Source organism: Draconibacterium sediminis (genome assembly GCF_000949475.1).
Classification (GTDB): domain Bacteria; phylum Bacteroidota; class Bacteroidia; order Bacteroidales; family Prolixibacteraceae; genus Draconibacterium; species Draconibacterium sediminis.
In genome coordinates this window covers 1-115,343 of record NZ_JRHC01000008.1, presented here as the reverse complement: position 1 = coordinate 115,343, position 115,343 = coordinate 1, and the positions used below count along the sequence as shown (strand labels likewise).

90 protein-coding genes and 2 tRNA genes (1 of these 92 running past the window's edge) are annotated in these 115,343 nt (G+C 42.2%); 53 read left to right on the top strand and 39 right to left on the bottom strand.

Annotated features, from left to right (window positions below):
* Both LH29_RS22150 and LH29_RS22145 read left to right on the top strand, forming a co-directional pair.
* Positions 1-2,825 carry the 3' portion of a SusC/RagA family TonB-linked outer membrane protein gene (locus tag LH29_RS22150; RefSeq protein WP_045033523.1) on the top strand. It extends 304 nt beyond the left edge of the window, so only the last 2,825 of its 3,129 coding nucleotides appear in the window; the start codon falls outside the window, past its left edge; its stop codon occupies positions 2,823-2,825.
* Positions 2,826-2,854: 29 nt separating this feature from the next.
* Positions 2,855-4,501: a RagB/SusD family nutrient uptake outer membrane protein gene (locus tag LH29_RS22145; protein ID WP_045033522.1), complete on the top strand. Its 1,647-nt coding sequence runs from the start codon at positions 2,855-2,857 to the stop codon at positions 4,499-4,501.
* 78 nt (positions 4,502-4,579) lie between these two features.
* On the opposite strand, the gene LH29_RS22140 is transcribed toward LH29_RS22145, so the two are convergent.
* Positions 4,580-11,230 carry a T9SS type A sorting domain-containing protein gene (locus LH29_RS22140; RefSeq protein WP_045033521.1) on the bottom strand — a complete coding sequence of 2,217 codons (6,651 nt, stop codon included), beginning with the start codon at positions 11,228-11,230 and terminating at the stop codon, positions 4,580-4,582.
* 867 nt (positions 11,231-12,097) lie between these two features.
* On the opposite strand from LH29_RS22140, the gene LH29_RS22135 reads away from it, so the two are divergent.
* The 4 genes from LH29_RS22135 (at position 12,098) to LH29_RS22120 (ending at position 18,371) form a co-directional block, all read left to right on the top strand.
* Positions 12,098-13,333: an ammonium transporter gene (locus LH29_RS22135; RefSeq protein WP_045033520.1), complete on the top strand. Its 1,236-nt coding sequence runs from the start codon at positions 12,098-12,100 to the stop codon at positions 13,331-13,333.
* Positions 13,334-13,798: 465 nt separating this feature from the next.
* Positions 13,799-16,435 (top strand): valine--tRNA ligase, encoded by a 2,637-nt coding sequence (locus LH29_RS22130; protein ID WP_232302875.1) that lies wholly within the window; start codon positions 13,799-13,801, stop codon positions 16,433-16,435.
* A 149-nt stretch (positions 16,436-16,584) separates the two neighbouring features.
* Positions 16,585-17,331, top strand: coding sequence for a peptidase associated/transthyretin-like domain-containing protein (locus LH29_RS22125; RefSeq protein ID WP_045033518.1), 747 nt, complete (start codon positions 16,585-16,587; stop codon positions 17,329-17,331).
* A 284-nt stretch (positions 17,332-17,615) separates the two neighbouring features.
* Positions 17,616-18,371, top strand: coding sequence for a peroxiredoxin (locus LH29_RS22120; RefSeq protein WP_052671175.1), 756 nt, complete (start codon positions 17,616-17,618; stop codon positions 18,369-18,371).
* A 290-nt stretch (positions 18,372-18,661) separates the two neighbouring features.
* On the opposite strand, the gene LH29_RS22115 is transcribed toward LH29_RS22120, so the two are convergent.
* Complete coding sequence (locus LH29_RS22115; protein ID WP_045033517.1) at positions 18,662-19,318, bottom strand: hypothetical protein; 657 nt, start codon at positions 19,316-19,318, stop codon at positions 18,662-18,664.
* Positions 19,319-19,431: 113 nt separating this feature from the next.
* On the opposite strand from LH29_RS22115, the gene LH29_RS22110 reads away from it, so the two are divergent.
* Positions 19,432-20,553 (top strand): carboxypeptidase-like regulatory domain-containing protein, encoded by a 1,122-nt coding sequence (locus LH29_RS22110; RefSeq protein WP_045033516.1) that lies wholly within the window; start codon positions 19,432-19,434, stop codon positions 20,551-20,553.
* A 72-nt stretch (positions 20,554-20,625) separates the two neighbouring features.
* On the opposite strand, the gene LH29_RS22105 is transcribed toward LH29_RS22110, so the two are convergent.
* Both LH29_RS22105 and LH29_RS22100 read right to left on the bottom strand, forming a co-directional pair.
* Positions 20,626-21,939, bottom strand: a complete 1,314-nt coding sequence (locus LH29_RS22105; RefSeq protein ID WP_045033515.1) for an efflux RND transporter periplasmic adaptor subunit — start codon at positions 21,937-21,939, stop codon at positions 20,626-20,628.
* A gap of 280 nt (positions 21,940-22,219) precedes the next feature.
* Positions 22,220-23,470, bottom strand: a complete 1,251-nt coding sequence (locus tag LH29_RS22100) for an aspartate kinase (protein ID WP_045033514.1) — start codon at positions 23,468-23,470, stop codon at positions 22,220-22,222.
* A gap of 164 nt (positions 23,471-23,634) precedes the next feature.
* Here LH29_RS22100 and LH29_RS22095 point away from each other — a divergent pair, with 164 nt between their 5' ends.
* The 5 genes from LH29_RS22095 to LH29_RS22075 all read left to right on the top strand — a co-directional run bounded on the left by LH29_RS22095 (position 23,635) and on the right by LH29_RS22075 (position 30,290).
* On the top strand, positions 23,635-26,016 hold the full coding sequence (locus LH29_RS22095) for a S9 family peptidase (protein ID WP_045033513.1): 2,382 nt from the start codon (positions 23,635-23,637) through the stop codon (positions 26,014-26,016).
* 110 nt (positions 26,017-26,126) lie between these two features.
* Positions 26,127-27,149 carry a fatty acid desaturase gene (locus LH29_RS22090; RefSeq protein WP_198152550.1) on the top strand — a complete coding sequence of 341 codons (1,023 nt, stop codon included), beginning with the start codon at positions 26,127-26,129 and terminating at the stop codon, positions 27,147-27,149.
* A 57-nt stretch (positions 27,150-27,206) separates the two neighbouring features.
* Positions 27,207-27,581, top strand: a complete 375-nt coding sequence (locus tag LH29_RS22085) for a hypothetical protein (RefSeq protein WP_045033511.1) — start codon at positions 27,207-27,209, stop codon at positions 27,579-27,581.
* A 57-nt stretch (positions 27,582-27,638) separates the two neighbouring features.
* Positions 27,639-28,655: a TQO small subunit DoxD gene (locus LH29_RS22080; RefSeq protein WP_045033510.1), complete on the top strand. Its 1,017-nt coding sequence runs from the start codon at positions 27,639-27,641 to the stop codon at positions 28,653-28,655.
* A gap of 456 nt (positions 28,656-29,111) precedes the next feature.
* The gene (locus LH29_RS22075) at positions 29,112-30,290 is read left to right on the top strand and encodes an MFS transporter (protein ID WP_045033509.1); all 1,179 of its coding nucleotides are present in this window, start codon (positions 29,112-29,114) and stop codon (positions 30,288-30,290) included.
* Positions 30,291-30,307: 17 nt separating this feature from the next.
* Here the strand turns inward: LH29_RS22075 and LH29_RS22070 are convergent, their stop codons facing one another.
* Entirely contained in the window at positions 30,308-30,547 is a 240-nt protein-coding gene (locus tag LH29_RS22070; protein ID WP_157493798.1) for a hypothetical protein, read from the bottom strand.
* A 517-nt stretch (positions 30,548-31,064) separates the two neighbouring features.
* A complete protein-coding gene (locus LH29_RS22065) occupies positions 31,065-31,817 on the bottom strand; it encodes a DUF6261 family protein (protein WP_045033507.1) in 753 nt (250 codons plus the stop codon).
* Between the two features lie 903 nt (positions 31,818-32,720).
* Between LH29_RS22065 and tcmP the strand changes: the two genes are divergently transcribed.
* The 4 genes from tcmP to LH29_RS22045 all read left to right on the top strand — a co-directional run bounded on the left by tcmP (position 32,721) and on the right by LH29_RS22045 (position 36,953).
* Positions 32,721-33,848, top strand: coding sequence for a three-Cys-motif partner protein TcmP (tcmP, locus tag LH29_RS22060; RefSeq protein WP_045033506.1), 1,128 nt, complete (start codon positions 32,721-32,723; stop codon positions 33,846-33,848).
* A gap of 2 nt (positions 33,849-33,850) precedes the next feature.
* Entirely contained in the window at positions 33,851-34,609 is a 759-nt protein-coding gene (locus LH29_RS22055; protein ID WP_045033505.1) for a DUF5131 family protein, read from the top strand.
* A 162-nt stretch (positions 34,610-34,771) separates the two neighbouring features.
* Complete coding sequence (locus tag LH29_RS22050; protein WP_045033504.1) at positions 34,772-36,577, top strand: site-specific DNA-methyltransferase; 1,806 nt, start codon at positions 34,772-34,774, stop codon at positions 36,575-36,577.
* 7 nt (positions 36,578-36,584) lie between these two features.
* Positions 36,585-36,953: an STAS-like domain-containing protein gene (locus LH29_RS22045; RefSeq protein ID WP_045033503.1), complete on the top strand. Its 369-nt coding sequence runs from the start codon at positions 36,585-36,587 to the stop codon at positions 36,951-36,953.
* Between the two features lie 229 nt (positions 36,954-37,182).
* On the opposite strand, the gene LH29_RS22040 is transcribed toward LH29_RS22045, so the two are convergent.
* The 8 genes from LH29_RS22040 to LH29_RS22005 form a co-directional block, all read right to left on the bottom strand.
* Complete coding sequence (locus tag LH29_RS22040) at positions 37,183-37,887, bottom strand: queuosine precursor transporter (protein ID WP_045033502.1); 705 nt, start codon at positions 37,885-37,887, stop codon at positions 37,183-37,185.
* Positions 37,888-38,219: 332 nt separating this feature from the next.
* Complete coding sequence (locus tag LH29_RS22035) at positions 38,220-39,293, bottom strand: family 10 glycosylhydrolase (RefSeq protein WP_045033501.1); 1,074 nt, start codon at positions 39,291-39,293, stop codon at positions 38,220-38,222.
* Between the two features lie 11 nt (positions 39,294-39,304).
* On the bottom strand, positions 39,305-40,414 hold the full coding sequence (locus LH29_RS24390) for a carbohydrate-binding family 9-like protein (RefSeq protein ID WP_045033500.1): 1,110 nt from the start codon (positions 40,412-40,414) through the stop codon (positions 39,305-39,307).
* Between the two features lie 92 nt (positions 40,415-40,506).
* Positions 40,507-40,980, bottom strand: a complete 474-nt coding sequence (locus LH29_RS22025; RefSeq protein ID WP_045033499.1) for a methylglyoxal synthase — start codon at positions 40,978-40,980, stop codon at positions 40,507-40,509.
* A 298-nt stretch (positions 40,981-41,278) separates the two neighbouring features.
* Entirely contained in the window at positions 41,279-42,661 is a 1,383-nt protein-coding gene (glmM, locus tag LH29_RS22020) for a phosphoglucosamine mutase (protein ID WP_045033498.1), read from the bottom strand.
* Positions 42,662-42,884: 223 nt separating this feature from the next.
* A complete protein-coding gene (locus tag LH29_RS22015; protein WP_045033497.1) occupies positions 42,885-43,562 on the bottom strand; it encodes a hypothetical protein in 678 nt (225 codons plus the stop codon).
* Positions 43,563-43,567: 5 nt separating this feature from the next.
* Complete coding sequence (locus tag LH29_RS22010) at positions 43,568-44,056, bottom strand: RNA polymerase sigma factor (RefSeq protein WP_045033496.1); 489 nt, start codon at positions 44,054-44,056, stop codon at positions 43,568-43,570.
* A gap of 143 nt (positions 44,057-44,199) precedes the next feature.
* A complete protein-coding gene (locus LH29_RS22005; RefSeq protein WP_082063903.1) occupies positions 44,200-45,135 on the bottom strand; it encodes a pseudouridine synthase in 936 nt (311 codons plus the stop codon).
* A 99-nt stretch (positions 45,136-45,234) separates the two neighbouring features.
* On the opposite strand from LH29_RS22005, the gene LH29_RS22000 reads away from it, so the two are divergent.
* Entirely contained in the window at positions 45,235-46,005 is a 771-nt protein-coding gene (locus LH29_RS22000) for a TIGR00266 family protein (RefSeq protein WP_045033495.1), read from the top strand.
* Positions 46,006-46,076: 71 nt separating this feature from the next.
* Here LH29_RS22000 and LH29_RS21995 read toward each other — a convergent pair whose 3' ends face one another.
* The 4 genes from LH29_RS21995 to LH29_RS21980 all read right to left on the bottom strand — a co-directional run bounded on the left by LH29_RS21995 (position 46,077) and on the right by LH29_RS21980 (position 50,739).
* Positions 46,077-47,447, bottom strand: coding sequence for a deoxyguanosinetriphosphate triphosphohydrolase (locus LH29_RS21995; RefSeq protein ID WP_232302874.1), 1,371 nt, complete (start codon positions 47,445-47,447; stop codon positions 46,077-46,079).
* A gap of 470 nt (positions 47,448-47,917) precedes the next feature.
* Positions 47,918-49,384 (bottom strand): TrkH family potassium uptake protein, encoded by a 1,467-nt coding sequence (locus LH29_RS21990; RefSeq protein ID WP_045033494.1) that lies wholly within the window; start codon positions 49,382-49,384, stop codon positions 47,918-47,920.
* A gap of 196 nt (positions 49,385-49,580) precedes the next feature.
* Complete coding sequence (locus tag LH29_RS21985) at positions 49,581-49,919, bottom strand: hypothetical protein (protein ID WP_045033493.1); 339 nt, start codon at positions 49,917-49,919, stop codon at positions 49,581-49,583.
* 121 nt (positions 49,920-50,040) lie between these two features.
* Complete coding sequence (locus LH29_RS21980) at positions 50,041-50,739, bottom strand: M48 family metallopeptidase (protein WP_045033492.1); 699 nt, start codon at positions 50,737-50,739, stop codon at positions 50,041-50,043.
* A 37-nt stretch (positions 50,740-50,776) separates the two neighbouring features.
* On the opposite strand from LH29_RS21980, the gene LH29_RS21975 reads away from it, so the two are divergent.
* Together LH29_RS21975 and LH29_RS21970 are read left to right on the top strand one after the other, a co-directional pair.
* A complete protein-coding gene (locus LH29_RS21975) occupies positions 50,777-51,478 on the top strand; it encodes a hypothetical protein (protein WP_045033491.1) in 702 nt (233 codons plus the stop codon).
* Between the two features lie 103 nt (positions 51,479-51,581).
* Entirely contained in the window at positions 51,582-52,760 is a 1,179-nt protein-coding gene (locus LH29_RS21970) for an efflux RND transporter periplasmic adaptor subunit (RefSeq protein WP_157493796.1), read from the top strand.
* Between the two features lie 124 nt (positions 52,761-52,884).
* Here LH29_RS21970 and LH29_RS21965 read toward each other — a convergent pair whose 3' ends face one another.
* The 8 genes from LH29_RS21965 to LH29_RS21930 form a co-directional block, all read right to left on the bottom strand.
* On the bottom strand, positions 52,885-54,498 hold the full coding sequence (locus LH29_RS21965; protein WP_045033489.1) for a sulfatase family protein: 1,614 nt from the start codon (positions 54,496-54,498) through the stop codon (positions 52,885-52,887).
* An 18-nt stretch (positions 54,499-54,516) separates the two neighbouring features.
* On the bottom strand, positions 54,517-56,802 hold the full coding sequence (gene bglX / locus LH29_RS21960; RefSeq protein WP_045033488.1) for a beta-glucosidase BglX: 2,286 nt from the start codon (positions 56,800-56,802) through the stop codon (positions 54,517-54,519).
* A 21-nt stretch (positions 56,803-56,823) separates the two neighbouring features.
* Positions 56,824-58,635, bottom strand: a complete 1,812-nt coding sequence (locus LH29_RS21955; protein ID WP_045033487.1) for a family 43 glycosylhydrolase — start codon at positions 58,633-58,635, stop codon at positions 56,824-56,826.
* Positions 58,636-58,653: 18 nt separating this feature from the next.
* A complete protein-coding gene (locus LH29_RS21950; RefSeq protein ID WP_045033486.1) occupies positions 58,654-60,012 on the bottom strand; it encodes a glucoamylase family protein in 1,359 nt (452 codons plus the stop codon).
* Between the two features lie 3 nt (positions 60,013-60,015).
* Positions 60,016-61,971: a glucoamylase family protein gene (locus LH29_RS21945; protein WP_232302873.1), complete on the bottom strand. Its 1,956-nt coding sequence runs from the start codon at positions 61,969-61,971 to the stop codon at positions 60,016-60,018.
* A 131-nt stretch (positions 61,972-62,102) separates the two neighbouring features.
* Complete coding sequence (locus tag LH29_RS21940; RefSeq protein WP_045033484.1) at positions 62,103-63,851, bottom strand: LamG domain-containing protein; 1,749 nt, start codon at positions 63,849-63,851, stop codon at positions 62,103-62,105.
* An 11-nt stretch (positions 63,852-63,862) separates the two neighbouring features.
* On the bottom strand, positions 63,863-65,395 hold the full coding sequence (locus tag LH29_RS21935) for a RagB/SusD family nutrient uptake outer membrane protein (RefSeq protein ID WP_045033483.1): 1,533 nt from the start codon (positions 65,393-65,395) through the stop codon (positions 63,863-63,865).
* A gap of 12 nt (positions 65,396-65,407) precedes the next feature.
* Positions 65,408-68,440: a SusC/RagA family TonB-linked outer membrane protein gene (locus LH29_RS21930; protein ID WP_045033482.1), complete on the bottom strand. Its 3,033-nt coding sequence runs from the start codon at positions 68,438-68,440 to the stop codon at positions 65,408-65,410.
* 307 nt (positions 68,441-68,747) lie between these two features.
* Here LH29_RS21930 and LH29_RS21925 point away from each other — a divergent pair, with 307 nt between their 5' ends.
* Positions 68,748-71,582, top strand: coding sequence for a helix-turn-helix and ligand-binding sensor domain-containing protein (locus LH29_RS21925; protein ID WP_052671174.1), 2,835 nt, complete (start codon positions 68,748-68,750; stop codon positions 71,580-71,582).
* Between the two features lie 81 nt (positions 71,583-71,663).
* On the opposite strand, the gene LH29_RS21920 is transcribed toward LH29_RS21925, so the two are convergent.
* The 4 genes from LH29_RS21920 to LH29_RS21910 all read right to left on the bottom strand — a co-directional run bounded on the left by LH29_RS21920 (position 71,664) and on the right by LH29_RS21910 (position 72,814).
* Entirely contained in the window at positions 71,664-72,128 is a 465-nt protein-coding gene (locus tag LH29_RS21920) for a hypothetical protein (protein WP_045033481.1), read from the bottom strand.
* Between the two features lie 241 nt (positions 72,129-72,369).
* Positions 72,370-72,439, bottom strand: a tRNA-Ala gene (locus LH29_RS21915).
* Positions 72,440-72,531: 92 nt separating this feature from the next.
* Positions 72,532-72,660, bottom strand: a complete 129-nt coding sequence (locus LH29_RS25190) for a GIY-YIG nuclease family protein (RefSeq protein ID WP_394330989.1) — start codon at positions 72,658-72,660, stop codon at positions 72,532-72,534.
* A gap of 80 nt (positions 72,661-72,740) precedes the next feature.
* Positions 72,741-72,814: transfer RNA gene (locus LH29_RS21910), tRNA-Ala, on the bottom strand.
* 146 nt (positions 72,815-72,960) lie between these two features.
* On the opposite strand from LH29_RS21910, the gene LH29_RS21905 reads away from it, so the two are divergent.
* The 3 genes from LH29_RS21905 (at position 72,961) to hflX (ending at position 75,734) form a co-directional block, all read left to right on the top strand.
* Positions 72,961-73,647 carry an energy transducer TonB gene (locus LH29_RS21905; RefSeq protein WP_045033480.1) on the top strand — a complete coding sequence of 229 codons (687 nt, stop codon included), beginning with the start codon at positions 72,961-72,963 and terminating at the stop codon, positions 73,645-73,647.
* Between the two features lie 109 nt (positions 73,648-73,756).
* On the top strand, positions 73,757-74,446 hold the full coding sequence (locus LH29_RS21900; protein ID WP_045033479.1) for an energy transducer TonB: 690 nt from the start codon (positions 73,757-73,759) through the stop codon (positions 74,444-74,446).
* Positions 74,447-74,519: 73 nt separating this feature from the next.
* Positions 74,520-75,734 (top strand): GTPase HflX, encoded by a 1,215-nt coding sequence (gene hflX, locus LH29_RS21895; protein ID WP_045033582.1) that lies wholly within the window; start codon positions 74,520-74,522, stop codon positions 75,732-75,734.
* A gap of 151 nt (positions 75,735-75,885) precedes the next feature.
* Here hflX and folK read toward each other — a convergent pair whose 3' ends face one another.
* A complete protein-coding gene (folK, locus tag LH29_RS21890) occupies positions 75,886-76,380 on the bottom strand; it encodes a 2-amino-4-hydroxy-6-hydroxymethyldihydropteridine diphosphokinase (protein ID WP_045033478.1) in 495 nt (164 codons plus the stop codon).
* A 77-nt stretch (positions 76,381-76,457) separates the two neighbouring features.
* On the opposite strand from folK, the gene sppA reads away from it, so the two are divergent.
* The 6 genes from sppA to LH29_RS21860 all read left to right on the top strand — a co-directional run bounded on the left by sppA (position 76,458) and on the right by LH29_RS21860 (position 82,838).
* Positions 76,458-78,245, top strand: coding sequence for a signal peptide peptidase SppA (gene sppA, locus LH29_RS21885; RefSeq protein ID WP_045033477.1), 1,788 nt, complete (start codon positions 76,458-76,460; stop codon positions 78,243-78,245).
* Positions 78,246-78,334: 89 nt separating this feature from the next.
* On the top strand, positions 78,335-79,441 hold the full coding sequence (lpxK, locus tag LH29_RS21880) for a tetraacyldisaccharide 4'-kinase (protein WP_045033476.1): 1,107 nt from the start codon (positions 78,335-78,337) through the stop codon (positions 79,439-79,441).
* Entirely contained in the window at positions 79,380-80,192 is an 813-nt protein-coding gene (locus LH29_RS21875; RefSeq protein WP_045033475.1) for a purine-nucleoside phosphorylase, read from the top strand. Before lpxK ends, LH29_RS21875 begins: the two co-directional genes overlap by 62 nt.
* A gap of 46 nt (positions 80,193-80,238) precedes the next feature.
* Complete coding sequence (locus tag LH29_RS21870) at positions 80,239-81,183, top strand: SMP-30/gluconolactonase/LRE family protein (protein WP_052671173.1); 945 nt, start codon at positions 80,239-80,241, stop codon at positions 81,181-81,183.
* A gap of 6 nt (positions 81,184-81,189) precedes the next feature.
* Complete coding sequence (locus LH29_RS21865) at positions 81,190-81,897, top strand: PrsW family glutamic-type intramembrane protease (RefSeq protein WP_045033474.1); 708 nt, start codon at positions 81,190-81,192, stop codon at positions 81,895-81,897.
* Positions 81,894-82,838: a pyridoxal-phosphate dependent enzyme gene (locus tag LH29_RS21860; RefSeq protein ID WP_045033473.1), complete on the top strand. Its 945-nt coding sequence runs from the start codon at positions 81,894-81,896 to the stop codon at positions 82,836-82,838. Before LH29_RS21865 ends, LH29_RS21860 begins: the two co-directional genes overlap by 4 nt.
* Before the next feature lie 229 nt (positions 82,839-83,067).
* Here LH29_RS21860 and cls read toward each other — a convergent pair whose 3' ends face one another.
* Positions 83,068-84,519 (bottom strand): cardiolipin synthase, encoded by a 1,452-nt coding sequence (cls, locus tag LH29_RS21855; protein WP_045033472.1) that lies wholly within the window; start codon positions 84,517-84,519, stop codon positions 83,068-83,070.
* Between the two features lie 83 nt (positions 84,520-84,602).
* On the opposite strand from cls, the gene LH29_RS21850 reads away from it, so the two are divergent.
* Complete coding sequence (locus tag LH29_RS21850) at positions 84,603-85,034, top strand: DUF6146 family protein (protein WP_052671172.1); 432 nt, start codon at positions 84,603-84,605, stop codon at positions 85,032-85,034.
* On the opposite strand, the gene ribD is transcribed toward LH29_RS21850, so the two are convergent.
* The gene (gene ribD, locus LH29_RS21845; RefSeq protein WP_045033471.1) at positions 85,027-86,076 is read right to left on the bottom strand and encodes a bifunctional diaminohydroxyphosphoribosylaminopyrimidine deaminase/5-amino-6-(5-phosphoribosylamino)uracil reductase RibD; all 1,050 of its coding nucleotides are present in this window, start codon (positions 86,074-86,076) and stop codon (positions 85,027-85,029) included. The genes LH29_RS21850 and ribD overlap by 8 nt on opposite strands.
* Before the next feature lie 40 nt (positions 86,077-86,116).
* On the opposite strand from ribD, the gene prmC reads away from it, so the two are divergent.
* The gene (gene prmC / locus LH29_RS21840; RefSeq protein WP_045033470.1) at positions 86,117-86,956 is read left to right on the top strand and encodes a peptide chain release factor N(5)-glutamine methyltransferase; all 840 of its coding nucleotides are present in this window, start codon (positions 86,117-86,119) and stop codon (positions 86,954-86,956) included.
* An 83-nt stretch (positions 86,957-87,039) separates the two neighbouring features.
* Positions 87,040-88,104, top strand: coding sequence for an endonuclease/exonuclease/phosphatase family protein (locus tag LH29_RS21835; RefSeq protein WP_157493794.1), 1,065 nt, complete (start codon positions 87,040-87,042; stop codon positions 88,102-88,104).
* Here the strand turns inward: LH29_RS21835 and LH29_RS21830 are convergent.
* On the bottom strand, positions 88,101-89,036 hold the full coding sequence (locus LH29_RS21830) for a bifunctional riboflavin kinase/FAD synthetase (RefSeq protein ID WP_045033579.1): 936 nt from the start codon (positions 89,034-89,036) through the stop codon (positions 88,101-88,103). The two genes, LH29_RS21835 and LH29_RS21830, sit on opposite strands and share 4 nt — an antisense overlap.
* 353 nt (positions 89,037-89,389) lie before the next feature.
* On the opposite strand from LH29_RS21830, the gene LH29_RS21825 reads away from it, so the two are divergent.
* The 3 genes from LH29_RS21825 to LH29_RS21815 are packed head-to-tail and all read left to right on the top strand — an operon-like array spanning position 89,390 to position 92,416.
* Positions 89,390-90,547: a TlpA disulfide reductase family protein gene (locus LH29_RS21825; protein WP_045033468.1), complete on the top strand. Its 1,158-nt coding sequence runs from the start codon at positions 89,390-89,392 to the stop codon at positions 90,545-90,547.
* Positions 90,548-90,562: 15 nt separating this feature from the next.
* Positions 90,563-91,324 carry a UDP-2,3-diacylglucosamine diphosphatase gene (locus tag LH29_RS21820; protein ID WP_045033467.1) on the top strand — a complete coding sequence of 254 codons (762 nt, stop codon included), beginning with the start codon at positions 90,563-90,565 and terminating at the stop codon, positions 91,322-91,324.
* 9 nt (positions 91,325-91,333) lie between these two features.
* Positions 91,334-92,416, top strand: a complete 1,083-nt coding sequence (locus LH29_RS21815; RefSeq protein ID WP_045033466.1) for a 3-oxoacyl-ACP synthase III family protein — start codon at positions 91,334-91,336, stop codon at positions 92,414-92,416.
* Between the two features lie 66 nt (positions 92,417-92,482).
* Here the strand turns inward: LH29_RS21815 and ung are convergent, their stop codons facing one another.
* Positions 92,483-93,145, bottom strand: coding sequence for a uracil-DNA glycosylase (gene ung / locus LH29_RS21810; protein ID WP_045033465.1), 663 nt, complete (start codon positions 93,143-93,145; stop codon positions 92,483-92,485).
* Between the two features lie 128 nt (positions 93,146-93,273).
* Here ung and rmuC point away from each other — a divergent pair, with 128 nt between their 5' ends.
* A complete protein-coding gene (rmuC, locus tag LH29_RS21805; RefSeq protein ID WP_045033464.1) occupies positions 93,274-94,623 on the top strand; it encodes a DNA recombination protein RmuC in 1,350 nt (449 codons plus the stop codon).
* 224 nt (positions 94,624-94,847) lie between these two features.
* Here rmuC and LH29_RS21800 read toward each other — a convergent pair whose 3' ends face one another.
* The 4 genes from LH29_RS21800 to LH29_RS21785 form a co-directional block, all read right to left on the bottom strand.
* On the bottom strand, positions 94,848-96,191 hold the full coding sequence (locus LH29_RS21800; protein ID WP_045033463.1) for a dihydroorotase: 1,344 nt from the start codon (positions 96,189-96,191) through the stop codon (positions 94,848-94,850).
* A 107-nt stretch (positions 96,192-96,298) separates the two neighbouring features.
* Positions 96,299-96,910, bottom strand: a complete 612-nt coding sequence (locus LH29_RS21795) for a hypothetical protein (RefSeq protein ID WP_045033462.1) — start codon at positions 96,908-96,910, stop codon at positions 96,299-96,301.
* Positions 96,900-97,415: an RNA polymerase sigma factor gene (locus LH29_RS21790; protein ID WP_052671171.1), complete on the bottom strand. Its 516-nt coding sequence runs from the start codon at positions 97,413-97,415 to the stop codon at positions 96,900-96,902. The genes LH29_RS21795 and LH29_RS21790 overlap by 11 nt, the downstream gene beginning before the upstream one ends.
* 126 nt (positions 97,416-97,541) lie before the next feature.
* On the bottom strand, positions 97,542-98,276 hold the full coding sequence (locus tag LH29_RS21785) for a polyprenol monophosphomannose synthase (RefSeq protein WP_045033461.1): 735 nt from the start codon (positions 98,274-98,276) through the stop codon (positions 97,542-97,544).
* Between the two features lie 247 nt (positions 98,277-98,523).
* On the opposite strand from LH29_RS21785, the gene LH29_RS21780 reads away from it, so the two are divergent.
* The 17 genes from LH29_RS21780 to modC all read left to right on the top strand — a co-directional run.
* Positions 98,524-100,080, top strand: a complete 1,557-nt coding sequence (locus LH29_RS21780; protein ID WP_045033460.1) for a sigma-54-dependent Fis family transcriptional regulator — start codon at positions 98,524-98,526, stop codon at positions 100,078-100,080.
* A 73-nt stretch (positions 100,081-100,153) separates the two neighbouring features.
* Positions 100,154-100,621, top strand: coding sequence for a GNAT family N-acetyltransferase (locus tag LH29_RS24145; RefSeq protein ID WP_052671170.1), 468 nt, complete (start codon positions 100,154-100,156; stop codon positions 100,619-100,621).
* Positions 100,622-100,985: 364 nt separating this feature from the next.
* Positions 100,986-101,810, top strand: coding sequence for a nitrogenase iron protein (nifH, locus tag LH29_RS21770; protein WP_045033459.1), 825 nt, complete (start codon positions 100,986-100,988; stop codon positions 101,808-101,810).
* A gap of 32 nt (positions 101,811-101,842) precedes the next feature.
* Complete coding sequence (locus LH29_RS21765) at positions 101,843-102,169, top strand: P-II family nitrogen regulator (protein WP_045033458.1); 327 nt, start codon at positions 101,843-101,845, stop codon at positions 102,167-102,169.
* An 18-nt stretch (positions 102,170-102,187) separates the two neighbouring features.
* Positions 102,188-102,562, top strand: a complete 375-nt coding sequence (locus LH29_RS21760; protein ID WP_045033457.1) for a P-II family nitrogen regulator — start codon at positions 102,188-102,190, stop codon at positions 102,560-102,562.
* 16 nt (positions 102,563-102,578) lie between these two features.
* The gene (nifD, locus tag LH29_RS21755) at positions 102,579-104,210 is read left to right on the top strand and encodes a nitrogenase molybdenum-iron protein alpha chain (RefSeq protein WP_045033456.1); all 1,632 of its coding nucleotides are present in this window, start codon (positions 102,579-102,581) and stop codon (positions 104,208-104,210) included.
* A 139-nt stretch (positions 104,211-104,349) separates the two neighbouring features.
* Positions 104,350-105,732, top strand: coding sequence for a nitrogenase molybdenum-iron protein subunit beta (gene nifK / locus LH29_RS21750; protein ID WP_045033455.1), 1,383 nt, complete (start codon positions 104,350-104,352; stop codon positions 105,730-105,732).
* Positions 105,733-105,905: 173 nt separating this feature from the next.
* Positions 105,906-107,234, top strand: coding sequence for a nitrogenase iron-molybdenum cofactor biosynthesis protein NifE (gene nifE / locus LH29_RS21745; RefSeq protein WP_045033454.1), 1,329 nt, complete (start codon positions 105,906-105,908; stop codon positions 107,232-107,234).
* A gap of 98 nt (positions 107,235-107,332) precedes the next feature.
* On the top strand, positions 107,333-108,739 hold the full coding sequence (locus tag LH29_RS21740; RefSeq protein WP_045033453.1) for a nitrogenase component 1: 1,407 nt from the start codon (positions 107,333-107,335) through the stop codon (positions 108,737-108,739).
* Between the two features lie 82 nt (positions 108,740-108,821).
* Positions 108,822-110,081, top strand: coding sequence for a radical SAM protein (locus LH29_RS21735; protein ID WP_045033576.1), 1,260 nt, complete (start codon positions 108,822-108,824; stop codon positions 110,079-110,081).
* Positions 110,082-110,248: 167 nt separating this feature from the next.
* Positions 110,249-110,590, top strand: coding sequence for a NifB/NifX family molybdenum-iron cluster-binding protein (locus LH29_RS21730; protein WP_045033452.1), 342 nt, complete (start codon positions 110,249-110,251; stop codon positions 110,588-110,590).
* A 194-nt stretch (positions 110,591-110,784) separates the two neighbouring features.
* On the top strand, positions 110,785-111,090 hold the full coding sequence (locus tag LH29_RS21725; RefSeq protein WP_045033451.1) for a (2Fe-2S) ferredoxin domain-containing protein: 306 nt from the start codon (positions 110,785-110,787) through the stop codon (positions 111,088-111,090).
* Between the two features lie 219 nt (positions 111,091-111,309).
* A complete protein-coding gene (locus LH29_RS21720) occupies positions 111,310-112,434 on the top strand; it encodes a homocitrate synthase/isopropylmalate synthase family protein (RefSeq protein ID WP_045033450.1) in 1,125 nt (374 codons plus the stop codon).
* Positions 112,435-112,500: 66 nt separating this feature from the next.
* Positions 112,501-112,893 carry a HEPN domain-containing protein gene (locus tag LH29_RS21715; RefSeq protein ID WP_045033449.1) on the top strand — a complete coding sequence of 131 codons (393 nt, stop codon included), beginning with the start codon at positions 112,501-112,503 and terminating at the stop codon, positions 112,891-112,893.
* Between the two features lie 95 nt (positions 112,894-112,988).
* Positions 112,989-113,756, top strand: coding sequence for a molybdate ABC transporter substrate-binding protein (gene modA / locus LH29_RS21710; protein ID WP_052671169.1), 768 nt, complete (start codon positions 112,989-112,991; stop codon positions 113,754-113,756).
* Positions 113,749-114,450 carry a molybdate ABC transporter permease subunit gene (gene modB / locus LH29_RS21705; RefSeq protein ID WP_045033448.1) on the top strand — a complete coding sequence of 234 codons (702 nt, stop codon included), beginning with the start codon at positions 113,749-113,751 and terminating at the stop codon, positions 114,448-114,450. The genes modA and modB overlap by 8 nt, the downstream gene beginning before the upstream one ends.
* On the top strand, positions 114,447-115,343 hold an 897-nt coding region (gene modC, locus LH29_RS21700; RefSeq protein WP_045033447.1), incomplete at its 3' end, for a molybdenum ABC transporter ATP-binding protein. The genes modB and modC, both read left to right, overlap by 4 nt.

Genomic DNA, 115,343 nt, shown 5'->3' with positions numbered 1-115,343 from the left:
TTGATGAAGTGATTGTAACTGCTTATGGTACATCAACTAAGCAGGCATTTACTGGCTCTGCCGATGTAGTGGGGGCTGAAGAATTATCATCACGTAATGTTACTTCTCCGATTGCAGCAATTGAGGGTAGAGCAACAGGAGTACAATTTACTTCTGCATCAGGGCAACCAGGTTCTTCACCTAATCTAGTTATTCGCGGTGTAGGAACACTTAATGGAAGTTCTGATCCGTTGTATATTGTTGATGGTATACAGTATGAAGGTTCGTTAAATACAATTAACCAGGAAGATATCGAATCTTTTACGATCCTTAAAGATGCCGCTTCAACGTCATTATACGGGTCAAGGGCGGCTAATGGTGTTGTTTTGATAACAACTAAAAATGGTACTAAAGGAGCTATAAAAACTTCTGTATCTGCTCAGGTAGGTATTGTTAGCCGAAGTATTCCGAGCTACGATGAAGTTTCTCCGGGGCAGTATTATGAAATGATGTGGCAGGCTTTAAAAAATTCGAGTGCCGGTGGCGGAGATCCGACCTACGCTTCTGCAAATATCTACAATAATTTAGGGTATAACCCATTTAATGTGGCAAATGATCAAATTGTTGGCACTGATGGAATGTTAAATCCGAACGCGAGCGTAATTTATAAAAGCTTAGACTGGTATGATGAAATGGAACAAACCGGATTAAGAACAAATTACAATGTTAATGTAGCAGGTGGAGGCGACAGGCATAAAGTATTCTTTTCTGCTTCGTACCTGGATGAAGAAGGATATGTGGTTACAACTAATTTTAATCGTATTACTTCACGTTTAAATGCCGAATTCGATGCTGCAGACTGGTTGAAACTTGGAGGTAGTGCAAACATTGCTATTACTGAGTCTGCAGGACCAACTTCAGCCGGAACAACTAGTATTGTGAATCCTTTCGGATTTGCTAAAAACATTGGCTCAATTTATCCGGTGTATGTTAATGACCAGAATGGAAACTTAGTGTTGGATGCCGGAGGAGAGCCTGTTTTTGATAACGGTGAAGGTTATTCGGAATACAATATCGGTTCAAGACCAGTCAATCAAGGTCGTCATGCATTCCAGGAATTGCTGTTAAATGATGAAACAAAAAGAAATAATACCTATGGAGTAAGATTCTTTGCCGACTTTGCAATTATCGAAGGGCTTAATCTTAGATTGAATTATGGTAGAGATATAAATGAAGGTTTAGAAAAAGAATATGAAAACCATATTATTGGTGATGCTCAACCAACCGGAAGGTATGGTGAAGACAGATATCGGAGAGATGTTGAAAACTTCAATCAGATTTTAACCTTCAAAAAATACTTTAATGAGGTTCACAGTGTAGACATTACAGCAGGACACGAAAGCTTCCAACGAATTTATTCAGGTATTGATGGTTCGGCGATTAAACAAGTTGCTACAGGTATTTATGAATTTGACAATTTTGCAGAGCCCATTAGTTTAGGAGGAGCCACAACTGAAAAAACTATTGAAGGTTATTTCTTAAGGGCCAACTATAATTTCGATGGTAAATATTATATCAGTGCTTCAGTAAGAAGAGATGCTTCATCTGTTTTTGATGAAAAATCAAGATGGGGTAACTTCTATTCAGTAGGCGGTTCCTGGAGAATCGATCAGGAAAACTTCATGAAAAGTGTTAGCTGGGTTAATCATTTAAAACTCCGCGCCTCTTACGGCCAGGTTGGTAACGATGATCTGGGCGACTTCTTCTTATCTCAACCTAGATACGGATTGACATCAAACGCAGGTAATCCTGCCATTTATTGGTCAGAAATTGGTAATGCCGACTTGCAATGGGAAACGGTTGGAAGTTTCGACGTAGCCTTGGAATTTGGTTTATTCAATAATCTTATTGATGGTTCTGTTGAATATTACAAGAAAAATTCAACCGATCTGCTTTATGATTTACCAATTCCGTTAAGTAATGGTTTAAATACTGTGCCATCGAACATTGCCGATTTGTATAATTCAGGAATTGAAATAGGATTAACCGGACATATCATTGACAAAGGGGACTTTAAATGGGATATGACAGTTCAGGCATCGACGTTTAAAAATGAAATAACGAAAATTCCTGATCCTTTTATAGATGGATCAAAAAGATGGGCAGAAGGTAGATCAATCTATGATTTTTATATACTTCAAACTGCAGATGTAGACCCGGATACTGGAGATCAATTGTTCTGGATGTTTGAATTTGATGAAGATGGTAATAGTGTACCTGTTTTGGATGATAATGGAAATCAGGAAACCACAAATGATTGGGAAGAAACTGAAAGAGCCTACACAGGAGACAACTCCATACCTGATGTTTTAGGATCAGTATCGAATTATTTTAGTTATAAAGGATTCGACTTGAATGTTTTAATGACATATGGTATCGGAGGTAAATTTTTAGACTATGGATATGCTGCTATGATGCATAGTGGTACTTATGGTCGATCGCTTCATCCTGATATTCTGGATGCATGGAGAAATCCGGGCGATGTAACCAGTGTGCCCAGAATGGAAAATGGAAATGTTGATTTAGTACAGTCACAATCTTCCCGGTTTTTAACAGATGCGTCTTTCTGGACATTGAAAAATGTTAGCTTAGGCTATACTTTTGACGGTTCTGTTACGGATAAAATTGGTGTTGACAATTTAAGATTATCACTTACCGGAGAGAATTTATATCTAAAAAGCAAGCGAACAGGACTCGATCCTCAATACAACTTGTCAGGAACACCTGAGGGAGATGATTTTAACCCATCGAGAGTATTCTCGATTGGATTAAATGTTACATTTTAATCATAAAAAATAATTAAAACATAATAACTATGTTTAAAAAGATAATCTTGTTACTTGTAATAGTAGCTATTGCAACAACATCGTGTCACGAAGACTTTTTGGAAACAAAACCAACAGATGCTATTTCTTCCGGTGATGCACTAGCATCTGCTGAAAATATGGCACTTATTCTAAATGGCCTGCATCGTTTATTATATGCTCAACCACAAACTATGCTTTCCGGGGGAGATAGTTACAGGTCAGGAAATCATTATTGGGTTCCGTTAGGGGATAATTTAGCAGGAGGAATAATTCATAGTGCCAGGGCTAACAATTTGGGTTGGCAAGACGATGCACAATGGATTTCTCATAACCAGGAAACATCCAGAACAACCAAACAGTTGTGGTATCAACGCTATCATATCATTGCCAGTGCCAATGCAATTATTAATAAAGCCGCTGAAGGCACTATTCCTGAAGATGCAAAATTTAAAGAGATTATTGGGCAAGCTTATTCCTACAGAGCTTATGCTTACCTTTCATTGGTTCAGCACTATGCCAAAGGCTATCTGATTGGCAACCCTGAATCAGATCCAGGTGTACCTTTATTATTTGCTTCGGAAGCTCCTTTTACAAGTGCGCCCAGGTCTACAGTAAAAGAAATTTATGACCAGTGTATGTCAGATATTGATGCTGCCATAAGCTATTTTGATGGGGCAACTCCAAGGCCAACCGGTAATGCATTTGACAAATCTCAACTAAATATTGACGTTGCATATGGTTTAAAAGCTCGCATTGCATTAAACATGGGGGAATGGAGAACCGCGGCGGATGCAGCGGTGATGGCACGTCAGAATTATCCGATTATGGATAAAGATGATTATTATTCAGGATTTAATACAACCTTACTTCCTGAAGTTATTTGGGGAAGTAACGTGATTACTACTGAAACAACTTATTTCCGTTCGTATTTTTATTTAATGAGCAATACATTTAATGGAAGTCAGGTTCGAAATAATCCTAAAATTATGGATAAGCGGTTATACGCTCAAATTCCGGATACGGATTATAGAAAAGGATTGTTCTTAAAAGATGCTCCAAACTCGAATACTTCAGCTTCTAATGGAGAAGGAGGATGGGATAACAACACAAATCCGTTATACACAACAGAAGAAGAATTTGATGCTGAAATTGACAGGCTTGCCAGTGTTTACGGATGGACTTCCAGTCATAATACGCATCCGTATATGCACGTAAAAATGAGAAATAAAGCACCCGGTACCACAGATCCGGATGATATTATTTTAATGCGTTCTTCTGAAATGTATTTGATAGAAGCCGAAGCAGAAGCCATGTTAGGCAATATTGAAGCTGCACAAAATGCGTTAAAACCATTGGGCGAAGAACGCGATAGTGCTTATGATGTTACGATGTACGATACTAAAGAAAAATTGATGGAACATATTAAGTTCCAGAGAGCTTTAGAATTATGGGGAGAAGGATTTCTTTACACTGATAAGATACGTTGGGACGAAGGAATTGACCATGCAGCAGATGGTGGTTCCGGTGCTTCTGCCGGTTTGTACCAAAGCGGATTCCAGCAAGATAAACCATCAGTTAATGATGAGTGGATATTTAAAATTCCGCAAGAAGAAATTGATGCGAATCCAAATTTAGGTCCTGGCGATCAAAATTAATCTTTAGCAGATATTTTTCCACATAAAAAAGGTGGCCGTTTTATTCGGCCACCTTTTTCTATTTCAAATCAAACCCTGCTATTTCTTTAACAGAATCAGTTTTTTAGTCTCTACAAAATCATTTGTTTTAAGTGTGCAATAATAAATACCGTCAGCCAGGCCAGCCGCATTGAAATCATAGCTGTATTGCCCTGCTATTTGTTCCACATCAACAATACGCCTGATTTCTCTGCCAACAGAATTTGTTACTGTTAGCATAACATGCGTGTCCTCCGGAATGGTGTACTGAATAGTGGTATTACTTCGGAAAGGATTTGGATAGTTATTAAAGTTGTACTGTCCTTCATCCTCAGGAAGTAGTTCGTCTTCAGCTATCGAAAGAATAACCGGATTATCAACCGTACCATTAATCTTATCGATGGTAAAGTTTAACTCAGGCGAAACCAGCTTAATTTGTTTCTGGTTGTATTCGTCCCATAACACTGTTTTAACCGATTCGCCAATGTCTGAACGATCGCCGTAAACCATAGCAAATGCCATATACTTGTCTATCGGGTTCAGGTACGAAAGCGGAACATCGCCACGCAGCTGATCGTTGATATAGGTTTGAATCCTGTACCTGTCGGAAGTTGGAAATTCCCCAAAATCAACAATCGCTGTCAGGGTCATGTTATACTCGTGTTTCAGGAAGAGCTCATCTGTATTACCCGATTTCATTATTGTGATGTTGTCGCTATTGCCAACAAACAACTTATAACCCAGTCCCGGTTGGAAGAATTTCAGATCGCCAACCCACGAATCCGTGCTTTGATTGTATTCGCCATATTCGTACTGGCTTTTAATTACGTCTCCCGGTCCTGCCGAAAGCAGCTCCAACACGCTATCAATGGGTAAGATCTCTGATTTTGGATAGCCGATCCAGTTCCACTTCGGATTTAACGGAATACTTACATCCGTTTCAGGTTCATTTCCAATCAGGCTCAGGGTGTCGCCATGGGCACTCAGGAATATCATATAACCCGTTTTGATATCAACATCAGAGAGTGTTCCCTGCCAGCCAGTCATTTGACTAAACTGCGAATATCCCGACTGTGATTTCAGTGTAATATCGTTTAGCGAAGTTGGTGGAGTAAGGCTCTCGAACACTTTGCCTACACTCATGTCGTTACTTTCTTTATTCACCGAGATCCAGTTCCATCCTTTTGCCAGCATCCGTTGCTGAATACCACCTGCCGGATGTAAAATGAAAGGCTCTTCTGCGTTTCCGACTACTCCGTCGTTAAAGAAGGTGAGTTCTTCAATGGCACCATATTCAATACCATTTAAACCATCCCACATTCTGAATTTGATGACTTCAGTAGTATGCTGATTCCGAACATGATACTCGGGGAAATTAATCCAGTCGAGATCGAATTCAGCACTGGTCGACTGAATGCGCAGTGTATGCGCACCGGCCGGAACCTCGAACTGAGCGGTATATATTGCATAGGTACTTCCGGTAGCAGGGATCGTTAGGCTTGTGCCCGGATTTCCGTCGACATAAACATCAACGTCGCCGGCTTTGCTTCCTGCAGCTTTAAACTCGGCCGTGAAAATGCCTGGTTTTGTTGCATAAATATCAAAGTCGATCCAGTTGTTTTTCTTAAAACGTGTGGCTTCATACGTTTTGCCATCTTCGGTAAAAGTAATGTCCTTCACACTCAGGTCATCCACGTAATCTTCGGCCTCGAGCAAACTTCCGTTTTCGCCTGTCAGATTTCCCGATATAGTAATAAATGCAGCATATTTGCTGAGTTCAGGAACATACATGATGTTACCAACACCGCGCAATTCACCATCAACATAAGCCGCAATCTTATCGCGTAATCCGGTCGACAGGTTTTCATCGCTGTCGTCAGAACTAAACTGAGCCACAATGTTCATGTTGTACTGGAAATCGGGGTGGTTTACACTCCAGTCGATCTCTTCGGCATACAGCTCAAGCGATACCATGAGTACTTCGGGCGAACCGTCGATTATGGCAGTTACTTCTCCCTCATAAAATCCAGGTAACAAATCTTCGACAACAAAGAATTGAACGGTAAAACTATTTCCTCCCAATACCGAAGCCGAAGTTACCGAAGGCACCAGCCAGTCGGGGTACTCTTCAATGGTAAACGATTTGCTTATGTTGGCGCTGTTATCAAGATTTGCACTCAGTACCACCAGTTCTGTTTCTTCTGCTGTAAGATGAACCTCTTCAGGATTCCACGACACCGGGCTAACATTCACCAGGAACGACCACTCGGTTTTGTATTTCTGTACATTTCCAAAAATATCCTGAATTCCTTCCACTACGGCATAAACACGTTTTCCTTCGAGCGATGGTTGTGCAAACAGATCGTCGTTGGGCGCAAGAATAATTCCATCTTCGTTTTGAGAACACTGAACCGTTATCGGAATTTCAGTGGAATCTTCAAGGAAAAGGCGGATGTTTGGTGGTGCACCTGAATAACTTTCAAAATTACAATTAATGTCTTTATCAAAAACAACACTTATTTCCTGCCCGTACCGCAGGTAGCCATCGGCAGGCGAAGGCGTTCCGTATGGAGCAATTGATGAACGGTCGATAATTCCCGACTGCTCGGAAGAATAAGAAATTCCACCTTCGATTCCACAATTTGCCTTGGCGCGTAAACTGTAGTTGCCATCGGTAAGGCCGGAAACATCAAACTCGTAATCGAAAAAGTTTTCCAAAAGTAAATCCTTTTCAATAGTCACATCGTCAACCCAGCCTTCACCCTGACGTTTATACTGAAGGGTAATACTTTGCAGGTTTTCGTTGTTGCGGTCGTAGCCCGTAAAAGCCACATCCAGTTTGTTGTCGTTGTTGCTGTTCACGAGCCAGTTATCGCCCGGCAGGTGCAAGGCTACATTTGAACACTCGCTTTGGAAATCAACAAAAATCCAGGCCGTATCGGCGCTTGTAACACTGCCGCCATCCTCCCATAGTGAATATTCACATGGCGGATACATCATAATACCAATCGAATCGTAAGTGGACGCCATCGGTCCGCGTTCAACGGTGAGTGCAATGTTTGCCGTTTGGTTGTATTGCAGAAAATAGGAAGCTCCACTATTGGTGATTGATGTGCCACCTAATTTTACAACGGCACCATCAGGATTTGTGGTAGATACTACTTTTACGTGGTATTCACGGGTTTCCCGACTCTGGCTTTCGTTTAGCAAATTGGCTGTAAACACTGCCTGTCCACCTATCGGAACGTTGTTGATCTGTGGCGGATACACAGTGATTCGTGCGTCGTCGCGAGGTTGTGTTCCTGGTTCGTGCGGACAACTTGAAGTTCCCAGTTTCAGATTGAAAGCAGGTACACCATAGGCTTTATCCTCCAGGATATCGACACTAAAGAAATCGCCAATATCGTTGTCGGAAAGAATATATCCAACGGTTCGGGAATAAGTGGTATCGTTGCCCTGATTAAAGGTGTTTGCCCACCTGAATTTTGCCATAACTCCGATCTCGCTATCAAACCAGGCGCCGGATTCATTATCAAGTTTTATTCCCGCTGCTAATTCTGTATTTATAAAAGCAGAGTATTCGAATGATGCCGAATTTGTGGTGTCGGTGGTATACTCGTTGGTATACGGCGCACCGGCACTAAACGAAATATTCTCTTTAAATACAGCATCTTCTCCTCTGTTTAAATCATTTTGTGCCAACACTTCCTCCCAGTGCAAACTATCAGCCAGTAACTGGTTAGCCTGCATTTTTTCCTCTGGTGACATCAGACTGGTATCGCGACCGGCAATCAAGGCACTACGCAGTACTCCGAGAGTTGGAAGCAAGGTGTTCTTAATGTGTGTTTCGGTATAAACAAAAGTTGTCGCAAAACCGGTTACATCAATAGTCGGAACAGTTTTTATTTCTGCCTGACAGGTTGCAGTATTAAAGGTCAGCTCGTCTCCCAGTGCATATTCCTGGTTAAACGAAGCGCCAATGTACACGTCACCATCATTTCCGGTAAGATTCTCCAAATCGGAAGTTGAAAAGGTTTCATTGAAAGTGATAGTGGTTTCAACACCGTTGCGGTTAAAATTATCCCTTCCGGCTACTGCGCTAAATTTAATTTGAGTTCCAAATCCATTGCTAGAAAAAGGAGTGAGTACTTTAGCTCCTATCAACAGGTTCGCATAAACTCCTGCTTCTCCACCCACAAGCATTTCGAATGTATTAAAGCTTTTGTAGGATTTGCCTTCCTGAACGTAAGAATAACTGTTGTCTCCGGGAGGGTCGTGTAATACCAGCATTGGCATCTCGGGCGATTTTGTAATAAATGACGGCGCCTGTGTTTTAACACCTTCAACCATTATCCAGTATTCCTGCGGAGTGGCGTCTAAATATCCAACTTCAGGAACCACATACAACAGTTTTTCGTGATTGTGCTCGGCACTCTCCGCAATTTCGGGTAATCCGGCTTGTGTGGTGTAAACTGCAAAACCGTTTACAATAGGCACCTCAATTGGCTCATCTCCGCGGTCGGCAACAAAGTCAAAAATGCGCAAATATCCTTCATTTACGGGGCAGTCGCCCATCGACTCGTTCACTTCAAAAACCAGGGTGTAAGTGTCGTTTTGCTGCATTAAAGTAATCGCTCCACTGCTACAATTAACCACTTGTGCGCCTGCATCGGCAAAATCAACCTGAATGTTGAGAGGTGAGTGGTAAATAAAATTCGCTTCCGGAATCACTTCCCCTCGTGTTGTATCGGTAACCGTCACTAATGTAGTGTCGGCAGGAGTGATACTTGTTGTGCCATTGGGCAGGAAGATGGTATCGGCCGGTGTAATGTCCAGGCTGTCGCGTTCAACCACCATATCTGCTGTATCCCGCACGGTAAGGTCAATACGTATTGGTTTATAACCAATTTGGTCGAATATGTTCGAATTCACCGGATCAAGTTCAACCACCTGCACATCGTATTCACGTGCCGGAAGATCGTGAATGGTAAGCAAACCATTTGCATCGGTATAATAAGTGGTATTAAAACAGTTGCCCGGCGAAGTAAGTTGTATTTTCACTGAATCGGCTACCGGAGTTTCGCACCCCGTTTGTACTTTCACAAAAATGGTATCGGTTTGTGTATCGGTAAAATTGATGTTCAATGAATCGCCGGCCACAAAGAATGAGGTTGATGGTTGTCCTGATGGATTTTCAAAAGTATGATGCAAAAACTCGGGAGTAAAGGTGTAATCTCCTTCTTCCTGTATGGCATAACTCCAATCGCCGTTGGCATCGGTAAAAATTCCCCGGCTTTCTCCGTTAATCAGAATTTCAACCTTAGGCACACCGCATTCGGCTGCGGTTGATTTTGGATACACAACTCTACCGGCCATAGAGAAAACACTCTCATCGGTAAAGTTGGCTCCAGAACTAAGTTTCGAATTCAGATCAAGTACACGGGTTATGGTGTCGGGAGTAAAAATATGTGGTCCGTTTGGTCCGTCTTTGTAAGGTACCACTATAAATTCAGCTTCATCGTAATAATAAATGTTGCGTATTTCGTAGTAGCCGTCAACATCGGTAGTTGTACAATATCCTCCTGAAGGAATAGACAATGCTCCGGCCGGTAAATTTGGTGTTACCGGAATCGCACATACCTGAACTCCTTCTACTCCAACACTCAAAATCGACTTAACCGTACCTTTAATGGTGCCGTTTGGTTTGGAGTATCCATCGTCGTTAAGGGTAGGGAAGGTGCGTGTTGCGTGAATTGGTGTTACATAGTAAGTGTGTTTGTAACCAGGAATGGCACCATCGTCGCTGTAAGCCTGGGCGTTTTTGCTCAAAATCGCCAGCTCTTCCTTTTGGCTACTTTCAGGTACACTACGCTCAATACGCAATTCCTCTGCAAATTCCGACAAGTCGTCCCATTCTACTTTCACACGGTTAGTATATGTTCCGTCGGATGCGTTAACGTTAAAAGTTTTTGCTTTTCCAAGAACGGCGTTTGAGCTATTTCTTGGTGATTCATGATTTCCCCAATCGTCGGTAAAGGTGGTTACCCAGTAATAATATACATCGTTTGGAACAATTGTTTCATCGGTCCAGGTGCGAGCGTTTCCGGCAACCTGTGCAACCAGAGTTCGGTCAAAGGCGGTTGTTCCCCTGTAAATATTGTAGCCAACGTTTGCATCAGGAATATTAGTTCCTTTGGACCAGTTCAAAACGATTTTATCGAAAAATTCCTGATTGGAAGCAGTAATACTTGTTGGAGATTTAATAGCAGTTGTACTTGCGGATTTCCAGTCGCTCCACGCCCAGGCTACACAGTTACACCAGGCCCATCCACAATCTTCGCTAATTTGATAACGGGCACGCCAACTGCCACTCTTTGAAGGGCCAACTGCCAAAGTTCCGGACCAGGAGCTTTTATAGCCTGATCCGGTAAATTCCTTTTGAAGACCGGTTTCCCAGGAATTCAAATAAATTCCGATCTTATACACTTCACTTTCCTGGCATTCAACAACGCCTCCTCCGGTATACGAAAAGCTGATTTGATAATCAGATCCATTCGAAGATGCGGTTAGAACCAAGTCAGGGTATGCTCTCTGAGCGCTTGCCAATACAGGCAATAGTAGAGTAAAAGCCAGCAATAACGCAATTTTATTGCCGACTTTTCTGGTTAAACAACTTGGAAGTAATACTTCCGGATAAGTAAAGTTTTTCATAATGTATTATGTAAGGATTTATAGATGGAGTCTTGTCTTTCTTTGGTGAAGACAACGACTAATGATGAATGCTATTTCTTTTTAGAATGGTGTTGTAAATTGCGTCCGGTATGAATACATAGTTAAATAGAGTTTGTGTTTAATGGATAATAATTCGGAATGGTTTGATTTAATGGTGTTCCTTTCCTTAAAACTGTGTTTATCGTTAACAAGTTATGGAAAAAATAAATAAGATAAAAGAGTATTTAAATCTTTAGGGCAAATTTTGTTCTCAAAAATCAGGCTTAAACAAGAACTGTACAGGGATACAGAATTTTTAAATTTGTTCTGTTTTCCCGTAAATAGCTAACTAAACGGAATAATTGAACAAGAGATTTCGCCTTTCTTTTTCATAGAATTAATTTTTTATCCGCGTAGGAAGTTTTGTCAGCTGAAATAGTCGGGATTATCCCGCGAGCTCGGCAAATTGGAACTGATAAGTGTGGCTAATATTAATTCAAGTTTAACAGGTACTAATTTAGAGTGAATTTAAAAAAGGTGAGATTTGTCATCGTTTTCACTGCTTTTTCATGTTTTTCCTTTTTTCTGAATTTGATTTTAACCCCGTTCAATTTCAAATTTTGCAGCTATTTTTTGTTCGATAAAAAATTCACCCCGTCCAAAATTTAAAAATCCGGGTTGAAAATGAATCGTTCGAAACCTGGACCCTGTTTTAATGAGTTGTTGTAAAATGTATTTGCGGGCTTTTAAAATGTCAGAAAAATGTACGAAAAAGTAGATAAATGAATTTTGGGAAGCTTTAAAACTGTCAAATTATTAAAGTCATATTCTATTTTTGGTCATCGAAATCAAAAAAGAATTAAGAATATGATGTTTGACAAAGGGCTGACTACCTTTATGATTGTGGCTACCAGTTTGGTAATGTTAATGACTCCCGGACTGGCTTTCTTTTACGGCGGTTTGGGCTGTAAAAAAAATATCCTGAGTATTATGATGCAGAGTTTTGTGTCGTTAGGAATTACAACTATTCTGTGGATTAGCTTTGGCTACTCCATGTGTTTTAGCGGAACCCTGGTCGACGGAAACGATTTTTTCGGCATCATTGGAAATTTCGATAAAGCTTTTCTGAACGGAGTTACAGCAAGTACACCCTTGTCGGCCGATCGTAATTTCCCGGAATATATTTTTGTGGCTTACCAAATGATGTTTGCCATTATTACTCCTGCCTTAATTACCGGAGCTTTTATTAACAGGGTAACTTTTAAGGCTTACGTCATCTTTCTGGTTCTTTGGCAAATCTTTGTATACTATCCCTTTGTGCATATGGTTTGGGGAGGTGGAATCCTTGCCGAATGGGGAGTTCTTGATTTTGCCGGAGGAATTACGGTGCACGCAACCGCCGGTTTTGCAGCATTGGCATCAGTGTTTTTTGTAGGATCCCGTGCCGAAAAGAACAGCGGCCCAAACAATATTCCGCTGGTAGCTATCGGAACCAGTTTATTGTGGTTCGGTTGGTATGGTTTTAACGCCGGAAGTGAACTGGATGTGGATGCTGTTACCGCACAGGCTTTTTTAAATACCGATGTGGCCGCATCGGTGGCAGCTATTACCTGGCTGGGAATTGAATGGACCACCGGCAAAAAACGGCCTACTTTTATAGGGTTAATGACCGGTGCTGTGGCCGGACTGGCAACAATTACTCCTGCTGCAGGTTACGTCACGCTCGGAACCGCCATGTTTATTGGCCTGTGTGCCGGAATGGTGTGCTACCAGGCAGTTAAATTTGTTGAGCGTCAACGCTGGGACGATGCCCTTGATGTTTGGGGCGTGCACGGAATTGGAGGTGTACTTGGAACCATTCTTCTGGGCTTATTCGGAACCACAGCCGTTAACGCCAATGGTTCCGACGGTTTGTTTTTTGGAGGCGGATTTAGCTTCTTCCTGAAACAGATTACGGCAATAATTTTTGCGTCGGCCTGGGGTTTTGTATTTACCTGGGGCATGTTAAAAACAATTAACCGCTTTGTACCTGTAAAAGTAGGGCGCATGGACGAAAAGAAAGGCCTCGACCTGGGCTACCATGGCGAGGTTGCCCGTCAATAAGAAAAACCGATAACATATATAATTCAGCCACGGACGGTGTAGTAGAAACTACTCTGTTCGTGGTTTTTTGTTTCCTGCAGGTTTTATCGCCGTCCTGTTAGCTTTTTGGTCGTCCTGTACCACTTTTTTGCAATTCTGTAAGGATTTTGGTCGTCCTGTTGGATTATTAGCAGTTCCTGTTTAACAGGGAGGGTATAAACCTTACAGGACGGGTGAAATCTTAACAGGACGCTGTATATCAGCAATATGCGGGTTGTGGGGTGTTAAGGATTGTACCTTACTTTAGCGCGGTTTATGGTGCTGAATAAAGAAAAGGCTAATAGCCATTCGATGAATCTAACAGAGGGTTAACCATAGTATATTTTAATTCTCAACCTTCAGAACCTAAACTCTTTCTGTTGAACATTGAACTCTAAACTTTTAATTGTACTTTTGCACCTCAAATTTTTAGCTAGATATTTCAAGATGAGTCAGATGGAAATTCCGAGCAAGTACAACCCGGCCGAGGTTGAAGATAAATGGTACAAATACTGGATGGATAACAAATATTTCCACTCCACACCCGACGAGCGCGAACCTTACACGATTGTAATTCCGCCGCCAAACGTAACCGGCGTGTTGCACATGGGGCACATGCTTAACAATACCATTCAGGATATTCTGGTCCGCCGCGCGCGAATGACCGGTAAAAACGCCTGCTGGGTGCCGGGTACCGACCATGCATCGATTGCTACCGAAGCCAAAGTGGTAAACAAACTAAACGCTGAAGGAATTGACAAGTACGATCTTTCGCGCGACGAATTCTTGAAACATGCCTGGGAGTGGACCGATAAACACGGTGGTATTATCCTCGAGCAGCTGAAAAAACTGGGTGCCTCGTGCGACTGGGATCGTACAGCTTTTACCATGGATGAAGCTCGCAGCGAATCGGTAATCAAAGTTTTTGTCGACCTGTTTAACAAAGGAATGATTTACCGCGGCGTTCGTATGGTAAACTGGGATCCGGCAGCAAAAACTGCACTTTCTGATGAGGAAGTGATCTACAAAGAAATGCAGGGTAAACTTTACTACCTGAATTACAAAATTGAAGGTGAGGACGAGTTTGTAACCATTGCAACCACACGCCCGGAAACGATTTTGGGTGATACAGCCGTTTGTGTAAATCCGAAAGACGAACGTTTTGCGCACCTGAAAGGAAAACGTGTTTTGGTACCGCTGATCAACCGTTCAATCCCGATTATCGAGGATGAATACGTAGATATGGAATTTGGTACCGGATGTTTGAAAATTACACCGGCCCATGATATTAATGACTACGAAATCGGCTTGAGGTATAACCTGCCATCCATCGACATTTTTAACGACAACGGAACACTTAACGAAAAAGCTGAGCTGTTTGTTGGCGAAGACCGTTTTGTTGTTCGCGATAAAATTGTTCCTGAACTGGAGAAAGCAGGAAACCTGGCTAAAATAGAAGACTATACCAATAAGGTAGGATTCTCGGAGCGCACCGATGTGATCATCGAACCAAAATTGTCGGCACAGTGGTTCCTGAAAATGGAAGAACTGGTAAAACCGGCTTTGGAGAACGTGATGAACGATACGATCAGCTTCCATCCTCCGAAATTTAAAAATACCTACAAACACTGGATGGGCAACATCAAAGACTGGTGTATTAGCCGCCAGTTGTGGTGGGGACACCAAATTCCGGTGTACTACCTGCCCGACGGAACTTATGTTTGTGCCGAATCTGCGGAAGAAGCGTTGGAGATGGCAAAAGAAAAATCGGGTAATGCAGAATTGACTGCAGCCGATTTGAAACAAGATGAAGATGCTTTGGATACCTGGTTCTCGAGCTGGTTGTGGCCGATTGCGGTTTTCGATGGAATTCGTGAGCCGGAGAACGAGGAGGTAAACTACTATTATCCAAGTTCGGACTTGGTAACCGCACCCGATATTATTTTCTTCTGGGTAGCCCGGATGATTATTGCAGGTTACGAATACCGCGATGATTTCCCGTTCAAGAACGTATATTTTACCGGAATGGTGCGCGATGCACAACGTCGCAAAATGTCGAAGTCGCTGGGTAACTCACCCGATCCGCTGGATTTGATTGCCAAGTACGGTGCCGACGGTGTTCGTGTGGGAATGTTACTTTGTTCTCCTGCAGGTGGCGATTTGTTGTTCGACGAAAGTTTGCCGCAACAGGGAGCCGGTTTCTCAACAAAAATATGGAATGCTTTCCGTTTGGTGAAAAACTGGGAAGTATCTTCTGATATCGAACAACCGGAACATTCAAAACTGGCCATTGAGTGGTTTAGAAATAAACTGGCACAGGTGGTAGAAACGTTGAATACACAGTTTGATGGATTCCGAATTTCGGAAGCCTTAATGACCGTTTATACTACTGTTCGCGACGAGTTCTCGGGGTGGTTGCTCGAAATGGTAAAACCAGCTTATCAGCAACCGATTGATGCCTTAACTTATGCTGAAATTGTTGAGCTGTTCGACCAAATGTTGCGTCTGATGCATCCGTTTATGCCTTTTATTACCGAAGAGATCTGGCAATTGCTTGATGAGCGTAAAGAAGGCGAAAGTATCATGATCAGTCAGTTGCCGGCTAATACCAGCTACGATGCGGCTTTTCTTGCTGCTTTCGAGGATGTAAAAGAAGCGGTATCGGGAATTCGTAAAATCCGTAAAGACAAAAATATTGCCTTTAAAGATGCTATCGATTTTTCGGTGCAAAAAGGCGATAAAGGTTTTGATGCTAAATTCAACAGCATTCTCATCAAATTGGGTAATCTTACTGAGTTAACAGCTGTTGACGAAGAAGTTAAAGGAGCAGCTTCGTTCCGCGTAAAATCAACCAGTTTCTATATTCCGCTTGATGGATTTATTGATGTGGCAGAAGAGTTGGAAAAGCTGGAAGAGGAGTTGAAATACTTCAAAGGATTCCTGAATTCGGTAATGAAAAAGCTGAGTAACGAACGTTTTGTAAATAATGCACCCGAAGCGGTTGTTGCCAAAGAAAAAGCAAAACAAGCTGATGCCGAAGCCAATATTAAAGTGTTGGAAGAGCGCATCGCTTCAATGAAATAATTCATACAGTCATAGTATGACTCCAAGTCATGCTATGACTATTTCCCTATATCCCCTTAACATCTGTTAAAAACCAGTTAAATAGTGTTATCTTCAAAATGGTTAAATTCTTTTGCATAGATTTGCATACGGAATAGAATTACGCACTTATGTATAGATATTTACTGCTGCTATTAGTTGTTTTGATGAGTTTTTCAGTTTGGGCTCAGGATGAGAATTATCCGGTTGATCCGATGTTGATTGAACTGAAAGCAAAAATCCTGAGTTCTTCCGATAGTTCAGCAGTACCTTATGCCAACATAATTAATCACCGCACACACAGCGGAACAATTACCAACGGAGAGGGGATTTTTACGCTGGAGATGCTTAATATTGATTCGCTCGAAGTTACTTCTGTGGGTTACAAAACTTTTATTCTGAAAGTGCCATCCTATTACACCGGCTACGAAATGCTTACGTTTTATATGGATCCTGTACTTTATAATGTCGGTGAAGTTACCGTTGAAGGTGAAGCCCGTCAGCTGGATTATTTCGATCACGGAAATCCAACAGACCTTGACCCAACCTTGAGAGGCGATGCATTTAATGAAAAACCTCCGATCATTGCAGCGCTGGTAAGTCCTTTATCGTTTGCACAATATTACGGTAAACGCGAAAAACGCAAACGCCAGGTACGCGAGGATATGGCGATAATGAAAAACTGGGAAATGCATTCGAGAAACTACAATAAAGAAATGGTGATGAAGCTTACCGGTTTGAATGAGGCTTATGCCGATACTTTTATGATGTGGTTTAACGGGCAAAATGTACTTCCGTACACAGCCACGGAATACCAGGTAAGGGAGTCGATTGTGCAGTATTCCAAATTATTTAAGCTGGATTACGAACTCGAATAATTGAACGAAGAATTCGACAAATAATCAATGATTTGTTAATAGAATACAAATAAGTATTTAATTTGTGTATTCCTCAACTTTCATATTGAATATAAAAAGATGTGAATATCTTTAAAATGTAATCAAAAACAAAATATTGCTTGCAATCTCGTTATTTATTGGGTTTAGTGTTGGCGAAGCATCAAACACAATGTTTTTGGTCACATTAAAAATATGTTCTTCAACATAAAATGGCGGATATGATGATTGTATTTTAGTGTCGCAATCATTTAATATTCAAAGTTATGAAACAATTAATGTTTACCTTTTTGGCTGTGATTCTGGCCGTGGGAGTAGTAAGCGCAAGCGACTACAAAATCCCCTTAATAGGATCAAAAGCTCCAAAATTTAGTGCAAACACAACCAACGGAAAAATTACTTTTCCAAATGATTTCGGAAGTAGTTGGAAAATCCTGCTAAGCCACCCGGCCGACTTCACTCCGGTATGCTCGTCTGAGTTACTGGAATTGGCACACCTGCAAAAAGAATTCAAAAAATTGGGTGTTGAGCTGGCCGTAGTTTCAACAGATGATATTGTGTTACATAAGATGTGGAAAGCTCATCTGGAGGAGTTGGACTATAAACAACGCGGGACGGTTAATATCGATTTCCCGATAATTGAAGATCCTGACGCAAAGGTGTCGCGTTTGTACGGAATGTTACACGATGAGGAGAGCACTGACCGTGATGTTCGGGGCGTATTTATTATCGATGATAAAAATATTGTACGCTCGGTAAATTTCTACCCGGTAGAAGTTGGACGAAATATGAATGAATTTGTTCGGATGGTAGAAGCTTTGCAGCTTACCGAATCGAAATTTGTATACACACCTGCTAACTGGGAAAAAGGCGACGACGTAATTGTGCCTTATTTACCCTATTCAACTGCCGAGCTGGAGGCTAATCCTAAATTAGCTGACAGGTATTATAGCGTTGGTAACCGAATGTGGTTCGAGCAGGGTGACGCACCAACCGCCAAGGTTGATAATGACGAGGAATAGCAAAACGCAATTTTTCATAGAAGCATGTTAGATTCAGACACTTAAAAAGGTATTTGCGTTGCAGGTACCTTTTTTTCTCCCTTTACAAAGTTGAAGTAAAAAAGAAAGCCCGGTGATGACCAGGCCTTCCCAATGAAAGGGTAAACTTTCATTAATTTTTGCAATCAAATAATAAACACAGTTAATTAAAACGGCTCATTATTCTAACCTCTTTAAACAAGCAAGTGCTCGTTTTGTTAATTGTTTTCCAGATTTTTTTTTGACGTTCCGGCGCTGTTAAACAAAAAGAATTAACTGCCAATCTCACTTTTCAGCAACTTAACCTGGTTGGTAAGTTTATTAATCTGTTCATCCTTTTCTTTAAGCTGATTTTGCAGTTGCTGTGTTTCCGAACGAACATTATCAAGTTGTCCCTGCAGCGTATTTAGCTTATCATCGCCAGCTTTAATTTTTCCTTCCAGAACTTTTGCTTCCTGGTTTAACCGGTTAATTTCAAAGTTCTTTTGATCGATGGCCGAGTTCTTCTCAGAAACTTCGCTTTCCAGCGTGTTTACTTCGTTTTGTAACGATTTTATCGACGCTTCTTTACTTTCCAGCGCGTTGGTTAAACGTTGTTTTTCAAAATCAAGATTAAAACTTGTTTCCTGCAACGATTCCTGTTTGCTGCTGAGTTCTTCATTCAGCCCGGCCACTTCTTTTTTCAGCTCGGCAATATCCTGCTCCTTCATGGCATTGCTTTCCATTAACTCGTTTTTCATGGCCTCAAAATCGGCAATCAAAGCTTTAATACGTTCGGTTTTGGCATTGTTCTCGGCATCGAGTTTTCGCGAAAGTTCTTCGGCTTTTAATCTGCCGGCTTCCATTTCAAGGTATTTCTTTTTTGATACACACGACGACAGTCCGATCAAAACTACACTAATAACAAGAATGATATATTTTCTACTCATAACGATCTTTTTATGTTCAAAACAAAGATACACAATAATAATTGGGTAATACAACGTTTTAATAAGCGGGTGTGGTATTTATTTCTTACTTTTATTTTTTAAAATTGATGGTCATGAAGAAAACAATTATACTCATTTTTACAGTTTTCGTAGCCCTTACAGCGTTGGGGCAAAGCGGATCGAAGGTGGCACACACCATTAAAGGAAAAGTGGTTGATGCCAATACAAATCGCCCGGTTTCGTATACCAATATTGGTTTGGAAGGTACTTTTTTTGGTACCGCCAGCGATAGCGAGGGGAATTTTGAGTTGAAGATTCCTGAAGATATGGTGGATAAAGCCATTTACTTTTCGGCAGTGGGTTTTACCAACAAACAATTTCCGGTAAAAGATCTTTTTTCAAAAGAATTTGCAGTGATAAAATTAGAGTCGCAATCGTACGACGTTGAAGAGGTGGGGGTTGCTGCTCAAAATAAAGTTTTGATTCGCATTTTGCGCCTGGCTTCAGATAATATTAAATACAATTATGGTTCGGGGCCGTTTAATATGCACTTTGCTTATTCAAAAGAAAAGGCGGTTAACGGGCAGGTGAAATCGCCGCAAATTGCAACGGTATTGCTTTACGACGAAACAGGTTACACAAATCCTTCGAAAGCTGATGCTTTTAAGGCTCGGAACTATTCGGTTACAAAAGAGCAGAGCGACGCAGATTACAGCTTTTCAAGCGCACAATTATACCTCGACGATTTGTTGGGATTCGACTGGGTGCGTTCGGCATCGGGTGTTTTAAGCCCTGCGTTGTTAAACGATTATCAGCTGGCACTGGAAAGCCAACCCGTAATAGAAGGAAAAGAATTTTGGGTGATTTCCTTTAGCCCGAAAGTAACTTCGCTGGCAACTACAGGCGATTATTATGCCGGTACGTTTAAAGGAAAAATTACCGTTAATAAGGAAGATTATTCGATATTAAAAATTGAAGGCGAAGCAGTGGCGCCAAAAAATAACCGTCAGGGCAGGGCGCTGGCAATCGGGCAAAACAATACGGATTATTTTACCGATGTGCTTTACACCTTTGAAGTGGATTATAAAAACCTTCTGCTAAAACGTGTGGCGCTGGATAAAACCTACACTTACAAAGGCGAAAAGGTTTCGGAGCAAGCCGTGCTGGATATGACCCGGGCGCACACCAATAACCTTACTGTTATTGATTCGCGCGATTATTTCCCCGGAGAATAAGAGATAGAATCATAAATAAAAACAGGGTTGCGAATCAAATCGCAACCCTGTTTTTATTTGTCTATAGTTATTTTAATCCTCAGCTGTAAACAACTCCTCCTCACTAACCTTTTTAACCTGCATACTGTCTTTTAACGTGCGGTTAATAATGGTGTAAGGCGCGGTAACTACCTCGTCGCCCTCTTTAATTCCTTTCAGAATTTCAATGCTGTTGTTATCCTGAATTCCGGTTTCTACTTCAGTTTTTAATACGCGGCCATCGGCATACACAAAAACAACTTCCTGTTTTTCATCGCGCTGTGTAGTGTTTTCGTCATCCGAAGAATTTTCCGAATCCGTATCAACTTCCTTGGTGCCGCCGTTTTCTTTTTTAATCCGTGTTGTAACTGCCGAGATCGGTACCGAAATAACATTTTCGCGGGTTTCTGTAAGAATATCAACGGTAGCCGACATTCCGGGGCGGAAAGGGTAGAGGTTACCATTCTCAGGATCGATCAAATCTTCGTACGAATCTTTTAGCAAAAGCACTTTTACATCGAAGTTGGTTACCTGGTCGGAACTGGTTCCGGTAACGCTTGCCGAGTTGGCAATTTCGGTAACAATACCTTTGAATTTGCGGTTCAGGTAAGCATCAACTTCTACCAGTGCGGTATCGCCTTTCATTACCTTTACAATATCGTTTTCGTTCACTTCAACCTGCACCTCCATTTTGTTGAGGTCGGCAACGGTCATCATTTCGGTTCCTACCATCATGCTGGTTCCCACTACGCGTTCACCTTTTTCCACATTCAATGCCGAAATCGTTCCTGTAATAGGAGCATAAATTTTTGTTTTTATCAGCTGCTCTTCAGCTTCATCAAGCGATGCCTGAGCACTTAAAACCGAATATTGTGCGGCACGGGCTTCAGCCTGTGCAACTTTGTAGGCTGCTTCTGCCGACTCAAATTCCGAAACCGGAATCGTACCTTTTTCATACAATTGTTTGGAGCGTTTATACGAAAGTTCGCTTTCAATTAGTTGTGCCTCGGCTTGAGCCTGTCTTGCTTTCGATGAGTTTACGGCGGCTTCCGACCGGTTTACTGCCGAAACATACATTTCGGGTTTTATAACACACAGTAATTTTCCCTGCTCAACCGCATCGCCATCTTCAACATGCAGCTCAACGATCTCACCGGCCACATCGGGACTGATCTTTACCTCAGTCTCCGGCTGAATTTTTCCGTTGGCGGTTATAAACTCGGTAATGGTTTTACTTTCTACGGTTTCGGTTGACACTTTTACGCTAACATCGCTGCCAAGCCATCCTTGCTTTTTGCCCACGATAAGCACAATAATAATTACAACCGCAACTCCAATTATATAAGGCAATGTCTTTTTTTGCTTCATTTCAGTTAGCTGTTTTTGTTTATAGGTAAGAAATGGGTTTCTAAAATTACAAGAAAAATCGATTCCTGTAAATTATACCAATTGTATTTCAGTGTGAGCCTTGAGCGAAACGGTGAAATCGCAATGATTAATGCCGGTTGAAAGTAGGAATTTACTGAAATAGGACTCATTTTGATTTCACATCTGTATTAATTGTCAATCGGCTGCCAATCGCTTTTCTGAATATGGGTGAAATTAAAAGAAAAAGGCTACCGGAAATAACACTTCCGGTAGCCTTTTCTTATTCTTTAATCAGCATCCGTGCCGTTAAACGGCTGTGCTGTTCCAGGTAAATATCCTTTTCTTTTACCATCCAGTCGAGCACCTCTTCGGTGTAGTGCCGGATGGTTACCAGCGTAAGATCGGTATTGTAACGTATTTTATAATCGCCCGAAAGTTCGCTGAAAATATCCTCCAGATTTTCGTCTGAAGCATCGGCAACAATGTTAAGGTCGATGGCCGATTGTTGCATCAATGTAACCTTTATCAGTTTTTCCATCAGAAAATTTACCACCCGCTCAATATCGCTAATCGAGATTATTGAGAAATCGAGAGCAGAAAGGGTAATCAGCACCTGGTTTTCTTTCAGAATAAAAATCGGAGGCAGTTCAATTTTATGATCGATTTTATGAATAACCGTGCCCGGATTTTTAGGCTCGACAAACGATTTTACCAGCAGCGGAATTCCTTGGTTGTGCAGCGGTTGCATGGTTTTTGGGTGGATTACCTTTGCTCCCGAATGCGTCATCTCAACCGCCTCTTTGTACGACAGCTCGTTGATCATCACCGTGTCGCTCATTTTTTTCGGGTCGGCACTTAACACTCCCGGTACGTCTTTCCATATCGACACACTTTCAACCTTCAGCGAGCTACCGATAATGGCAGCCGTAAAATCCGAACCCTCACGCCCCAGCGTGGTAGTGAGGTTGGTGGTTGTAGAGCCGATAAATCCCTGTGTGATGTATAAGCTTGTGTCGGAAAAGTTGAACTCTTCGCGAATCAGTTCACCGGTCCATTCCCAGTCAACATGTGCATCGCGGAAAGTGTCATCAGTTTTCAGACAGGTGCGAATGTCGATCCATTTATTTTTATATCCGGTGGCGGTAATGTAATCGCTAACAATGCGGGTAGAAATGAGCTCACCGTAACAGATAATCTGGTCGTATTCAAAGTTAAAATCGTACGACGGACGCGAATTTAATTTGTGTTCCAGATCGCTAAACAACTCATAAACACCCTGTGGCATTCCTTTTTCGCCAAACAAATCGCCGATAATTTCAATGTGGTAGTTCTTAAAGTTATTGAAGATTGTCCACTTTTCGTTGTTGCTGTTATAGTAGGCTTTTATTAATGTTTCCAGCAAATCGGTACTTTTTCCCATGGCCGAAATAACCACGCTCAGGTTTCCGTTTTCGCTTTTAATAATTTCAAATACATTTTTTACTGCGGCCGCATCTTTTACCGATGCGCCTCCAAATTTATATACCTTCATCAAAAATTCATTTAAAGCTTTTGAGCAATGCGCTACGAGCTGTTTAACCTTGCAAAACTATATTTTTTTGAATTAACAATATACATGTTCATCAGGGAAATCATTCTACTAAAAATGTTAATTTAGATGCCTTCAAAAAAAACACTAAAAAAGAAACTGCACTCATGAGACATTTTATTCTTTCAATTTTTATTCTGTTTACTTTTTCAGGATTTTGCCAGGTGAGCCAACTTAATAAAAGTTCGCTTTCTATCGAAACAATTATGCAGGATCCGGCCAAATGGATAGGTACTTCGCCGGACGATATAAGCTGGAGCGAAGATGGCGCAAAAATCTATTTTCAGTGGAATCCGGAGCAAGACACGCTGGAATCATTGTTCGCCTACGATTTGGCGACCAAAGAAATAGAGAAAGTAAGTTTGGATGAAAAGAAGACATTACCCGGCCGTCGTGGCAATTACAACAGCGACAAAACAAAAAAGGTTTATACACGAAATGGTAACCTCTTTCTGCTGGATTGTAAAAGTGGAAAAGAGAAACAGCTTACAGCCTGGCTGGAGCGTGTTTCGTCGCCCGAATTTGTTTTAGACGATTCGAAAATAGCCTTTACTAAAGACAATAATCTATTCACCATCGATCCGGAAACCGGGCTGATTACGCAGCTGACCAATTTTGTTTCGGGGAACGAGAAAAAGGAACAGCCTTCATCTGAGCAAGCCAAATGGCTGGAGCAGCAGCAAAAGGAATTATTTGTGGTTTTGCAGGAACGTGAAGCGAAAAGCAAAGCACGCGAAAACCGCGAGGAGGCAGAGAAAGCAGCCGAACCATTAAAAATATACACAGGGAGTAAGTTTCTGAGTGATGTTTCACTGAGTCCAACCGGCAACTACATTAGTTACAGTTTGTACGAAAGAGCATCGAATGCAAAAGCTACTTCGGTTACGCATCATGTAACCGAATCGGGGTACACCGAAGAAAAGAATGCCCGTTCCAAAGTAGGTAGTCCGCAGGCGTCGGTTGAAATGGGGATTTTTGATGTGAAAAACAATAAGCTGATAACGATTGATAAAACACAAATTCCCGGTCTGAAAGATTTGCCCGAATACCTGAGCGATTACCCTGAACGTATGCCAAAAGAGGGAGAAGAAGTTGAAGACCGCGAAGTGAACCTGATGGGGCCGGTGTGGAATGAAACGGAAGATATGGCGGTGGTTGTTGCGCTGTCGCATGACAATAAAGACCGCTGGATTATGTTGCTCGATCCTGCAACGGGTGATTTGGAATTACTCGATCGTCAGCGCGACGAAGCGTGGATCGGAGGCCCCGGAATTGGCGGCTGGGGAATGTCGACAGGAGATATAGGCTGGATGCCTGATGGTGAATCGGTGTGGTTTCATTCCGAAGAGTCGGGCTACTCGCATTTGTATGCCGTTAACTGCAAAACAAAAAAGAAAACAACGCTTACCGAAGGCGAGTTTGAAGTTTCGGAAGCATCTATTTCGAACGATAAAAAAAGTTTTTATTTCATCGCCAACAAATTGCACCCGGGTGTGACGCATTTCTACAAAATGCCGGTTTGGGGTGGTAAGCTTACGCAAATCACATCGTTGGAAGGCGGAAATGAAGTAACACTTTCTCCTGATGAGAAATATTTGGCCATTCGTCATTCGGAGGCCAACAAACCCTGGGAACTTTATTTGCAGGAAAATAAAGCCGGAGCTGAAGCCGAACAGCTGACAAATTCAACCACCGACGCTTTTAATAAATACAACTGGCGAATCCCGGAGTTCATTACTTTTAATGCTGCCGATGGTGCCGAAGTGCATGCCCGTTTGTATCGCCCTGAGTCGCCGGAGCAAAACGGACCAGCAGTGATTTTTGTGCACGGTGCCGGTTATCTGCAAAATGCGCACAAATGGTGGAGCAGCTATTTTCGCGAGTACCAGTTTCATAATATTTTAGTCGACAATGGTTATACAGTACTGGATATCGATTACCGCGGAAGTGCCGGTTATGGCCGCGACTGGCGCACCGGAATCTACCGTTGGATGGGTGGCCTCGATCTGTCGGATCAGGTGGATGGTGCCAAACTGTTGACGGATAAATATAATGTTTCGCCGGAGCGAATTGGAATTTACGGCGGTTCATACGGAGGATTTATCACGCTGATGGCTTTGTTTAATGAGCCGGAAACTTTTACTGCCGGTGCAGCTTTGCGTTCGGTTACCGACTGGGCGCACTACAACCACGGTTACACGGCTAATATTTTGAATACACCGGTACAGGATAGCATTGCCTATGCAAAAAGTTCACCCATAAATTTTGCCGAAGGTTTACAAGGCAACTTATTGATGTGCCACGGAATGGTAGATGATAATGTACAGTTTCAGGATATTGTTCGCCTAACACAACGACTGATTGAGTTGGGCAAAGAAAACTGGGAACTGGCGGTTTATCCGGTAGAAGCTCACGGGTTTGTTGAGCCCAGCAGCTGGACAGACGAATACAAACGTATTTTTAAACTGTTTGAAGAGAATCTGAAATAACACGATAGAAGCGGGAGTCTGACCTGAAATCAGGCTCCCGCTTTTGAAATAGTGAAAATTTGCCGAACATCTACTATCTGTTATTCGTTTAAATAGACGGAACATTAAGAATGGAGAGTAGATCGATGAATACCCGGCAGAAAGAAACATCCCCAAATAATCCTTGGCAAAACTTTATAAAAAATTCGGCTTCCTATCAAAAGCCTGATACCTTAAAAAGCGTGTGGCAAATCATAAACACTTTTATTCCGTATGTTGGCGTATGGATATTGTTGGTTTATAGTTTGTCGGTTTCGTTGTGGCTCACTGCATTTCTGCTCATTATTGCCGCCGGGTTATTGGTTCGTTTGTTTATAATCTTTCACGATTGCGGCCACGGCTCTTTCTTCAAATCATACAAAGCCAATCGGTATATCGGAATGTTGTTTGGCATTTTGGCTTTCACTCCCTTCGATAAATGGCACAGCTTACACGGGAAACACCATGCTACTGTTGGTAATCTCGATAAACGTGGAGATGGCGACGTATGGACCATGACAAAGGAAGAGTATCTGGCAAGTTCGAAAAAAAGGAGGCTTTATTACCGGGTATACAGGAATCCGGTTGTGATGTTTGGCATTGGCTCGCTATATGTATTTCTTATTCAAAACAGGCTGACGAAAGAATGGATGACGCAAAAGCAGAAAAACAATGTTTATGTCACCAATATTGCGTTGGTTATGCTGTTTGCGGGAATGAGTGTTGCAATTGGTTTTTTCACCTATCTTATTCTTCAGCTGATTATACTGTACCTGGCTGGCATGGCCGGACTGTGGTTGTTTTATCTGCAACATCAGTATGAAGATGTATCGTGGGTTAGAAGCGATGATTGGAACTACACAAAACTGGCACTCGAAGGAAGTTCATTTGTCAAATTTCCCAAACTGCTTCAGTGGTTTTCCGGCAATATCGGGTTTCATCATATTCATCACATTAATGCGCGTATACCCAACTACAATTTGCCCAAATGTTACGCCGAAAATAAAATTTTCAGAGAGGTGAAGCCGGTAACGTTTCGCTCAAGCCTCAAAACTTTGCGTTTACGTTTATGGGACGAAAAACTGCAGAAACTAATCGGATTTCAGGATATATAACCGGGCAAGCCAGGTTGAGCACCAAACAATTTATACTTACCTTTGTTTCTGGAATTAATGGAACGCATTCAACAATATTTTAGGTGGGTAAAACATGCATTGCTGGTAGTAATTGCGTTGTTTTCGCTTGCATCGTGCTCAGTAAAAGAGCCTTTGTTCAAGACCATTGGTGCCGAATATCAGCGTCCGTTAAATAAAACAAAAACCACTCCGAACTTCGAACATCACTGCCATACGTCGCCGGATGATTATCGGATCAGCAGTAATTTCCAGAACTCAGATCACAAGCTTTTTGGCACTGCTGTAGAACGCGCAGAATTACTCTTGCCCTCAACAGCCACTGCGGAATACTCATTTCCGCAACCTGAAATTGTTGCCGAAAACACCCGGCTGTACATTCTTTATAAACGGTTAAAATTCGACATGGTGTAATCGCTTTTCCCGTACACCAAATATTGTCAATTTTAATAACCGTTAATACATTTTTACATGAATAAATCTGAGAATAAGTCGGCAAACTTAGCCGGACTTTTCACCTTATCTCTCCGGCTGGTAGTTGGCTGGACTTACTTTTCTGCCTTTTGGCGCCGTGTTGTACTTGTTGATAAACTTGATCCGGAAGGCGTTGGCTACATCGGCGAAAAATTTAATCATTTCCTGCCCAACGCTTTAGGAATAAAACCGATAATCGAGCACCTGGTTACGCATCCCGAGCAGTTGTGGATGGCAATGGTAGTTTTTACTATCGTTGAAGCTATTGTAGGGCTGTTTATTATGCTGGGGCTTTTTACCCGTTTAATGAGTGTTGGCGTTTTTGGCCTCGCCGCCGGAATTCTGTTGGGCTCAGGGTGGATTGGAACAACCTGCCTCGATGAATGGCAAATCGGTGTGCTGGGAATTGCGGCCGGATTCACCTTGTTTTTTAGCGGCAGCGGAGCATATTCGCTCGATCAGTTGCTGCTGAATAAGAAGCTCAGGATCACACAAAACCGTTGGTTTGTGTGGCTGGGATCGGGCGAACTTCCGATAAGGAATTTGAAGCCGGCTGTGTTGGTTGGCTCATTGGGAATTTTATTTCTTACATTGTTTACCAACCAGGTTTTTCATGGCGGAGTTTATGGTAAACTGCACAACAAATCGGTGAAACCTAAAATTGAAATCAGCGATGCCTCCATCGAAAACAATATCCTACAGTTTGAAATATACCGAACCGAAGGCGTTGATGTGTATGGATCGTTCCTGATCGGGATTCAATTGCTGGATTCGGAAGGAAATATTTTGCTCGAAAAAAAGGGCGATGATTTGGCTAAGTTTCCGGTCGATCAAATATCCAATCACTATGTAACGCACGTAAAGCCGGGGAAACACAGTTTGATTGTTCCATTGGGAGCAAAGGCCGATTTGGCTATTGATTTGCGCGCAATTGATTTACAACGCGCAAATGAATTCACGCTGAAACTGATTGATATTAGCGGACTGGAATGGGAAAGCAAAGTAGAGATATAAACTGAGTAGCCTAGAGTGAACGGCTGACTTCGAGTCACCCGCTCACTTTTTCAGCCTGATTAGGGGTAAGAAGCTACTTCGTTTCTTACCCCTAAATCCCCTGTTGGGGACTTGTTCGCATCTCCGATTGGCGTTCATTTATGATGTTTTTGCCTTTTTATTTTTCCTAAATATTCCTTGTTTCTCCGGGCATAAGCCCCTTTGGGGGTTTGGGGTAACAATCGAACTATTCACATTGTAAAGCATTGGCATAATTTTGTGTTCAGCTTCCGGTTTTTTACCTCTAAATCCCCTGTAGCGGACTTTAAACCTTCCTCCCACGTACGGAAAGGTTTGGAGGGGCGAAAAAAGTTAATAACCAGCCTGTTTTGGTGTAGTGATAGTATGACTCTAAGTCATGCTATCACTGTTTAGCCTACATTTTTATTACTTTTAACACCAAGCAATCAAATTAGTATGACCGAAAAATCTGTCTTTCACAATAAAAATCTCTATTTCATTTTTGGGGTAACGCTTATTGCCATGATGGGCGTGGCAAGCATTACACCCGCTTTCCCCGATATTATCCGTTATTTCGGTATCAGCCCGCAACAGGTGGGCTGGCTGATTGTTGCCTTTACGCTGCCCGGTATTTTTCTTACGCCGTTTACCGGCATTTTGGCCGATCGTTATGGCCGGAAAGTGGTGTTGGTGCCCTCTTTGTTTCTCTTCGGAATTGCCGGTTTTGCCTGTATGTTTGCGCCCGGATTTTACGGATTGCTGGCACTTCGTTTTGTTCAGGGGGTTGGAGCCAGTTCATTATCGAGTATGAATATTACCCTTGTGGGCGATCTTTTCGAAGGGAAACGGCGCACGGCGGTAATGGGCTACAATGCCAGTGTTTTGAGTATAGCCACAGCATCGTACCCTGCCCTTGGCGGAGTGATCGCCATTTTTGGCTGGCAGTATATTTTTGCTTTGCCCATTCTGGCTATTCCGCTGGGCATTTGGGTAATGAAAGGGCTGAATAATCCCGAGCCAAAGAACAAGGCGAAACTACGGTCGTATTTTGGGCGTGTTTGGAAAACCATTAATCAGCGCACGGTTTGGGGACTTTTTGCCGTTAACTTTATCCTCTTCCTGATCCTTTACGGTTCGTACCTTACCTACTTCCCGCTGATGATGGAAAAGCGCCTGGGCGCCGATTCTTCGCGAATTGGTTTAATGATGTCGCTCATGTCGGTAACCACAGCCATTATGAGCTCGCAACTGGCACGCCTTAACCGCTTGCTGGGGCAAAAACGGCAGCTCATTATCGGAAGCGCATTTTACATGCTGGCTTCGCTGCTTATGCTGGGTGCCAATTCGTATTTAATGTTGGGCGTGGCGGTCATCGTATTCGGTTTCGGGCACGGCATAACCATTCCATCCATTCAAAATATGCTGGTAGGTTACGCGGCAATAAACGAGCGGGCGGCCTTTATGTCGTTAAACTCCATGGTGTTGCGAGGCGGGCAAACCTTTGGCCCCTTGCTGGTAGGCGTGTTTTATGCACTTGGCGGCCTGGAAGCCAGTTTCCTGTCGGGGGCAGTTATGGCTTTGCTTATGATGATCATCATTTTTGCTACGGTGCATGTAAAAAAGCAACGTGGTTGAATCCACAAACTCATCCATTAAACAATCCAAACCTTTTCCACTGCCCAATGACTAATGACCAGTGCCCAGTGACTAATTACCTCTTTGCCGGCAGCCGGGCTTTCCGCTAAAGTTGCCGCAGCTTTTGCCGGTTCCACCAAGGGCTGTTGGGTAGCTCCCTTTGGTCGCTCCCAACAGCCGGGTGTCACAAGCAAAAGCTGCGGCAAGCTACCGCTGCAATCCCTGCCGGTGGGGCCGGTGGCGCTGATTGGGGGCAATTGTTTTTTGCGATTGCACCGTGGCTTTAGCCCGGTGATAAAATTGCAGTTCCGCAAAAGGGCTTTAGCCATTAATATCCTTTTAAAGGCTAAAGCCTGTGCTCTATGATCCTATCTAAAATCACCGCCCTAAAGGAACCCGCTGCCGCGCGAATCCTTTCGCGTGGCTTTCATGAAGGGCAGAAGAGAATCTTAAGCTCTTTCAGAGCGATGAGTGAATTCGCTTAAATACACAGGGTGTTACCCTGTGTTGTTGCTTTAGCACCGTTGGTGCTGCTTACAAGGCAACTGTATTTTTAAATAGCCCAAAGGGCTATAAGCATTAGCATAGGGCAGCGCCCTGCTGCCGCGCGATTCTATCGCGTGGCTAAACTATAGCCTAATGAAGAAATAAACCACGCGAAGGGATTCGCGCGGTAGCGATGAAGTTTCGGGGCTTCGCATGGCTTAAGCTCAACAAAAAAGCACCCAACACAACGGAAGGATGCTTTCTGATACACATACACGGTTTTTGTTTTTATTCTTCTACGGTAGCTTCAGCCGATTCTTCTTCTCCGCTGGCAGATTGCCCCTGACGGGCGGCAAGCTGAATCTCAAGATTTGTAATCTTCTGATTTACCTCTAATATAAAATTTTCGATTTCGGGAGTTGCCATGCGTAAAGTAACCAGTGCATTAATACGGTTTACCAATGCCTTGTATACCCCTTCGAAAGCCAAACGCACCTCTTTAACTTTTGCGGCGTTGTTGTTTGCTTTTTCGCTGTCGCGTTGGTTTTGCAGATCGTTAACGGTATTGTTTTCGGTTTCGTGCGCCAAAACCCACGGCATAATACCAATGGTTTGGCAATGCACTGCCATATCTCGGTCTTTCAGGTCGTTATTCAGGTTGGTTGCTGCTGCAGTTTGTTCCTTCAACGACAGGTATCTGATGTTTCCATACAGATTAAAAACCCGTTCGATGTGTTTGGCAGCCTCAACTTCTTCTGGTATCGGGCTAAAAAGCGTTGCTTTTACCCGCTCGTTTAGTGCAGTCCAGGTAGTATCGCGCCTGTGGTCGGCATCCTGAACTTTTTCAGTGAGTACACTTCCCCGGTCAACATTTATTGCTTCGTCCAGTTCGGTAAAACTATTGTCGAAGTCTACCGATTCTTCCTCCACATTAAGTGCTGCAGGGGTGGCCTGCGCAATCAAACTTTTTACATCAGCCATAAACTGAAAGTAATCGTTGTTGCGCAAGCGCGTTAAAGGGATTGATTTTATAAAATTCATAATAGTTAAAATTTAAGAATGTATGGGTGTATGTGTATTTTGTTGATTATTTGGTGTGTGCATGGTGCTTATTAATGTGTAAAGTTCTTGCAAATTAGAACATAAGCTTACCAAAGTCAACAGTAGAGCTTGTGTTGTTTAGCATAAACATTAAATTGACAACTAAACAATTAGCGTTGAAGAACGATGGTTTGCCTTTAGGGTTTTTAGTCCTGTTGTTCGATTTTGCCAGGCCCGGAGTGATGGCTAAAGTCCCATTGCAAGGCAACGACAGCAGTAAATTGGTGACTAAACCCCCTTTGTACAGCTACGAAAGTAGTTTTGTGGTGACAAAAACGCTGTTGTAGCACTACGAAAGTAGTTTTGTGATGACAAAAGTGCCATTGTAGCACTACAAAAGGACTTTTGTGAAGACGGAGAAGCTTTCAAACACCTACGAAAGCACTAAATTGAATAATTTGATGGTAGCAAAGCGCTACGAAACGACCAAATTGGTGACTTTGAAGCTTTCGCAGGGCTGCGAAAACACCAAATTGGTGGCGGGGGAGGTCTTGTAATCAGTTAGATAGGTGTTTTTGTGTTATCGTAGTCTTTCGGAAACCCGCTTTTAGTAAGGCTTACGGGCTTAAGCCCGGTTCTGAGGGGCTTGCTTAACCCCGGCATTAATGCCGGGGTTAGTTATTATGCTTCCAAAGTTGGGCTTTAGCCCCACTTCCGTTACGGTTAATCATGATACTTAACAATGAGAACGGAAGATATAAACCACACGCGAGGGAATATACCAACCTAGAATATGAAACAGATTTATGAAACATATTATTTATGTATAATACCATAAGTTTGAATTTATTGCTAAATTGGAGCTTCGTTAAAGACTAGAAATTAGAACTAAAATGATTCCCAATGGCAAAATCAAACGATATTTTCAACAAAGGATTTGATGAAGGCACACAAATCAAGCTATATATTCTTCATAAATATCTTCAAGAATGGTTGCCTGTTTTTTTGAAAAGAAGGCAGAAATACTGGACCGATATTTCGCTTTATGACATGTTTGCAGGTGAGGGGAAGGACTCAGAAGGAGTTAATGGCAGTCCGTTAATAATGCTCGAAGAACTGTTCCCATATTGTAAAACCATAAAGGACGAATCTTTAAGGTTGAATGTGCTATTTAACGAAGTTGATAAAAAGCGTTATGAAGCATTAAAGCAAAATATTTCTGAGAAGCTAATGGAATGTAAAAATTCAGAAATGTGTCCTAAAACAAAAGATTGTATTTTGAAGGTATATGAGGAAAATAAGGACTTTAAACAATTGTTTGGTGAATGGTATCCTTTTATGCAAAATACTGCACAACTTCCACGTTTCATGTTTTTGGATCAGTTTGGCATTAAACAAATAACTGAAGATATTTTTGAGCAATTAGTAAGTTTAAAAAGAACAGATTTTATTTTTTTTATTTCTTCATCGTTTGCAAATAGGTTTGCGGAACAACCCGAATTTCAAACATATTTAAAATTAAACCGAGAATCTTTTGACCCAACTAAACCTCACCATTGTCATCGTGTGGTTTTCAATTATTATAAACAATTGATTCCTCGAGGAACAGAATATTACCTCGCACCGTTTTCTATTAAAAAAGGACCAAATATTTATGGATTGATTTTCGGAACAAACCATCTTTTAGGTATAGAAAAGTTTCTGAATATTTGTTGGGGGATAAACAAAAACACCGGGGATGCAAACTATGATATCGACAATGAGAAAATAAATCCAATCGAACCTTCATTATGGGCCGAACATGATATTTCAAATAAAATTCAAGTCTTTCAAAATGAACTTAAAAATAAAGTTCTTAGTAATGACTTGGAGACAAATGTAGAGGTATATCGATGGACGTTTGAAATGGGGTGTTTACCGAAACACGCCAATGAAGTTTTGCGTGAACTAAGAAAGCAGAGAACAATCAATAAAGAATTTCGTATTGCTAGTAGTAATATTCATAAATTAGTACCCGAAAAGCTAAAATAATCATGGCATCAAAAATTGAATGGACAGAAGCAACTTGGAATCCATCTTCTGGTTGTACAAAAATTTCGGCAGGTTGTAAACATTGTTATGCTGAGTCTATGGCTCGTAGGCTTAAGGCCATTGGAACTGTTGGTTACGAAAATGGATTTAGATTTAATATCGTTCCATCTCGATTAAATGAACCTTTAAAAAAGAAGAAGCCTACAGTTTATTTTGTAAACTCAATGAGTGATATTTTTCACGAAAAGATGCCGTTGGATTATTTGGACAAGATATTTTCTGTTATAAAGCAAACACCTCATCATACTTATCAAGTGCTAACTAAAAGGGCTGATAGAATGTATGAATATCTATCTCAAAGGGAAATTCCCAAAAATGTATGGTTAGGTGTTACTGTGGAGAATAAGTTTGATGGAATTCCACGTATTGACAAACTTCGACACCTAAATGCATCAGTATTGTTCTTATCGGTTGAACCACTTCTCGAAGATTTAGGAGAAATAGATTTGACTAATATTAATTGGGTTATTGTCGGTGGTGAAAGTGGAAATCAAGCAAGACCAATGGATAAAAGTTGGGTGGAGAATGTTAAAAAGCAATGTGATGCTAATGATGTTGCTTTCTTCTTTAAACAATGGGGAACTTGGGGGGCTGATAAAGTTAAACGTAATAAAAAGGAGAATGGTAAAGAGCTGAATGGAAAGATTTGGCAGAATTATCCTGAGGTTATTGAAAAACATTTCGACGTGGAGTTAGCATGACAAAATTGTTATTACGTATACCTGTGCGCACTTATTCAAAATACTTTATAAACATGTAAGACATTTAATTTTTCATTATAAGTCCTTTTGTTAGTAAGAATATTGCTGTGTAATCATGATTAAAATATATTTTTCTTATTTTAATAGCATCAATAACAGGTCATGGCACACAACAGTTATCTTTTTGTCTTTAATAGATCATTTGAAAAAACAGATATTTCGAAAGGAGAGTTAATTTCTTTATTAGAACTTCAACAAAAAGATGTTTTAATACGAACAAAAACAGTTGAGGAACTTACATCTGAAGGAAATAGAATTTCATTTAATAATCAGATATTTGTAGACGAAAACAAAGACTTCACCTATATAATTTTTTTATCCCAAAGTGCTATAGTATTAAGTAGTTTCAAATTTGATATAAAAGATATAATTAGACGGTCTGGATATATTCATTCATGTGGTAAGTTTTTATTTATATCAAAATGGGCCGACCTTCAAATTGATGATATTCTTGAAGATGTAACATCGTTTTGTAAAAAAGAAAATGAGTGGCACAATACAGTTTTTTATAAAAAAACTGAAAATGAAGTTAATAATAAGTTAGATTCCCTGCTAATTGATGACAGGAGGTACCATATAGGTAATGATTCATTTAATATCGCCTCAAATAATCTACAATCAAAACTTAATTCAGTAGAATCATCTTTAAAGTTAAAACCAAATGAAGAACACATATTTATTTTTCTTGAAAAAGGTAAAGTTCATGATTATTCTGCTCTATCTGAACTTTATGAAGATAGAAACGTAATTGATTATGGTGTTTGTTATTTAAGTGAATATAAAAAAGATAATCCTATCCACGAAATGGATAATTTAAAAGAGTTAAAACCATTTTGGGCAGGGATTTTCACAACTCCACATCGTTTAATGAATGCAATGCTAAATATTGCTAAGGTTGAAAAAGATTCTATTGTACTTGATCCTTTTTGTCATACTGGCACGTTAGCCATTGAGGCCTCTCAGATGGGATGCAAGGTAATTGCTAGTGATTTATTTGGAACTAATGGAGCAAAAGATAATTATGATTTTTTCTGTAATGGTGCACAAAATTTCAACTCAATTATAGGTGAAATTACTGAACATTTAAATAATGTCACTCTAACAAAACAATTTCAAGCTTTAATACCTGAAAATATAAAATTAAACGCTCAGGGTTTACCTGAAACTACCGGAGATGTTAATGATAGAATTAAATCTTTGAGTGAAAGGCTTTATTATTATATTCTTAGAAGATACTCAATGGAAAATCTTCGAGGAGCAGAACTTGGGGTAGAGGGTCAGAGAGACTTTGTTAATAATTATATCAGACCTTTTCAAGAAGACAAATACGAACCCGGTTTTTCAATGTTTGGCAAACAACTTGAATTATTTGAAAATGAGTTTGCAATAACAGGAGAACCTATTGTGAGTTTTGATAATAACAACAAAAAATACTTCACCGACAGTTATTATACATCAAAAAGAGTTGGTTATATCAACAATTGCTTCAGAACTGATTATCCCATTTTCTTGAAAAATAACATCTGTGGGAATATTGAATCTTATGGAATTGAAGAATCGAGTATAAATGCAGTCGTCACAGATCCTCCATATGGATATGGTGAAGGACTAGAAATGAATGAAGTTAGAGATATATACTCATCACTTATAGACAAGTCAATAACTTGGCTTAAATCTGGAGGTTATTTAGTCTTTTGCGCATTGGATAAAGTCAAAACAGGAAGAACAAGAGATTTACTATTTACGGAAGATATATTAGATATCGTAAACATTGTAGCAAAAAGAAGAAAAGTAAATTTTATAATGCATGATATATTGCTTACTTCAGATCATTTAAAAAATGTCTATTATTGGAAAAGTAATTATGCATTAAATAGAACCATTATTTCAGTACAAATAATTAAATAATATTCAAATGAACAACTACAAAATTAAACAGAAATTCAATAAAAGAATTTTATGGGGAGACGTTGATAGCATAGATGTATATGAAGACCTAATTAACTATATTAAAGAGATAGATATTGAAAACAATGATATTGAGTTGGATTTTGAAGGAATTCAATCAATTGATTATTCATTTATAAATAATGTAATTATTAGATTACTTGAAAATTTTAAAACAAGCTATAAAATGCATCTTATTTTTAACAATATTGAAAATGATGCAATAGCTTATTATTTAAATCAATCATTGACTAAAAATAATCTTGTTGCTTTTATTAAAGAAAAAGATAAAATTAAATCGATTGGTGGTCAATCATGCATGATGGAAACAGCTTGATTCAATATTAGGTAATTATTTTCTTATTATTACCGGTATCATCGTTATAGGCATTTCTTGATCTGAGGAGTAGTTATTTCAGTGAAGTTTCACAGATGGAAGCTGATTATTTGTCTCCGCTGTCACGCGAATCCTTTCGCGTGGCTAAGTGTTTAATCTCTGAGCTTACAGCTAATCAATTCATTTATCCCACAGTCTCAAATCGCACACTCTCACTCTTCTTTTCTTCCTATTCCATCCAAAAACGATTGCTTTTGTAAATTTTCTTTCCCCAGTAGACAAACGGTGTATCGGCAGCTGCAACAATCCATTTCAGGAAATAGGTGGTAAGCAGAATTTCAATCAGCACCGGCCATTCGTAAACGCCCCAAAAGGCAATGGCAACAAATACTACGCTGTCTATCAGTTGCGAAACCATTGTGCTGAGGTTGTTGCGCAACCAGATCTGATGGTCTTTCGAAAAACGTTTTTTCCAGAAATGATAAGCCCACACATCATGGCGCTGAGACAATAGATAGGCAGCTAAACTTGCAATGGCAATACGCGGCATCAGGCTAAAAATGGTGCTGGTAGCTTCATGGCTTATTCCTGCAAATTCGTCACCTTCCAGTGGCAGAAATTCCAGTGCCAGGTTCATCAGCAAAGTCATTGATATCAAGCTAAAGAACCCGATCCAAACGGCTTTTTTAGCTTCCTCTTTTCCGTAGTTCTCCGACAGAATATCGGTCACCAAAAACGAGGTGGCATACACAATGTTACCAAGCGTGGCCACCAGACCAAACAGCTCAACGGTTTGTATTACCTGAATGTTGGCCACAATTACCGAGATGGGAATCCACATTACAAGGCCCCATTTCCCGAATAAACGGTAGGCTAAAATAATTAGCAGAAAATTTGCCAGCAACATAGCCAGCCATAAGATTTCGTTTTGCATTTTTTTTATTTTTAAACTGCAGGGTTATGCCACCTGCTCAATTAATACTCAAAATTTTGGCCTGCAAATGTAATGGAAAAAGCTGAAAGTCAAAAAGCAAGAATATGCCCCTTTGGCTGTAGCCATTTCCCCTCAAGAGGGAAACAGCTGCAAAGTAATGCCGGAGATTTTGAATATCGCTAAAATTGAACAGCGCTAGCTCCCCTCTTGAGGGGAGCTCCCGACAGGGTGAGGGGTAATGTAAATAGCGAGTGTGTCGGAGAAAGATGCGCTAAGCGGTTCTATACCGCTAAGCGCATTTCTTAGGGCAGACCCCAATTCTTTTATGTCTCTTATTTAGAAGCCTTCTTCAATATCCCTAAAATCTTTTCATCCACCTTCCCAAACAACGAAACTCCTGATGCTCCGTTTGCTATGGCTACACGAATTCCTTCTTCCAGCTCTTCATCCGATTTAAAATCGGGCAGGAACAGACCGGCATAAATCGGGAATTTCCCGCAAAGGAAATGCATGCCTTCCTCAACAGCATCGCCAATCCAGCTTACTGTTTCGCGGTAGAAACCGTGGTAGATCATCGGGCAAACCGCATCGAGGTTCCAGTTGGTCCAGTCCTGACGCACAATGCGGCGCGCAATTTCCGGTGTTGGGAAAACCGCTGCGGTAATTGGTTTATTGTATGAGTGGGTAATTTCTGCCAGGTGATTTACAATACCATTCACCTGCTCATAGCGGTATTTGCGCCAGGCCGGACTTTGATCGGGGTGTTCCATTTCCAACGGATCTTTACCCGTTTTCTTTTTAAAATTCTCGCGGCAGGTATCGCAATAACAGAAATCGTACTCGGGCAACTCTTTGCTTTGGTCAATGCCGTAATTATTCCACAGGTTTACCGGCAGAATTACGTCGCAATAACGCACATAATCCAGGTGCAGGCCGTCAACATAATCCTTGTCAAGAATTTCTTTTGAGCGTTGAGCCAGATATTCCTTCACTTCCGGTTTCGAAGGGCACAACCAACGGTAATATCCAACGTATGGAGGATTGTCAGCACACGATTTTCCGTCGCGGCTAACGGCATACCATTCCGGGTGACTGGCAAGCAGCTCTTTTTCGCCACGGTTCATGGTCCACATCCAACGGTGTGTTTCCAGCCCGGCCTTTTTTGCTATTCGAAAGTGGCGTTCGCTGTCGTGCTCGAAAAACATACCGCGCACACCGGCTTCGTAATAACTGCTGTATTTCTTTTGCAGGTCTTCGTCGCTTTCCTCATGATTTGGGTTTTCCCAAACCCAGTGTTTCAATCCTTGTTCAGCCGCTGGCGGTTTTGCTTCGCCGGCACAGGCGCTAGCTACGGTAAGCCCCATTCCGGCCAGCATTGTGGTTTTAATAAAATCTCTTTTGTTCATCGTTAGTTTGTTTATTTGTCAGTATGTATGCGTAATAAGCCATCCTGATCGATAGAGATCATCAGGTTGTTGTTGGTTGTTAAGGTTGCAGTATAAGTATTTCCCGAGGTATTTAATTCCAGCGAGAAACTGGTGTTGTTTTCTTTTCCGTTTGATTGAATTCCAAGAGTGTCAAGATCATTACAAAAAGTCTTGTGCTCACGTTGATAATCGCGTTGCGCATAAAACACATGCCACAGGTGGCGGGCCAGTAATTCCTGTTTGGGCAGTTGAAAAGAAGAGTGTGTTGGTTTCTGAGCGTTAGACGAAAACTGAATAAGCCCCCAACGTTCGGGGTAGTGCATATTTATCACTCCCTGCGGACTCCAGACCCAGTTGTCTTCAGGGATCAATTTGCCGTCGTCGTTTGTTTTTCGGGTGTATTTCCCGTTAACAATTTCAGTTTGCCACTGCACGCGCGAAAAGTTGATCTTCCAAATAGCACCGGCTTCGGGCTGTATATAATTGCCATCAGTGGTTAACGATGAAAAGGGAATAGCCATTTCAACGCACCATTTTTTGTCGGTGTCGGTCGGGTCATTCAGCGTGCCATCCACATAAACGGCACTTTTAAAACCTTTCGCATTCCACTCAATATCGGGTTTCCCTCCATTGCGGTATGGTTTGTCAAGAAATAAATCGAATAAGGTATTTTGGGCATTTACTTCAAACTCGTAATAGTTGTGCGTGTCGCCATCGGGATCGATAAACACTTCAAAATCATTTTCGTGGTAAACGATCATGTCCTGCTTATCGTAGTAAGCCCAAATATGTTCCTCTTTCAGTTCTGCAAAAATGTACAGGCTATCTATATCCCACAACATTTTAATCCGCGTAGGGTAAGTGGGGTGAGGCATGTTGGCTCCCTGGATATCAATAAACTCAGATGTCCATGCAGCATTTTTCCATGACGGCTCGTTAGCTTGTCCGTCAATCGTAATGGCAGTGTTACTTTGTCCCGCAATATAGGTGTTCGGAGCTGTAAACAGGCGGGCATACTTCTCCGGTACCTCTTGCGCCGATGAGCCCAGGTTGCTGATTATAAAAAGTGTGATGAGGAAGGCATTCCTGATAATTCGCATAGATTAATCACTATTAATGTCGGACAATAACGACAAAAATATTGAAAAAATTATCAAGAATGCCTGGTCTTTTTAAAAAAATTAAGAAAGGTTTATGCCATATTCACGTCGCGGGCAATATATTCGCGATAATCTTTTATAATCGGATCGTATTGCTCGTGAAATAATTCGGATGTCACCATAAAGTCGGCCGTAGAACGGTTTGATGCTGTTGGGATATTGTATAAAACCGTGATACGCAACAAGGCTTTTACGTCAACATCGTGTGGTTGTGGTTGCATCGGATCCCAAAAGAAGATGAGCATATCGATATTGCCTTCGCAAATCATTGCTCCCAACTGCTGGTCGCCACCCAGTGGCCCCGATTTCAGGCGGGTAACAGTAGGCGGCACGGTGCCATGTTTGTGGCAGCTTTCGGCAAGTGCCTCTTCAACCATTTTCCCGGTTGTTCCGGTACAAATCAAGTCGTGTTGGGCCAGTTCTTTCCAGTTGAAAGACACCCATTCCATAATATCTTTTTTGCGGTTATCGTGTGCTACGATCGCTATATTCTTTTTTCTTTTCATTATTCATGTTTTGTATTCAGTAAACTATTGTACTGAATATTGTTTTCGGTTCAAATGTAGATCGTTTTTAAATAAGGGAACAGTTAAAACATGTTTTACAACATAAAATTAGCTAAAACTTAATTTCTACACCCAACACCAAAGGATTGCTTAACATTTGAGTAATACCGATGTGAAATCAGGATGAGCCTTATCTCATACAATTTTCGTTTTCAATCGGTATTAACCATTCTAATTCCAGTGTGTTCACTTAAGGCTCACACTGAAAAACAATTGGTATAACCTTCTGTAATGCCAATTATAACAGGCTTTTCATTTCGTCAATCATTTGCTGAGCCAGTTTATCAGCTTCAGCACTTGATTTTGCCTCGGCATAAATCCGGATGATCGGTTCTGTATTCGATTTTCGTAAATGCACCCACGATTCAGCAAAATCGATTTTTACTCCGTCAGTTGCTGTAACTTCTTCGTTTGCATATTTTTCCTGCATTTTTACAAGAATTCCATCCACATCTATTTCCGGAGTCAGTTCAATTTTGTTCTTTGAGATGAAATAATCGGGGTAGGTTTTACGCAGTTCCGAACATTTAAGGCCCGATTTGGCCAAATGAGAAAGGAAAAGTGCCGCTCCAACCAAGGCATCGCGACCACTGTGGCTGGCCGGATAAATAATTCCGCCGTTTCCTTCGCCACCGATAACGGCATTTGTTTCGCGCATTTTGGCAACAACATTCACTTCGCCAACCATTCCTGCCGAGTAGCTTTGGCCATGTTTTTCTGTCACATCGCGCAGCGCACGGCTCGATGAAAGGTTTGAAACCGTGTTTCCGGGAGTTTGGCTCAACACATAATCGGCAACGGCTACCAGCGTGTACTCTTCGTTAAACATACTGCCATCTTCGTTGATAATCACAAGGCGGTCAACATCAGGATCGACCACAAAACCCACGTCAACTTTATTCTTGCTGATGATTTCCGCTGTTTCCACCAGGTTTTCAGGAATTGGCTCCGGTGTATGTGCAAAATGACCGGTTGGTTCGCAGTTTATTTCAACAATATTCTTAATGTCGAGCGCTTTAAAAAGTGCCGGCATGGCAACGCCACCAACCGAGTTAACGGCATCAACAGCTACCGAAAAGTTGGCTTTTTTAATGGCTTCCACATCCACCAATTCCAGGTTCAGTACATGTTGCACATGAATATCGGTATAGTCTTTTTCCACCACTGTTCCCAGATCATCCACTTCGGCAAAGCTGAAATCTTCAGCATCGGCAATTGCCAGTACTTTTGCTCCTTCTTCAGCATCAAGAAATTCACCTGCTGAATTCAGTAGTTTTAATGCATTCCATTGTTTTGGGTTATGACTGGCCGTGAGGATAATTCCGCCATCAGCTTTTTCTTCGGTAACGGCAATTTCGGTGGTTGGCGTAGTTGCCAGTCCGATGTTCACCACATTACATCCCATCCCCGACAGGGTTGAAACAACGATTGATGCCACCATTTCTCCCGAAATCCGTGCGTCGCGTCCAACAACTACTGTAATTTTTTCTTTGTTTGCTTTTTCTTTTGCCCAGATGGCGTAAGCCGCAGTAAATTTTACCAGGTCGAGCGGGCTTAAACCTTCGCCCGGTTTACCTCCAATGGTACCTCGTATTCCCGAGATCGATTTTATTAATGTCATAATCTAATGTTCAGTTTGAGGCGTAAAGATAAAAAGTCGATCCTGAATTACGACACATAAACGATAAAACCGGCCAATATGTTGGAAGAATGTGCTTCGTTTGACAGATGCCGGATACTGGATACTGGATTCTTGATACTGGATACCTGATTCTCGCAACTCGATCCTCACAATAGATACCGGAAGCTCCATGCACTTGCCCCATGCCCGGTTTGCTATAGAATTAATCCAACTCTTCCAGTTCGCGCAGTGTGGCTTTTAATTTTTTGATGTAGTTGCCATACAATTTGCGGAATCCCCAGCGAAGGAAAAGGAATATCGCACCACCGAAAACAGCGACAAGAAGCACTGTTATTCCGACCGTTAAAATGATCTTACTGGTTTCAATGTCGGATAAATGCATGCCTTGCGCTTCTGCATTGTATTCGGTTCCAATAAACATCCCCGAAATAAAAGCTGAGGCCATACTGAGTAACAATGTGGCAAGTGCCAGATAAAAGAGGCGTTGATACAGTGATAGTGTTTCAATTATTTTTTTGAGCGTGCCTTTCAAATCACAAGCAACATCGCATTGTTTTTTCACCCGGTAATACTTGATAACAAAATAGAGAAAGGTGGTAACAATAAGCACATTGCCAAAAACGCCCATAAAAAGTACCCAATTGGGTATGGGCAGATCGCTGTAATGTTTTTCTATGGTTTCAGGTGACAAGATAAAATCATCAAGCGTGAACAAAACAATCAGCCCCAGAAGAATAATAAATCCAATACGGATATTACGGTCGATTCGTTCGATGAGGTTCTTGGTTCGTTTGCTGAGCATGGTGTTCAACTGGTTTTCGTCCAGTTCTTTGGAGGGGGTTATTTTGCTCCATGTTTTTTTAAGCTCGTTTAATTCCATAACTACTACTCTTCAGTTACCATAAGCTTCTTCAGCTTTTTCTTAATCCGGTTCATTTTCACCCGCACATAGTTTTGGGTAATTCCGGTAATCTCAGCAATTTCCTCGTACTTTTTGTTTTCGAGGTACAGCAGCACAATCGATTTTTCGATTCCGGTAAGCTGCTGAATAGCTTTGTGCAATACTTTAATATTCTCTTCGGTTTCGGTATCGTACTTTTCATCTTCAATCTGAAAATTTTCGTACGTCAGGTTGTTTTGGTCAGGTCTTCTTTTACTTTTTTTGAAAGTAGTAATTGCGGTATTCAGCGCAACACGATACATCCATGTAGAAACCTTTGATTCTTTTCTGAAATTAGGGAACGACTTCCAAAGTTGTACCACTATTTCCTGAAACAGATCATTTCGGTCATCTTCCGTGTCGCAATAAATGTTGCAAACTTTGTGGATAATGCCCTGGTTTTTCTGGATTATGTGTAAGAATTCCTTTTCCAAAATCGTTTAATTAGTAACTGGTAGAGAGAATAATTACAACTGATGGTTAACAAACAGCTATAGTTTTTATTGATAGGAAGTTTGAAGGCCGGAGTAGGAGAAGCTTTTCTTCCGGCTCCGGGCTTCAGTCTTCCAACTTTTTTTTACATCATTTTTAAAAACTTCACCTCTTTTTCGGTAAGAATCCGCCATTTTCCACGTGGCAAATTCTTTTTGGTGAGGCCGGCAAAAAGCACACGGTCGAGTTTTTTAACCCGGTAACCAAAGTGCTCGAAAATACGACGCACTATGCGGTTTTTACCTGAATGAATTTCAATGCCCACCTCGGTTTTATCATCAGGATGAGTGTAACTAATGGCGTCGGCAGCAATTGGGCCGTCTTCCAGTTCAATTCCTGCGGCAATCATATCCATGTGTCCACGCTCAACAGGTTTGTCGAGGGTAACCTGGTACACCTTCTTTTTGTTATGTTTTGGGTGGGTTAGTTTTTTCGAAAGATCACCATCGTTGGTAAACAGTAACAAACCGGTCGTATTTCGGTCCAGTCGGCCAACAGGGTAAACACGTTCTTCGCAAGCGTCTTTTATCAGGTCCATCACAATTTTATCCGCATGCGGATCGTCGGTGGTGGTCACATAATCTTTTGGTTTATTCAGCAAAATATACACTTTGCGCTCGGCTTCAATTTTCCGTCCGTCAAAACGTACTTCGTCGCCCGGCAGCACTCGTATTCCCAGTTCAGTAACAATCTGTCCGTTAATGGTTACCGCTCCGGCAGTAATAAAAGTATCGGCTTCGCGGCGCGAACAAACACCGGCGTTGGCGATAAAACGGTTCAGGCGCATTCCTTCGGCCGAAAGTGTTTTTAGTTTTGGCCTTGGTCCGGCAGCTTCTTTTTTCTTTTCAGCCGGTTTGCCATATTTTTTCCCGGGTTTGAATTCTTTTTTGGGTTCCGATTTTTCTATCACCCGTGATTTTCCAACACGTTTTCCAGAAGGTGCCTTCACCGAACGTTTTGACGAATTGCCGGATGATTTACCTTGTGAACTGCCCCGGTTACTGTTGTTATTCTTGCGCATCGCTAAATTATTTTGTGCAAAGATCGCTAAATTTTCTGATTTGGAATTTTATTTCCCTGAATTCACTTAAATTCGGGGCTCAAACATAAAATTAGAACTATGAATTCGCATGAAATTGATTATAAGATCATCGGTCACGATGTTCAGTTGGTTGAAATTGAATTAGATCCGGCCGAAACGGTAATTGCCGAGGCGGGTGCCATGTTGTACATGGAAGATGGTATCGAGTTTCAGGCCCGTATGGGCGACGGATCAAACCCACGTGCCGGTTTCTTTGATAAGGTATTATCTGCCGGATCTCGTTTAATAAGTGGCGAGTCGCTGTTTCTTACCCACTTTACCAACCAGGGATGGGGAAAAAAGCACGTGGCTTTTTCGGCTCCTTACCCGGGAACTATTATTCCGCTTAACCTGCCGGATTTTGGTGGAAGAATCATCGTTCAAAAGGATGCTTTTTTGTGTGCGGCACTAGGCACAAAAATATCAATAACGTTTAACCGTAAACTGGGTGCCGGATTTTTTGGCGGCGAAGGATTTATTCTTCAGCAGCTGCAAGGCGATGGAAAAGCTTTTATCCACGCCGGAGGAACTGTAATTGAGAAACAGCTGAACAACGAAACTTTGCGGGTTGACACCGGATGTATTGTTGGTTTTGAAACCTCGATAGATTATAGTATTGAACAGGCAGGAGGTTTACGTTCGATGGTTTTTGGCGGCGAAGGATTATTTCTGGCCACGTTACGGGGAACCGGAAAAGTTTGGTTGCAAAGTATGCCAATACGGAAATTAATCGCTGAGTTGTCGCCGGCAGGAGGAAACGCCCGAAAAGAAGCACGTGGCGGGTTGCTCGATAATTTGCTGGAAGGATAGATCCAGTCTCCAGTATTCAGTCTCAGTAATCAGTTTTTCACTGTAAACTGAGACTGAATACTGTGAACTTTCTAAACCACGCCGGGTAAACTTATTCCTTTAATTTTTCGGTAAAGGTCGAGTGCGAAAATATCGGTCATTCCCGATACAAAATCAACTACCGACTGGATTTTCAGGTATACCGAATCTTCATCGGTTTTAAACTGACCGGGTAGCAACGATAATATTTTTTGGCTGTACTTATCCTTTTTGTCGGTATTCATAATTGCATCAACAAATTCTTCCAGCAGCGTGCCGATAATTTTATAACCTGCAATTTCAATCTCAACAACCGAACGGTGTGCATAAATTTCGCCAAACGAAATACATTGCACTTCTTTCATTGCTGCGGCTTGCTTACCGGGAAGCTGATCGATAAGACTGCCGGCAAAAGTTCCGGCCATAATCGCGTCGTAATTATCCTTGAAGATATCTATGCAACGGTAAATCAACTCGCCGATAACGTTGGCACGCAGGTAACTTATCTGTTCGTTTATATCGCTTACCTGGGTAAAGGTTTTTTCGAAACGTTCAATACGTTCTTCGGTAAAGAAATTCTGGAAAAGTGCACGAATACGGTCGTAGTGTAAAATGCCCAGTTTAAAAGCGTCTTCCAAATCCATAATCTGGTAACAAATATCGTCGGCGGCCTCCACCAGATACACCAGCGGATGGCGGGCAAAACTTCCATCTTCGCGTTTTGCAATTCCCAGCTCATTGGCAATATGGTAGTAATTTTCTTTGTCCGACTGGAAAAAGCCAAACTTTGGTTTGGTTGCTTTTACCGACTCATACGGGTATTTTACAATGCTGGCCAGCGTTGAGTAGGTTAATGCAAAACCACCCTCGCGTTTGCCGTTAAACTGGTGGGTGAGTGTGCGAAAAGCATTGGCATTCCCATCAAAGCAAGTGAAATCTTTCCATTCGCCTTCCGAAAGTTGATCTTTGAATTTTTGGCCGCTTGCTTTGTTAAAATAGTTCGAGATGGCTGCTTCGCCTGAGTGCCCAAACGGTGGATTTCCTAGATCGTGAGCCAGACAGGCGGTTGAAACAATTGTTCCTATTTCGTGGATCAGCGGATTATCCTGATGAATTTCCAGCAGGTATTCCGACAATAAATTCCCCAGCGATCGGCCCACACTGGCCACCTCCAGGCTGTGTGTAAGGCGGTTGTGAACAAAAATATGTTCGGGCAGCGGAAAAACCTGTGTTTTATTCTGCATCCGGCGAAATGGCGACGAGAAAATAATCCGGTCGTAATCGCGCTGAAATTGTGTGCGGTCTTCGTTTGTTACCGGGCCTAAAGTTCCCTTGCTGCCCAAGCGTTTTGGTGAAAGTAGTGTGCTCCAATCCATAGTCTCAAAAAATTCTTGCACGAATGTATAAGAAATTATGGTTCGCATGAAATTTTTGAAGGAGCAAGCGTATAAAATGTGATTCATCAAAAGACTTAAGACTATAATGGGTAGCTAAAATTCTTGAAACTTCCCGATGCTACGATCGGGACAGGCTGTCGTACCTCCTCAAACAACAGTAATTTTTTAACGCCGTCACCGCTTGTTTTCCGGCTCACCGGACGAGGCCAGGCTCCGATGTTACTGCAGTGGACGGCCTCTTTTGGTCGTTGACTGGAGTTGAAGTGAAACCTTAATGAGAGCGGGAAGCTCCGAGGAATCGAGGAGATCACCCGTCCGAATTTAGGTTTTACAAAACGTAAGGGAAGGACTAAAAGCAGCCTTGAATTTTCTGCTTCGTCTTTGCTTCAAGGCAAAGATGAAGGCCGCCGGCAGGCAGAAAGTTCAATCGATTTGGAGGCGTTTCAAAATTATAATCCACCTGATTTTCCTATGGGGGTAAAATTCTTGAACTCTCCTTAATCCAACCAGAACGACGGGGTGAATAGTACCAGTACCGAATAAATTTCTAAACGGCCAATTACCATTAGCGCGGTAAGGAAATATTTGGCACCGTCGGGTAAATGCAGGAAGTTGCTTACCGGGCCAACAGTCCCAAATCCCGGGCCAATACCTGCCATACTGGTAGCCACAGCTCCAAACGAGGTTTTCAGGTCGTTGGTCCACAACATCATTATCATTGTGCCAATAATAAGAATGAGGTAGTAAAAAAGAACAAAAGTGAATACCCGGTTTATAAGCTCGGGGCGTACCACATTTTTGTTGTAATGCACCACACGCACTACGGTGTTTGACGCAAAATATTCTTTATACAGGGTGCGTATATGCCTAAAAACAACCAGGTGACGAATAACTTTTACGCCTCCACCGGTTGATCCCGACGATGCCCCGATCAACATCAGAATAGCAATTATACCGATGGATTGTAATGGCCACTGCAAATAATCGGCCGTGGCAAAACCGGTTGCGGTAATAATGGAAATCACCTGGAAAAAGGCATGACGAAAAGCCGGCTCAAATCCCATGTCCTGGTGATGAAAGAAAAGCGACAGCGTAATGATCGTTCCGGCAACCAATATAATTTTTAAATACAATCGCAGTTCTTCGTTTTTAAAGGCAGTTTTAAAATCACCCCTCAACCAGAAAACGTGAACTACAAAGTTGATTCCCGAAAGCAGCATAAAAAAGGTGACTGTGTATTGGATAAAAGGCGAGAAGCTGGCCAGACTGTCGTTTTTGGTGGAGAAACCGCCGGTGGCAATGGTTGCAAACGAATGGCAAATGGCATCGAAGAGCGACATGCCGCCTATCCATAAAATAATGGTTTCGGCAAAGGTTAGCCCCATGTAAATGAGCCATAACCGACGCGCCACTTTGCGTATTCGTGTCGATACTTTTTCGGTGGCAACACTCGACACTTCGGAGTAAAACAGATAAATACCGTTAATTTTCAGAAAGGGCATTATAGCCACCACCAAAACAATAATTCCCATTCCTCCAATCCAGTGGGTTTCGGCACGCCAAAACAAAACACTTTTGGGAAGCGCTTCTATATCGGATAAAATTGACGATCCGGTTGTGGTAAACCCTGAAATCGATTCGAAAAAAGCATTAGTGAAAGTGGGGATACTACCGGTTAGCAAATAGGGGAGTGTACCCACCAAAGCCATTACCACCCAGGCAAGCGTAACAATGATAAAACTCTCGCGCAACGAAGGTTCTACCTGCCGTTGTTTTTTGGTAAGCAGGTTTAAAACAACCCCAAAAATAAAGGTGATCAGAAAGGTGTGCGACAGGTCGGTAAAAACGCTCTCTTTGTAAATAAATGAGACAATAAGCGCAAAGAGCATAAAAAGACTTTCGAACGTAATTACGATCGAAATGATGTGTAAAATTAAAGCGATATTTATTTTAAAGTGCTTCATTTATTACAAAAGGATATTTACAGTGTGGCAATGAATTATAAACTTGCTGCTTCTCATTATTTTAGCTTCGATCTAAAAATGCGTGTTACATTCGAAATGAATGTGTTGCGATGGCCATATAAATTTACAAAATGAAATAGTGTTTAGCCAATCGAATCATCCCTTCATTTTCAGGATAGTGCAGCAATCCGAAATTTTATGCGGTAAAAGCGGGAGGGGGGAGGTTGGTATGAAGAATAAGAATAGCCTTAAAAACAGCAGTTGTTGTATGTTTGGATGAGCTGTTTATACTTCTCGGGAAGGTTTCGGAATTTGTGTTTTTTATTTGGAATGCCAGGATTTTGTTGTCGTTATCTTCCAGATTTTCAAGTATGGAGTCACACAAATCAAAATCCGACGACACGATACATTCAATTTCTGTCGTGCAGGTTTCTGCAGAATAAGCACTGTCTTTTGTTGCAAAAGTATGGCCTCCTGTAATCTGCAGTATCCCTGTCAGAAAATAAATTAAAAGCAGTATGAATAATGCTCTCAAATCTTGGCTTTTAAAATTACACGGCAAAGTTAGATTCTCTTTTTCAGCTCTTGTACCCTACCGTTGCAATAGTGCCGAAAATTGAGGTTTATTTAACTCCGCATTTGTAAAGATACATTTTTTACAGTGTGTAGGTGGAGTATTTTTTTACGTCCCGCGCCAGTTCGCGTGCCCTGCCATCGGTTATCTGGTTTAGCCGTTCCCAGAATTTTGGGCCATGATTTTTTACTTCGGTATGTACCAACTCGTGTAACAAAATATAGTCGATCAGTTTTACGGGCAGTTTCATCATTTGCAAATTCAAACTGATATTGTTCTTTGATGAGCAACTTCCCCAGTTACGCCGGTTATCGCGTATGGTAACTTTGTTGTACTTAAAACCGTATTTTTTTGCCAGATCAGAAATTCGTGCCGGAAGCAGACGTTTGGCTTCGTGGCGGTAAACAGAGGTTATAATCCCATCGATAAAAGCAATGGAGTTTTCGTTTTCAAAATCCGAAACCGAAATTATTATGTTATCACCCTGCCGGATTGCATTGTTTTTTTCGCCCTGAACAATGCGTATATTATGCAGTTTTGTTTCAATCTCGGTGCCCGGTTTTATTGTGGTTGTGCGGGCTTTCATCTTTTCCTGCTGCTTTAACACCCATTGCTCATTTTTTTCTACAAAAGCCAAGGCCTCTTTGGTTGTGATAAAAAAAGGAAAAGAAACCAGCACCGATTTGTCGGGTTTTACGCTAAGTTTAATATTTTTAGATCGCTGGTTCTGAGAAAATGTTACCTTGCCTATATGTTTTAATTGAACTACTTGGCTTGCCATATGTTATTGTTAAAAATAAAAATCAAAGATATCAATCATGGGAAATAAAAAGATGGAGGTATTCGTAAACCTCACAAAAAAAGATATGGTTGTTTCGGTTGAAGAAAAAATTCTTCCTGAAAGCATGGTATTCGAATCGTTAAATCCGTTTCCCGGATACTACCATAATCTACCGACCGATCCGGGGTCGATGTACATTTACCTGGTGCTGGATAAGCAATATCCGTTGGAAGAAGTTCTAAGAGCGACTCAGGCCATAGAAAAAAAGTACGACTGGAATTTTGATGCCGGAAAAGCCTACATGTCTATCGGCTCAACTTTTCTTAACGCGATACGAATCAAACACCTGCCATCGCTTGATTTGCTGGTGAAAATTCAGGAGGCTTATGTGGATCAGGGGATTCATTTCCTGATGAAAAAGAAACTAAAAGGTAAACTGGAAGCCAATGTTAAAATCGTTAAATTTCTTGAGCTGGAGAAACTGGCTGATGGCATTTTCCTGAACTCACAGGATCCAACTTTTGCTTATATTGAGGTACCAAAATATCTCGACTCGGAAGAGTTCATAAAAGTTTCGATGGATGTAAAGTACAACTGGGAAGGGCATGAATTTGATGCCGCCAGTGCTTCATTTTATATTGATGGCAAGCTGGTTGAAGCCGTACGTATTTTCTCCGATAAAATGGATGTGAACTACCTGAGTGCCATTAAAAAATTATATGTTGATAAGATTGACTAGTAACAGTATTTGAGATAACAGGAAGGCAGCAGAATTTTTGCTGCCTTTTTTTGTGTCTGCATTTTTGTACATTTGGTTAACTTTGTATAAAACTGGAACCATTATGTATAACAGATCCCGATTATTTGTTTTTAGCCTTCTGGCAATTTTGGCCAGCGTATTGTTTGCCTGTAAAGGAAATTCAGACAAATCAGAAATAAAAACCGAAGTTGTAGATCGTGGCCCGGTGGTGGCTTCGTTTAAATGCCAGGGAAGTGTGCGTGCGGCCAATGTTGTGTCGGTAATCAATCCTTTGCGAAACTCGGTGGTTGCCGTGCATAAAATGCCCGGCGAGCGGGTTGAAAAAGGTGAGCTTATTATGCAGCTCAGCAAAGCACAATTACTGGAAGAAATTGCCGATCTGAATAACCAGATACAACAAAAAGAAAATGCCCTTGAGAAAAACCGCTTAAATGTAAAAAGTGTTCAGCTTGACCTGAACCAGGGGGAAGAGGCAAAAAAGGCACGTGTTCTGAATATGCAACATTCGCTCGAGCAGCAGGAAAAACTGTTGGAAGCCGGCGGCACATCGCAGGCAAGAGTCGATCAAATAAAACAAAACCTGTTGCTGGCCGAGCAGGATTTAAACAACCAGGCCGAAAAGAATTCGCTACGTTTGCAGCAGCTGGAAATGGATGAGCGCAACCTGGCCTTACAAATCGAGTCGTTTAAAAAAAGTATGAATACACAACGTGCCATTTTACAAAAAACGGACGTAAAAGCACCTGTTTCGGGCGTTTTACTGGAAATAGCAGGTAATGTTGGCGACTATGTTTCGCTCGATCAGGCAATGGTAAAAATTGCCGATGAAAGCACCTCTAAAATTGTTGGAACCGCCGGAAAAAATAAACTCGATCGTATTCAGGCGGGGGGAGAAGTGGAAGTGACCGTGAACAACGAGACTTTTATGGGAACCATCGGCCAGGTTTACGACGATGAAAATTCGGAGTCGGTATCGTTTGATGTTTTTGTTGCCGAAAATGATCAGCAAAAACTAAAAGGAGCTGAAAATGTTGAGCTTCTGGTAAAAGCCAATGATAAAGAGAATGTGCTACGAATACGAAAATTACCGGGAATGAGATTGTCGCAACATTTCGATGTTTTGCTTCAAAAACAAGATGAGGTTATACGCACCGAAATTGTTTTGGGAACCATTGGTAAAGATTACTGCGAAATTATTTCAGGTGTTGACGAAGGCGATGTTATTCGGGTTGAAGATCCTTCTACCGCTCAGTTGCAATAAATCATACGAATTTTAATAAGGTAATTACTCCGCTGAAAAAATTGTAGTTGCTTTCAAAAAATATCGGCAAGCTGGTAAAATAGCAACTTACCGATATTTTTTATAGAAAAGGTGATAGTAAGGATTATTTTATCAATCCCCGGTCTTTGTACTTTTGGATAAAAGCCTGATCCAGTTCATCAGAATCTTTGTATTGCACACGCAAATCCTGTAACTTTTTCGTCAAAGCTGTAACTACATTCGCATAAGCCGGATCGTTGTACACATTATTAAGTTCTAGCGGATCTTTTTTGCGGTCGTACAATTCCCACTCGTCAACATCGTAGTAAAAGTGCGCCAGCTTAAATTCGGTGGTTACAATTCCGTAGTGGCGTTTCACCATATGAAATCCCGGGTACTCATAATAATGGTAATAAACCGCATCGCGGGTCCAGGCAGCAGTGTCGCCAGCCAGCAGCGGTATCAGGCTTTCGCCCTGCATATCCGACGGTGCTTCAATACCGGCAGCTTCCAGAAAAGTTTGTGCAAAATCGAGGTTTTGCACCATTTCATCCGAAACCGACCCGGGAGCAATTTTCCCCGGCCACTTTACCAAAAGTGGTGTTTTAAACGATTCATTATAAATAAAACGTTTATCGAACCAGCCGTGTTCTCCCAGATAAAATCCCTGATCAGATGTATAAACAACAATTGTATTTTTGTCCAGTCCTTTCTCTTTCAAATGATCGAGCAACCGACCAACATTTTCATCTACCGATGCAATACAGCCCAGGTAATCCTGCATATAACGCTGGTATTTCCAACGCATAAATGCCGAGTCGTTCATCGTTGGGTATAGTTTTGCAAACTCTTCATTTATCGGTCCGTAAACAGCATCCCAACTGGCTTTTTGTTCCTCGGTAAAACGGGCATATTTGCTTTTAAAAACGTTAAATCCCCATTCCGACATTTCCCTAACGCCCAACTCTTTTGCCAACTCCGGGTAAATTTTATTATCAGCCGAAACAGTCATGTGTTTTAGCAGATTCATTTCAGCTTCTTTAGCTGCCGATCCTCTGCCTTTATAATCATCGAATAAGGTTTCCGGTTCGGGGAAAGTTTTTTGGGTAAACTCTTTATAATGGCGTTCGGCCGGGAACCACTCGCGATGAGGTGCCTTGTGCAAATACATCAGCAAAAAGGGCTTATCGTCTTGCCGGCGGTTATCCATCCAGTCGATTGTTAGATCGGTGATTACGTCGGTTACATAACCCTGAATCGTCGTATCGCCGGTGTTGGTAATAAAATCGGGATTGTAGTAATCGCCTTGCCCGGGAAGGATCTTAAACTCATCAAACCCCTTTGGATTGTTTCCGAAATGCAGCTTGCCAAACATAGCGGTTTGATAGCCGGCATTCTGCAATAGTTGCGGGAAAGTAACATTCGTTGTGTCGAATGGAAAGTTATTATCAATTTTCCCGTGAATGTGCGTGTGTTTTCCGGTAAGAATGGTTGCCCGCGACGGAGCACAAATCGAGTTGGAAACACAGGCATTGGTAAACAACATTCCTTCGTCGGCAATCCGGTCGATATTTGGCGTTTGTATTAGCTTATCATCGTAAGCACTGATGGCCTGGTACGCATGATCGTCGCTCATGATAAAAATTATATTCGGACGTTGCGGTGTATTCTCTTTTTGCGAGCAGGCTCCTAAAAGGACTGCCGATGCAAAAAGAATTATGACATAAAAACTTTTCATTTTAGTTGGTTTAGGTTTTTATTGCAATGTAAATTTTGTTGCCAGCGAGGCGTTTGAATCACCTCCAACATAAATTTCAAATTCACCGGGTTCAGCATAAAACGAAAGGTCGGCATGATAAAATGCCAAATCTTCGTTGGTAATGGTAAATTCCACCGTTTTGGTTTCGCCTTTTGAAATAGAAACTTTTTCAAATCCTTTCAGCAAACGTAGCGGTGGCGTAATACTGGCTACCATATCGCGGATATACAGCTGAACCACTTCTTCACCATCAAAATCGCCGGTGTTGGTCACTTCAACTGATACTTTTAATTCGTCATTATTGGTGATTGTTGCTTTGTCAATACTTAAGTTTTTAAACTCAAAGGATGTGTAGCTCAACCCATAACCAAATGGGAAAAGAGGAGAGTTGGGTGCATCTAAATAATTCGATTTAAATTTTTGGAAGGTATCGCCATCCTGCGGGCGACCTGTATTTTTTATGCTGTAATAAATTGGCACCTGACCAACATTTACAGGGAAAGTCGCTGTTAATTTACCCGAAGGATTGTAGTCGCCAAACAGAACGTCGGGCAGCGCATTTCCGCCTTCAACACCGGCATGCCACATTTGCAAAAAGGCATCAGCCAGTTCCACTTCTTCAGCAATCTCCATCGGGCGGCCACTCATATTTACTACCACCAGCGGTTTTCCTGTTTTTGCCAGTTCTTTCAGTAATTTCTTTTGACTTTGCGGCATGGTAATATCCGTGCGGCTTGATGATTCTCCTGTCATTTCAGTGGCTTCTCCAACAACAGCAACAATTACATCAGCCTTTTGCGACACTGCAACAGCTTCGCGCAACATGGTTTCAGGCGAACGCTCGTCGATAAAAATTTTGGGGCCAAACACATTTATTTTTTTTGCAAACTCAGGATCGTTGCAAATGTTAGCACCTTTTGCATGAAGAATATTCACGTTGTCACCAACCACATTCTGAAAGCCTTCCAAAACGGTAACCGCCAGATTAAAGTCTCCTGTTGGCGCCCATGTCCCGAGCATGTTGCTGCGACTGTCAACCAGAGGGCCAACCAAAGCCACGGTTCCTGATTTTTTTAGTGGCAGCAACTGGTTTTCGTTTTTCAATAGTACCATCGAACTGGCCGCAGCTTCTCTGGCGACCTTGCGATGTTCTGCGGTTAAAATATCGTTTTCAGGACGGGTTTTGTCGAAGTAACGATACGGATCTTCAAAAAGGCCCAGTTTGTATTTCGCTTCCAGAACCCTGCGGCACGCTGTATTAATGTCTTCCTCTGTTACTTTACCTTCTTCCAGCGACTTTTCAAGCGTAGTGAGAAATCCTTCTCCCACCATGTCCATATCCAAACCGGCTTTTAATGCAAGGGCCGAAACTGCCTGCAAATCGCCCAAACCGTGAGCAATCATTTCATTTACCGAAGTATAATCTGAAACCACAAAACCATCAAATCCCCACATGTCGCGCAATACGGTGGTAAGTAACCATTTGTTACCGCTTGCAGGTATGCCGTCCACATCGTTAAACGACGACATTACACAACCAACACCGGCATCGATAGCTGCTTTGTACGGCGGAAAATATTCGTTAAACATTCTCAGGTGGCTCATATCAACTGTATTGTAGTCGCGGCCGGCTTCGGCAGCTCCATACAACGCAAAGTGTTTTACAGTTGCCATCATCGTTGTAGTTGCGGTCAGGTCGTTTTGCTGATAGCCATTTACCATTGCTTTTGCAATCTCAGACCCCAAAAACGGATCTTCGCCGGCTCCTTCAGAAATTCGTCCCCAACGCGGATCGCGCGATACGTCAACCATTGGCGAAAAGTTCCAGAAAATACCGTCTGCAGTCGCTTCTTTGGCAGCAATCTGTGCCGTTTTTTCTATTAGTTCCATGTCCCAGGTACTGGCTAATCCCAAAGGTAACGGGAAGGTAGTTTTGTAACCATGAATCACATCCGAACCAAAAATCATCGGAATGCCAAGGCGGCTTTCTTCAACAGCCAGTTGCTGCGCCTGACGGGTTTTCTCCGGCCCGTAAACACCAAAGATACCACCTACTTTTCCGGTTTTTATTTTCTCTTCCACACCGGTACTTACTACCGATCCGGTGGGAATTCCACCTCCCGGCGTGATCAGGTTCAGCTGACCAATTTTTTCCTGGATGGTCATTTTTGCCATCAAATCGGAAACAAAAATATCCATTTCGGAATCACCCGAGTTGCTCGTCGGTGTTCCACATCCTGCTAATAAAAATAGTACTGCAACAAATAATAAAAAGCGTGACATATCTAACCAATTTTATAGTTTCTAATCAATTTTAACGGACTCCGTTTGTTCCGAAATTCCATTTTCGTTGAATGCTTCAATCGAAAAATAGTAGGGCGTATCGCGATCGAGACAGCGCATAAAATGCTCGTTAGTGTCGTAAAGCTGCCACGAGTGGTAGAGTTTATCGGGAGCAATTCCCCAGCGGATATTGTATCCCTGCGCACCTTTTACAGGTTTCCATGCGAAGGAAATATCCCGGCGGTCATCCTGGCGTGTTATCTCAAAATCTTTTACTGCGGCAGGTTTCTTACCGAGCCCCAAACCAAATACGCGAATCTCGCTCATGGCAAAGTTATTTCCCGGCATCTCGATGTTTTTATAACGAACAAATTTTGCTTCCACCGGCTGATTCAACACAATGTATGCGTTTGGTGAATCTTTGTAACTGTTACTACGGTCAACAACGGTTTGCCAGTTACTTCCGTCTGTTGAAGCTTCGATAATAAACCGATGTCGCAACCCTTCGGTGCGTGTATAAATACCCGATTCATAATCATGGAAATTCAATTGAAAAGCATAAATATTTCCGGGATTCAACATCTCTATACTTATCCATTGTTTATCGTCGTTGGCTTCGGCTACCCAAAATGTTTTCGGGTTTTCATCGGTCAACACATTGGCGGTAATTTCATCTTTATCGTTTTTTTCGAGGGGTAATTCATGTACCTCAACCTCATCGTTATTTGAGGTAAATTTCATAATCTGTTGCAACGATGATGAAACGGTAACTTTTCCTTTGTACGACAATAACATCCAGCCGCAATGCTCGCCGGCTTTTGTGGGATGATCGGGGCCAAAACGCGGGTAATCGCCATAGGCCGTATTCGAGTACATCAAACCATCTTCATCAAAATAAGTTGGAAACATGCACAGACGGCGTTCCCATTGTGCATTAGAAGCCAAGGCCATAGTTGCAAAATGCCAGTATTGCCCGTTGGTTTGTTTTACTGTTATTCCGTGGCCCGCACCGTTGGTAAAACCTCCCGGTTTAAAACTCATGGGGTTATTTTTCATATACGAGAAAGGCCCCAGTGGCGAATCGCCAACGTAAACGCCATCGGCATAAACATTAAATTGAGTGCCCGGCGCTGCGTATTGCAGGTAATATTTCCCGTTGTGTTTGGTCATAGAGGCGCCTTCCATGTAACCTTCTTTTAAGGTTGGGTGAAAGTTGTTCTCGCCAAAACGTTCCCAGCCGTGCTCTTCTTCCACCAGGTTTATCAGGTCTTTTTTTACTCCCGTTTCAAGGAAACGATCATTTTTATTCAACTCTTTAACCCGAATCGGATGCAAATTCGACGAGCCCCAGTACAAATAGGTTTTTCCGTCGTCATCAATAAAAAGTTCTGAATCCTGAATATTATTCGAAATGGATGGGGTAGGTGTCCATTTGCCGCTTTTCGGATCGTCGGTATAAAGAATACTTCCATAACCTGCCGGATCGCCCGCAAAATACACCAGCGAATCTTTGTAATTAAAAGCAGTTGGTGCATTACATCCTTCGAAAAACCACTGCTGAGGTTTAATAAAATCCCAGTGCACCAGATCGGATGAATGCCAGTATCCAAAAGAGCGGGTAACAAACATAAAGTATTCACCACGGAACTCAATTACTGCCGGATCGGCACCCGATCGATATGAAATATTACGGGCCGAATTGTAAACCATGTAGGTGTAATCGATATCCAATGGATTACAGTAGGTATTTGGAACAATAGTTTGTGCCAGACCGCTGCTAATTATAAGCAGGGCAAATAAAGTTGTTCCAATGAGTTTTTTTAAGGTTTGCATTGCTTCTTAATCTATCTGTTATGGTGTTTCAAATCCCAACTTCGCTAGCCCTGCCTGCACATCTTCGTTTCTCATAAATAAGTCCCACAAAAGGCCGCTTCGGTAATTTTCAATCATCACCGGAATTGGTCCCTGATCGATAGCCAGATAACGAGGCAAATACCAATTTTCTGTTTGGCAGTATGCATCGTAAGGCCCGTATTTTCCCACCAGTGAATCGGCATCCAGATACAGGTATTTCAGAAATTGCATTGATTCTTTTGGCGTATATGGAAACGATGAAAGTGCTGCCGTTGGAGAAATTACTCCCAGGTCGGCATCTCCGGGACGATGACCTGCATAACCGCGCATGGAATAACTTGACGTAAATCCCCATTGATTTTCGCCATATCCTTTGTAATTTTTCGGATTATCAAGCGCGTAACGATAATGAATTGTGGCATGATTTACATTCAGTTTCCAGTAGTCGGCATACTTGTCTTTTAACCCTTTCGGATTCAGACCAAGGTACGAGTAATGTGCCCAAAACAGTGGCCCTATCGGATCGTCGTTGTGTTCATAAAAGTTAAGCACGGTACTCAGACCGTAGTAAATGGTGTCTTTTGCAATGTCTCCGTTAAGCGCCCAGCCTTTGTCGTAAACAGCCGGCGAAATTGGATGCGTTGGCGATGAAGCCGCCAGAACATACATAATCAGACACTCGTTGTAACCACCCACCGGAAAATTCATATCCCAGCCATAATTGGGCGACCAGTGCCAGTACAGCACATCTTTTCCCTGCGTGTACCAGTCCCATTCCACGTCTTCCCACAGTTGCTGAATATCGGCCACCAACTGCTGCTCTGCGTCATTTCCACCTTTATAATATTCGGCAACTGCCAATAAGCCCTGGATCATAAAAGCCGTTTCCACCAAATCGCCGCCATCATCTTTTTTGCTGAATGGCTTTACTTTACCTGTTGGTCCGTCGAGCCAGTGTGGCCACGCACCGTGAAAACGATCGGCTTTTCCGAGGTAATCCACAATTCGCTGAAAACGTTCAAGCGCCTGCTCGCGTGTGATAAATCCGCGTTCGATACCTACCAAAATTGCCATCACTCCGAATCCGGAACCGCCAAGTGTTACCACATCCTGATCGTTTTGCGGATATACATTGTCCATGTGAATGCGTTCGCGTGCCATTCCTGAAACCGGTTCAGCACCGTCCCAGAAATACTGAAAGGTTTGGTATTGCACCAAATTCAGCAAAGAGTCTTCAAGTGAATTTTTGGCTTCCTGTATCTTTTCAACTGATTTTTGGCTTCCGGTTTTACATCCCGAAAAACCCAGTGTAACAATCAGTGCAATCAATACTATTGGAAATATAATTTTTTTCATGTGCTAGTATGTAAAATCAAGTTTCGTCAATCCGGATTTTACTTCAGGACACGACATAAACAGGTCCCAAAGCAGGTTGGTCCGGTAGTTTTCAATCATTACTACAATCGGCCCCTGATCGATAGCCAGGTATGAATCGGCCACCCAGCCGTTGGTAAAATCAAAAGCATCGTAGAATCCATATTCTCCCCACAATTTATCTCCAAGTGTGTAGTAGAAATAGCGCAAAGCTTCCATCGATTCTTCAGGTGTGTAAGGCATCGACGACAGCGCTGCGGTAGGTGTAAGAACACCCCGGTCGTTGTTTGGCGAGTGTGCCGAATACCCCGAATAACCATCGCTGGCCGTAAGTCCCCAGCATTCATCGGAATAGGCTACATAGTTTTGCGGATTATCTGCGCAGTAAGCCTGATTTATTTTTGAGTGGGTAATATTTTGCTCCCAGTAATTGGCATACTGATCGGAAAGATTTCGCGGATCGAGCCCGAGGAATGAATAGTGCGAAAAGAACAATGGTCCACCCATGTCGCTGCGCAATGGCAAAGTATAACTGTAATACGAATTGTTACCGGTGTTCATCATGTCGCCATCACGCGCCCAGCCTTTGGTGTACACGTCTTTGTTGATGGTATGCGTTGGCGACGAAGCAGCCAGAACATAAATAATAAGCGCTTCGTTCCAACCTCTTATCTTCATATTCATTATCCAGTCGTTATTGGCCGACCAGTGCCAGTACAACACATCTTGTCCGCCTTGTGTGTACCAGTCCCATTCGATGGTTTCCCAAAGCGTGTTGATCTTATCGATCAGAGATGATTCCTGCGAATTACCGGCATTCAGGTATTGACGCACGGTCAGTAAGCCCTGCATCATAAATGCTGTTTCAACCAGGTCGCCACCATCGTCGTTTGTACTGAATGGAATGGTTTTTCCGGTTTCGCCGTTAAGCCAGTGTGGCCACACACCGTGAAAACGATCGGCGTTGGTTAAAAAGTCGACAATAGTTTCCAGCCTGTCAACTCCTTGCTGGCGGGTAATAAATCCGCGTTCGATACCCACCAGTATCGACATCACTCCAAAACCGGAACCGCCAGTAGTAACCGTATTTCCCGAAGTATTTCGTTCGCGTGCTAATCCGCTTACCGGATGCGCGAAATCCCAGAAATATTTAAATGTTTGCTTTTGTACCAGCGTGAGGAGTTCTTCGTCAGAAATTACAGGGAATTTTGGAGTGGTATCGGCTTGTGTGTAAAAGTTCAGTTCCAGCCCGTCGAAAGGTCGGCCAATACGATTTTCAATGTCTGATGAAATGGCAAAAACGGTTTTACTAAAACCTTCCATTTCCTGCGAAATCTCAACAGAAATTGTTTGTTCGTCTACCTGAATTAATGTTGATGCTACCGACGCGCCATTGCTGGAATACGATGAGTAAAGGGAAATGTCGTTTTTTGAAACAGCTGAGTTAAATTGCAGCCGGATAACCGGTTTGCGGTTGATGTTTAAAATTCGCGACAGCGGATTGTAGGCCACATCATCGATCTGCACACTTTCTAAAACCAATGGTGTGGTGAGTGTTGAAAAGGTATACGTTTGTCCTTTAAAAGGCTCTTCGTTTGCCCCTTTTAATCCGGATGAGATTGTTAAGGTGTAAGTTGCATTTTCATCCAGGTCCTGATGATCGATCTTAATCAACTGGTTATTGTTGAAATAGGAAAAAGTTAATGCCAGGGGATTGTTGGCTGCATCGAATAGATTGATGCTTGCCTCGGCAGATACCATATTCACCGCAGCGTTGAAACGGATCTCAATCGTTTCGTCGATGGCAATGTTTGTGTTTTGGCCACTTGCGGTAAGTGCTGTTTCGCCAATGTAGGCGTAAGTAATTGCCAGATCTTCACCTGGTTTTTCTACCTCGGAATCATCTTTGCTACAGGAAACGATCGTTACTATAAGCAACAAGAGGAATAATAATTTATGGAAAATTCGCATCAATATATGCAGATAAGCGTGTTGTTAATATTCAAAAAAAAGTTTGAATTGACCCACTGCAAATCACAGTGGGCCAATTCTGTAAACTACCTTATATTACTCTATAAACCGTCTTGCATCATTAAAGTCACTTCTTCAGCAGAAAGTGCTTTTTTGAATAGGTACAGTTCGTCCATTAAACTTTCGTCCGACTTGTGATTCCAGCCGCTAAAACGTGGCGATCCCGACATGATAGAAAGCAAGTCGCAGCCGGTCCAGTCGATGCCTGAGAAAGCACCTTGTTTTACTTCAACACCATCAATGTAAACGCGCGCTTCGGTACCCGAAATGGCAAATGCCATGTGTACCCAGTTGCCTGTTGTTGGATCAACATCGGCAGCCGCGCCGCCATCGAACCACGAATCGGCAGTTCCGTTACCGGCATTTAGTTTAAAACGTTGCATGCCACTGGCATTTTCGCGGAAGAAGCGGAAACCACTTGTTCTGTCGTTTTGCGCATCAGGATTGGCTGAATCTTCCGGCCCCATAACTAAAATACCTGCGCGGTCAGGCGTTGCATTTATATTCATCCAGAAACTGGCACTGAATTCTTCTCCCTGGATGTCAACATCGGCAGTTGAAAAAGAAAGATAAGCATCAGCGGCTCCCTGGTAGGCATCACCATCAACACCACCACCATAATCCAATGCAGGATTACCAACAACAGTTGCATCTTCACTGCTAATGGCTTCTTTAAAATCTCCGTTAAAATCCATATAGAAAGAAGCCTGCTCTTTCAGCATTATAGTGTGGACTTCCTCCTGCGTAAGCGCTGTATTGAAAATACGTAATTCATCCATTAAACTTCCATCAGAAAGATGGTTCCAGCCTGTCCAGTTTGGAGCACCCGACATAATTGAGATTACATTACAATCAGTCCAGTCAATTCCACTGAAATCTCCCTCTTTTACCAATTCTCCATTGATATAAACTTCTGCGCTCGTTTCTGAAATACTAAAAGCAAAGTGTGTCCACTCGCCGGTATTTGGTTCAACATCGGCAGCTGCACCACCATCGAACCAGCTATCAGCAGTTCCGTTTCCGGCATTAAGCTTAAAACGTTGAGTTGCACCAGAGTTACTGGCTTCGCGGAAGAAACGGAATCCTTTAGAACGGTCGTTATTGTTGTCGGCTGGAGGAGCTACTACCAGAATTCCTGCTCTGTCCATGCTGTTATCAACTTTCAGCCAGAAACTTGCACTAACTTCAGTTGCTCCCTGCAGAATTGTTGTAGGGAATGTGAGGTACGAATCAGCAGCGCCGCTATAAGCTGTTCCTTTCTGAATACCGTCAGCAAATGTAGGATTTCCCACTTTTGTTGCCAGTTGAAGGCTGTTCATTTCGCGGAATTCGTTGTTAAACGGCATGTAGAAAATTTCGCCTTCGTATTGTGGTACGTATGGCGGCGATTTTGCAAAGTTTACCGTTGCCGTTGTTGTCTTACCATCCAGGTCGGTGGCTGTTATGCTTAATACGTGCGAGCCTGTTGTAACATTGTCGTAAGTATAGGTTCTCATTGCTACGCGGTAATCCATAAACTCCAAATAGCTGGCAATTTCAGCACCGTCGATATTTACCTTAATGGATCCGATTTCAATATCGTCTCGCACTTCAAAGTCAATATCTACCGAAGCAATAGCATCGTTAGTCTGAATTTCGTAACCTTCGGGCGGAAAGTTAATCGTAACCTGTGGAGCTGTTTCATCTGCTCCCGGATCTACAGCCGATATTCCATCGATGTAGTTTTGATCGCATGCATTGAAAGCAAAAAGTATCAATGCAAGTATAAATAATTTATTATAAGTCTTCATGTTTTATCGTTTTAGTCAATTCCTTCTTCCAATTGTGGTAATTCAGCAACCTGATCGGCCGGAAATGGCAAATAGGCTTTGTCCATCGTAAATGTTCTTCCACCATACGAAAGGGCACTTGTGTTTTCCGTACGCACCATATCGTAATAGCGGGTACCCCATTCCATTGCCAGTTCAGCAAATTTTTCATCCAGTACATCCTGAGTTGTAACACCCGACAAGTTGGTTAATCCGGCACGTGCGCGAACCATGTTCACTGCATCGTCGGCACTCATTGAAATACTGCTTGATGCACCACGGGTAAGCGCTTCGGCGTACATCAGCAACATTTCTGAATAGCGGATAACGATAAAGTTTTTGTTACTTCCGTAAGATGTTCTTCCGGGAACCAGTTCAGTAGAAGGCTGGCTGTGTTTTCCACTCACAAAATTCATGCGGGCGTTGTTGTTAAAAATATCACCTTCGCGGTTGGTATTGGTAATCCACTCCGGAATTGTACCATAGTCATTTCTCAACTCAGTAATTCCGTCAGGAGTGAAAATAACACTGGTTTCCAGACGCACACTCTCGCCTCTGTCGAGCATAAATTCGATGTATTTCAGTGTGGGTTCATAAAATCCCCAACCTGCTCCGGCGCCGGTAACAACGGGTGTCCATCCGCCAATACCAAATGGGGCAAACAGGAAACCAAAACGGTCGCCTTCTCCCTGGTTGAAATCAGAATACTGGAATTCCATGATATTCTCGTCATCCAATTTACCTGCCTTTTTGAATAGGTGATAAAAGTCGTCGGCTAACTTGAACTCGCCCGAGTTGATAATTTGCGACGTTGCATTTACCACACCCTGATAATCTTTCATTTCCTGGTAGGCCAGTGCCTGAATTGCATAAGCAGTGTAAGTGGTCATACCTCCAGGAATATCAGTACGTTTGTTTGGATGCATATCCGGAAGGTTTGGAATTGCATCGGTCATTTCGTCAACAATATATTGCATTACCTGTGCCTTGTTACTCACCGGTGTATTCTGGATATTATCCAGCTGGTCGATAACGATACAGCCTCCAAAAGTTCGTGCAATGTTAAGGTATAGGTAAGCACGCATTACACGACATTCGGCAATGTACTGATCGGCCATAGCATTGTTCCCCGATGCTTCGCGGTACTTATTGATCTCGTCGATTGCAGTAAATGCATTTACAATGTCGTTGTAGTGTTGTTGCCACACCGAGTTTGGATTCCAGTGACTGGCCTGGTACATGTAATTATCCTGTTCCTGCATTGGAACCTGGTCGCCGGCAGCATTTACATCGTCGCCTCTGATTCCCAGTGTTAATGGCTCTTCCCATGCGCGGGTGTACAAACCCTGATAGGCTCCCAGTAATGGTAAAATCATATTTTCGCCAATGGTGTAATCTACGTCGCTGGTAAACGATTCGTTCTCAAAAGGTTGATCCAGTTTGTCGGTACATCCAATTCCCGACACCAATAACAGCCCGCTTAATAGTACGGGTGTAAAATATTTTATTAATAGTTTCTTCTTCATGTCTTAAAGTGTTTAGAATTTTAGATTTACCCCAATTGTATAAACGGCCGGAACCGGATAAAACTGGCGGTCGATACCGTTGTTAACTTCAGGATTGAATCCGTTGTATTTAAATACAGTAAGCGGCTTTTCAGCAGTTACAAAAACTCTTGCATCGGGCATTCCGGCACCAAACAGCTTTTTGCCATCAATGTTGTACGCCAGCTGAATATTCTGGATGCGGAAGAAGTTTCCGTCTTCAACCAGGTAATCGCTAAAGTTCTGGTTCCATCCGCGACGTAGTGCCGAAGCCGATGGGTATTTGTTCGATGTGCCTTCGCCTGTCCAAAGTCCGTTGGCCAAATCAGCATCGATGTTGGTGTCGTTTGTCCAGATGATCTCACCACGTTTACGGTTAAGAATTTTGTTGCCTGTCTGGCCCATAATGTTCATCGAGAATTCGAAATCCTTATAATTCAGTCCGATAAATCCACCGTAAGAGAACGTTGGAATGTATGAACCAAGGAATACCTTGTCGTCGTCGTTGATCACATCATCATTGTTCTGATCGACAAACCTGAAATCGCCCGGAACCAGCGAATTGGCAACAGCTACCGGATCAGCATTAATTTCGGCCTCGTTTTGGTAAATACCTGCTACTTCGTAACCATAGAATGAAAGCAATGGCTCGCCAACCTGAGAACGTTGTCTGAACTCGGCCTGACCTCCGTTAATGTAGGTTTGTCCGTAAAGGTCGCGAACTTCGTTTTTCAGTGTTGAAATGTTCACACCAAGGTTGTAGCTAAAATCTCTGTTAATTTCGTTTCTCCACGCTACTGCCAGTTCCAAACCTGAGTTACGGATGGTACCAACGTTACGTAAAACGCTTCCCGATTGCAATTTCAAACTTACCGGGATAGCAGCATCTTCCGTGTCGCGGATGAAGTAGTCGGCATCAATGGTTAAACGGTTGTCAAACAATTCGGCGTTTAAACCAATGTTTGTTCCGGTAACGGTTTCCCAACCCAAATAACCAAACGTACTTGTTGTTGTTGTTCCGTCAACCTGCATATCGTCGATTGCCAAAAATACCGGGTTGGTAGTGTTTGCTCCATCCTGGCGGGCAATTTTATCGTTACCCAGTTTTCCCCATCCACCTCTTAATTTAAGGTAGTTAAGAAAACCAACATTTTCCATAAAACTTTCTTCGGTAACTACCCATCCTAAACCAAAGGCAGGGAAAGTACCCCATTTCTCCTGGTACTTTTGTGTTCCTTCCTGGCGGATGGTGAAATAAGCGATGTATTTGTTATCGTAGTTGTATGATAAACGTCCGAAATAAGAAACACCGTACAGACGCTCTCCGTTATCGCCAACTTGTTTTGATGTTTCCGACTGCGACTGGTTAATGTACCATGCATTTTCGTTCAGCGGAATATCTTCGGCCGAACCGCCCAGATAATCATACCACTCGTCGCGGTACGACATACCGGCCATTGCGGTAATATTGTGGTCGCCAAAACTGTCAGTATATGTCAATGTGTTATCAAAGAAATGATTTACATTGGTGGTTCGCGATGATGAAATGGAAGATAAAGTTCTTCGTGTCGAGTTAGTGATGTAATAAGGCAATCCAACACTTCGAGACTTCAGGAACATCATTGAAGAATTGTATGCACTTTTAAATGTCAACAGATTTGGAAGGATGTCAACCTCGGCATAAATACCGGCAAGTATTTTTCTGATATCCTGACGCGAATCGTTATAAGCTAGATTTAAAAACGGGTTTTGCGAACCGCGGTAATCCAATAATTGTGCACTCGAATAATTACTTGGGTAATCAATTCCCTGTGCTACCAAATCGTCGTAATTCTGCTGGTCGTATACCGGAAGGATCGGTACAGCATGATATGCGCTAAACCAGGCTGCATCGCTTGCAATGTAGCGGGTTCCGTTACTTACATTAAAGTTTACCCCGGTTTTTAACCAGCTGTTTGCCTGGTGATCGATTGATGCACGAATATTCATTCTTTTATACGAATCTTCAGCTTCAAGCAAACCTTCCTGATCGTAATAATTCACTCCCATCGAGTAAGACGTTTTGTCGTTACCACCCAACACAGAAACCGAGTGGTTTTGCTGGCGGGCATGCGACTTCATAATCTCGGCATACCAGTCGGTATTTACGTTTGGTACATTCGGGTTCACGCGGCTACGGCCATAACGTTGCATGGCATTTTCAACAAAACTAATGTCGGCTGCCGATCCGGTTTGGTAAACGTAATCAACAAATTGTTCGGCGTTGGCCATTTGCATTACGTTTTGCGGAACCTGAATACCGTAATATCCTTCGTAGGTAATACTGGTTTGCGTGTTTAACGAACCTTTTTTGGTGGTTATAAGTACCACGCCGTTTGCTGCCCTAACACCATAAATTGCCGATGCCGAAGCATCTTTTAAAACCGATAAGGTTTCAATATCCGATGGGTTAAGGAAATCGATGTTGTCGAAATACATTCCGTCAACAACATACAAAGGCGATGAATTACTGCTTCCCGGAAATGATCCGATACCTCGAATACGAACTGTTGGTGAACTACCAGGCGATCCTGAGTTTACAATCTGAACACCGGCGACTTTTCCCTGCAACGATTGCATGGCCTGTCCGGCAGGTGTTTTTACCAGCTCGTCAGATTTCAGTGTGGAAATTGAAGAGGTAAGATCGGCCTTTTTCATCGATCCGTAACCAATAACAACAACTTCCTCAAGTCCAACTACATCTTCCTGCAACTGTATGTTAAACGTTCCTGCTTGTTGAGGATTAATTTCCTGAGGGAGAAAACCAATGTAACTAAAAACTACAGTGGCTCCCTGTTTTACCGACAAGGTATAGTTGCCGTCAATGTTTGTAACAACTCCGTTAGTTGTCCCTTTTTCCAAAACGGATACTCCCGGCAGAGTTATTCCGTTTGCATCAACCACCGAGCCGGAGATAGAAATTCTATCCTGCGCAAATAGTGTTGAAAACGAAAAAAGGAGAAATACAATAAAGAATGTTTTTCGCATAACTTTAAAATTTGAATTAGTTTGATGTCAAAGGTATGGTGTCGGCAAGGCGGAAAACAATCAAATAAATACACTATTGATACTTTCGACTAAAGTGAATCGCTTTAACAACCTCATCATTACCTCATCCTGTAAAATAAACAGTAATTGTAAGTAGTTGTAAAACAGGGTTTAAAATGGTTGTTTGTTTGTGAATTCTTTTTATTTTTTTGTACATTTAATTTTATTTATTTCGTAAAAAATGGGGTTTAGAGTAGAAAATAGAGGAATTACATCCATTTGTCATCTGTAAAATCATTAACATTCGATGCTAAAAACCGGAACAAAATCGATCATTGGTACCATCTTTTTGGTGGTTTGGGCTATCACTTCCCTGGCGTTGGAGGAGGAAACGGGAGTGGTAAAGTTTGATCAGACCATCTATAAAGGGGCCCGGCAAAACTGGGGTGTTAGTATTGCCAACAATGGCATTGTATATGTTGCCAATCATGCGGGACTTCTCTCGTTCGACGGTACCAACTGGACGATGAACCGGTTACCAAATAATACAATTGTACGCTCGGTAAAAGCCGTTGGCGACTCGATTGTATATACCGGTGGATACATGGAGCTGGGTTATTGGAAACCAACTCCAACGGGCGAACTGGTTTACAAATCGCTAAACCCGAAAGCAGCCGTTTTTTTTAAAGATAATCCGAACCTGGAGTTTTGGAACATCGCGGTAAAGGACGATCATGTGTATTTTCAATCGTTTGGCAATATACTTACCTACCATAACGACAGTATTTATTCTTTGCACCTTGGTGGTGGTATTTCGGTAATGAACCAGGTAAACGACCGTGTTTTGGTGGCGATCAGAGACAATGGAATCTGGGAGGTTGAAAAGGATGAAGTAAAACGAATTATTTTCGATGATGCGCTTATCGGAACCACGGTTAAATTTATTATCCCTGGGAATAACGAAAACCTTCTAATTGGTACTGCCGACAGAGGAATTTTTGTTTGGGATGGAACCGGGCTGAAACAATGGAACGATGACTGGACCTCGTATTTTATTGAGAACGAGCTCAACCGGGCCAGCCGAAATGAAAACGGACAATTTATTATTGGTTCGCTGGTTGACGGAATTGTGGTATTTGATCGGTTCGGGAAACGGATAACACATGTAAATTCAAGAAACGGGCTTCCGAATAACACGGTGTTGGGTATTGCTAGCGATGAACGCGGGAATACCTGGCTGGCACTTGATATTGGAATTGGTTTTGTTGCCGACAATCCCAACAAGAGTTTTGTGGTTAAAAAGTTGCCGGGAGCGGGTGCCATTTACTCCACAGCCATTTTCGAGAACAAACTATACCTTGGTACAAATCAGGGTTTGTTTGAAAGATCGCTCGATTTGAATAGCGATGATATTAAACTTGTGCCAGGCACACAAGACCAGATATGGGACCTGAAAGTAAGTGACGACGAACTATTAATAGGGCACAACCAGGGGAGTTTTGCGCTGAGGAATGGAGAAAAAAGAGCAATATCTTCGGAAGGAGGCGCATTTAATTTTGTGCAGGATCCGTTTCATCCCGATTTGCTTTTGCAATCGACCTATAACCGCATTGTTGTGTACAACAAAACCAACAAGGGAATTGAGTTTCGAAACTACATCGAGGATTTTAGTAACCTGATCCGTTATATTGAATTCGATCATTTAGGAAATATCTGGGCCAGCCACATGCACCGCGGGATTTTTAAAATTCAGGTGGATGAAGAGCGTACAAAAGCCGTGGACGAACCTGAATATTTCGGAGAGGAGACTTTTGGAAAAGACCATTCAATACATGTTTTTAAAATTGAAAAACGCATTGTATTTACTACCGGCGAAAAGTTATATACCTTCGACGATCTTACCAATACCATTCTTCCTTACGATACAATAAACGCCAGTTTGGGAAAGTATGCGGCGTCCAACCGGATAATAAAAGCGCCCAACAATTATTATTGGTTTATCGAATCAACATCAATAGGTCTGTTCTCCATTGTACAAACCGATGTTAAACTGATTAAAGAGTTCCCAACGTCATTGTTCAACGATCCGTTACTGGTTGATGGATTCGAAAATATCCTTCCGTTAAATCAATATTCCGGTATTTTGTGTTTGCAAAACGGCCTGGCTTTTCTTGATGCTTCGGTAAGCGACTCCGCCACAAGTATGGTTGGACGGTACGCTCCTGAAGTGAGAAGTATTGAGCTGCAAAGCAACGGTGGGAGATCGGTATTTTTGCCACTTAACACCAGTGAACCCGAGATTAAAAACACGCTGAACAACGTAAAAATTCGCTTCTCTTTTCCGATGCTCAACGAATTTCCGGTATCGTACAAGTATTTTTTACGAGGATTACATCTGGGCTGGTCGGGAAGTGTGACCGACCCCGAATTTCAGTTTGAAAGGTTACCACGCGGAGAATACCAGTTACAGGTAAAAGCTGTTGATATCTGGGGTAACGAAAGTCAGCTTTACACCTTCAATTTTAAAATTCTGCCACCACTGTTGGCTACCAAACTGGCCATATTTCTGTATATGTTTATTTTAATCGGAGCGCTTTTGCTATTCCGGCGGTGGGGGGTAAAACAAACTCAAAAGAAAGAGCAATTGCAACACGAAAAACGCGAGCGGGAACTCATTCGCCTGCGAAATGATAAACTACGGAGCGAAGTGCGGTTTAAAAGTAAAGAGCTGGCCAACTCTACCATGGCGATAATTCGTAAAAACGAATTTTTGATCGACCTGAAAAACATTATACGGAAACAAAAAGAAGAGCTGGGATCGCGTTACCCCGACAAGTATTTTAATTACTTAAACAATAAAATTGACGAAAATATATCGAGCCGAGACGACCGCCAGATTTTTGAAAACAATTTCGAGCGGGCACACGAACAGTTCTTTCATAAGATGAAGGACAGATATCCCGACCTTACATCGAGCGACCTACAATTGTGTGCTTATCTGCGGATGAATTTATCGTCGAAAGAAATTGCACCGCTGCTTGGAATCTCCATCCGTGGCGTTGAAAACCACCGTTACAAATTAAGGAAAAAGCTCAACCTCCAACCTGAAGATTCGCTTACTGATGTGATGCTTTCGGTGTGATTATCCGTAAGTTTTATCCGAAAGAGGGAAAGCAACAACGAACAAATAGATGTGTAAAATAAGATTTCTCAGAATAGTGTGTTAAAATTTTATTCGGATAGTTGCGCCGTATTGATGATGTTGAGCAATGTTGTCGTAAAAACAAGATGGAATTATTTCTACAGGGAAATGAGCAGAATTACGGGATATTACCTCATTAATTCGTTTAATCCGGGAAGAACCAGATATAAGAATTGGTAACCCTACTAGGGCAGCCCCTGTTCCCAATATGCACATCCAGGCACCAATAGCTGTGCCGGTGTTAATTCCAATCCATTCATCATTGTCATAGCTAAGAGCCGCTACTACAAAACCTGTTCCTGCGGTCAGTAGTCCGGTTTTAAGTAATATCGCTCCCGTTTTCTTTTGTTTTTTTGCAAAAGTTAAATATGTCTCCAGATTCTCAGGAGTAGATTGTTCAAGGTTTTCAAAAGAATACATTTTTTGTCCATGGCCAATACCTACAAAAAACAGACAGAAAATACTAATAAACAATACTTTTTTCATCGTTTGCTGAAATTTCGGTTTTTATAACAAGTTAAGCATTACTCGTCACATATACAATAGTTTAGGTGTGGTCCGTGCTCCCTTGGGTTATACGGTTTTCTACAATGTTATTGGGGTTTTAATATGAAATCTTACATGTTTTGAGGCTGATCTTCCAGGACCGGGTGAAAAAGGTGATATGGAAAAGCTTTCCATGTATAAGAAAGAGGCAAATAGCAGGAATTTATTGAGTTTTTCGAGGAGAATAATACCGGAGTCGAACCGGTGACCTTCCCGAATGCTTTCGGGACGCTCTAGCCAACTGAGTTAATCAGAAATTGAATGTACTTTCTGCTTTTCTTTTTCTTAATCTCATCTCCCCGTTGTATAGCAGACGAACGTTCTGCAAACTCTTCGGAATATACTAATCTCCATGGAACCCCTGATTTGGTGATGGTGTTCTGCTATAATTATGTTGTTGTAATCGCTCTTGTACATTCTGGGTGCTACCAATATAATATTTCCCATTTTTTTCGCTCTCTAAAATATACATGTAATAGGCCATATCATGTTTTTAGAATAGTATAGAAGATACAAAAAAAGGAGCAATCCTTTCGAACTGCTCCTTTTCTGTGGAGAATACCGGAGTCGAACCGGTGACCTCTTGACTGCCAGTCAAGCGCTCTAGCCAACTGAGCTAATCCCCCAAATCGTGGCTGCAAATATAAAAATATTTTTCAGAATCAATCAAATATTTTTTTTGGTAAAGTTTTTGCTATTGTCAAATGTAACTGCAGAAAACAAGAAGCCGGCGTTCTTTGATTTATTTAAAAATCCAATAAAATTAGAACCCATGAAATCTAAAAAAACAAAGAAAGCTGATCTTGAGAGTAAAAAAACTACCTTGTTCTTAATTGGTTTAGTAGTTGCACTTGGTTTTATATTGTTTGCATTCGAGTGGAAACAACCTGCACGAAAAACCATGATTGTTCAGGGGAGTAGAGATTATATGCCGCCCGAAGATTTGGTTATTCCAAGTACACCACCTGAGAAAACTGAGCCCGAAAAGCCAATCATCAAGGTGCCTGTTTTTAAAGTTATTGAAGATGGCAAAAAGATCGATGAAGAATTGATATGGGAAGGAGAGGAGCCCGAAGAACCGCTAACAATTGATCTTGGAAGCATAATGGATTTTGGAGAAGATCCGGAGGAAGAGGATTTGAGTGGAATTTTTGACTTTGCTGAAACTATGCCCGAATTTCCGGGGGGAGATGCTGCTTTATTAAGTTTTTTATCGAAAAATGTTAAGTACCCGGCAATCGCGCAGGAGAATGGAATTAAAGGCAAGGTTTTTGTAACCTTTGTAGTTGATGAAAATGGGAACATTTATGACGTTACACTGGCTCGTGGAGTCGACTCATCGCTTGATCGTGAAGCAATTCGCGTAGTTAAATCGATGCCGCGGTGGAAGCCCGGGAAACAGGGCAACAAGGCGGTGAAAGTACGCTACACTGTACCCATTAATTTTATATTGCAATAGAAAATTGAAATGAATTTAAAATTCACTTGCATGTGAAGATTATTTTTTATCTTTAAGCCCCGATTTTGAAGGGCAAAAAAATCAAATAAAACAAATAAAATAGTTAAGTATGGAACTTAAAAAAACACCAAAAGCTGATCTGGAAGCCAAAAAGAATATGTTTTGGCTGATTGGATTAGTTGTCGCGTTGGGGCTTTCGCTTCTGGCTTTTGAGTGGACTACGAAACCATCAAAAGCTGCTGACCTTGGTCAGATCCAAACTGCGGAAGTTGAAGAAGAGATCATCCCTATTACTCGTGAGCAAGAGGTAAAACCACCTCCACCACCTCCACCACCAAAAGTTATCGAGGTGCTGAACATTGTTGATGATGATGTAGAGATTGAAGACGAGCTGGAAATTGAAGATACTGAGGCCGACGAAGAAACAGTAATCGACGTTGCTCCTGTAATCGAAACAGCTGACGAAGAAGAAGAGGAAGAAGCTCAGGTATTCTTTATCGTAGAAGATATGCCGGAATTCCCGGGTGGAGACCTTGCATTGCGTAAATATATTGCCAATGCTATCAAGTATCCTGTAATTGCACAGGAAAACGGTATTCAAGGTAAAGTATATGTAACTTTCGTTGTAAGTAAAACAGGAAAAGTTACCGATGCTAAAATCGCAAGGGGTGTTGACCCTTCGTTGGATAAAGAAGCACTTCGTGTGGTAAATGCGCTTCCTGCATGGAAGCCAGGTAAACAGCGAGGAAAACCGGTTAACGTATCGTACACGGTACCAATTAACTTCGTGTTGCAGTAACAAATAAAAAACAATATTTTTGCACTCCTGTTTCTTTCGAAGCAGGAGTTTTTTTTTGAAAAAAAATAAAGTAATGATAGAAACAGCACCTATTACAGAAAAAGCGGTTATTGTGGGACTGATCAACCAGGATCAGGATGAACGTCAGGCAAAAGAGTACCTCGACGAATTGGAGTTTTTGGCCGATACTGCGGGTGCGCAAGTATTAAAAAAATTCACCCAAAAACTGGATGTTCCCAATAAAGCCACATTCGTTGGTCCGGGTAAACTCGACGAGATTAATCAATACATAAAAGTTGTTGAAGCCGATACGGTAATTTTCGACGACGAGCTTACACCAACACAATTGCGAAATATTGAACGCGAGTTGGAGTGTAAGATTCTCGACCGTACCAATCTTATCCTCGATATTTTTGCAAAACGGGCACAAACAGCTCACGCAAAAACACAGGTTGAATTGGCGCAGTACCAGTATTTATTGCCGCGTCTGACCCGAATGTGGACTCACCTTGAACGTCAGCGTGGTGGTATCGGTATGCGTGGTCCGGGAGAGACTCAGATTGAAACCGACCGCCGTATTATCCTGGATAAAATAAGCCGTTTAAAAACACAGCTGGTAAAAATCGATAAGCAAAAAGCTACCCAGCGCAAAAACCGTGGCAAAATGGTGCGCGTGGCTTTGGTGGGGTATACCAACGTGGGTAAATCAACCATTATGAATATGATGGCCAAGTCGGAAGTATTTGCCGAGAATAAACTATTTGCTACACTCGATACAACGGTACGAAAAGTGGTGATCGAAAACTTGCCTTTCCTTTTGGCTGATACCGTAGGGTTTATCCGTAAACTGCCACATGGATTGGTTGAGTCGTTTAAATCAACACTCGACGAGGTTCGCGAAGCAGATATTCTGCTGCACGTGGTTGATATTTCGCACCCGGGATTTGAGGAGCAGATTGAAACAGTTGATACCACTTTGGAAGAAATCGATGCCGGCGATAAGCCAACTTATTACATCTTCAATAAAATTGATGCTTTTACTTACGAGGAAAAAGATGAGGATGATCTTTCGCCACGCACAAAAGACAATTTTAGTCTGGAAGAGTGGAAAAGCTCGTGGATGGCAAAAAGTAACACGCCCGCTTTGTTTATTTCAGCAAAAGACAAAACGAATATAGAAGAGTTTAAAGAAGAATTGTACGAAAAAGTGAAAGGAATTCATTCGCAACGATTTCCGTATAACGATTTTCTGTATAATGAAGATTGGACAAAAGGAATTCAGGAATAACCCTGATTCTTTTAGTCTGCTCCCATAAAATGAAAGTGCAGGCTACGTATTTCGTCTGATAGAATATGGGGTTTGGCAATGTATTGTCATCCGTGGAAGTCTTTTGTGTCTTTCGATCCGCAATCAAAAATCGTTAATCGAAATTCATCATTCATTCGTCCATTTTAACTTTCTTAATAACCGATTTGTCGAGGCAGTTTTCCAGCATCTCAATGCTGGTTAAACGCCGAAGCGGGTGTTTCATTTCCGGGGCAATTTCAACCAGCGGAACCAACACAAAACGACGTTCGTGAATGCGCGGGTGAGGAACGATTAGGTCTTTCGACTCCATAAACTCGTCGTTAAAATACAGGATGTCAATATCCATTTCGCGCGATGAGTAGCGTTCATTACCACGTTCCCGGCCAAAATCGGCTTCCAGTTCATGGATGCGCCAAAGTAATTCTTCGGCCTCAAGTTTGGTTTCAATAACCACAACCTGGTTCCAGAACACATCATCGCAATGAAAACCCCACGGCGGCGTTTCGTAAACCGATGACTTTTGGATTATTTTACCTAATTTGTGGTCAATCAGTTCGAGGGCAAGTTTAAAATTTTTATGCTTGTCACCAATATTTCCGCCTATTCCAAGAAACACCTTGTTCATTGTATCTTATATTTGTAATTCCTTGCTTAAAATGGTACTCATTCACTAAACTGGAACATTAATAAAATTACAAAAATATGAAAGAATTCTTCAAATACGTATTAGCGACCATAGTTGGTTTTCTGGCCATCTCGTTAATTGGTATTTTTCTGATGTTTATCGTTTTTGGGGCAATTATTGCCTCGGCCGATAAAGAGATTACGGTAGCCGACCAATCGATGTTGGTAATTGACTTGAGCCAAAGTATTGTAGACCGTGCCCCAAACGATCCTTTTGAAGATCTTGAACTGCCCGGAATTTTTAGCTCGATAAAAACAATTGGGCTGGATAACATTAGCGAGTCATTGAAGAAAGCTGCCAACGATGATCGAATAAAAGGTGTTTACCTGAAATTGTCGATAACAAACGGTGGTTTTGCTTCGGTTGAAGAAATCAGAAATGAACTGATTGCTTTTAAAGACAGTTGCGATAAGCCGATTTACGCTGTTGCCGACCAGATGATGTTAGACCAGAAAGGTTATTATGTGGCAACAGTAGCCGACCAGATTGTTTTGCACCCGGAAGTAACACTCGATTTTCGTGGTTTGAGCAGCGAACTGATGTTTTACAAAAATGCCCTTGAAAAACTGGGTGTTGAAATGCAGATCATTCGTGGGCCAAACAACAAATTTAAATCAGCTGTTGAACCCTTTATGCTGGATAAGATGAGCGAGGAAAACCGCGAGCAGCGACTGGTTTACATGAATAGTTTGTGGAATCATATGCTGAAAGGGATTTCGGAAAAGCGTAATATTTCGATAGAAAAACTAAATGCCCTGGCCGATGAAGCACAAACCTACAAAAAAGCCCAGGATATGGTGGAGAACGGTTTGATCGATGCAGCGAAATTTCGCGACGAGGTGCTTGATGATATGCGCGAAATTACCGGAATTGAAGGAACAGAAGGTATTCCGGTAGTGAGCGTGAAAGACTATGTTAAAGTTCCGGTGAAAGGACACAGCAAAAAATACAGCCGAAACAAAGTTGCAGTAATTTATGCCAGTGGCGAAATTGGAACTACCGTAAGTGCTGACGAAGGAATTAACGGTGATAAACTGGGTAAAGAAATTCGTAAAGTGCGCCAGGATAGTTCGTATAAAGCAATTGTGTTACGTGTAAATTCTCCCGGAGGAGCCGTATTCGATTCAGAAACCATCTGGCGCGAAGTAAAACTGGCCGCCGAAGAGAAAACACTGGTGGTATCGTTTGGCGACGTGGCGGCATCGGGTGGTTATTATATTTCGTGCCCGGCCGATAAAATAGTTGCCAGCCCAAATACTATCACCGGTTCGATCGGTATTTTTGGACAGGTTCCAAACTTTGGCGAACTGATGAATGACAAACTTGGTATTACGACTGATGCTGTTGGTACCAACGAACATTCGAACTTTTTATCGTTAATGCGCCCTATGACTCCGTATGAGAAACAACGCATGACCAATTATATTACTATTGGTTATGATACTTTTCTGTCGCATGTTGCCGATGGACGGGGCATGACCAAAGAAGAGGTGGATAACATAGGCCAGGGCCGTGTTTGGAGTGGCGAAAACGCCAAGGAAATTGGTTTGATCGATGAGTTTGGTGGATTGGAAGACGCCATAAAGCTGGCCGTTGAGATGGAAGGTTTGGAAGATTATCGTACCGTTGCGTTGCCGGCATTAACCAGCCCGTTTGAAGAAATGTTTAAGCTGGGCGGAAACGTAAAAGCTCGTATTCTGAAAAGCGAATTAGGTGAAAAATACCGCTATTACGAACACCTGAAAAAAGCAACAGAAATGAATGGTATTTACGCTCGTATGCCATACGATATTTATCTGAATTAAGATTGTACAACAATAAAACCGAAGGATGCGTCATTTATTAATGGTGCATCCTTTTTTGTTATCTTAGCCACCTATTTTGAAGAACATTTATGATAAAAATTTTATTATATCCGCTGTCCTGGTTATACGGAATAGCTGTCTATCTGCGTAACCGGGCCTACGATCTTAAAATTCTGAATTCAAAGGAGTTTGATGTGCCTGTAATTTCCATCGGGAATATTACTGTTGGAGGTACCGGAAAAACGCCGCATGTTGAGTACCTGGTAAGTTTATTAAAAGAGAAGTACGAGGTGGCCACTTTAAGCCGGGGATACAAACGAAAAACAAAAGGATTCCGTTTGGTTGAAACCAATTCAACGGCACAGGAAGTGGGCGATGAGCCGCTGCAGATAAAAAACAAATTTCCGGAGGCTACTGTTTCGGTGTGCGAAAACCGGGTGTCGGGAGTGGAAAAATTGCTGGAAGGTAACAACGATAAAACGCCTGATGTGGTGTTGCTCGACGATGCTTTTCAGCACCGCAGAATTTCGCCGGGAATAAACATTTTATTGATTGATTACAACCGTCAGATAAAAAACGATTCATTGCTGCCGGTTGGCCGTTTGCGCGAAGGTGTTTCGCAAATGCGCCGGGCAAATATTATTCTTTTCACCAAATGCCCCGAAGAGGTAACGCCAATTATGCGCCGTATTTTGCAAAACGATGTAAACCTGTTGCCCTACCAGAGTTTGTATTTTACCCGTCTGGTTTATGGTACGCTGCAGCCGGTGTTCGATGCTCCTGAAATTGATGAGGCAAGCTATAAAGATGTAGCCTGCCACATGTTGGTAGTTACCGGAATTGCCTCGCCAAAACAAATGCATTCCTTTATTCGTAAGATGGGAACGCATATGGAAACATTAACTTTTTCCGATCATCACTCGTACAGTATGACCGATATTCGTGAGATCGAGAAAAAGTTCAGTGAAATAAAATCAGAAAGAAAATTGATTGTGACAACCGAAAAGGATGCCATGCGTTTTAAAGACATCGGCGAAATGAGCGATGAACTAAAAAATGCCATGTATTATCTGCCGGTAAAAATTGATTTCCTTGAAGAAGAAAAAAAGTCGTTTAATAAGAAGATATTGAATTATGTTGGAGAAAATAAAAGCAACCGCGAACTTCATAAAAGAAAAAATTCAGGCAAGTCCTGAGGTGGGAATTATTTTGGGAACCGGTCTTGGCGGGCTGGTAAATGAAATCGAGATTATCGATTCTATTCCCTACACCGATATTCCAAACTTTCCGGTGTCAACAGTTGATGGGCATGCCGGGCGATTGATCTACGGAAAACTGGGCGATAAAGAAGTGCTGGCCATGCAGGGCCGCTTTCATTATTACGAAGGTTACGACATGAAAGAAGTGACTTTCCCGGTGCGTGTGATGAAGTTTGTGGGCGTAAATAACCTTTTTGTATCGAATGCCAGCGGTGGATTAAATCCTGATTGGCGGGTTGGCGAGATTGTGCTGCTTACCGATCACATTAACTTTTTCCCGGAGCATCCTTTGCGCGGAAAAAACATGAGTGAACTTGGGCCGCGTTTCCCCGATATGAGCAAACCCTACAGCCAGCGCCTGCGCAACAGAGCCAAATTGATTGCCCTTGAAAATAACATCGATGTAAAAGAAGGAGTTTATGTTGGCGTATCAGGACCAACTTTCGAAACGCCTGCCGAATACAAGATGTTCCGCATTTTGGGTGGCGACATTGTAGGTATGTCAACCGTGCCCGAGGTAATTGTCGCCCGCCACATGGATATGCGTGTTTTTGGAATTTCGATTGTTACCGACAGCGGAGTGCCCGGCGAGATTGTTGAAATTTCGCACGAGGAAGTGCAGGAAGTTGCCATGAAAGCTGAACCCAAAATGACGCTTATTATGCGCGACCTCATAAAAAGTATTTAGTACATTTGGGTGATGTAGAACATCGATAACCGGAAAACCAATAATTATGAAGTATACCGTTTTATTTCTTTTAGCAGTATTGTTGCTGTTTAGCTGTTCGGAAACAAAAACAAAACAGGCCGAGCTGGTGCTCGATACCCAGTCAACTCTTGGCGAAGGTGCGATCTGGAATTATAAAACCGGAGAACTGATGTGGGTCGACATTAAAAAGGAAATTCTGAACATTTATAATCCGGCTACAGGTTACAACAAAGAAATGTTTACAGGGCAAATGATCGGAACGGTAGTGCCCACAGAAAGTGGTAATGCACTGGTCGCTTTGCAAAACGGAATTTATCATTTTGATATAGAAACAGGGGCGAAAAAATTGTTGGTTGACCCTGAAGCGGATTTACCCGATAACCGTTTTAACGATGGTAAATGTGATCCGTCGGGACGGTTTTGGGCAGGAACAATAAGCACAAAAGGTGGCAGGGGCGTTGCTGCCTTGTACCGTTTTGATCCGGATACCACAATTCATAAAATGGTGGATGAGGTGAGTATTTCGAACGGCATTGTGTGGTCGGCCGATAAAACAAAAATGTACTACATCGATACGCCTACGCAAAAAGTTATGGCCTACGATTACGACGATGCCACCGGCGAAATCTCAAATCCGGAGGTTGCCGTAAACGTACCTCGTGAAATGGGATCGCCCGATGGTATGACCATCGACGAAAACGATAACCTGTGGGTAGCGCTGTGGGGCGGCTCGGCAGTGGGATGCTGGAATCCTGCTACCGGCGAGCTGATCGACAAAATTGAAGTGCCGGCAAAAAATATTACCTCGTGCGCTTTTGGCGACGAAGATATGGGAACACTCTACATAACTTCGGCAAGGGAAGCTACCAACAAAGAGGATCTGGAAAAATGGCCACATGCCGGAGGTGTTTTTAAATACCGCCCGGGAGTGAAAGGTGTGCAGGCTTTTTATTTCAACGATGTAAACTAACACGATATGAACCTCCTGGTACTTGCGCTTGCTCCTGTGGTAATTATTGCAGCTTATATTTATTTCCGCGATAAATATGAAAAAGAGCCTTTGCGTGTGTTGTTATTTGCTTTGCTGGCAGGAGGATTAACCGTAATCCCTATCTTATTTCTCGAACGTTTTTTAGACCGCTTTACGCTGCAGTTTCCGTGGTTGTTTGCCGCAGCGTGGAAAGCATTTGCCGTTGCCGCTTTTTCGGAAGAGCTGTTTAAATACCTCGCATTGTATCTCCTGATTTGGAAAAGCCCTGAGTTTAACGAAAAGTTTGACGGCATTGTTTATGCCGTTTATGTTTCGCTGGGATTTGCTGCCGTTGAGAATGTGCTTTATGTAATGGACGGCGGATTAACTACCGGAATTATGCGGGCAATAACTGCTGTTCCGGCTCATGCAATTTTTGGAATTACAATGGGTTTTTATTTCGGGCTGGCAAAGTTTTACGAAAAACAACGTCAAAGCCTGAAACAGAAGGCACTGCTGTTTCCCATCCTTTTGCATGGCATTTACGATTTTATTCTTTTTACCGAGATTGGCTGGTTAACCATTGTGTTTGTGGGTTTTGTGGTGTACCTCTACATTTCGGGATTAAAACGTTTGCGCGAATTGTCGAGACAGTCGATATACAACACCGACTACGATTTGTTAAATGAAAAACTGAGCAACATAAAACCATGAATATTCCGACTTTTACCGACGTTGAAAAAGCACACGAAATCGTACAAAAATATGCACATCGTACACCGGTTTTGTCATCGGTGAGCATTAACCAAATTGTTGGAGCCGAGCTGTTTTTTAAGTGCGAGAACCTGCAAAAAGTAGGCGCTTTTAAATTTCGCGGGGCGTGTAATGCGGTGTTTTCGCTTAGTGAAGAAGATGCACAGAAAGGAGTGGCCACACACTCTTCGGGAAACCATGCGGCAGCACTGGCGCTGGCAGCCCGTATGCGCGGAATAGCTGCGCACATTGTAATGCCCGAGAACTCGCCCGAAATAAAAAAGAAAGCCGTTGCCGGATACGGTGCAAAAATTACCTTTTGCAAACCTACGCTACAGGCGCGCGAAAGTACGCTGGCGCAAGTGATTGAAGAAACCGGAGCAACAGAGATACACCCCTACAATAATTTTCATGTGATTGCAGGGCAGGGAACAGCTGCCAAAGAATTGATTGAAGACAAAGACGAATTTGATATTATTATGGCACCCGTTGGTGGTGGCGGATTGTTAAGCGGAACAGCCATTTCAACCAAACAATTGCTGCCGAACTGTAAAATAATTGCTACCGAACCCGCCGGAGCAGATGATGCTTACCGTTCGTTTCATTCGAAAAAGTGGGTACCTTCAGAAAATCCGAAAACAATTGCCGACGGCTTATTGACTTCATTAGGCGAGCGGAATTTTGCCATTATTCTCGACAAGGTAGATGACATTGTAACCGTGTCTGAAGATAGTATAGTGGAAGCCATGCGTATGATTTGGGAACGTATGAAAATAATTATCGAACCATCGTCGGCAGTGCCACTTGCAGCCATCCTCGAGAAGAAAGTAGATGTGCAGGGCAAAAAGGTTGGTATTATTCTTTCGGGCGGTAACCTGGATTTAGGGAAGTTGCCGTTTTAGCAGGTGATGGTCTCACTTCAAGTGAGGCTATCACTAAGACAAGTTCAGGAGTTACAGATTGAATATCCAGTAATAAGAGTTCAGAGTTTCGAGTCACGGACACGAGTCAACGAGCATCCAGCATCCAGCATCGAATATCCAATAATCAATATCGAATAATCAATATCCAACGATCCAGTATCAATAATCTAGTATCCAGCATCAAGTATCCAGAATCCCGCATCTCTTCTTAAAACATCGGACTAATAATATGCGCCAGCGATTCTCGAACCTTATCAAAGAGCGGTCGTTTGCGCCATTCCCGGTAACGTACTTCGCGGCAATGCTGCAAATCGGATAAAAAGTGTTGTTCGAGTTCGTTGGTAAATTCTTTTTGGTAGATAAAAGCATTGGCTTCAAAATTGGTTTCGAAACTGCGGAAGTCGAAATTGCTGGTTCCAACGCTCGCTATACTATCGTCGACCAGCAGGTACTTGCTGTGAATAAATCCTTTCTGGTAAAAATAAATGCGTACTCCTGCTTCCAGTAGCTCTTCCACATACGAAAACGTGCACCATCTGGAGAGCGAAGCATCCGATTTTTCGGGAATAATAATTCGTACATCAACCTGGCTCAGTGCTGCGGTTTTCAATGCCGTTTTTAATTCGGGAGGCGGCATCAGGTAGGGCGTAACAATGTGAATTCTTTTTCGCGCTGTAGTAATGGCCGCAAAAAATCCCTGTTCAATACTTTTCCAGCTGTAATCGGGGCCGCTGGCGGAGATTTGCACCGGAACACCCGGAGCATCGGAAAGAGGAGGGAAATAGCGGTAGCCGTAAAGGTTTTGTTTGGTAATAAAATACCAGTCGGCAGCAAAAATTACCTGTAGGGTGGTGGCTGCATCGCCACCAATTTGAAGGTGCGTGTCGCGCCAGTGGCCCAGTCCTTTCATTCCTTCAATGTATCGGTCGGCAATGTTTATGCCGCCAATAAAGCCCGTTTTCCCATCGATAACAATAATCTTTCGGTGGTTACGGTAGTTTACCCGCGAGGTAAAGCGCGGAAAACGAACTTCCATAAAAGGATAAATCTCTATGTCGTTAGCCTGCAATTCCCGAAAAAACTTCCGGGTTAGTCCCCAGCTACCCACATCGTCAACAATAAGGCGTACTTCAACACCTTCCTTCCGTTTTTTTATCAGAATATCCTTTATTCGATTTCCGATTTTATCGTCGGCAAAAATGTAATATTCCATGTGAATATGGTGCCTGGCTTTTTCAATGGCTTCAATAATTCTGTCAAAAGTTTGTTGCCCGTCTACCAGCAAATGCAGTTTGTTCCCTGTGGTAAGCAGCGAGTCGGAATTATTTAGCAAAAGCCGGATAATTGGTGCCTGGTGGTGCAATCCGGCCAGCGAAATAAGTTTGTTTTGTTCGATGTTTTTTAACTGCTCGGCACTCAAGCGGCGCATGGCTTTCAGGCTTTTTATGCCACGCCGCGAAAACATTTTTCGTTTGCGGTACTCCTGCCCGAAAACGAGGTAGAAAATCATTCCAAAAATGGGGATCAGAATCAGCACTAATATCCAGGCAGCTGTTTTAAATGGCGATCGTTTTTCTAAAATGATCATCAGTGCAACGGGAATTGCCGTAATAAGAAAGATCAGATAAAACCAGTTCCAGAATTCACTCCAATCAGACATATTTTGTTTATTTGTACTCGTAAATTTCTAAATTTATTTGAGTAAAAACAATATTTACTTCATATTCGTAGTTAAAGGTAGCGATGACAAAAACAAAATACATATTACTGTGGATATTCGTTGGGGGAGCCGTGTTTTTGTATGCCTGTTCGGGTGCAAAACAAGTTGCTGAAAGCCAAAATTCAAGTGTTGAGGTAACGGGCAAAGACAGTGTAGAGTATGATGTGGAAACATTTAATGCGAATTTCGATATTTGGTACCAGCGGCAAAATACACCCGCCAGCTATCGGTCGCAAGCGTATTACGAAAACTGGAACCGGCAATATGTAAGTGCGTGGAATGCGAAATGTGCATCACCGTCGCCAAACTGGAATTTTGAACCTGTTGTTGGTTACGACCCGACCGAGGATTACGGTTTTGAAATGAACCACAAATTGTTCTACTACTTTATGTACGTGGAAAATGTGCTGAAAAAGAAGATCATTCCCGGAGGCCCGCACGTGGTGCTTAAGTAGCCGTATTTCGGTAAATTACCAGTTTATCTTTCCCAATTAATTCCGATTGCCCGGTAATTCCGGGTGGCATAGGTGCTTTTATTCCCTTGCCAAAATAGGTGTGCCCGGTGTAAACATGTGCTTCGTCCCACAACCCTGCATCGATAAAAGTTTTAAGAACCTGCTCTCCTCCTTCAACAATCAACGAGAGTATATTCTTTTGATGAAGCACTTCCAGAATTTGCGGAAGAAGCTGATCGTTGAAATCAATTTTTATGTATTCAGTGTTTTTGTAGCGATGGTTTTCAAGCCCGTTAAAAACGATTGTTTCGGTTGAATTGTCGAACAGATTCAGTTTTTTGTCCAAACGCAACTGGCGGTCGAGCACAATGCGCAATGGGTTTTTTCCTTTTATCAGCCGTACGGTTAGCGACGGATTATCTTTCTCTGCCGTGTTGGTGCCCACCATAATCGCATCCTCCTCTGCCCGCATTTGATGAACCCGCAACAGTGCCCGCGGCCCGGTAATCCATGTTGGTTCTCCATAGTCTTCGGCACTTCGGTCTTTATCAATAAAACCATCAGACGTTTGCGCCCATTTCAGCAAAATGTAAGGCCGTTTTTTTTGGTGAAAAGTAAAAAAGCGCCGGTTCAGCTCATCGCACTCGCTTTTCAGAATACCTGTTATTACTTCAATACCTGCATTTTTTAGTCTTTCAATACCCTTTCCGGCCACTTTTGCAAACGGATCGATACTGCCAACTACCACCCGCGGAATTTGTTTCTGAATGATCAGATCGGAACATGGTGGCGTTAAACCGTAATGTGCACAGGGTTCCAACGAAACATAAATGGTGCTTTCTTTTAGCTTCACTGCATCGGTAACCGAGTTTATGGCGTTTACTTCGGCGTGCGCCTGCCCGTGTTTCTGGTGAAATCCTTCACCGATAATCCGGTCGGAATGTACGATAACACAACCTACCATCGGGTTGGGCGAAACATGTCCGGCACCCATTCGGGCCAGCTCGATACAACGAGCCATATATTTTTCTTCGGTTGTCATTTTCAAGGAAAGACTAAATTTGCAACAACAAAAGTACACAATGCAGAAAACTATTCAATATATCCGGGCAGAATTGGCGGCGTTTTATCCCGAAACCGAAATTACCGGATTTATACAAATGATCATGAATAGCGTGTTGGGTTTGTCGTACACGCAAATGATTATTGAAAAAGACCGGGTGTTGGAAAACTCCGAAACAGACCGGATAAAAGCGATTGTTGAACGGCTTAAAACCCACGAACCCATTCAATATATTCTGGGTGTAGCCGAATTTTACGGCTTAGAACTGAAGGTACAGCCGGGTGTTTTAATTCCGCGACCTGAAACCGAGGAGTTGGTCGATTGGATCTGTAAAACGGAAATTCCGGTCTCTGCAAAAATCCTGGATATTGGCACCGGAAGTGGTTGTATCCCACTGGCTTTAAAAAATGAACTGCCTGCCGCTGCGGTCATGGCTGTTGATGTGTCTGAAAATGCATTGGCAATTGCTACTGAAAATGCAAAAAAGAATGAACTAGACGTTTTATTTGAGCCCGCCGATATATTAAAATGGCAGGAACGTTCGTGGCCGCAATTTGATGTTATCGTTAGCAATCCGCCCTACGTAATGGAACGCGAAAAAAAGCAGATGGAGGCCAATGTGTTGGAGCACGAGCCCGCGCTGGCTTTGTTTGTGAGCGACACCGATCCGCTGATCTTCTATCGTACTATTGCGCAGTTTGCTTCAAAACAGTTAAACGAAAATGGCTACCTGTTTTTTGAGATCAACGAAAACCTGGGAGACGAAATGGTGGCGCTTGTTAAACAATTGGGATTTAAGTCGATAGAATTACGCCGCGATTTGAACGGTAAAAACCGCATGCTCCGATGTGAAAAATAAACAGTTTCCGCATCATGAAAATGAATTTTTAGCGTTAATTATTGCAAACGATTTTTTATTTTGCAGTTAACTAAATCAACATTTTGAGAAAAGCACTCCGTAACATATTGTTTCTTGTCAATAGTCTTTTGGCGTTGGCCCTCGCGGGATCGTACCTTTCGGTGTATATTCCGCCCGATAAGTATTGGCTGCCGTCGTTATTGGGGATGGCTTATCCGTTTTTGCTGGGTGGCAATCTCCTGTTTATTGTTCTCTGGATTTTATTTAAACCGCGATACACACTTTTGTCGGTGGCAATGTTATTAATTGGCTGGGGCTATTTTACGCGATTTATGCAGCTGAAAGGCAGAAGCAGCGAAGAGGCAAATATCAAGGTTGTTTCCTATAATGTAAAACATTTTGTGGCCGACACCAGCCGAACACAGAAAGAAAATGCAACAAAGATCATCTCATTTCTAGCCGATCAAAACGCCGATATTATTTGTTTGCAGGAAGCCCGATTGCGGAAGAACAACATTTTCAATCTCGCCCAAACAGTACAAGATCTTGAATCAATAAAACACTACCAGTTTGCGCGTTCGAGCACAAGTTATGGTTCGGTTACCATGACCCGCTATCCGATTTTAAACATGGGCGAAATACGATTTGAAAATTCAAGAAATATTACCATTTACACCGATGTTTTGATCGATTCGGATACGGTTCGTATTTTCAATATTCATTTGCAATCGTATCACATCGACCCGACTAAATATTCGATTATTGAATCGCCGGGAATAAACGAGGAAAAAGACATTGAGGAAGTGAAAGAAATGGGAGCGAAATTTAAAGAGGCCTTTCAGTTACGTGCCAAGCAGGTGCGCGAAATTCGTAAATACATCGATGAGTCGCCACATAACGTAATTGTTTGCGGCGATTTTAACGATACGCCGGTTTCTTTTTCGTATCACACCTTAGCCGATGGTTTAACCGATGCTTTTGTGAGTTCGGGGCAGGGAATAGGACGCACTTACATTGGGAAGTTACCTTCGTTTCGTATTGATTATATTTTGCACGGCGATGGGTTTGAGTCGTACAATTTTGAGACACTCGATTACCGAATGTCCGATCATTTGCCAATAAGCTGCAGTTTGTTAAAGAAAGACTAGTAATCGGCAAGAAGCTGAAGTGCTACCTGTTTATCGTTTTTCAGTTGCTCCACCAATGCATCAATACCGGCGAATTTCTGCTCTTCCCTGATTTTGTCGATAAAAATCAGCGTAACAGCATCGCCGTACATATCGCCCGAAAAATCAAAAATGTTCACTTCAATACTTCGGTTGTCGGCATTGTTGTTGAAGGTTGGGCGCGTGCCAATGTTCAGCATTCCTTTATACTGTTTGTCTTCAATTTCAACTAAAACAGCATAAACGCCGTAGCCCGGAATAATTTTGTATTTATCCGAAGCCTCAATGTTTGCAGTGGGGAAACCCAGTTTGCGTCCCAGTTGCATGCCTTTCACAACGGTTCCGTGCAAAGTAAATTCGTAGCCCAGGTATTGGTTGGCCTTTTTTATGTCGCCCGATTGCAATGCGGCCCTTATTTTTGTTGAACTCACTTTTTCGGCCTCAACCGAAAGTGCATCGGTTTTTTTAACCGTAAAATTGTTCTTTTCGGCACATGCCAACAGGTATTCGTAACCACCTTCACGGTTTTTGCCAAAGCGGTGGTCGTAGCCTACAACCAAACAACGGGTGCCAATTTTATTCACCAAAATATCCTTTACAAAGTCGGTGTACGATAGCTCTGCAAATTCTTTGTTAAAAGGATAAATGATCAGGTGATCGACGCCAAACTTTTCGAACAACTTAATTTTCTCCTCTTTGGTGGTTAGCAAACGCAGGCTTTTTTCGTTGGGTGAAGTAACAATTCGCGGGTGCGGGTAAAAAGTAAAGATTACCGTTTCGCCATTCATTTCTCTGGCCAGTTGTTTTAGTTCTTCAACAACCGATTGATGTCCTTTGTGCAACCCATCGAAAGTGCCGATGGTTACTACAGGGTTGGTGGCATTAAAATCGTCGAGCGAATAATGGATCTTCACTGGTTTTGTATAAATGTTTTGCGCTACAAACCTATTGAAAATTTTAAAGCTATTAAAGTCGGTGCGCCGAATCGGGGTAAAATTATAGGCCGGGTAAGATCTTTTTTTACCATTTTTCAAAAAAAAACTATAAAATCGGTCGTGGTAATTATGTTTTTGTAATTGCCTTTATTTTCAATTGAAACGATAAAAATTGTTATTTTCTTGGATTGCTATTTTCGATGTATGCAAAATTGTTAATTTTACGGCCTTTATACAATACGGGTATCATTGGTATAGTACTTAAGTTTAAAACCAATTTGCACGTTTACGATACCTTTTTGGTAGATTATCATTAATCAGATTAAAAAAACATGACGTACAGAGTTTTATTTTTTTTAGTAGCTGCCCTGCTTGTATTGGGTGGGTGTAAGAAAGAAAAGGAGTTTACAATCCGTGGTAAAATTACGCACGCCGAAGATCAGACTATTGTTCTGGAAGAATTGCATACTACTACGCTAAAAAAGATAGCAGAAACAAAAATCAATAAAAAAGGTGAGTTCGAGATTTCGGCAATGACCGGAATTCCTACATTTTACCTTCTGAAACTTAACGATCAGAGTTTTATTACACTTTTGGTTGACTCGGCAGAAACAGTTACCGTTGAAGCCGATGCCGCTAATTTCGACCGCGAATATAACATTGAAGGTTCACCGGGTTCGGAACAGGTGAAATTGCTTGATTCGAAATTAAAAGAAACCCGTCATAAACTGGATTCGATCAGATCATTGGATAATCTTTATAAAGGAAATCCGGAGTACGATAGTGTACGACCACGCTGGGCTGAAGAATACGATAAAATTGTTCAGGAGCAAATCGATTTCTCTACAAATTTTGTTCGCGAGAATCCTTTTTCAATGGCGAGTGTTCTGGCGCTTTATCAAAAGTTTGGCACTGATGATCCATCATTTATAGTTCGTGATTTGCAGGTAATGAAAACTGCTGCTTCGGCATTAAACTCGATTTACCCAAAATCGGAACAGGTGCAGGCGCTTTATAACAATACATTGCAGATTGTTCGTGAAAAGCAGTCGGCCGATATGAAAAAGTTTATACAGGAACAAGGCGACAACAGTCCTGACATTGTTTTACCCGATCCGGCCGGAAACGAAGTGGCACTTTCGTCGTTACGCGGCAAAGTTGTTTTGCTGCAGTTTTGGGCAGCTGTCGATCGTGCTTCACGGATTCAAAATCCGGTGTTGGTTGAAGCTTACAATAAATATAAACGTAAAGGTTTCGAGATTTACCAGGTAAGTGTTGATGTTAACCGTGCCGAATGGGTGGATGCTATCGATCAGGATAAACTAAACTGGATTAATGTTGGCGACATGGAAGGAAGCAGACTCGCTGCAGCTGTTTACAATGTACAAAGCGTTCCGTTTAACTATTTGCTAAACAAGGAAGGCGAAATTGTTGCCAAAAATCTTAAAGGGCCGGCTTTGGATAAAGCGCTGGCTCAACTTCTCGACTAGTATAAAACCGGTAGTTTGACACAAAAACGGAAAATATATTTCATCTCCGATGTGCATCTTGGTGCTCCGGCGTTAACTAACAACCGGGAGCGTGAGTTGCTATTCGCGTCATGGCTCGACAATATTCGCGACGATGTTGAAGAACTCTACCTGATGGGTGATATCTTCGATTTCTGGTACGAATATAAAAAGGTGGTTCCACGCGGATTTACGCGTATTTTAGGCCGGCTTGCCGATCTTACCGACAAAGGAATTCCGGTGCATTTTTTTACCGGAAACCACGATATGTGGGTGTACGATTACCTGACCGAAGAAACGGGGATTAACGTTCATCACGATTATATAATACGCGAAATACACGGGAAACGGTTCTTTCTGGCGCACGGTGATGGGCTCGACGCATCGGATACGGGTTATATCTTTCTTAAAAAGATCTTTACCAATACAACCATGCGATGGCTTTTCTCGAGGTTGCACCCGAATTTTGCATTTCATATTGCACATAAATGGTCTGCATCCAGTAGGTTATCAAATGCGGATTATGACGAAGATTTTATGGCAAATAAAGATGGAATGTATAAATTTGCCGCGGATTTTTTACAGACAAATCCTATAGATTATTTTATAATGGGTCATCGGCATAAGCTGGTAAACGAAAAAATGAACGAAAAAACCCGGTTTATTATACTTGGCGACTGGATAAAAGCGTTTTCATACGGTGTGTTCGATGGCGAAAATTTTGAATTAAAGACATATAAAGACGAAGCGAAAGCTTAACAGCGAATTATGGCAAAGCAAATATATACTAGAATTATTGGTACCGGAAGCGCGCTTCCATCTCAAATAATTAAGAATACACATTTCTTGAAGAATGAGTTTTATACTCCGTCGAAGAAAAAGATTGAGGATAAAAGTAATGAGGAGATTATTCAAAAGTTTCAGGAGATTACCAATATTGAAGAGCGACGCTACATTGCCGACGATTTGGTAACTTCAGATATTGCGGCTATGGCGGTAGAAGACGCTTGCAAGTCGGCTGGAATTTCAATGGAAAGCCTCGACTTTATAATCGTTGGACATAATTTTGGCGATATCCTGCACGGAAATGTGCGCACCGATGTTTTGCCAAGTTTGGCCAATAAGGTGAAGATGAAGCTGCACATAAAAAATCCTACATGCATTTGCCATGATGTGGTTTCGGGCTGCCCGGGATGGACACAGGGAATGATTACCGCCGACGCCTACATAAAAAGTGGCTTTGGAAAAAGAGGTGTTGTTGTTGGTGCCGATGTGCTGTCACGTATTTCCGATCCGCACGATCGTGATTCGATGATTTATGCCGACGGAGCAGGAGCAACAGTTGTTGAAGCTATTGAAAGTGAAGAACCTGTTGGAATTCTGTCTCACTCGAGCCGGTCTGATTCAGTTAAATATGCCAATCTGCTTACTTTGGGCGAATCGGACAATCCTGATTACGAAAGCGATGAGTTATTTATAAAAATGTCTGGACATAAATTGTATGTTTATGCCATTACAACCGTTCCAGGTGTGGTAAAAGACAGCATTGAAAAAGCAGGACTGGAATTAGAAGACATAAAAAAGATTTTTATCCATCAGGCAAACGAAAAAATGGATGAAGCAATTTTATCCGGTGTCTTAAAGTTGTACGGTAAAAAGGAAGCGCCTGAAGGAATTATGCCAATGAGTATCCGCGAATTGGGAAATTCATCAACCGCTACTGTGCCAACTCTTCTTGATTTGGTATTAAAAGGAAAAATGGAAGGGCACGAAGTGAATGAAGGAGATTACACCATTCTTTGTTCGGTGGGTGCAGGAATGAACATCAATTCCATTGTTTATAAGTGGTAAGCGACTAGATTATTATATAAAAAGCCGATTTGTCGTTTGATGGATCGGTTTTTTTTGTGCCCTGTTTTACCAGTTGATAGGTTCCAGTCCTTTTGAAACCAGAAACTCGTTGGTGCGGCTAAAATGTTTGTTGCCAAAAAATCCGCGGCTTGCCGAAAGTGGCGACGGATGCACCGATGTAAGCACAAAATGTTTCTCCTGATCGATAAACTTACTTTTGCTTATCGCGTAGTTTCCCCACAGCAGAAAAACCACATTTTCTTTCTCCTTGTTTATTTTTTCAATTACGGCATCGGTAAATTGTTCCCAACCCTTTTTTTGGTGCGAAGCTGCCTGGTGTGCACGAACCGTTAAGGTGGCATTTAATAACAAAACGCCTTGACGCGCCCAATCGGTTAAATCGCCGGTTTCGGGAATGGGTTTGCCCACATCGCTGTTCAGTTCCTTAAAAATATTACGCAAACTCGGAGGAAACGGAATACCGTCGTTCACCGAAAAACAAAGGCCGTGTGCCTGCCCCGGTCCGTGGTAAGGATCCTGACCGATGATAACCACTTTCAGCTTTTCAAACGGGCATTGGTCAAAAGCATTAAAAATGAGTTTGCCGGGAGGATAAATACGCTGCGTATTATATTCTTCGCGAACAAACGCGCTTAACTCCGTAAAATAATCCTTTTCAAACTCTTCGTTTAACTGTTTTTTCCAGCCTTCTTCAATTTTAACCTCCATAAAATCCGTGTAATTTTCTCCTAAAAATAGAAAAATTAACTGCCCTAAAAATTCAATAAACTATTTTTTCGCCGCAAGCCTTGGGCTTCTTTGCATTTTTGTATTTTTAGGATTCAAACAAAATCAAAATGGAAATTATTTATCTGGTTGCAGGAGTGGTAGTTGGAGGAATTGTGGCATTTCTTTTCCTGAAATTGAAAGCGCAAAGCGGGCAGGCTGACGCCGGGAAACTGCTTTTTGAAAAAGAAAGTGAATTTTTAACACAAAAGGCTGAAATTGAAAAACAGGGGCTGGTTTGGCAGGAACGTTACAATGCGCTAAAAACTGAAGCCGATGAGTGGAAAGCAGAATTACAGGCTTACCGCGAAGAAAACAAAGCTTTAAATGTACGCCTTGAGAACGCCAAAGTGCAGTTTAAAAACCAGGAAGAAAAGTTAAGCGAGCAGAAAGAGGAACTGGAAAAAATTCAGAAGAAATTTACGCTGGAGTTTGAGAACGTCGCCAATAAAATATTGGAGAAAAACAGCGAGAAATTTACGGCTGCTAACCAGAAAAATATTAGCGAGGTATTAAATCCGTTAAAGGAGAAAATTCAGCTTTTCGAGAAAAAAGTAGACGATACATACAAACAAGGTTTAAAGGACCAGACCGATTTAAAAGCGGAGTTGAAAAAACTTTACGACCTGAATAACAAAATTAGTGAAGAAGCCAACAACCTGACCAAAGCTTTAAAAGGCGATGTGAAAAAGCAAGGAAACTGGGGCGAAGTGGTGTTGGAGCGTATTCTCGAACGATCGGGATTGAATGAAGGAGAACAAGGCTACCAAAAACAGTTTAGCGATATGACAGAGGAGGGCAAACGTATTCAGCCCGATATTGTGATCAACCTGCCGGATAACAAACACATAATTGTCGACTCGAAAGTGTCGATGATTGCCTACGAACGAGCCGTAAATGCCGAAAACGATGAGGATAGAGTGAAGTTCGTAAAAGAGCACCTTTTAAGTTTGCGAACTCACATAAAAGGCCTGAGCGAAAAACATTATCAAACGGCGAGTAAGTTAAACTCGCCCGATTTTGTGCTGTTGTTTATTCCAATAGAAGCTTCGTTTAGTGTGGCTATTCAGGAAGACCATGAATTGTTTTCGTATGCCTGGGATCAGAAAGTGGTGATTGTAAGTCCGTCGACTTTGCTGGCCACTTTGCGTACCATTTCATCCATCTGGCAGCAGGAAAACCAAACCCGAAATGCCATTGAGATTGCCAAACAGGGTGGTGCGCTTTACGATAAATTTGTGGGATTTATTATCGACATGGAAAACATTGGTAAAAACCTGGCAACCACACAGAAGACCTATGAATCGGCGGTAAATAAATTGCATACCGGTGCCGGTAACCTGGTGCGTCGTGCAGAGAACATTAAAAAGCTGGGAGCAAAAGCTACCAAAGAATTACCGCAAAAAATGCTGGAGGAGTAGAGCTTTCTTAAAGATTACAAGGAGTTACACAGAACATCCAATTATGTAATGGCGGAGCTCTAAGTCATCCACCATCCGTAATTTCATTAACGGAAAAAGGTGATTTCCAATGAAGAAACCACCTTATGAATGTGTGACTTATTTAACGAATAAGTCGTGCAGTCATAAACGTATAAATACGAATTAGGTTTACCCTGGGGAATATTTTAGAATGATTCTACGGACTAGTAATTAAACGTAACTGCCTGTCCGTAATTTGGATGAATGATCCGGTTATTGTCGTACACTTTCAACCCATTTACAAAAGTGCTTACTACCTGATTCGAAAACTCAGTACGCTCAAATGGCGCCCAACCACATTTGTATAGAATATTCTCGGGTGCAACAATCCAGCTCTTATTCGGATCAACCAAAACAAGGTCGGCAAAATAGCCTTCGCGAATGTAGCCTCGTTTGTTTACGCGGAAAAGATCGGCCGGTGCATGGCACATTTTTTCAATCACTTTTTCTACGGAGATGAATCCTTTTTTGCTCAGTTCGAGCATGGCAACCAACGAGTGCTGAACCAGAGGGCCGCCGGACGGAGCTTTAAAGTAAGAGTTATTCTTCTCCTCTAAAGTATGTGGTGCATGGTCGGTGGCAATCACATCAATTTTGTCGGCCAGCAAGGCTTCCCAAAGTGCCACTTTATCTTTCTCGCATTTTACTGAAGGATTCCATTTTATGCGTGTTCCGTAATCGATATAGTCGCGCTCGTCGAACCACAGGTGATGAACACAAACTTCGGCTGTAATTTTTTTATCACTTACTCTCCCCGGCGAGAAAAGACTCATCTCTTTTGCCGACGAAAGGTGCAGAATATGCAAACGTGTATCAAATTTCGATGCCAGTTCAACCGCTTTCGACGACGATTTATAACAAGCTTCGTCGCTGCGAATGTGGCAGTGGCGCGAAATGGGTACGTTTTCGCCGTAACGCTGACGCGCAATTTCGGTGTTGGCTTTTATGGTTGCTTCGTCTTCGCAGTGGGTGGCAACCAAAGTTGGAGCATTTTTAAAAATCTCCGATAAGGTTGCATCGTCGTCAACCAACATATTTCCGGTTGAAGAGCCCATAAAAACTTTTATCCCACACACTTTTGTCGGATCGGTTTTTAGCACTTCATCAAGATTGTCGTTGGTGGCACCCATGTAAAACGAATAGTTAACTGCCGAAACTTCAGCAGCCCTGTCGAATTTTTTTTGCAATTCTTCTTGCGTAACGGCTTGCGGATTGGTGTTGGGCATTTCCATGTAGGTGGTAACACCACCGGCAGCTGCAGCTTTACTTTCTGTGGCTATTTCGCCTTTGTGGGTTAAGCCCGGCTCGCGAAAGTGAACCTGGTCGTCAATTGCTCCGGGTATCAACAAAAGCCCTGTCGCATCAATAACCTCCGTATGGCTGGTATCAAAATCGGCGGGGACTGTGTGAGGAAAGACTTTTTCTATTTTTTCACCGTCAATTAAAACACTTCCTTTAAATTTTAATCCCTCGTTTACTATCGTTGCGTCTTTAATCAGCGTTTTCATTTCCCCTCGATTTTTGATTTATAACAAAGTTACTAAAATACGCCGAGACCCTTCCTGTCTGTACACCACGAAATTTTAGTAACCCTTTGCCAAACGTTGAGTCTGGCTTATTGTTCAAATTCGAGGAGCATTGCTTCGATTTTTTTTAGAATTGCTTCTTTCTTTTTTGTCCATTCCCGTTTGCCCATATAAAATCCAATTCCCAGTAAACACCAGAATGCAGCCTGAAAAAGAAAAACGCCGGTTAGGATATTGAGGTTGCCAAAATGATTTGAGACAGAGAATGTGGCTCCTGCATTTACAAACAATAAAACCGGAACTAGCCAAATTTGCTGTTTGTTCCAGAATAAATAACTCTTTCGGGCATTTTGTAGAAATTGTTTTTGCGAATCGAGAAAGCTGGAGCGTTTTATTTCGCTAAAACGTTTACGCGAAAGAACGGACAGAATAACAAATGCGATTATAAAACAAGTTCCTGCGATGCGGTTTCTAATTGTCAAATCCGGATCAGTATTTATTATAAATATGCCCAAATAGCCTACTGCACCAATTGCGTATAAAATATACATTCGTTTGTATTTTCTTTTGGCGTCTGCCTCTTGAGTTTGCAGTATATTCAGAAATGAAGTGTTTTGTTCTTCATTTCCTAAAAAGCCATCGGTATTTTTAGTCGGCGATTTTAGTTCTTTATATTTTTTTGATAGTGCTTCAAAGTTCATTTTTCTGTTCCTCCATCATTTGTTTTAATTTCTTTTTTATCCGATGAAATTTTACCCTGACATTACCTTCCGATATTCCTGTGATTTCTGCAATTTTTGCATGGTCCAGACCTTCCAATACCAAACTGATGATCGATTTTTCGAGAACGGGAAGCCGGTTGATTGTATCGAACATGATTTTTATTTCTTTCTCCAGAATCGTTTTTCTAGCCAGTTTTGCATCTTCATCTGAAAGAATATCCTGTTTTATTTCCTGGCAGCGTTTGTCGTTGTTGTTTTGCAGCCGGCAATAATTAATGGCGGTGTTAATCGATATTCTATAAATCCATGTGTTTACATGACTTTCATTTCTGAACGAACCGAGGTTTTTCCAAACGTTGGTGAATATTTCCTGAAACAAATCGTCGCGGTTCTGGCTGCTTTGCACATACGAACAACAGATGCGGAAAACACGGTCTTTATTCTCCTCGAAAAGCTGTTTAAACTGTATTTCTTTGGTATTCATTTTTTTGTCTTTCTAATTGCTTAGACAAACCATCCCGAATATGTTACAGCTGAATTATAAATTAAGGTACAAAAAAAGACTGCACGCGGCAGCCTTTATTTATCTTTAATCATTCGACGTTAATCCTTAATTCTTCCTTTCGTATTTTCGAAAGAAGCTGTGTAATTTCATTTTCAAAACGCCCCAAAGTGCTTCGTTAAAAATTCCACCGCTCATTTTCGATGTTCCTTCCTGGCGGTCGGTAAACACAATCGACACTTCTTTGATATTAAAGCCAAATTTGTGGGCCGTAAATTTCATTTCAATCTGGAACCCGTAACCGATCAGTTTTATTTCGTCGAGGTCGATGGTTTCCAGCACTTCACGTTTCCAGCATACAAATCCTGCGGTGGTGTCGCGCACATTCATTCCGGTAACAATACGCACATACATCGATGCAAAATACGACATCAGCACACGGCCAAGGGGCCAGTTAACCACATTTATTCCTGTAATATAGCGCGAACCAACAGCCACATCGGCACCGTTGTCGATAGCATCAAAAAGCCTGAGCAGATCATCAGGGTTGTGCGAAAAATCGCAGTCCATTTCGCAAATTGCCTCATAACCTCTTTCCAGTGCCCACTTAAAACCGGAAATATAAGCTGTGCCCAAACCCAATTTCCCTTTTCTTTCCAGAATATGGAGTTGCCCCGGGAATTCGTTCATAAGGCCTTTAACAATGTCAGCTGTTCCATCAGGCGAATTATCTTCTACAATCAGCAAATGAAAAGGCTTTTCCAAAGAGAACACCTTGCGGATCATCTTTTCAACGTTTTCCTTTTCGTTATAGGTTGGAATGATTACTAAATTCTTTGACACTTTTCTGGAGTATTTGAATATAGTAACGAAAATACGGTTTTTGGATGAATTCCAAATCGTTTGGCAATCATTAATTCCGATGGTGCATTAATGTTAGTTTGATAAAATAGATGGCTGGTGGCTTTCTAAATGGTATGCAAAAGATTAATAAAGTGTTAAAATGATTGAAAAGAAATCGAAATGATTACATATATCTGTTTTATTAGTGAAATTTGCTGGAGTTGAATAGGTGTATAATAGCTTTTCTATGGAAATTAAATGCAGAAAGGGCGGTGAAGAATGTTATGGTCTGAGTGAAATGACGCTGCTTTTTGATATAAGTCAGCGATTAATTCAGAGCAAACAATTCAAAAATGACTTGAATACCATTGTTAAAATGGTGGCAGAGTACCTTGGTGCCGAACGCTGTTTTTTAACCATTTTAAACCGCGAGGATGAACATATTTATATGGAAGCCGCTTATGGTGTAAATACCAGCCAGCAGGCTCGGGCGAAATATAAACTGGGCGAAGGAATCATTGGGAAAGTGGTTGAAATGGCGCGGCCTGTTGTGGTTGAAAAGATATCTAAGTCATCGTTGTTTTTGAACCGTACAAACCAGGAGCTTTACAAAGACGGTAAAGAACTAACTTTTGTGTGTGTGCCGGTTATTGATGAAGGAAGAGTTACCGGAACATTGAGTTTTGCCCGTGTTTATAATCCGTACATCAGTGTTGATGAGGGTACACGACTACTGTCTATTATCGGTTCGATGGTGATACGCGCCACTTTACACCGCCAGGAAAGACTGGAAGAACTGGAGACGCTGAAGCAAAAAAACCTGGAGCTGGAAAGCAAGATATCGGGGCAAAAGCACATGAATATGATCGGGAACTCGGGGAAAATGCGCGATGTATTTTCGTTGGTTCAAATGGTTGGAAAAACCAGTTCAACCGTTCTTATTCGTGGAGAAAGTGGTGTGGGTAAGGAACTGGTGGCCGATGCCATTCACGAAGCCAGTACCCGGAAAGGAAAAAACTTTATAAAAGTAAACTGCTCGGCCTTGCCCGAATCGTTAATTGAGAGCGAGTTGTTCGGACACGAAAAAGGAGCGTTTACAGGTGCCGATACGCAGCGCAAAGGTCGTTTTGAGCTGGCCAACGGCGGCACTATTTTCCTGGATGAGATTGGTGATATCCCCTTGTCGACACAGGTGAAACTTTTGCGGATGATCCAGCAGCGCGAGTTTGAGCGGGTAGGAGGTACGCAAACCATTAAGTCGGATGTGCGGATTATCTGTGCAACCAACCGGAAATTGGAAGAAATGATCGAAAACGAAGAGTTTCGCGAAGATTTGTATTACCGGATTAATGTATTTCCGATTTATATTCCGTCGTTGCGCGAGCGCCGCGATGATATTCCTCAGCTGGTTGATCATTTTATTGGCAAATTCAACAAAGAGAACCAAACAAAAATTAAACGAATTACCACTTCTGCGCTCGATATGCTGATGGTGTACAAATGGCCGGGTAACATTCGCGAGCTGGAAAACTGTATTGAGCGGGCGTGTATTTTAAGTACCGATAATGTGATTCACAGTTACAATTTACCACCGTCGTTGCAAACAGCTCATTCGTCGAATACTAGCTCGAAAGGCGGCATGATGTATACCGTTGAGCAGGTGGAGAAACAATTGATTCGCGATGCACTAACATCAACAAAAGGAAATATTACCAAAGCTGCCGAGGAGTTAAGAATAACCGAACGGATGCTGGGCACGCGCTTGAAAAAATACGAAATTGATGCGTGGAGGTACAAAGTTTAATGCGAGAATGCTTAAATTCGTTAATGCTTAAATATTAACGCATTGAAGCAATTAATCATTAAAGCATTGTGATATGGAAAAGAAACTCATTCAGGTTGATTTGCAAAATCCCGTTCATTGCGAGCAGGTGGTTCATCTTTTAAATGATTACATGGAAGATGAGATGGGAATTCGCGAATCGATGCCCGAAGGTCTTGGCCCCAAAATTATTGAAGGCCTGAGACGGCATTCGGCATACATGGGTTTTTTTGTTTGTATTGGCGACAATTTTGCAGGGCTGGCCAATTGCAACCTGAATTTTTCAACCTGGAAAGCCAGTCCGCTAATTAATATCCACGATTTAATTGTATCGCCTCACTTCCGGCAGCAGGGAGTTGGCCTGTTTCTGCTAAAAGGCATTGAAAAGTATGCCGAAGAAAACGGATACTGCCGCATAAACCTCGAAGTGCGTCACGATAATTTTAAAGCCCAAAACCTATACCGCAAGGCCGGATTTAAGGAATGCGAACCCAATAATTTCTTCTGGGAAAATCAATTATAGATAATAAGTAATTTCAGTTGGTATAAAGGATGACATCTTTTTAAAAAGATGTCATCCTTTTTTGTACATATTCATTTCCTACCAAAATGTAGGTTACCTCAATGTTAACACCCCGAATGCCCTTTAAACATGGGCTTCTTAAAATTTTCCACCTTATTGTGTGTATTACGGTTTCATCCTACAAAAATGTAGGATTAATCCTCATGAATGTTGCTGGGAATAAAATTTTCAATATTTTTTTAGTTGCAGATAATCAATGCATTAGGCGTGGTTTGAATTCGAAAAATATGTTGTCGAGCATGTTTTTTGGCATCGTTATGGCACTAAGGAAAGCAAACGATTTAAACTTAAAAATACAAGAATCATGAGAAAGATTGCAATTTATGGAAAGGGAGGAATTGGTAAATCAACCACAACCCAGAATACTGTAGCAGGATTAGTTGAAGCAGGTAAAAATGTAAAAGTAGTGGGTTGCGACCCTAAAGCTGACTCGACCCGATTATTGTTGGGTGGTTTGGCTCAGAAAACAGTGTTGGATACACTTCGCGAAGAAGGCGAAGATGTAGAGTTGGAAGACATTGTAAAAGTAGGATACGGCGGTGTTCGTTGTGTTGAATCAGGTGGTCCTGAGCCAGGTGTAGGATGTGCCGGTCGTGGTATCATTACTTCAATTAACATGCTGGAGCAGTTGGGTGCATGGGACGAAAAATTCCAACTGGATTACACTTTCTACGATGTACTTGGTGACGTTGTTTGTGGTGGTTTTGCCATGCCAATCCGCGAAGGTAAAGCCGAAGAAATTTACATTGTAGTATCGGGCGAGATGATGGCAATGTATGCTGCCAACAACATCTGTAAAGGTATTAAGAAATATGCTCAGGCAGGTGGTGTTCGTTTAGGCGGATTGATCTGTAACTCTCGTAAAGTAGATAACGAATCAGCAATGATTGAAGAGTTGGCTAAGCGTTTGGGAACTCAAATGATTCACTTCGTACCTCGCGACAACATGGTTCAGCGTGCTGAGATTAACCGTAAAACAGTTATCGATTACGAACCAAATCATCCACAGGCAGATGAGTATCGCGCTCTTGCAAAAGCCATCGATGAAAACGAATTATTCGTAATTCCGGAGCCACTGGAAATCGAGGAATTAGAGAAATTATTAATCGATTTCGGTATCGCCAGCTAATTAAGTATTAACCCATTAAAGAATTTGTAGTTATGTTAATGATAAGAGCTATTATACGCCCAGAGAAATCAAGTAAAGTACTGAAAGCCCTGTTCGAGGCCGGTTACATTGCCGTTACAAAAATCCCTGTTGTGGGACGTGGTAAACAACGCGGTATTAAAATCGGTGATGTTACCTACGATGAACTTCCGAAAGAGATGTTGATCATGGTAATTAAAGACGAAGACAAAGATTTTGCAATCAGCACCATTATGGAAGCTGCCCGCTCGGAGCCAAAAGGAGCATTTGGTGATGGAAAAATATTTGTGACCTCGGTAGAAGAGGCCTACACCATTAGCCGTGGAACAAAAGAATTATAATCTTAAAACTGTACGACTATGAAGATGGTATTGGCGATCATCAGGATCGATAAAATGAATGCAACTAAACGGGCTCTTACCGCAGCCGGAATCACTTCGATGACGGCAACCGGAAAAGTTTTCGGACGCGGAAAAGGTTTTTGGGATGCGCAGGTTCTGGAAGGTGCAAAGCAGGATATGCCTGAAGCACTTACCCACCTCGGAAAAGAACCCAGACTGAGACCTCAGCGTGTACTAAACATTGCGGTTTCCGACCACAATGTACAGTTAACGATTGATACGATTATCGAAGTGAATCAGACACCGGCTCCCGGCGACGGAAAAATATTTGTTCTTCCGTTGGATGATACCTACAGGGTTCGTACGGGTGAAACGGGTACAACAATCCTTTAATTAAAAAGACAAAATTATGCCTAATAAAATAGATTATACAAACGGATTGCCCGATCCTTCGAAGCTGAAGGAAGAGATTCTGGCAAAATATCCGCGAAAAGTAGCCAAGAAAAGGTCGAAAGGAATGGTGATCAATGATCCTGCCCAGAGCCAGGAAATTGGTGCTAACATTAGAACGATTCCGGGTATTATCACGCAGCGCGGGTGTACATATGCAGGATGTAAGGGTGTGGTTTTAGGACCTACAAGCGACATCATCAACCTGGTACACGGCCCGATTGGTTGTAGTTTTTATGCCTGGTTAACCCGGCGTAACCAAACCCGACCTGCTGAAGGTGAGCCCAACTTTATGACTTACGCCTTTTCTACCGATATGCAGGACGAGAACATCGTTTTTGGTGGCGAAGCAAAATTGAAAGACGCAATTCGCGAAGCTTACGATATGTTTAAACCAACTTCAATCGGTATTTTCTCAACTTGTCCGGTTGGTTTGATTGGTGACGACGTTCACGCTGTTGCCCGCGATATGAAAGCTGAACTTGGAATTAACATATTTGGATTTAGCTGCGAAGGTTACCGTGGAGTATCACAGTCGGCTGGTCACCACATTGCCAACAACGGAATTTTCAAACACGTTGTAGGTAACACCGAGCGCGAGCGTACCGGTAAATTCCAGGTGAACCTGATGGGTGAGTACAACATTGGTGGTGATGCTTTCGAAATTGAACGGATTTTCGAGGAATGTGGTCTTACTCTGCTATCAACATATAGTGGTAACTCAACCGTTGAAAGTTTTGCCTACTCGCACACTGCCGACCTTAACATGGTAATGTGTCACCGTTCAATCAACTACATCGCCGAGATGATGGAAGAGAAATACGGTATTCCGTGGATTAAAGTAAACTTCATTGGTGCTGATTCTACTGCAAAATCGTTACGCAAAATAGCCGATTACTTTGGAGATGAGGAATTATCTGCAAAAGTTGAAGAGGTTATCGAACGCGAGCAGTTGAAAGTTAAAGCCGTTGCCGCAGCTGTTAAACCAAAAGTTGAAGGTAAACTGGCAATGATGTTCGTAGGTGGATCGCGTGCACACCACTACCAGGATCTGTTTACCGAACTGGGTGTTCGTGTAGTTTCTGCAGGATACGAGTTTGCTCACCGAGACGATTACGAAGGACGTGAAGTAATTCCGAACATTAAAATCGACGCCGATACACGTAACATCGAAGATCTTGTGGTTAGCAAAGACGAAGAAAATTTCCGCGACGATCTGGTTGCAAAAAAAGCTGAGCTGGAAGCCAAAGGATACGAGTTTAAAGAATACAAAGGTATGATGCCTGATATGCAGAAAAACTCGCTGGTAATCGACGATGTAAACCACTGGGAAACTGAAAAGCTGATCGAGTTCTACAAACCTGATCTTTTCTGTGCAGGTATTAAAGAGAAATATGTGGTACAGAAATATGGTGTGCCATTAAAACAGCTTCACTCTTACGACTACGGTGGTCCTTACGCTGCCTTTGGCGGTGCAATAAATTTCTACAAAGAAATGGAACGTATGCTGGCTACCGATATCTGGAAACTGGTTGATGCACCCTGGAAGAACGAGCCGGAGATTGTTGGAAGTGTAACCGTTGACGCTTAGTGAGACTATGATTTTGGGAGTCTGAAGACGACTGAAAATCATTAAGTCGAACGAGTCCCGGCAACGGAGTTCGTCGGGGCATAAACGGATTCTTGGATTCCCATAAATCGATAATCAATAATCATTAAAAATTGAAATCATGTTATTACGACATACAACAAGCGAAGTAAAAGAAAGAAAAGCACTAACGGTTAACCCGGCAAAAACCTGCCAGCCGGTTGGTGCCATGTACGCTGCTCTTGGAGTACACGGTTGTTTACCACACAGTCACGGTTCGCAAGGCTGCTGTTCATACCACAGAAGTACTTTAACAAGACACTATAAAGAGCCTGTAATGGCTGCAACAAGTTCATTCACCGAAGGATCATCAGTGTTTGGTGGACAAGCTAACCTGCTGCAGGCGATCGATAATATTTTTGGAATTTACGATCCTGATATCATTGCCGTTCACTCAACTTGTTTATCAGAAACAATTGGCGACGACCTTGGACAGATCGTTAAAAAAGCACAGGACGATGGAAAAATTCCTGAAGGAAAATTCGTTGTTCAGGCTTCAACCCCGAGTTATGTTGGATCGCACGTTACCGGTTATGCAAATATGCTGGAGGCATTCGTAAAATATTTTTCGTTTAAAACAGACGAAAAATTACGTCAGGTAAACATGCTATCGGGTTGGGTTGAACCATCGGATATGCGCGAGCTGAAACGTATTGCCGGTTTAATGAAACTGAAAACAGTTCTGCTGCCCGATACTTCAGACGTTTTGGATACACCAATGGACGGAACATATAAAATGTACCCGAAAGGCGGAACAACACGCGAAGAAATTGTAAGCATGGGCGACAGTATGAAAACTGTAGCAATGGGAGAGTGGGCAACAAAAAGTGCAGCTGTTGCGCTCGACAACAAATGTAAAGTTCCGTTTGAATTGACTGACGTGCCAATCGGTTTAAAAGCAACCGATCGTTTTATCCAGGCACTTTCCACTGCCGGAAAAGTATCCATTCCTGAATGTATTGCTGAAGAGCGTGGTAAGCTGGTTGACGTGATCACCGATATGCACCAATACCTGTATGGTAAGCGTGTTGCCCTTTGGGGAGATCCTGATACTTTGTTGCCAATGATCGAGTTTTTGGTTGACATGGATATGAAACCCGTTTATGTGGTTTCCGGAACACCGGGTAAAAAATTCTCGGCACGTGCAATGGAAATTCTGGAAGCTAAAGTTCCTGAAGCCAAAGTTCGCAACGGAGCTTCTGCCGATATGTTCCTGATGCACCAATGGATTAAGGAAGAGCCTGTTGACTTGCTGATTGGTAACACCTACGGTAAATACATTGCTCGCGACGAAGGTATTCCATTCGTTCGTTCAGGATTCCCGATCATTGATCGTATTGGCCACAGTTATTTTCCAACTGTAGGTTATCTGGGTGGTATCCGTATTCTTGAGCGCATGCTTAGTGCGATTATGGATAAAATCGATGCTACGTCTCCTGAAGAGTCGTTCGAATTGACAATGTAGTTGCAATATAATTCAAAAATCATTTCGAGGTGAGTGCAGCTGAGTCGCTCTCAGCTGTACTTCACCCGAAATAAATGGCACTACATAAAAAGAATCAGAGATAATAAATAAGAATTGTAATTACGATAAAACCTGCTTGCAGGCAACTTCGTCCATCTTTTAACTTTTGAATTATGAGCAACTATCTAAAAGATCGCGAAAGCCAAATCCTGACAAAAGGAAACGACGCTGCAGAAATTTCCTGCGACAAAAAAAGTCTGGCAGGGTCAGTTTCGCAACGAGCCTGTGTGTTTTGCGGATCGCGTGTGGTGCTTTATCCAATTGCCGATGCGCTGCACGTTATTCACGGACCGGTTGGTTGCGCTTCTTATACCTGGGATATTCGTGGTTCGCTTTCATCGGGACCACAGTTACACCGCCTGAGTTTTACCACCGATTTAAAAGAAAGAGACGTGGTTTTTGGCGGCGAAAAGAAATTGTATCACGCCCTTATAGAATTAATCGACAAACATCAGCCAAAAGCTGCCTTTGTTTTTTCAACCTGTATAATCGGAGTTATTGGCGACGACGTTGAAGCCGTTTGCCGCCAGGTTACAAAAGAAAAAGGCATCGACGTTATTCCGGTAATGTCGGAAGGTTTTAACGGCACCAAAAAAGACGGCTACAAAATAGCTTGTGGCGCACTTTCAAAATTAGTTGGAACAAACAACGACTACACACCATCAAAATATTCAATCAACATTCTTGGCGACTTTAACCTTGCAGGCGAGTTGTGGATTTTGGCTGAATATTACAAAAAACTGGGTGTTGAAATTATTTCGTGCATGACCGGCGATGGTCGTGTTGAACAGATTCGTCGCGCACATAAAGCCTCGTTGAACGTGGTTCAGTGTTCGGGATCGATTATGCACCTGGCCAAAGAGATGAAGGAAAAATACGACATTCCTTTTATGAAAGTTTCCTATTTCGGAATCGAAGACATGTCGGAAGCGTTGTACGAAGTGGCCAAGTTTTTCAAAGATGATGAAATGATGGCTAAGGCCCGCGAACTGGTTACCAACGAAATCTCAAAACTGTTGCCGGCGCTGCAACCTTACCGCCAAAAGCTGGAAGGCAAAAAGGCAGCCATTTATGTAGGTGGAGCTTTTAAAGCCATCTCGCTGGTAAAAGCATTGCGTTTGCTGGGCATGAAAACAGTGGTTGTTGGCTCGCAAACCGGAAATGCAGAAGACTATAAACTACTAAAAGACTTGTGTGATGAGGGAACCATCATTGTTGATGATTCCAATCCAAATGAACTTTCTGAATTTGTGAAGCTAACCGGTGCCAACCTGTTTATCGGCGGCGTAAAAGAGCGCCCGATTGCCCATAAACTCGGCCTTGGTTTTTGCGATCACAACCACGAAAGAAAAGAAGCACTGGCCGGTTATGTCGGCATGATGAATTTTGCGAAAGAAGTTTACGCCTCGGTTACAAGCCCGGTGTGGAAATTCGTAAAGTGATACCAGCACAAATCGGTTAGTTACAGGCCGTGATTGTGTTTTTAGAAAGGGGGGACCCTTTAATGAATCGGAAAAAATATTGAATAAAAACAAATCGGATGTTTGAACTCAATTCAGTACCAAAAGCAAAAGAAAATTACAAGGCAACACAAAATGCCTGTAAACTTTGTTCGCCGCTGGGAGCCAGCGTTGCCTACAAAGGTTTTAAAGGCTGTGTTCCGCTAATTCACGGCTCGCAAGGCTGCGCAACTTACATTCGCCGCTACCTGATTTCGCATTACAAAGAGCCCATCGACATTGCCTCGTCGAATTTTACCGAAGATGCTACGATTTTTGGTGGCGACGAAAACTTCAAACTGGCTGTCCTTAATATTATCAATCAATATAAACCGGAAATTATCGGTATTGCCTCAACCTGTTTGAGCGAAACTATTGGCGACGATGTTAGCCTTTTCCTGCACCATTTTCTGGAGAAGCATCCTGAAATCGACACTGATTTTGTAATGGCTTCAACACCCAGTTACCAGGGAACGCACATCGACGGATTTCACGAAGCGGTTTCCAGCGTAGTTAAACGTTACGCCCAAAAAGGCCTTTCGCAAGAGCATGTAAATCTCTTTCCCGGTTTTGTCTCAACCGAAGATTTGCGCTTGCTGAAAGAAATTATGGCCGACTTTTCGTTGGAGCACATTATGATGCCCGATTATTCTGAAAGCCTCGACAACCCGGTTTGGGATACTTATCACCGGATTCCGGAAGGAGGAACGGCAAAAGAGGATGTCGTAAAAAGTGGTTCTGCCAAAGCCAGTATCGAATTTGGTACTATCCTGAACAAAGGAAAATTATCAGGCCGGGTAAAAAGCAAACAATTGTCGAACACCGGGGCACAATTCCTGAAAAACGAAATGGATGTACCGTTGGTAAATATCCCAATGCCCATTGGTATTACTCAAACCGATGCCTTTTTCGAGGAGCTAAAAACTCTTTCGGGCAACGAAATTCCTGAGAAATATACCAAACAACGCGGTCGCCTAGTAGATGCCTATGTTGATGCACATAAATACACCTTTGGCAAACGGGCAGTGGTGTATGGCGAAGAAGATTTTGTGGTTGCCATGGCTGCTTTCCTGGATGAAATAGGAATTGAACTGGCGCTTGTTGCCACAGGCGGCGAAAGCGGCATGTTGGAGAATGAAATAAAAAAATATTGTCCTGAGAATAAAGATAAAGTGGTGGTTCGCGAAGGATACGATTTTGAAAGTATCCGCGATTGGAGCCTCGAAAATAAACCTGACATACTGATCGGGCACAGCAAAGGCTACTACATCGCCCGCGAGCTTAATATTCCGATCGTTCGTGTGGGTTTCCCGGTTCACGATCGTGTGGGCGGACAACGTATAAAACACCTTGGTTATTCAGGTACGCAGGAACTATTCGATAAAGTAGTGAATGCACTAATTGACCACAAACAAAGCATTTCGCCGGTAGGCTATAAATATATGTAGTAACAGAAATGAGTAACTGGTATTGAGTAGCGAATATTGCTTGCAGCTTGAGGCCAGAGGCTCGAAACTAAAAAGGAAAGTTATGATCGACATTAAAACACATCCCTGTTTCAATAAAGATGCAAAAGGCAAATATGCCCGCGTGCATCTCCCGGTGGCACCGCAATGTAATATTCACTGTAATTATTGCAAACGCGATTACGATTGCGTAAACGAAAGCCGCCCTGGTGTTACCAGCGAAGTACTATCGCCTGAGCAGGCACTTGCCTACACCATCAGGTTAAAAGAAAAAATGCCGCATTTGTCGGTTGTGGGAATTGCCGGCCCCGGCGATCCGTTCGCCAATCCGATTCAAACCATGACAACACTTCGGTTGATTCGAAAAGAATTTCCTGAAATGATCCTTTGTCTTTCGTCAAACGGGCTGAATGTATTGCCGTATGTTGATGAATTAAAGGAACTGGAAGTTAGCCACGTTACCATTACACTGAACGGAACCGAGACAAAAACATTATCGCAATTGTATAAATGGGTGCGTTTCGAAAAGCGCGGATATTTTGGAGAACAGGCAGCTGAAATTCTGCTGCGGAACCAGATGGAAGCAATCCGTGCATTAAAACGTGCAGGTATTACCGTAAAAATCAACTCGATTGTAGTGCCCGGAATCAATGACAATGTGATTGTTGATATCGCCAAAAAAATGAAAGAGATGGAAGTGGATATTATGAATACCATTCCGCTCTACCCGGTTGAAGGAACTCCTTTCGAGGATTTCGAAGAGCCTTCGCCAAAACGAATGAAAGAACTACAGAACGGGATTAAAGAATATTTACCACCGATGACGCACTGTGCCCGTTGCCGTGCCGATGCTGTTGGATTGCTGGGACAAGACGATGCAGAAGCAAAACAAATTTTGTCGGAAGTGTCGAACCTGTCGGTGAATGTTGACAAAACAAAACCATACGTAGCGGTTGCAAGTCACGAGGGATTGTTGGTAAACCAGCACCTTGGAGAGGCATCGCAGCTCTATATTTTTAGAGAAACGCCAAATGGCTATCGTTTGGTGGAGCAACGTGCAACCCCAAAACCCGGAGCCGGAAATAGCCGTTGGGCAGTACTGGCTGATGTGATAGATGATTGCAGGGCCTTGTTGGTTGGCGGAATCGGACCATCGCCATCGTCGATTATTGGCCGGGCAGGAATCAAAATCGTTGAAATGACCGGTTTGATCGATGAGGGATTGGATGCCGTTTACAAAGGCAAAGAACTCCGGACACTGAAAAAAGCCGATGTTTTTAAATGCGGATCAGAATGTTCAGGTAAAGGAACCGGTTGCGGTTAAAGCTCTGAAAGGGCGCAACCTTAATAGCCCGGGGCGGCGCCCCGGGAGAGATATAAGGTACGAAAGCGCGCTCCACGTTCCGGTCTGGATTAAAGAGGAAAAGTTCTTTGGAGCGCAAGTAAGAGCAGCTTGAAAAAAGAAAGAATACGGTATAATATTAATTAGTGATGAGAATAGCAGTAACAACAAGTAACGGAGAAAAGGTAGATCAGCATTTTGGAAAAGCTACCCGCTTTGATGTGTACGACGTGGATGGCGACGAAATGAAACTCGTGGAAACACGCGAAGTTACATCGTATTGCAGCGCAGGAGGCCAACCTGTTGCCGATCATAAATTTTCATCCGATCGATTTTCAACAGTAAAAGAAAAATTGGAGGATTGCGAAAAACTGTACACCATGCAAATTGGTGAAAAGCCAAAGGAGCAATTCGATATAATTGGAATAGCAGTACAAACCTGCACCTGTTCGGTGGATAAAATTCCCGGCTGTAGCGGAAAATGTAAATAATAATAAATAAAAAGTATAACGCATCGGAGGTGTTCTTTTCTCCCCTTCAGGGGAGATCCCGATTCATCGGGAGAGGGGCGACTTTCGACTAAAGAAATCAATTATGAAACGAGCGAATAATAGAATTCTTTTATAGAAAAATTATTCCTAGCGAGTTACATCGAATACAAATAAAAACTTTAAATAATAATGAGATGAAAAAACCAGAATTTCACATTTTAGTATGCAACTCGTACCGGGTTGCCGGCGATGCACAAGGTTATTGTAACAAAAACGGTTCATCCGATTTAATTCAATATATAATGGAAGAATGTAACGACCGCGGCATGGACGTCGCGGTCTCTTCCACCGCTTGTTTAAACGTGTGCTCTCAGGGGCCTGTAATGGTTATTCACCCAAATAACTATTGGTACGGAGGAATTAATGAAGAAAAAATCGACGAAATTTTAGATGCACTGGAGGAGGGGGAGGCCGTTGAGGATTATCTCATAAGCGAGTAAGTTAAACTGCGTACTCAATTGTTTTTCCCCTCTTATCCAATTGTTTTTCAGAGTGAGCCTTGGTGAAGCTTTGAAAAGACAATGGATAATGCCGATAGATGTTTGAAAATAAACTCTCATCGGTATAACCAGAACTAATCAAACTTCAACTTGTATAGTATTCCCGGCTTGTGCCGGGGGTACTTTTATCGGATTGAAAACCAATAACAATTATATATTATGAAGGATGAGAAGTTCCCATATTTGATCGACACTACGCTGCGTGACGGAGAACAAGCTCCGGGTGTAGTATTTTCATTGAAAGAGAAACTCGAAATTGCTCAAAAGCTTGATGAAATTGGAGTACCGGAACTGGAAATCGGAACTCCGGCCATGGGCGAAAAAGAGCAGAGCGACATTCATTGTTTGATCAACCAGGGATTTTCCTTCGCTTCTACCTGCTGGTGCAGGGCAACTTTCAACGATTTGGAAGCTGCCCTGGCTACAGGAGCAAACAGGGTCAATCTTTCGTTCCCTGTTTCCGACATACAACTTGAAACGCTTGGGAAGTCGCGCGATTGGGTGCGAAAAAACCTTCCTGGGATAGTGAATTTTGCCACGAACCATTTCGAATTTGTGGCCGTTGGTGCGCAGGATGCTTCACGTGCCGATTACGATTTCCTTAAAGAATACATCTATCTAACAACATTATACGGAGCCAAACGTGTGCGCATTGCCGACACGGTTGGAATTCTGAATCCTCTTTCTACACAGAACTTGTTTTCCCGTTTAAGCAGTGATTTTGCTGATGTAGATTTTGAATTTCACGGACACAACGATTTGGGAATGGCAACGGCGAACCACGTTGTGGCATTACAATCGGGCGCACAAAGTGTGAGTCTTACGGTAAACGGTTTAGGAGAACGGGCCGGAAATGCCTGCTTGGAAGAAGTGGCATTTGCCCTGAAATATTCCTGTGGCTATGATTTTAATTTTGAAGGTGAAAAGATGGTTCAGCTTTCGAAACTGGTGGAACAGGCTTCAGAACGAAAGTTGGCACTATCGAAACCCGTGTCGGGAGAACTGGTTTTCTCGCACGAATCCGGAATTCACTGCCGCAGCCTAAAAGAAAATCCACTTTCATACCAGCCTTTTAATCCGACCGAAATTGGACGACAAACCGAGTTGGTAATCGGAAAACACTCGGGAATGGGCGCAGTTGACGAGATGCTGCAAAGGCGAAATATATTCCTTCCAAAAAACGAACTGGCCATTCTTGTCTCTAAAATCAAAAAGCTGTCGACCGAGTTAAAGCGCGACCTGCATTTCAACGAGGTGAAAAACCTGATTTCGTCGAATATTTAATTCAGGAGGCTAAAAACATCTACAACATAATAATACAACAAGGTTGAATAACTAAAATTTGAAATTATGGCAAACTGGACAAAGTACATGGATGAGGCCGACAGCTACGCAAAAGCAGCAGTTGGTTCGTACAAAAAAGAAAAATTGGGAAGCCTGGTAGTATATAATGTATTAAGCATGGCAGTGGAAAACTATCTGACGGCTTTGTGTGTAAGTACCGGCGAACTGCCCGAGCATTCGGGAATAACATCCATGTTAAGGCAGGTTGGTAAGAAAATGGAAATTCCTGAAGAGTTTCTTGTGGAGGCACGGTTTCTCAATCGCTTTATGAATTTCTGCTCGCTGGAAGTGCTGGAAACACTTGAACCAACACGCGAAGAGTTGTCGAGAATGCTCGATTTTACCAATGCATTGAAAGAATATTGTAATGCAGCACTAGTTGAAGAAGAGTCCGTTTAGTATTTTTCAGGACTGCTTTAGAAGCGAATGGTACTTTTAATAATAGCATCTTTACTTTTTGATGCTACAATTTGCCTAACTTTAGCAGTCGAATAATGAGCAGAAAAGCATTACTATATATATTAATAGTATTCCTGTTTTTTGGATGTGCCCAAAAATCGCAGAAAAAGCAATCGACAGAACTGTTGGTTTTCAGTGGAGCCGGGTTGACAAATGTTGTCTCTGAGCTGGCTGAAATCTACAAAACAGAAAATGACGTCGACATCAAACTGAATTTTGCTTCGTCGGGAACATTGGCCCGGCAGATTGAACAGGGTGCACGGCCTTCAGTTTATATTTCTGCCAATGAAAAATGGGTAGACTACCTTATAAATCTCGATTTGGCGGTTCCCGAATCAAAAGAGAAAGTTGTTGGAACATCCCTTGCAGTAATCGTTCCTTCCGATAGCGAAACGGATACCATTACATTTTTGGATCATTTCCCGAAGAAGTTTAATGGACGCCTATCAATTGGCGATCCGAAACATGTTCCTGCCGGCGACTATGCATGGAAAGCAATCGAGAGCGGTGGTTATGCTGATGCCTTATCCGATCGGATCTTGCCTGCAAAAGATGTGCGTTCGGCATTAATGGTGGTCGAATTAGGCGAAGTGGAAATGGGCATTGTATACAAAACGGACGCGTTAAAATCAAAAAAAGTAAAGATCGTTTCCATTGTTCCCGATGAGCTGCATCCGACAATTGGATTTTATGCTTCCATTTTAAAGAACAAAAACAACGAACAAACCAGGCTTTTTTATAATTTTCTGACCTCGAATGAAGCAAAAGACATCTGGATAAAACACGGATTTAAGATTGAGTGAACTTTTCAAATATACAGCAAGCGAGTGGTCGGCAATACAATTATCGTTATATGTTGCGTTAATTTGTGCTGTTATAACCTTGCCGCTGGCCATAGCCGTAGGCTGGTTTCTGGCCCGCAAAAAGTTTTTCGGCAAGTCGGTGCTTGAAGGAATCATCCATTTACCGCTGGTTTTACCTCCCATTACAACAGGTTATTTATTATTACTGGTTTTCGGAAACCGCGGAGTTATCGGAAAATTCTTTTACGAAACGTTCGGAATTCAAATTGCCTTTTCTTTTTATGCGGCGGTAATCGCTGCCATTTTTGTGTCGTTCCCGTTGGTAACACGCTCCATTCGTTTATCCATTGAGCTGGTCGACCAGAAACTGGAAGAAGCTGCACGCACTTTGGGAGCATCCAACCTTCGGGTGTTTTTTACCATCACACTGCCGTTGGCATTGCCCGGTGTAATAAGCGGATTCATTCTTTCGTTTGCAAGAAGTCTTGGCGAATTTGGTGCAACCATTTCATTTGCCGGAAACATCGAAGGTAAGACACAAACACTTCCGCTGGCCATATTTTCTGAAATGCAGGTTCCGGGACAAGAAGCTTCAACCATGCGTCTGGTTGTGGTATCTGTTATATTATCACTGTTCGCAATGATCGCTGCCGAGTTCTTAAACAAACGTGTAATTAAAAGTAAAACGGCATGACTCCGGCATTGAGTTTTCATATAAAACTGCAGCGAAAGGATTTTACGCTCGATGTAAAAGCTGATATCCCAAATGGTATTACCGGTATCTTCGGACCATCGGGTCATGGAAAAACCAGTTTGCTGAATTCTATCGCCGGAATTGTTACGCCCGATTCAGGTTATATTCATCTGAATGGCGACACACTTCTCGATTCGAATAAAAAGGTAAATGTTAAGATCAGGCAGCGTAGGGTAGGTTATGTTTTTCAGGACGAGCGACTTTTTCCACACTATACTATAAAGAAGAACCTGTTGTATGGCGAAAAGAATCCTGATCCGGAACTTTTCGATGAGGTGGTCGAAACGTTGCAGATCGCACATTTATTAAATAAGAAACCCGAACAATGTTCCGGAGGAGAAAAACAACGGGCGGCAATCGGACGTGCCATTATCAGTGGTTCGAAAATATTGTTGATGGACGAGCCGTTTTCGGCACTCGATGTAAACCTGCGTCGCGAAATAATTCCGTATCTAAACCGGGTGCATCAGAAATTCTCGCTCCCTATATTAATAGTAAGCCACGATCTTCCCGACCTTTTAAGTCTTACCGATAATTTGTTGCTGCTTAAAAATGGACAGTTACTAGGGCACGGAAAGTTTACTGATTTGTTGGATCGACCTGAGAATTTGGAGTTGATGCACGAGTCGGGCTGGTACAATGTAATGCACTTGACGGTATTTGCGCACCTCGAATCGAAGAATATGGTTCTGCTGAAAAGCAATAAAAGCAACCTGCAGATACAGGCGCTCACCCAAACTATTGGAAAAGACGTAGAGGTAAACCAGGAATTAAAAGTCCTGATCAAGCCGGAAAGTATCGCTTTATCAAAAGAGCCGGTGCAAAATATCTCA

Excerpts from the sequence above, each read along its gene's own strand:
- LH29_RS22145 (WP_045033522.1), top strand. The coding sequence starts at position 2,855 with ATGTTTAAAAAGATAATCTTGTTACTTGTAATAGTAGCTATTGCAACA.
- LH29_RS22140 (WP_045033521.1), bottom strand. The coding sequence starts at position 11,230 with ATGAAAAACTTTACTTATCCGGAAGTATTACTTCCAAGTTGTTTAACC.
- LH29_RS22135 (WP_045033520.1), top strand. The coding sequence starts at position 12,098 with ATGATGTTTGACAAAGGGCTGACTACCTTTATGATTGTGGCTACCAGT.
- LH29_RS22130 (WP_232302875.1), top strand. The coding sequence starts at position 13,799 with ATGAGTCAGATGGAAATTCCGAGCAAGTACAACCCGGCCGAGGTTGAA.
- LH29_RS22125 (WP_045033518.1), top strand. The coding sequence starts at position 16,585 with ATGTATAGATATTTACTGCTGCTATTAGTTGTTTTGATGAGTTTTTCA.
- LH29_RS22120 (WP_052671175.1), top strand. The coding sequence starts at position 17,616 with ATGAAACAATTAATGTTTACCTTTTTGGCTGTGATTCTGGCCGTGGGA.
- LH29_RS22115 (WP_045033517.1), bottom strand. The coding sequence starts at position 19,318 with ATGAGTAGAAAATATATCATTCTTGTTATTAGTGTAGTTTTGATCGGA.
- LH29_RS22110 (WP_045033516.1), top strand. The coding sequence starts at position 19,432 with ATGAAGAAAACAATTATACTCATTTTTACAGTTTTCGTAGCCCTTACA.
- LH29_RS22105 (WP_045033515.1), bottom strand. The coding sequence starts at position 21,939 with ATGAAGCAAAAAAAGACATTGCCTTATATAATTGGAGTTGCGGTTGTA.
- LH29_RS22100 (WP_045033514.1), bottom strand. The coding sequence starts at position 23,470 with ATGAAGGTATATAAATTTGGAGGCGCATCGGTAAAAGATGCGGCCGCA.
- LH29_RS22095 (WP_045033513.1), top strand. The coding sequence starts at position 23,635 with ATGAGACATTTTATTCTTTCAATTTTTATTCTGTTTACTTTTTCAGGA.
- LH29_RS22090 (WP_198152550.1), top strand. The coding sequence starts at position 26,127 with ATGGAGAGTAGATCGATGAATACCCGGCAGAAAGAAACATCCCCAAAT.
- LH29_RS22085 (WP_045033511.1), top strand. The coding sequence starts at position 27,207 with ATGGAACGCATTCAACAATATTTTAGGTGGGTAAAACATGCATTGCTG.
- LH29_RS22080 (WP_045033510.1), top strand. The coding sequence starts at position 27,639 with ATGAATAAATCTGAGAATAAGTCGGCAAACTTAGCCGGACTTTTCACC.
- LH29_RS22075 (WP_045033509.1), top strand. The coding sequence starts at position 29,112 with ATGACCGAAAAATCTGTCTTTCACAATAAAAATCTCTATTTCATTTTT.
- LH29_RS22065 (WP_045033507.1), bottom strand. The coding sequence starts at position 31,817 with ATGAATTTTATAAAATCAATCCCTTTAACGCGCTTGCGCAACAACGAT.
- tcmP (WP_045033506.1), top strand. The coding sequence starts at position 32,721 with ATGGCAAAATCAAACGATATTTTCAACAAAGGATTTGATGAAGGCACA.
- LH29_RS22055 (WP_045033505.1), top strand. The coding sequence starts at position 33,851 with ATGGCATCAAAAATTGAATGGACAGAAGCAACTTGGAATCCATCTTCT.
- LH29_RS22050 (WP_045033504.1), top strand. The coding sequence starts at position 34,772 with ATGGCACACAACAGTTATCTTTTTGTCTTTAATAGATCATTTGAAAAA.
- LH29_RS22045 (WP_045033503.1), top strand. The coding sequence starts at position 36,585 with ATGAACAACTACAAAATTAAACAGAAATTCAATAAAAGAATTTTATGG.
- LH29_RS22040 (WP_045033502.1), bottom strand. The coding sequence starts at position 37,887 with ATGCAAAACGAAATCTTATGGCTGGCTATGTTGCTGGCAAATTTTCTG.
- LH29_RS22035 (WP_045033501.1), bottom strand. The coding sequence starts at position 39,293 with ATGAACAAAAGAGATTTTATTAAAACCACAATGCTGGCCGGAATGGGG.
- LH29_RS24390 (WP_045033500.1), bottom strand. The coding sequence starts at position 40,414 with ATGCGAATTATCAGGAATGCCTTCCTCATCACACTTTTTATAATCAGC.
- LH29_RS22025 (WP_045033499.1), bottom strand. The coding sequence starts at position 40,980 with ATGAAAAGAAAAAAGAATATAGCGATCGTAGCACACGATAACCGCAAA.
- glmM (WP_045033498.1), bottom strand. The coding sequence starts at position 42,661 with ATGACATTAATAAAATCGATCTCGGGAATACGAGGTACCATTGGAGGT.
- LH29_RS22015 (WP_045033497.1), bottom strand. The coding sequence starts at position 43,562 with ATGGAATTAAACGAGCTTAAAAAAACATGGAGCAAAATAACCCCCTCC.
- LH29_RS22005 (WP_082063903.1), bottom strand. The coding sequence starts at position 45,135 with ATGCGCAAGAATAACAACAGTAACCGGGGCAGTTCACAAGGTAAATCA.
- LH29_RS22000 (WP_045033495.1), top strand. The coding sequence starts at position 45,235 with ATGAATTCGCATGAAATTGATTATAAGATCATCGGTCACGATGTTCAG.
- LH29_RS21995 (WP_232302874.1), bottom strand. The coding sequence starts at position 47,447 with ATGCGAACCATAATTTCTTATACATTCGTGCAAGAATTTTTTGAGACT.
- LH29_RS21990 (WP_045033494.1), bottom strand. The coding sequence starts at position 49,384 with ATGAAGCACTTTAAAATAAATATCGCTTTAATTTTACACATCATTTCG.
- LH29_RS21980 (WP_045033492.1), bottom strand. The coding sequence starts at position 50,739 with ATGGCAAGCCAAGTAGTTCAATTAAAACATATAGGCAAGGTAACATTT.
- LH29_RS21975 (WP_045033491.1), top strand. The coding sequence starts at position 50,777 with ATGGGAAATAAAAAGATGGAGGTATTCGTAAACCTCACAAAAAAAGAT.
- LH29_RS21970 (WP_157493796.1), top strand. The coding sequence starts at position 51,582 with ATGTATAACAGATCCCGATTATTTGTTTTTAGCCTTCTGGCAATTTTG.
- LH29_RS21965 (WP_045033489.1), bottom strand. The coding sequence starts at position 54,498 with ATGAAAAGTTTTTATGTCATAATTCTTTTTGCATCGGCAGTCCTTTTA.
- bglX (WP_045033488.1), bottom strand. The coding sequence starts at position 56,802 with ATGTCACGCTTTTTATTATTTGTTGCAGTACTATTTTTATTAGCAGGA.
- LH29_RS21955 (WP_045033487.1), bottom strand. The coding sequence starts at position 58,635 with ATGCAAACCTTAAAAAAACTCATTGGAACAACTTTATTTGCCCTGCTT.
- LH29_RS21950 (WP_045033486.1), bottom strand. The coding sequence starts at position 60,012 with ATGAAAAAAATTATATTTCCAATAGTATTGATTGCACTGATTGTTACA.
- LH29_RS21940 (WP_045033484.1), bottom strand. The coding sequence starts at position 63,851 with ATGAAGACTTATAATAAATTATTTATACTTGCATTGATACTTTTTGCT.
- LH29_RS21935 (WP_045033483.1), bottom strand. The coding sequence starts at position 65,395 with ATGAAGAAGAAACTATTAATAAAATATTTTACACCCGTACTATTAAGC.
- LH29_RS21930 (WP_045033482.1), bottom strand. The coding sequence starts at position 68,440 with ATGCGAAAAACATTCTTTATTGTATTTCTCCTTTTTTCGTTTTCAACA.
- LH29_RS21925 (WP_052671174.1), top strand. The coding sequence starts at position 68,748 with ATGCTAAAAACCGGAACAAAATCGATCATTGGTACCATCTTTTTGGTG.
- LH29_RS21920 (WP_045033481.1), bottom strand. The coding sequence starts at position 72,128 with ATGAAAAAAGTATTGTTTATTAGTATTTTCTGTCTGTTTTTTGTAGGT.
- LH29_RS25190 (WP_394330989.1), bottom strand. The coding sequence starts at position 72,660 with ATGTATATTTTAGAGAGCGAAAAAAATGGGAAATATTATATTGGTAGC.
- LH29_RS21905 (WP_045033480.1), top strand. The coding sequence starts at position 72,961 with ATGAAATCTAAAAAAACAAAGAAAGCTGATCTTGAGAGTAAAAAAACT.
- LH29_RS21900 (WP_045033479.1), top strand. The coding sequence starts at position 73,757 with ATGGAACTTAAAAAAACACCAAAAGCTGATCTGGAAGCCAAAAAGAAT.
- hflX (WP_045033582.1), top strand. The coding sequence starts at position 74,520 with ATGATAGAAACAGCACCTATTACAGAAAAAGCGGTTATTGTGGGACTG.
- folK (WP_045033478.1), bottom strand. The coding sequence starts at position 76,380 with ATGAACAAGGTGTTTCTTGGAATAGGCGGAAATATTGGTGACAAGCAT.
- sppA (WP_045033477.1), top strand. The coding sequence starts at position 76,458 with ATGAAAGAATTCTTCAAATACGTATTAGCGACCATAGTTGGTTTTCTG.
- lpxK (WP_045033476.1), top strand. The coding sequence starts at position 78,335 with ATGATAAAAATTTTATTATATCCGCTGTCCTGGTTATACGGAATAGCT.
- LH29_RS21875 (WP_045033475.1), top strand. The coding sequence starts at position 79,380 with ATGTTGGAGAAAATAAAAGCAACCGCGAACTTCATAAAAGAAAAAATT.
- LH29_RS21870 (WP_052671173.1), top strand. The coding sequence starts at position 80,239 with ATGAAGTATACCGTTTTATTTCTTTTAGCAGTATTGTTGCTGTTTAGC.
- LH29_RS21865 (WP_045033474.1), top strand. The coding sequence starts at position 81,190 with ATGAACCTCCTGGTACTTGCGCTTGCTCCTGTGGTAATTATTGCAGCT.
- LH29_RS21860 (WP_045033473.1), top strand. The coding sequence starts at position 81,894 with ATGAATATTCCGACTTTTACCGACGTTGAAAAAGCACACGAAATCGTA.
- cls (WP_045033472.1), bottom strand. The coding sequence starts at position 84,519 with ATGTCTGATTGGAGTGAATTCTGGAACTGGTTTTATCTGATCTTTCTT.
- LH29_RS21850 (WP_052671172.1), top strand. The coding sequence starts at position 84,603 with ATGACAAAAACAAAATACATATTACTGTGGATATTCGTTGGGGGAGCC.
- ribD (WP_045033471.1), bottom strand. The coding sequence starts at position 86,076 with ATGACAACCGAAGAAAAATATATGGCTCGTTGTATCGAGCTGGCCCGA.
- prmC (WP_045033470.1), top strand. The coding sequence starts at position 86,117 with ATGCAGAAAACTATTCAATATATCCGGGCAGAATTGGCGGCGTTTTAT.
- LH29_RS21825 (WP_045033468.1), top strand. The coding sequence starts at position 89,390 with ATGACGTACAGAGTTTTATTTTTTTTAGTAGCTGCCCTGCTTGTATTG.
- LH29_RS21815 (WP_045033466.1), top strand. The coding sequence starts at position 91,334 with ATGGCAAAGCAAATATATACTAGAATTATTGGTACCGGAAGCGCGCTT.
- ung (WP_045033465.1), bottom strand. The coding sequence starts at position 93,145 with ATGGAGGTTAAAATTGAAGAAGGCTGGAAAAAACAGTTAAACGAAGAG.
- rmuC (WP_045033464.1), top strand. The coding sequence starts at position 93,274 with ATGGAAATTATTTATCTGGTTGCAGGAGTGGTAGTTGGAGGAATTGTG.
- LH29_RS21800 (WP_045033463.1), bottom strand. The coding sequence starts at position 96,191 with ATGAAAACGCTGATTAAAGACGCAACGATAGTAAACGAGGGATTAAAA.
- LH29_RS21795 (WP_045033462.1), bottom strand. The coding sequence starts at position 96,910 with ATGAACTTTGAAGCACTATCAAAAAAATATAAAGAACTAAAATCGCCG.
- LH29_RS21790 (WP_052671171.1), bottom strand. The coding sequence starts at position 97,415 with ATGAATACCAAAGAAATACAGTTTAAACAGCTTTTCGAGGAGAATAAA.
- LH29_RS21780 (WP_045033460.1), top strand. The coding sequence starts at position 98,524 with ATGGAAATTAAATGCAGAAAGGGCGGTGAAGAATGTTATGGTCTGAGT.
- LH29_RS24145 (WP_052671170.1), top strand. The coding sequence starts at position 100,154 with ATGGAAAAGAAACTCATTCAGGTTGATTTGCAAAATCCCGTTCATTGC.
- nifH (WP_045033459.1), top strand. The coding sequence starts at position 100,986 with ATGAGAAAGATTGCAATTTATGGAAAGGGAGGAATTGGTAAATCAACC.
- LH29_RS21765 (WP_045033458.1), top strand. The coding sequence starts at position 101,843 with ATGTTAATGATAAGAGCTATTATACGCCCAGAGAAATCAAGTAAAGTA.
- LH29_RS21760 (WP_045033457.1), top strand. The coding sequence starts at position 102,188 with ATGAAGATGGTATTGGCGATCATCAGGATCGATAAAATGAATGCAACT.
- nifD (WP_045033456.1), top strand. The coding sequence starts at position 102,579 with ATGCCTAATAAAATAGATTATACAAACGGATTGCCCGATCCTTCGAAG.
- nifK (WP_045033455.1), top strand. The coding sequence starts at position 104,350 with ATGTTATTACGACATACAACAAGCGAAGTAAAAGAAAGAAAAGCACTA.
- nifE (WP_045033454.1), top strand. The coding sequence starts at position 105,906 with ATGAGCAACTATCTAAAAGATCGCGAAAGCCAAATCCTGACAAAAGGA.
- LH29_RS21740 (WP_045033453.1), top strand. The coding sequence starts at position 107,333 with ATGTTTGAACTCAATTCAGTACCAAAAGCAAAAGAAAATTACAAGGCA.
- LH29_RS21735 (WP_045033576.1), top strand. The coding sequence starts at position 108,822 with ATGATCGACATTAAAACACATCCCTGTTTCAATAAAGATGCAAAAGGC.
- LH29_RS21730 (WP_045033452.1), top strand. The coding sequence starts at position 110,249 with ATGAGAATAGCAGTAACAACAAGTAACGGAGAAAAGGTAGATCAGCAT.
- LH29_RS21725 (WP_045033451.1), top strand. The coding sequence starts at position 110,785 with ATGAAAAAACCAGAATTTCACATTTTAGTATGCAACTCGTACCGGGTT.
- LH29_RS21720 (WP_045033450.1), top strand. The coding sequence starts at position 111,310 with ATGAAGGATGAGAAGTTCCCATATTTGATCGACACTACGCTGCGTGAC.
- LH29_RS21715 (WP_045033449.1), top strand. The coding sequence starts at position 112,501 with ATGGCAAACTGGACAAAGTACATGGATGAGGCCGACAGCTACGCAAAA.
- modA (WP_052671169.1), top strand. The coding sequence starts at position 112,989 with ATGAGCAGAAAAGCATTACTATATATATTAATAGTATTCCTGTTTTTT.